The following is a 114,319-nucleotide window of genomic DNA, read 5'->3' as shown; positions in this document are numbered from 1 at the left end:
AAGACTGGCAGCACATCGCGGATGACATTAAAGCCCATTACGACCAGTACGACGGTTTCGTGATCCTGCACGGCACTGACACCATGGCGTTCACCGCCTCGGCGCTCTCCTTCATGCTGGAGAACCTGAGCAAGCCGGTTATCGTCACCGGGTCGCAAATCCCGCTGGCGGAGCTTCGCTCTGACGGGCAGATCAACCTGCTTAACTCCCTGTACGTGGCGGCGAATTACCCGATTAATGAAGTGTCGCTGTTCTTTAATAACCGTCTGTATCGCGGCAACCGCACCACTAAAGCCCATGCCGACGGTTTTGACGCCTTCGCCTCCCCTAACCTGCAGCCGCTGCTGGAAGCCGGTATTCATATCCGTCGTCTGGGAACGCCTCCGGCACCGAACACCGCCGGCGAGCTGATTGTGCATCCGATTACTCCGCAACCGATTGGCGTGGTCACCATTTATCCGGGTATCTCCGCCGACGTGGTGCGCAACTTCCTGCGTCAGCCAGTAAAAGCGCTAATTTTACGCTCCTATGGCGTGGGCAATGCGCCGCAGAACGGCGAGTTCCTGAAAGAGCTTCAGGAAGCCAGCGAGCGCGGAATTGTGGTCGTGAACCTGACCCAGTGTATGTCCGGTAAAGTGAATATGGGCGGCTATGCCACCGGCAACGCGCTGGCGCATGCTGGTGTGATCAGCGGCTTCGATATGACCGTTGAGGCAACGCTGACTAAACTTCACTATTTACTGAGTCAGGATCTGGACATTCAGTCCATTCGCAGCGCGATGATGCAAAACCTGCGCGGCGAACTGACCCCGGACGAATAAGGAGTGCTCATGAAGCAACGCGCCCTGCTACTGGTCGATTTGCAAAATGATTTCTGCGCGGGCGGTGCGCTGGCCGTCGCCGAAGGTGACAGCACCATTGACGTGGCAAACACGCTGATTGACTGGTGCAAAGCTCGCGGTGAAGCGGTTGTCGCAAGCCAGGACTGGCACCCGGCGAATCACGGTAGTTTTGCCAGTCAGCACAACGTAGAGCCGTTCAGCCAGGGTGAACTTGACGGCCTGGCGCAAACCTTCTGGCCGGATCACTGCGTGCAGCAGACGGAAGGTGCGGCGTTGCATCCGCTCCTGAATCAGAAGGCCATCGACGCGGTGTTCCATAAAGGGGAAAACTCGGCTATCGACAGCTATAGCGCGTTTTTCGATAACGGGCATCGCCAGAAAACAGCGCTGGACGCGTGGTTACGTCACCACGAAATCACGGAGCTGATCGTGCTGGGTCTGGCAACGGATTACTGCGTGAAGTTCACCGTGCTGGACGCCCTCCAGTTAGGTTATAAGGTCAACGTCATCACCGACGGCTGCCGCGGGGTGAACATTCAACTGCAGGACAGCGCTCAGGCGTTTATGGATATGGCAGCGGAAGGCGCGACGCTGTATACGCTCGAAGACTGGCTGGAAACGCAGGCGTAGTCCTTTTAGCCGGGTGGCGGTTGCGCCACCCGGCAATCCCCCCTCCGATCGTCCATAAAGTGAACTCCCTCGCATCCTCAGCGAAGCGGCAATGCTATTCTCCTCAGGTTGTTTTTTCGCCACGCCTTTTCCGTGGCGTGGTTAATTTTATTAAGTCAAAGAGGAACTTGTATGAAACGTTTGCCCTTGCTGGCAGCATTACCCTTGCTTTGCGCGTCACTTGCTTCCGCCGCACCCCTGATGTCCGTGGGCTACTTTAACGGGGGTGGAGATGTCACCGCCGGACCGGGTGGTGATATCAATAAACTGGACGTTCGCCAGATCACCCACCTCAACTACTCGTTCGGTCTGGTCTATAACGACGAAAAAGACGAAACCAACGCTGCGCTGAAAGATCCGGCGAAGCTGTATCAGATCTGGCTATCGCCAAAAGTGGCGTCCGATCTGGCCCTCATCCCTGCCCTGCGAAAACAAAACCCGAACCTCAAAGTGCTACTCTCCGTTGGCGGCTGGGGGGCGCGTGGCTTCTCTGGCGCCGCGGCAACCAAAGAAACGCGCGCGGTATTTATCCGCTCCGCACAGGAGATTGTCGACAAATACGGTCTGGACGGGATCGATCTCGACTGGGAGTATCCGGTCAACGGCGCCTGGGGGCTGGTTGCCAGTACGCCTGCCGACAGGGATAATTTCACCGCCCTGCTGAAAGAGATGCGCAATGCCTTCGGGCACAAAAAACTGGTTACCATTGCGGTAGGCGCCAATGCGGAAAGTCCGAAAAGCTGGGTGGATGTGAAAGCCATCGCTCCCCTGCTCGACTACATCAACCTGATGACCTATGACATGGCGTACGGTACACAGTACTTCAACGCCAATCTGTATGATTCCAGCGCCTGGCCAACGGTGGCTGCCGCAGACAAGTACAGCGTCGATTTTGTGGTGAACAACTATCTTGCCGCCGGGTTAAAGCCACAGCAAATGAACCTTGGGATCGGTTTCTATGGCCGCGTGCCGAAACGCTCTGTTGATCCAGGTATCGACTGGAGCAAACCGGACGCACAAAAAAATCCAGTGACCCAGCCGTACTTTGGGACTCAGGAGATCGGGTTATTTAAGTCTCTCGGCTACGACCTGACCAAAGATACTTACGTGAAGTACAACGATATCGTGAAGAAGCTGTTGAACGATCCGCAGAAGCGTTTTACCGAGCACTGGGACGATCAGGCGAAAGTACCGTGGCTTTCGGTGAAGGGTGCCGATGGCAACGCGCTGTTTGCGATTTCCTATGAGAACCCGCGTTCCGTTGCAATCAAAGCGGACTACATCAAAGAGAAAGGTCTCGCCGGGGCGATGTTCTGGGAGTACGGGGCTGACGACGAAAACCTGCTAGCGAAACAGCTGGCGGAGTCGCTCGGGATCCCACACAAGTAGTGAGTCAATCAAGCCCTCTCCCTGTGGGAGAGGGCTGGGTGAGGCGCACCGTTATTGCATTTTCATTGTCGCAATCGGCTTCGGCGTGATACCAAAGTCTTCTTTCAATTCGCGCTTACTCTTCATCACCATCTGACCCTGAGTGTCGATAGTCATGTGCTGCGCATCCGTGTTATTGCGCGCCTGCCACAACATCACCAGTTGCAAACTGTTCTCTTTTTGATCCGGGGTAAGCGCAACGCCATCAGGCCATTTTCCCAGTTCTACGGCGGTAACCAGACGCTGATAAATTTCCGGCGTCATACCGTTAATCATGTCATCAATATTCACGATCTCTCCTTTTCAAAGGAATAATTTGCTGAATCGTTTTTTCAACCTTTGATCTGGTCGCCGTTTTCGTCATCAGTAAAGCTCATAGAGGCTGAGTTCACACAGAAACGTTCACCCGTTGGCTGAGGGCCATCCGGGAAGACATGACCAAGGTGCGCGTCGCAGTTTCCACAACGAATTTCGGTGCGCACCATGCCGTGTGAGGAATCTGTCAGATAGCGGATTGCGTCATCGCTTACCGGCTCATAAAAGCTCGGCCAGCCGCAGCCGGAATCAAATTTCGTTTGGGAATTGAACAGTGGGGCATCGCAGACCAGACAGTGGTAGACGCCGTCTCGCTTGTTGTGCAGTAAACGCCCGGTGAATGGCGGTTCTGTTCCGTAATTCTGGGTCACGTAAAACTGCATTTCTGTGAGGTTTTTTTTCAAATCGTCAGGGTTACGTTGGTTCGACATATGCTTACATCTCGCTGTAGAAACAGACATCTTTTAACCCGGATTCTAACAAAACATTAACACCCTTGCGTGCACTTTTGTTCTAAACTTATGTGTCGCGAAAAAGCGGTCAGGCAATTGTGATCTTGTTCACATTTTTATCCTGTGAGGACTTTAAAATCCCGGGCGCAGCCCCCATTTGGTTGCAAGCTCAAAGGGAAAGTGAGGCGAGTCAGTCGCACAAACGTTAGTCACAGGATTGATTTGTCGCAATGATTGACACGATTCCGCTTGACGCTGCGTAAGGTTTTTGTAATTTTACAGGCAACCTTTTATTCACTAACAAATAGCTGGTGGAATATATGACTATCAAAGTAGGTATCAACGGTTTTGGCCGTATCGGCCGTATTGTTTTCCGTGCTGCTCAGAAACGTTCTGACATCGAAATCGTTGGTATCAACGATCTCCTGGACGCTGAATACATGGCGTACATGCTGAAGTACGACTCAACTCACGGTCGTTTCGACGGCACCGTTGAAGTGAAAGACGGCCACCTGGTTGTTAACGGCAAAACCATCCGCGTTACTGCTGAGAAAGACCCAGCTAACCTGAAATGGAACGAAATCGGTGTTGACGTTGTTGCTGAAGCAACCGGTATCTTCCTGACCGACGAAACTGCGCGTAAACACATTACCGCGGGTGCGAAGAAAGTTGTTCTGACTGGTCCTTCCAAAGACAACACCCCAATGTTCGTTCGTGGTGCAAACTTCGAAACTTACGCTGGCCAGGATATCGTGTCTAACGCATCCTGCACCACCAACTGCCTGGCACCGCTGGCTAAAGTTATCAACGACAACTTCGGCATCATCGAAGGTCTGATGACTACTGTTCACGCGACCACCGCTACTCAGAAAACCGTTGATGGCCCGTCTCACAAAGACTGGCGTGGCGGCCGTGGCGCGGCTCAGAACATCATCCCATCCTCTACCGGTGCTGCTAAAGCTGTAGGTAAAGTACTGCCAGAACTGAATGGCAAACTGACTGGTATGGCGTTCCGCGTTCCAACTCCTAACGTATCCGTTGTTGACCTGACCGTTCGTCTGGAAAAAGCTGCTTCTTATGAAGAAATTAAGAAAGCAATCAAAGCTGCTTCCGAAGGCGCAATGAAAGGCGTTCTGGGCTACACCGAAGACGACGTTGTATCTACCGATTTCAACGGCGAAGTGTGCACTTCTGTGTTCGATGCTAAAGCTGGTATCGCACTGAACGATAACTTCGTTAAACTGGTATCCTGGTACGACAACGAAACCGGCTACTCTAACAAAGTACTGGACCTGATCGCTCACATCTCCAAATAAGTTGGGATGAGTGCTTGATCCAAAAAGGCGACTACGGTCGCCTTTTTTATTGCTTTAAAGACAGAGGATTGCGTAATGATTAATAAAATTTTTGCACTTCCGGTAGTCGAACAACTTACCCCTGTGCTCTCCCGCCGTCAGATCGACGGTGCCGATATTATCGTCGTTGACCATCCGCGCGTAAAAGCCTCCGTAGCGCTGAACGGCGCCCACCTCCTCTCCTGGAAACCTGAAGGAGAAGTTGAAGGTTTGTGGCTGAGTGATGCAACCTCTTTCAAAAAAGGGGCCGCGATCCGTGGTGGCGTGCCGATCTGCTGGCCGTGGTTCGGCCCGTCCGCGCAACCGGGTTTGCCTTCTCACGGTTTTGCCCGTAACCAGCAGTGGACGCTGAAAGCGCATAATGAAGATGACAACGGCGCAGTGCTGACCTTTGAGCTGCAGGCTAATGATGAAACCCGCGCCCTCTGGCCGCACGATTTCACCCTTTACGCCCGCTTTAAGCTGGCTAAAACCTGTGAAATTGAACTGGAAGCCCATGGCGAGTTCGAAACCACCTCTGCCCTGCACACCTATTTCAACGTGGGTGATATCAACGCAGTGAAGGTGAGCGGTCTTGGCGATACCTTTATCGACAAAGTGGACAACGCCAAAGAAGGCAAGCTCAGCGACGGGGTACAAACGTTCCCTGATCGTACCGACCGCGTATATCAGCATCCGGAAGCGTGCAGCGTGATCCATGACGGAGCCCTGAACCGCGGAATTGAAGTGGTTCACCACCATCACAGCGACGTAGTGGGCTGGAACCCAGGTCCAGCACTTTCTGTTAGCATGGCTGACGTTCCAGACGATGGTTACAAAACCTTCGTCTGCGTAGAAACGGCTTGCGTGACGACGCCGCAGAAAGCCAGCGAAGAAAAACCATCTCGTTTAGGGCAAACCATTCGCATTGTTAAGCGTTAATCTGGTTGCACCACGATAAAGCAAACGGGGCGCTTGCGCCCCGTTTTGATGCACTGACTGCACCGTATTAATGCACAATCAGAACTTGTAGGTCACACCAACAGAGAAAATGCCTGCCCAGGACTTGTCGACCATTGGGCTATCTTTCACTTCGTCGCTCAGACGCTCGTAACGACCAGTACCGTATACGTTCCAGTCACCGAGGAAGTTGTAGCTCGCGGTCAGCTCCAGGTACGGATCCCAACCATCATCTGCGCTGTAGCTTTTCAGACCGCTACGACGGGACTCGTTTTTAGAAACGCCATAGTAGTAGTCGTTGTAGTTCTCACTGTTGTACTGCACACCAATACCTGGCGTCAGGGTCAGCGCACCGTTGGTGTAGCGATAAAGCCACGCCAGATCCCAGATAAAGCCGTTGCTGTTATCCAGTGTATCTCCCGCCAGCGCGGTACGCAGGAAGCCATACTGGGTGTTATGCACATAAGAGAGACCGGCCATCATGGTGCTCTTACGCTTGTCGAGCTGACGCAAGGCGTGACTGTCACTGTCACCTGGTTTGAAGTGCGTCGGATCGTAGTAGGCCATGATCGAGAGCTTATCAGCCGTATCGTTCCACAGATAATAGCCGCCGCCCAAACCGCGGAACCAGAAATTATCGCCTTCATAGGTGACAACCGGAACGGGGTAAAGATCACGGTCATACTGTTTGTATGGGCTGTTAATGACGCCAACGCCCGCCCCAACCGTCCACTGACTTTCCGCCTGTGCGGTGCTAACTGCGGTTACGGCGAGTACGCCTAATGCCAGAAGTTTGAGTTTGGTCACAATCCATTCTTTCCTGTAGTCAAATAATCAGCGGGTGAAGTGTAACCGCCAGACCCGTACTTCCCCAAATTTTTTGCCTGCTAATCACTTTGATTAACCCGTTATTTTTCATTTTTCAGATGACAGGCCGTTTTCATTTATATGACCACCAGGTGAAGAATGCCCTTATGACTTATATCGGCAATGGAAATTTTTGGATGAGTTATTGATATGTCATTGAAATTAGATTTTATCGGCATGCAAGTTTTGCAAATGCCATCTACGCTTTAATTTAAGAAGAGTTTTCCTGAACACCCTGCGGTTCTTAGCGTCTGACCTGGCACACAGGTTGCTGCTCTGGCAGTGAGGTGCGAGAGATTCTCTTCCGGGAGCCTCCACTACTCATACGAACGGCTCTTATCCTGTGCTAAAAAACGAAAGGACGGCATGCCATGAATATATTCGATCACTATCGCCAGCGCTATGAAGCTGCCAAGGACGAAGAGTTCACACTGCAGGAGTTTCTTACCATCTGTCGGCAAGATCGCAGTGCCTATGCCAATGCGGCAGAACGGCTATTAATGGCTATTGGTGAGCCAAACATGGTTGATACTGCCCTGGAACCCCGGCTTTCCCGTCTCTTTTCGAATCGGGTGGTCGCCCGATATCCGGCGTTTGAAGAGTTCTATGGTATGGAAGATGCCATCGAACAGATTGTCTCGTATCTGAAGCATGCCGCCCAGGGTCTGGAAGAGAAGAAACAGATCCTCTATTTACTGGGCCCAGTGGGGGGTGGTAAATCATCTCTGGCTGAACGCCTGAAATCACTGATGCAGCGCGTCCCTATTTATGTGCTGAGTGCGAACGGAGAACGCAGCCCGGTAAACGACCATCCGCTGTGTCTGTTTAACCCGCAGGAAGATGCGCAAATTCTGGATAAAGAATTTGGCATCCCGCGTCGTTATCTTGGCACTATTATGTCGCCGTGGGCGGCAAAACGTCTGCATGAGTTTGGTGGCGACATTACCAAATTCCGCGTAGTGAAAGTGTGGCCATCCATTCTGGAACAGATTGCCATCGCCAAAACGGAACCCGGCGATGAGAACAACCAGGACATCTCAGCCCTGGTGGGGAAAGTCGATATTCGTAAGCTGGAAAACTTTGCGCAAAACGACCCGGATGCCTATGGCTATTCTGGCGCCCTGTGCCGGTCAAACCAGGGGATCATGGAATTCGTAGAGATGTTTAAAGCACCGATTAAAGTGCTGCATCCTCTGCTGACGGCCACCCAGGAAGGGAACTACAACGGGACGGAAGGTATCTCCGCCCTGCCGTTTAACGGCATCATTCTGGCACACTCAAACGAATCAGAATGGGTGACCTTCCGTAACAACAAAAATAATGAGGCGTTCCTTGACCGTGTTTATATCGTCAAAGTGCCTTATTGCCTGCGGATCTCTGAAGAGATCAAAATTTACGAGAAACTGCTTAACCACAGTGAGCTGGTACATGCCCCTTGCGCGCCCGGTACTCTGGAGACCCTCTCACGCTTCTCCATCCTGTCGCGCCTGAAAGAGCCGGAAAACTCCAGCATCTACTCGAAAATGCGCGTTTACGATGGTGAAAGCCTGAAAGACACCGACCCGAAAGCGAAGTCGTATCAGGAATACCGTGATTACGCCGGGGTCGACGAAGGGATGAACGGTCTGTCTACGCGTTTCGCGTTTAAGATCCTCTCCCGCGTCTTTAACTTCGACCATGCGGAAGTGGCCGCTAACCCGGTTCATCTGTTCTATGTACTGGAACAGCAAATCGAACGTGAGCAGTTCCCGCAGGAACAGGCTGAACGCTACCTTGAGTTCCTGAAAGGCTACCTGATCCCGAAATACGCCGAGTTCATTGGCAAAGAGATCCAGACGGCCTACCTGGAATCCTATTCAGAATACGGGCAGAACATTTTCGACCGTTATGTCACCTATGCTGACTTCTGGATCCAGGATCAGGAGTACCGCGACCCGGATACCGGCCAGTTGTTTGACCGTGAATCCCTGAACGCAGAGCTGGAAAAAATCGAGAAACCTGCCGGGATCAGCAACCCGAAAGACTTCCGCAACGAGATTGTGAACTTCGTGCTGCGCGCCAGAGCGCATAACAGCGGACGTAACCCGAACTGGACCAGCTACGAAAAACTGCGCACGGTTATTGAGAAGAAAATGTTCTCCAATACCGAAGAGCTGTTGCCGGTTATTTCGTTTAACGCCAAAACCTCAACCGATGAGCAGAAAAAGCACGACGACTTTGTCGACCGTATGATGGAAAAAGGCTACACCCGCAAGCAGGTTCGCCTGCTCTGCGAATGGTATCTGCGTGTGCGTAAATCGTCTTAAAACAAGTGCCCGGTAGGCACTCGCGCTTACCGGGCCTACAAAATGCAAGTTGGCAAATGCAGTACGGGGGGTATATGACCTGGTTTATTGACCGGCGTCTTAACGGCAAAAACAAGAGCACGGTGAACCGCCAGCGCTTCTTGCGCCGTTATAAAGCGCAAATTAAACAGTCTATCTCCGAGGCCATCAACAAACGCTCGGTGACTGACGTCGACAGCGGCGAATCTGTCTCCATCCCTACCGATGACATCAGCGAACCGATGTTTCATCAGGGGCGTGGCGGACTGCGCCATCGCGTACACCCAGGTAATGACCACTTCGTTCAGAACGACAGAATTGAGCGTCCTCAGGGCGGCGGCGGTGGTTCAGGAAGCGGTCAGGGACAGGCCAGCCAGGATGGTGAAGGTCAGGACGAGTTTGTCTTCCAGATTTCGAAAGATGAATATCTCGACCTGCTGTTTGAGGATCTGGCGCTGCCGAATCTGAGAAAGAATCAGCATCGTCAGCTTAACGAGTACAAAACCCATCGCGCGGGCTATACCGCCAATGGCGTACCCGCCAATATCAGCGTCGTGCGTTCATTGCAGAATTCACTGGCGCGACGCACGGCCATGACGGCAGGTAAACGTCGCGAACTGCGCGAACTCGAAAGCAACCTGAAAGTCGTGGAAAACACGGAACCGGCACAACTGCTGGAAGAGGAGCGCCTGCGTAAAGAGATTGCTGAGTTGAGGGCGAAGATCGATCGGGTGCCGTTTATCGACACCTTCGACCTGCGCTACAAGAACTACGAAAAACGTCCGGAGCCGTCCAGCCAGGCCGTGATGTTCTGTCTGATGGACGTCTCCGGTTCAATGGACCAGGCCACCAAAGATATGGCGAAGCGTTTTTATATTCTGCTCTACCTGTTCCTGAGCAGAACCTATAAGAACGTGGAGGTGGTCTATATTCGCCACCACACGCAGGCCAAAGAGGTGGATGAGCATGAGTTCTTCTACTCCCAGGAGACCGGGGGAACCATTGTATCAAGCGCACTGAAGCTAATGGATGAAGTGGTAAAAGAGCGTTACGACCCGGCGCAGTGGAACATTTATGCCGCGCAGGCCTCGGATGGCGATAACTGGGCAGATGACTCGCCGCTGTGTCATGAAATTCTGGCGAAGAAAATTCTGCCCGTCGTGCGTTACTACAGCTATATCGAAATTACCCGTCGTGCGCACCAGACCCTGTGGCGGGAATATGAACATCTGCAATCTATGTTCGATAACTTTGCCATGCAGCATATCCGTGACCAGGATGACATCTATCCGGTGTTCAGGGAGCTGTTCCACAAGCAATCGGCAACCAGCAATGCTTGACCCTACAGCCAGCGAATTCGCTGGCTGTTTTCTTTCGACCCCGTTCATCCCGTGCTAATGTAGAAAACTGCATACTAAATTATCACCGGGAAAATCGTTATGTCTGATGACGTTATTGGGACAGGGACTCACCAGCAGCTGATCGCTTTACTCACCGAGCAGGGCGCGCGGTTTCGCGTCATGGAGCACGAGGCGGTCGGGAAATGTGAGGCGGTGAGTGAAATTCGCGGGACCGATCTCAGGCAAGGCGCTAAAGCTCTGGTCTGCAAAGTAAAGGGAAACGGTGTAAAAAAACACGTTCTGGCGATCCTGGCCGCCGATCTGCAGGCCGACCTGAGCCAGCTTGCCAGCCATTTTGGCGGATTAAAAGCGTCTCTCGCCAGCCCGGCCGAAGTTGATACTCTGACCGCCTGCGTTTTCGGCGCTATCCCGCCTTTCAGCTTCCATCCCGATCTGACGCTGGTTGCCGACCCGCTGCTGTTCGAGCGTTTTGACGAGATCGCGTTCAACGCCGGTCTGCTGGATAAATCTGTGATTATGGATACCCAGGATTATCTGCGTATCGCCCGTCCTGAGCTTGTGACGTTCCATAAGGCCTAATCACACAGGCTGGCATTTCTGTCAGCCTTTTCTTTCCAGAAACAGAACAGAGGCAACGAGAATAACGGCAATTGCGAAAAACGACGATGAGATAATTAGCGTCTCAACAAACATGTGATCGTTCATGATAGCGACCCCTTTTGCGATTTCTGTCTTCGTTTTAATCCGCGTAAATGACAAGGTTATGACAGTGATGAGATCTTTTAAAAACTGTCCTCCGCCGTTTTTCCGCGTAAAGTAAGCAGGATGATTTTTTTGGCAAGGATTCCCTATGTTTGACCCTACTCTGCTCATTCTTCTGGCGCTCGCCGCGCTCGGCTTTATCAGCCATAACACCACCGTCGCCATCTCGATTCTGGTGCTTATCATCGTGCGCGTGACGCCCTTAAACACCTTTTTCCCGTGGATAGAAAAACAAGGCCTCACTATCGGGATAATCATACTTACCATTGGTGTGATGGCTCCCATTGCCAGCGGTACGCTGCCTGCCTCAACGCTGCTGCACTCGTTTGTAAACTGGAAATCGCTGGTGGCGATTGCGGTCGGTATTTTTGTCTCGTGGTTGGGGGGGCGTGGCGTCACGCTGATGAGCAGTCAGCCCTCGCTGGTGGCGGGTCTGCTGGTGGGAACTGTGCTGGGTGTAGCGCTGTTTCGCGGCGTGCCAGTGGGCCCGCTGATTGCAGCGGGGCTGGTCTCACTGTTTATTGGGAAGTCGTAGTCAGGTTAGCCATATAACGTGCCGGTGTCTGGCCAAGCCCCTTCCTGAACATGGTGATAAATGCGGTGGTAGAGTCATAGCCCAGTGTCTGTGCCACCTGCTGTACCGACTTCCCGCTAATCAAATGCTGTAGCGCCACAATTAGCTGCAGCTGATGACGCCAGCGGCGAAAGCTTAAACCGGTTTCTTTCACCACCAGCCGCGCCAGATTGCGTTCGCTCATGGCAAAGTGGCTCGCCCACTGTGCCAGCGTCTGCCAGGCGGCAGGTTCTTCCGCCATCTTTTCACTCATCAGCCGGATTTTGGGATGAGGTGAAACGGGTAACTGCAAATGCTCCTGACGCTGCAGCGGCAGTTCATCAAATAAGACATCCACCAGGCGTGACGTAGCCGCAAGATGAAGCTGTTCACGCGACTTTTCTGCCAGAGATAAAATCAGTTCCCGTACCAGGGGAGAGATTTTCAGGGTGCAGCAGCGATCGGGCAAACTGGCAGCACCGGGTTCAATGAATAAAAAACAGAGCTGTGCTCCCGGCGTAGCCCTGTTACTGTGCGGCATCTGGCCGGGGATCCAGACAGCATACTGAGGCGGTACCATCAGCATGGCATTTTCCACTTCGCAGGTGATAGCACCACCAAGGGCCAGAATCAACTGCCCCTTACGGTGATGATGCAATGGAATATATTGTTCCTCCGCCACCACGCGGATGCGGAACGCGATGGCCGCATCGTGCTGGCTATCAGGATCGTAGCCATCCAGTCCCAGACCGATCATCATGTTGTCCGATATTAGCGATAAACTGTCATTTTAGCCTGATTTCAACCACTGAGAAAATCGGTATTGTGTTCCCTCGCTTGAACGTATGAGAACACAATGACAACTGCTATTCGCATCTCTGGAAAACAAAGCGCGCTGTTGATTGCAGGCATCCTGATGATTGCCACCACGCTGCGCGTTACCTTCACCGGGGCAGCCCCGCTGCTCGACGCTATTCGCCTTGATTATGGCTTAAGCACGGCACAAACCGGTCTGCTGACCACCCTGCCTCTGCTGGCTTTTGCGCTTGTCTCCCCGCTCGCCGCAGGTGTCGCCCGGCGTATCGGCATGGAGCGAAGCCTGTTTATCGCCCTGCTGCTGATTTGCGCCGGGATTGCGGTTCGCTCCCTGCCCTCGGCAACGTTGCTTTTCATGGGTACGGCGGTAATTGGCTGCGGTATTGCGCTGGGGAATGTTCTGCTGCCGGGATTAATTAAACGTGATTTTCCAGGTCAGGTAGCCCGTCTCACCGGGGCCTATTCCCTGACGATGGGAGTCTCTGCGGCGTTAGGCTCTGCGCTGATTGTTCCTCTGGCACAAGGTGACGCTGGCTGGCATGGCGCACTGCTGATGCTGATGGTGTTTCCCCTGATTGCACTGCTGCTCTGGCTGCCACAGTGGCGTCAGAAACACGTCGCGACGGTAACGGGCGCTGGGGCGTTGCATAATCGCGCGATCTGGCGCTCTGCTCTCGCCTGGCAGGTGACGCTGTTTTTGGGGATTAACTCGCTGATTTACTACGTTATCATCGGCTGGCTGCCGGCGATATTACTCAGCCACGGATACAGCGAAGCACAGGCCGGCTCGGTGCATGGTCTGTTACAGCTCGCCACCGCCGTACCAGGTCTTGCTGTGCCGTTGATCCTCCATCGTCTGAAGGATCAGCGGATAATCGCCGGGGTTGTGGCCCTGATGTGTGCAGTCAGCGCGGCAGGATTGTGGTTCGTACCTGAGATGGCAGTCCTGTGGACACTGGTGTTCGGCTTTGGCACCGGCGCAACGATGATCCTCGGCCTGACGTTCATCGGCCTGCGCGCCAGCTCTGCACACCAGGCTGCGGCGTTATCCGGTATGGCGCAGTCAATTGGCTATCTGCTCGCTGCCTGCGGTCCACCATTGATGGGAAAAATTCACGATACTGCGGGAGACTGGCGCATCCCACTTCTGGGCTGCGCGTTGGCTGCGGTGGTCATGGCCATCTGCGGTATGCTCGCCGGGCGTGACCGGGAGATCACGCCCCGTTAAACATTGTGGCGGGCCGTCGGGCCTGCTTTTTTAGCCGCGCGCCGCGCGCAGCATCGCCTGTACCAGTACCACCGGGCGACCTTCCAGTGCCGCACGCTCATGCTGGAATAAGGTGATCACAAAGAAGGGGTGGGTAACCAACTCTGCAGCGCGGATCTCACCCTGCTCATCCCAGCCAGTCACGCGCATATCACCGTTTTCAAGCGCCTGTGCAAACGCCGGCGATACGCCATAGTTACAATGATAGCCCTCTTCAATTTCCGGCTTACCATAGGCTTTCGCGATCAGCGTGTTATTACGCAGCTCAATGGCATCGGTTTTTTCCACCAGCGAACAGGCCAAAGGTGCAATCACCATGGTGCCTTCGGTATCCGTTTCGGCATGTGCCGCATCGCTCCAGCCCAATACGTTACGGGCATACTCAATCAACGCATGCTGGAACCCACCGCAGGTACCGAGGAACGGAATGCTGTTTTCACGGGCGTAGCGTGCCGCGATAAAGGCAGCTTCCGTGTTTTTATAGGGGCTTGCAGGAACCAGCCAGATGGCATCGTACCCTACCAGATATTCAGGACTGGTCAGTTCGGTCGTGGCAAGCCAGTCGTAATCGGCGGTGAGATCGAGGACTGCGGCGGCGTCGTCAATGGCCAGCGGAATCGCCTGATGTGCAATAACATCAGGATTGTAATCGCCAACCAGCGCAATGCGCAGCGTCGTTTTAACCGGGAGGTGTTCCATGAAAGGTTCCTTATGCCAGGGAATTATCAGATAACATAAGGAACCTCAGACTACCGATCTTCTGCAATTATCACAATACCTTAAATTAGGAGGGAGGAAATATGATTCAATGTAAACGGGTCTATGAGCAGGCAAGTCCGGACGATGGCTATCGTGTTCTGGTGGACAGGCTCTGGCCGCGCGGGGTTAAAAAAACGGACCTCGCGTATGATGAATGGTGTAAAACGCTCACGCCTTCAAGTGAATTACGCAAGGCCTTCCACGGCGAAGCCATTGATTTCGATGCCTTCAGCCAGGCCTATCGTGAAGAGCTGGCGCAGCATAAGGACGAAGGGATGCGCCTGGCGGCGCGGGCTAAAAAGCAGACCGTCACCCTGCTCTACGGGGCGAAAAACAAGGCACAAAATCATGCCCTGATATTAGCCGACTGGCTGCGCCAGCTGTGATCAGCCAATCGTCAGTTCATCAAGGGTTTGCGGTGTTTCATCCGGGGTAAGCGGCATCAGGTGTTCAGGGCGAACAAATGCAAAGCCGTGCTGATTGTCAAAGGCGTAGACATCTCCCGTTACCAGCCATAGCGCGCGATCCGCCGTCGCGGGCAGTTCCGTCATAACACCATTGACCGGGTTAAAGAAACGCAAGCCGGGCTGGCAAAGACCAAACAATTCAACGGATTTACCAATATTGCGACGGCCAGAGGCTGTGCGGGCACCGATGATCATCGCCATGCTGCCCGGTTTAAGCTGAAACATACTTATCTCACGGTAAAGGTGGCCAGAAACTGGCTAAGAATAATCCTAAAGAGAAGTGTATCGCAGTCAATATGTCATTGTCACCTGGTGGGTTGCGGATGATCGCGACGATAAAGTGTCCATTCATCGATCACTTCGCCACCCGGTAACTTGCACTCCGTGCGGACACCCTGTGGGCTTTGAACCGGGATCTGTTCCCCGCCTTTCTCCAGACAATAAACGGAGGCCGGGTTTGCCATACCGACAACGTGTGGTGGTTTCGGGGCATCAGGTGGTGTTGTTTTTGTGGTGCAGGCAACCAGGGGGAACGCCAGCGCCAGAAGCAGAAATCTCATCTTATTGATCCTTTTGACATCATCAATAGTGTAAGGGTAACGGGTCACTCGCGCTTTCTCCATGGTTTCTCCATTTTAACTGCACTTTTCAACGCTATAGTGTGGCGTGTTCTCAACATGACCAGAGAACATCATTCCGTAATCAAGATGTCTTTGCCCCGGTCTCAACAACGGGGCTTTTTTTCGCCTGCGCCTCTCCCCCTTCATATATTAAATTTTCTGTATTCATGTTTTACTATGCCAGAAGTCTAAAAATTCAGCATAACATGCAGATGCAGACGCCTTCTGCATGGGAGTCATTCTACGTCATGTCGGATATCATCCTTGCCCGTGTTTCAGAAACCCTCGCCACTGAACAATCCCTTGAAAGTCTCGTTCGTCAACTGCTGGAGATGCTGGAAATTGTGACCGATATGGAGTCGACCTATCTGACGAAGGTCGATATCAAAGCACGACTGCAGAATATTCTCTATGCTCGCAACAGCAAGCAGATGGAGATCCCGGAGGGACTGAGTGTTCCATGGGATGAAACACTGTGTAAGCGCGCACTGGATAGCAACACGCTATTCAGCAATGATGTTCCTGAACGTTGGCCTGATTGCGAGGCTGCGAAAGCGCTTGGCATTACCACCTACATGAGTATTCCTGTTCATCTTGCTGATGGTTCACTTTACGGAACGCTCTGCGCCACCAGCACGGCAAAGAAACCGCTCAGCGAGCGCGGCGAACAGGTTCTGAAATTGTTCGCCGGGTTGATTGCCCAGTACATTCAGAAAGAGTCTCTGGTGGCCCAGCTTCGGGAAGCCAATGCCGCGCTCATCGCGCACTCTTATACCGATGCCCTTACCCGCTTACCCAACCGTCGAGCCATTTTTGAGGATCTGACGACCCTGTTTTCTCTGGCGCGACACCTTAAACGTAATGCCATCATCGCGTTTATTGACCTGAATGATTTCAAACTGATTAACGATCGTTACGGGCATGAAGCTGGCGACCAGTTCCTGGTTGAAGTGGGCAAGCGTTTGACGGAAGAAAAACAGCAGGACGATATCATTGGCCGGTTGGGCGGCGATGAGTTCCTGGTGGCTTCTCTGAGCAAAACGGGCAATGAAGGTGATAGCACGCAGATAAGCCTGCTAAAAACACGCCTCAGCGCCTGCATTGCGGGTGAATACTGGTTGGGCAGTGTCCATATCATTTACCCGGGAGCCAGCATTGGCGTTATCGAAGTTGATCCTGACGTAACCGATCCGGACAGTGCGTTACACGCCGCTGATATCGCGATGTATCAGGATAAGAAAGGAAAAAGCAAAACACGCTTTCTCACTATGGATTAACCCCGTACACTCTACGGCGTTATAGAAACCGAAACAGGTGATGATATGAGAATAGGGATCCTCTTCCCGGTCGTTATTTTTATAACGGCTGTGGTTTTTCTGGCGTGGTTTTTTGTCGGTGGTTACGCGGCACCAGGGGCATAAATGAGAAAAACAACCCTCATTATGTTGATCGTTGCCATTGGGGCTTTTGCCGGTACACAGCTCGGCTGGTGGTAAACCCGCTACGTAAAAAAGGCTGCCCTCTGGCAGCCTTTTTCAACGCGTTCAGATTTAGCTTTTGATTTTTCTGTAGACAAACAGAACAACCAGCGCACCAATCACTGCAACGACAAAGCTGCCGAAGTTAAAGCCATCGACCTTGCCAAAACCGAACAGCGTACTGATCCAGCCGCCGACGACCGCGCCGACAATCCCCAGTATTACGGTAACAATAAACCCACCGCCATCTTTGCCCGGCATGATCCACTTCGCCAGAATACCCGCAATAAGCCCAAAGATAATCCAGGATAAAATTCCCATAACTTTCCTCTCTGTATGGTTTTTGTCATTAAATCAACGACACAAAAAGAATAGCACAGGATCAGAGAAAGAAAATTTGTGATAAGCATCACAGTGAGAGAGCGTCTGTTTATTCACCAACAAAAAAGAGCGTTTCACATAAATTGTGGGGTTGCATCTTTTGTTGAGAAAGATTATCTTTCTCAACACTGAGTAGTTGAGTAAAAGACTCAAGTATTCAGTACGACATTGCTCACATTGCTTCCAGTATTTCTTGCCCACTCTTGAGTGGGCTTTTTTTTCTGCTCATACCCCAACAAAAGCGTACTGGTTACGGCCGGCGCGTTTTGCCTGATAAAGCGCCTGGTCTGCAGCAATGATAATACTCTGCTGGCTACCGGCTATTTCTACAGCACGTGCAGTGGAGACCCCTACGCTTACCGTTACCCGCCCAAAAGGACTAAAAGCATGTTCAATTTGTAAAGAGAAGACATTGCGAATAATCGTCTGAGCAATACGCCGCGCCTCCTGGATATCTGCATCAGGTAAGATCAGCGCAAACTCCTCCCCGCCATACCGCGCCACAATCTGGTTATCACGGGTAAGACTTTTCCTGAGAGTGTCTCCCATTAGAGCCAGGCAACGATCCCCTTCAGGATGGCCATAGTTATCATTGTATTTTTTGAAGTAATCCACATCCACGATCAGCACCGAAATCGGCGCACCGCGCGCTATGCAACCCGCAATTTCCGAGAGTATTTTTTCATCAAAACTGCGGCGGTTGAAAAGGCCCGTCAGCGCATCTTCAGAGGCAATAATCTTCAGCTCTTTGTTATCTCTGGTTTTTCGTGATAAATCCGAATACAGGAAATACGACGCCACAATGAGTATTACGGTAAAAACGAAAATAAGAACGGCAAGCTGAATAGCCTGCTTGCGCCAGGGAGAGAGTGCTTCATCGGTGCTGACGGCCACCGTGGTGACCAGTCCGTAACGTGTGTTTTTCTCATAGGCATAAATGCGTTCGATTTTATCAAACCGGGAAATAGAACTGGCGATCCCGGTATTTTGTACCTTGAGATATTTTCTGAAGAGAGGCGAATCAGAGACAATCGCGCCAATATAGTTATTTTTAAAGGGATAACGGACCAGCAAGACGCCTGACTGTGTCGTTAAGCCAATGACGCCAGAATGACCAATATTAATCTGCCCGTAGAGCGCCAGAAAGTTTTCGATGCCCAGTGTCACAACGACGACACCATTAAACGCTCCGGTATGGGTTTCAAGGCGTCGGCTAATGGTGATAACCCATTTACCATTAGTTCTGCTTACCACAGGCTCACCAATAAAAATCTGCTGACTCTTATTATTCTTGTGGTAGATAAAAAAAGCCCTGTCCACTCCTTTCCGGGGGCCAGAAAAAGTTTCGTGCAATGCGGTAAAGAGTTCGCCCCGGACATCGTAAACAGCCACATTATTAATCTGGGTAAGGAGATTATCCTGGTTGCTTATCATCCGCTGGATATTGGTCGCCTGTTGTGGGGTCATGCCATAAATTTCGATTATGTCGGAAACCGTCGTAATCAGCATTTCGCTTTGGCGCATGATCCCCTCAGTATACACATCCAGGGTATGACTCAGGTTGGCAACGCTGGTATTAATTTGCTGGATTGACTGCTGTCTGGATGTGCTAATTTGGACAGCAAGCGAAAGCGAGATGATCAATGAGACAATGATGACGGTAATGGTTGTTGTGTAGAAAGTATTTTTTACATGCACGAGCTTTTCCACCTTATCACGCCTGACATCCCTGGCTGACAACTCTTGTCACTGTAACAAAGCTCAGGATAAGAGGAAAATGAATTGCACTTAAGCATACAACAGAAGCTGGCCTTAATTGCATTTTACAAACTCATAGTCTCCCTGGGCTTAGATAAAATGACTTTAATAAAGTCAATATAGGAGACGGGCTTACCAAAATAGTATCCCTGCAAAAGGGTAATCTCATTACGGTTGAGATACTCCAGTTGCTCCCTCGTTTCTACGCCTTCAGCCACAATGCGCAATGACAGTTTTTTAGCCAGATCAATGACGCAGTCCAGCAGAATCGTTGAATCCTTCTCCTCAGAGACCCGGTTTACAAAGCTCTTATCAATTTTAATATAATCAATAGCCAGTGCATTAAGGCACGAAAGCCCTGAATAGCCCGTCCCAAAATCATCCAGTGCAATGACAAAGCCAGCGTTATGTAGCGTGTTGAGATTTTCCACAAGATGAGGATTATCGATCAACGGTTCACGCTCCGTTACCTCGAGGACCAGTTTAACTTCTTTCCCCTGAAACCCCTTTCCGAAGACACGACAGTCACCAATGAAAGAAGGTGCATTGATATGTCTGGCGCTGATGTTAACCCCGATGTGAAACCCGTCTGGTAGCTTAGGCAGAAGCGGCTTTAGCTGGTTGACCACCTTCGCCATTAACCCTTTGGTCAGAGGAATAATCAAACCGCTCCGTTCCGCAATCGGAATGAAAACATCCGGCGGGATAAAACCCGATTTTGGATGCTTCCATCTTGCTAATACCTCAACACCGTACAGCCCACCGGTATCACCATTGACGATCGGCTGATAATAAGGAACGATCTCTCCGTGCAAAATGGCTTTCCGCAGATCGTCTTCAAATGAGGAGCTTTTCCCCTTGTAACGACGGATCAAAAATCCAACCGTAACGGACAATGCGAGAATGAGCAGTATCAGGCTCCATCCTTGTTGCAGTAATCGCGTCAGACTGAAAAAAGCGGGTGGCTGCCAGACCACGCTAAACGGGAAATGCGCCGATGCCGTTAACGCCCCTGCCCATGAGGCGGCTTTCCAGTCCCTCACATCACCGGTGCGCGCAAGCATTCTTTCACCTACAACCAACGCCATGTCAGCGCTATTTGTTGCGCTTGCAATCACATCCCGCAAATGTGCGTCACTTACGCTGACAATCACGCGCCCATCCGCGATCGGCATCTGGAAAATGAGAACCGGAATACCATTCACCAGTCGATTACCCGGTAACAGCATCAATGTTTCGTTGGGTAACGTTTGAGGACGAACAATTAATACGCCATTTCCCGGCAGTGAGGTACAAATGATTTGGCCTTGCTGCTGGATCATCACGGCACGCAGATGCGGTTTCAGTGCGGCTTCTGTCCCCAGCTCCAGCTGTCCGTCACGGGTACATCCCTGTGCAGCAACATGCTTAGCGGTATTGGCGGCACTGACAGCTTCAGCAAGAATATTATCTATTTTTTGAGTGCTTGCGGCGGCGGTCTGGGTGTAACTGAGTGTAGCCATATGCCATAACTGCCAGTTAATAATTAACATGCCACTCAGAAAGAGAAATAAAGCGCAGAGGATGGGCATCATAAGGTTGCGCATGATTTTTCCTTACCAGAAAAACAAGTAGGGTTCCTGAAAAAGGCGCTATGTTTAACTCAGCGTTGCATATAGCATTAAAAATAGCTTAGTCAAAAGCTATCTTAAAAAACTGATGCTTTTGCATGAGTTATCGTTCTGAATGTGATCAACGGGCGTGACTATCAGGCTTGTGCCTGGTCCTGTCTGTGTTAGGATTTGTAAAATGAGGGAGCAGACAGGATAACGGGAAAATGAAAAAGATCATTGCTGTTGCTATCATTTCAACGCTTCTGGTCGTTCTGTCTCTTTATGCGGTCAATGCGGTTATCGTTAGCCAGCAGAAGAGCAAACAGCTTGAGATTTCCCATACGCTTTTACAATATTCAGAAGACCTGTCCCAAAACGTGGCACTGGCTCTCAAAAGCATCACTACACAGGGATGTGATAAAACCAGTCTTGATAGTTACAGGCAAATAAAACTCGACAGCCTCTATTTTGGTGATGTCGGATTCATAGAGAAAGGAAAAATAGTCTGTACTGCTTTTTGGGGTAAACTCGCTACTCCTGTTGCACTTCCTGCAGAACTGCATAAAACCCCAAGGGGCTTTCTTCTGGCCCAGTTTGACAAAAAAGAGTTTTTTACCGGTAACGCGGCAATTTATCATAACATTATTATCTTCACCTCCCGCTACGCTTACGATAAATTCTCTCCGGTTACAGCGAGTTACTCTCTGAGTGCAACCACCAAAGACTTTGGCAGAACATTCTTTTCGACCCCCCCTGCGTTTAAGCAACAGGACTTGCTGCATTCGACATTGTTTACCATCACCCTCACGCAGTGCAGCGCTTTCTGGGATTTATGCGTCATTGTGAAACATCACAACGCAGGGCTTGCTTCGCTATCTCCCGTTGTGTTTACGTTTCTTGTGGTCATTTTGTATTTTATCTGGGTAGCGATAACGTTCTTTTTCTTCCGCATTTATGAAGACCGTTTTTCTCTCGAACGAACGCTGGTCAAGGCTGTCATCACCAATACCATCAGTGTTAAATATCAGCCAATCATTCGAATTCAGGATAAAAAAATAGTGGGCATTGAGGTTCTGTCGAGATGGCACGATCAAAAACACGGTGATGTCTCCCCGGAGCTTTTTATTCCATTAATCAAGAAGATTGGCCTGTATAGAAAATATTACATTAATATTATCGAAAAATCCCTTTTAGAAATTGCACCACTTGCAACAAAACATCAACTGGTCGTCTCACTCAACGTTGGCCGAACGGAAATCGAAGACGGGCAATTCATTGCTATCTTACGTCGCGCGTGTTTAATTCATCGCATTCCACTCTCCTTGATAAAAATCGAACTCTCTGAAAAGGCCGTTTCCACTGTAGATATTCTTGAAGAATTCTGTCGGGAATTAAAATCTCTTGGCATAAAGGTATCAATAGATGATTTTGGTGTGCAAAATTCAAATCTGGCCAGACTGTCACTTCTGGAATATGATGAAATCAAAATCGACAAATCGCTGGTCGATGGCATCAGTGAACATTATAAGCAGAACATCTTTGTTATTTTTAGTGATGCCCTTGCCCGACTGAATAAATCCCTTGTTTTTGAAGGGGTAGAGAATGAAATACAATATCGTTTTATTGCCGACAGATATCCCGATGCCCTGGTTCAGGGATGGTATTTCTCAAAATCACTGACCCGCAGTGAGCTGGCGCAGAAACTTGTCGGAGTCGCGCGGTAGCCACTGATGTCTGGCGTGCCCATGTTTTTTCGGATCAGGCATTTTCATTCCTCGCCCAAAAACATATAGTTGTAACAATCAGACGGTAGATTACCCTGAAGCACACTCTTATTTTGGTTAAAAACGTGAAATTATCCTTACTATTACCAGTGGTACTTTTCTGTCTGACCGTTATTTTCGCGTTGTTTATCGACGCCCCCGCTTCACATATTCTGCGTAAAAAATGCATGTGGTCTGATAGCGTGATGCTGAGCTGCATAGCAAAGCATCAGCATAATGGCTTTTGAGGAAGACTATTCATTCCCCCACTGATTGAGGAAATTCGCAATATCATCAATGCGGGAAGCACGGATCCCGGCCTCAGTGGCCATCTCCTGCTGGGCTTCCTCGCTGATCTCCTCGTTATTTGATAAACGGGTGAGCAGCAGCTGGAAATAATGTGCCAGCGCATCGAGCTCTGATTCAGCGACCTGCTCTGCGGCTTCCGTCGCGTACTCATCGGCAATATCATAATATTTCAGTGGGATATCGTTATTCATAACTATCTCGTTGCTAACCTGTAAGGGTAAAGCCATCAGTATATCGGACGCCTTACCTCAACCAAAGCATTGCTTCAGATGAGTAACGCAAGCAGCGCAGCGAGAGCGGGCACGGCCTGTACATACAAAATTTTTCGGCTGGCGGTGGCTGCGCCAAAGAGCCCGGCGATCAGCACGCAGGTCAGGAAGAAGATGGCCACATGAACGCCCTTTTCACCGAGCCAGAGGCTCCAGAGCAGACCAGCCGCCAGAAAACCGTTATACAGCCCCTGATTTGCGGCCAGCACGCGGGTGTCGCGCGCAAAATCGGGACGCAGATTAAAAGCCTTGTGCCCTGTTTCGGTGTTCCACAGAAACATTTCCAGCACAAGAATGTAGAGATGGATGAATGCAACGACAGCGATAAGGACAGTGGCTAACATCGTGTTGTCTCCTGCAGGCAGAGGTAAAAAAAACGGGAACCCTCAGGCCCCCGCTCTTGTTTAACCCAGAATCTGGATTACATGTTCGCGATAATCGCGTCGCCAAACTCTGAACATTTCAGCAGCTTAGCGCCTTCCATCAGACGTTCGAAGTCATAGGTAACGGTTTTCGCGTTAATCGCGCCTTCCATTCCTTTGACGATCAGGTCTGCGGCTTCGAACCACTCCATATGACGCAGCATCATTTCTGCGGACAGGATGATAGAACCTGGGTTCACTTTGTCCTGGCCTGCATATTTTGGTGCAGTACCGTGGGTCGCTTCGAACAGGGCGCACTCGTCACCGATGTTCGCGCCCGGGGCAATACCGATACCGCCAACCTGTGCCGCCAGGGCATCAGAAATGTAGTCACCGTTCAGGTTCATACAGGCGATCACGTCGTATTCAGCAGGACGCAGCAGGATTTGCTGCAGGAACGCATCGGCGATCACATCTTTAATGATGATCTCTTTGCCAGTGTTCGGGTTCTTGATTTTCTGCCACGGGCCGCCGTCGATCAGCTCACCACCGAACTCTTCTTTCGCCAACTGGTAACCCCAGTCTTTGAACGCGCCTTCGGTGAACTTCATGATGTTGCCTTTGTGAACCAGGGTCACAGAGTCACGGTCGTTGGTGATGGCGTACTCGATGGCCGCACGTACCAGACGCTTGGTGCCTTCTTCGGAGCACGGCTTGATACCGATACCGCAATGTTCAGGGAAGCGAATTTTCTTCACGCCCATCTCATCGCGCAGGAATTTAATCACTTTTTCTGCGTCTGCAGAGTCAGCTTTCCATTCGATACCTGCGTAGATGTCTTCTGCATTTTCGCGGAAGATAACCATGTCGGTCAGTTCAGGGTGCTTAACCGGGCTCGGGGTGCCCTGGTAGTAACGAACCGGACGCAGACACACGTACAGGTCCAGCTCCTGACGCAGTGCAACGTTCAGAGAACGGATACCGCCACCGACAGGTGTGGTCAGTGGGCCTTTAATAGCAACGCGGTAGTCGCGGATCAGGTCCAGCGTCTCCGCTGGCAGCCAGACGTCCTGGCCATAAACTTGAGTAGATTTTTCACCGGTGTAAATTTCCATCCAGGAAATTTTACGCTCGCCTTTGTAGGCTTTCTCAACAGCGGCATCAACCACTTTCAGCATTGCCGGGGTAACGTCTACACCGATACCGTCACCTTCGATGAACGGGATAATCGGATTGTGAGGAACGTTAATCTTGCCGTTTTGCAGGGTGATCTTTTTACCTTCCGCCGGAACAACTACTTTGCTTTCCATTAACCTCTCCTTCGAGCGCTTCTGGTTGTTACTGATCTTATGTTAATAAATTGTAATGAGCCCTTCGATAGTACCTGATTGTCCGACGCCATGAAAGGTCTTCGTTATTAGGCTATAATGCGGCAATTGATAGAGCCTGAAAATACCATGAAGAAAACTTCTTTTACAAAACACCGGGTTGAGCGATTCAGCTCGCGACAAGCCGCCAGAAGACCGCAAGAAAGCCAGCCGAAGCGGGTTATTTTGTTCAATAAACCCTACGATGTTTTGCCGCAATTCACTGATGAAGCCGGGCGCAGCACGCTTAAGGATTACATTCCAGTCCAGGGCGTCTATGCTGCCGGGCGTCTGGACCGTGACAGCGAAGGCCTGATGGTCTTAACTAACGACGGCGCCCTACAGGCGAAGCTCACGCAGCCGGGGAAGCGCACGGGTAAAATTTACTTCGTACAGGTAGAAGGTGAACCGGATGAAGAGACGCTGGCTACATTACGCAGCGGCGTCACGCTGAATGACGGTCCCACTCTGCCGGCAGGTATTGAACGCGTGAATGAACCGGAGTGGCTGTGGCCGCGTAACCCGCCCATTCGCGAACGCAAATCCATTCCGACAAGCTGGCTCAAAATTACCCTTTATGAAGGCCGAAACCGTCAGGTTCGGCGCATGACCGCACACGTTGGCTTCCCTACCCTGCGCCTGATTCGCTACGCCATGGGCAACTACACGCTGGAGAGCCTGGCTAACGGTGAATGGCGGGACGCTACCTCCTAAGGAGTCACTATGTTCAAACCTCATGTCACTGTCGCCTGTGTCGTTCACGCGCAAGGTAAATTCCTGGTCGTCGAGGAGACGATTGGCGGCAAAGCCTTATGGAACCAGCCCGCAGGACACCTCGAAGAAAACGAAACGCTGCTGCAGGCCGCAAAACGCGAGCTGTGGGAAGAGACGGGGATCCATGCCGAACCTCAGCACTTCATCCGCCTGCACCAGTGGATAGCGCCTGACCACACGCCGTTCCTGCGCTTTTTATTCGCCGTTGAGCTTAACGAAATGTGCGCCACAGAGCCGCAGGATGATGATATCGACCGCTGCCTGTGGGTCACTGCTGACGAGATCCTGAACGCGCCAAACCTGCGCTCGCCGCTGGTTGCGGAAAGCATTCGCTGCTGGCAGTCTTCTGGCCGCTTACCGCTGGATGTTATCGGAGAATTTAACTGGCCGTTTACAGAGGGTGTCAATGGTGGGGGGGCGTGATAGAATACGCCGCCTTGAAGTTCAATGTCGTGAGTATTCCATGTCAGATAACAGCCAGAAAAAAGTAATCGTCGGCATGTCCGGCGGTGTCGATTCCTCCGTTTCCGCCTACCTGTTACAACAACAGGGCTATAAGGTGGAGGGCCTGTTCATGAAGAACTGGGAGGAAGATGATGGCGAGGAATACTGCACTGCCGCTGCGGATCTCGCCGATGCGCAGGCCGTATGCGACAAGCTCGGCATTGAACTGCACACCGTTAACTTTGCCGCAGAATACTGGGACAACGTTTTTGAACTGTTCCTGGAAGAGTACAAAGCAGGCCGTACGCCAAACCCGGATATTCTGTGCAACAAAGAGATCAAATTTAAAGCCTTCCTGGAATTCGCGGCGGAAGATCTGGGCGCAGACTTCATTGCGACCGGTCACTACGTGCGTCGTGCCGATGTGAATGGCAAAAGCCAGCTGCTGCGCGGCCTGGACGGTAACAAAGATCAAAGTTACTTCCTCTATACGCTGAGCCACGAGCAAATCGCCCAGAGCCTGTTCCCGGTCGGCGAGCTGGAAAAGCCGCAGGTGCGTAAAATCGCCGAAGAGCTGGACCTGATCACCGCGAAGAAAAAAGACTCTACCGGTATCTGCTTCATCGGCGAGCGCAAATTCCGCGATTTCCTGGGGCGTTACCTGCCTGCGCAGCCAGGTAAAATTGTTACCGTCGACGGGGAAGAGATTGGCCAGCATCAGGGGCTGATGTACCACACCTTAGGCCAACGTAAAGGCCTGGGTATCGGCGGGACGAAAGAAGGTAGCGAAGATCCGTGGTACGTGGTCGACAAAGATGTCGAAAACAATATTCTAGTTGTCGCTCAGGGTCACGACCACCCGCGTCTGATGTCCGTTGGCCTGATCGCGCAACAGCTGCACTGGGTCGATCGCGAACCGCTGAAAGGCACGCTGCGCTGCACGGTGAAAACGCGCTACCGTCAGACCGATATTCCTTGCACTGTTACTGCGCTCGATGACGATCGCATTGACGTGCGATTCGACGAGCCTGTTGCTGCTGTCACCCCGGGTCAGTCTGCTGTTTTCTATAGCGGCGAAATCTGCCTGGGTGGCGGGATCATTGAACAGCGCCTGCCGCTGACCGCTGTTTAACACGATTGCACACATAAAGGAGACCGTGTGGCGAAGAACTACTATGACATCACCCTGGCACTGGCGGGAATTTGCCAGTCTGCCCGTCTGGTGCAACAGCTGGCGCATCAGGGTCATTGCGACGCTGATGCGCTGCACGTTTCACTCAACAGCGTTATCGACCTCAACCCCGGCTCAACCCTGGGTGTCTTCGGTGGGAGTGAAACTAATCTTCGTCTCGGTCTTGAAACCCTGCTTGGCGTGCTGAACGCCAGTAGCCGTCAGGGATTAAACGCAGAGTTGACCCGCTACACGTTAAGCCTGATGGTGCTTGAGCGTAAACTGAGCGCAGCGAAAGGTGCGCTCAATACGCTTGGTGACCGCATTGCCGGGTTGCAACGTCAGCTCGACCATTTTGATCTGCAGTCCGAAACGCTGCTGAGTGCCATGGCTGCCATTTATGTTGACGTCATTAGCCCACTTGGCCCGCGTATTCAGGTCACCGGTTCCCCTGCTGTTCTGCAAAGCCCTCAGGTCCAGGCAAAAGTGCGTGCCTCCCTGCTGGCCGGGATCCGCGCCGCTGTGCTGTGGCATCAGGTTGGCGGCGGCCGCCTGCAGTTAATGTTTTCTCGTAATCGCCTGACTACTCAGGCAAAACAAATTCTTGCTCATTGTTAACCTCCCGGAGTTGCGAATTATGGAATTATCCTCACTGACCGCCGTATCCCCTGTCGATGGACGCTATGGCGATAAAGTCAGCGCGCTGCGCGGGATCTTCAGCGAATATGGTTTGCTGAAGTTCCGTGTTCAGGTTGAAGTACGCTGGCTGCAAAAGCTAGCCGCCCAGGCAGCAATCAAGGAAGTTCCTGCTTTTGACGCCCAGGCAAACGATTACCTTGATAAAATCGTTGCTGACTTCAACGAAGAAGATGCCGCGCGTATCAAAACCATCGAGCGCACCACCAACCATGACGTGAAAGCGGTTGAGTATTTCCTGAAAGAGAAAGTGGCTGCTGTGCCTGCTCTGCATGCCGTATCTGAATTCATTCATTTCGCCTGCACATCAGAAGATATCAACAACCTGTCTCACGCGCTGATGCTCTCTACCGCACGCAAAGATGTGGTACTGCCTTACTGGCGTAAAATCATCGACGCGGTAAAAGCGCTGTCCGTGGAATACCGCGACATTCCGCTGCTCTCCCGTACCCACGGCCAGCCAGCCACCCCATCCACGATGGGTAAAGAGATGGCGAACGTCGCGTATCGTATGGAGCGCCAGTATCGTCAGCTGGAACAGGTTGAAATTCTGGGTAAAATCAACGGTGCGGTCGGTAACTATAACGCCCACATCGCCGCATACCCGGAAGTGGACTGGCATCAGTTCAGCGAAGAGTTCGTCACCTCTTTGGGTATTCAGTGGAACCCGTACACTACCCAGATTGAGCCGCATGACTACATCGCCGAACTGTTTGACTGCATCGCCCGCTTCAACACCATTCTGATCGATTTCGATCGTGACGTGTGGGGCTACATCGCGCTGAACCACTTCAAACAGAAAACCATCGCCGGTGAAATTGGTTCTTCTACCATGCCTCACAAAGTGAACCCAATCGACTTCGAAAACTCAGAAGGCAACCTTGGTCTGGCGAACGCCGTGTTGCAACATATGGCAAGCAAACTGCCGGTTTCCCGCTGGCAGCGCGACCTGACAGACTCCACCGTTCTGCGTAACCTGGGTGTGGGCATTGGCTACGCGCTGATTGCTTACCAGTCCACCCTGAAAGGCGTGAGCAAACTGGAAGTGAACCGTGACCGTCTGCTGGACGAACTGGATCACAACTGGGAAGTTCTGGCTGAGCCAATCCAGACCGTGATGCGTCGTTACGGTATCGAAAAACCGTACGAGAAACTGAAAGAGTTGACTCGCGGTAAACGCGTTGACGCTGAAGGCATGAAACAGTTCATCGACAGTCTGGCATTGCCAGAAGAAGAGAAAACCCGCCTGAAAGCGATGACCCCGGCGAATTACATTGGTCGCGCCATCACCATGGTTGATGAACTGAAGTAAAAGCCCTCTACCCTCTTTCCGCCCGGAAAGAGGGTTGCTTTCCCCCGGTTTACTAAATGTTTATCCCCACAACAACATAATCAGCGTTAAACTATTCATACCATTAATTTAGGGAGAAGAGATGATGCGCGTATTGGTTGTTGAGGATAATGCATTGCTACGCCATCACCTGAAAGTACAGCTTCAGGAGATGGGACATCAGGTGGACGATGCCGAAGATGCAAAAGAAGCCGATTATTATCTCAATGAACACCTGCCGGATATCGCCATCGTCGATTTAGGGTTACCTGATGAAGACGGTTTGTCGTTAATTCGTCGCTGGCGCAGCCATGATGTTTCTCTCCCGGTTCTGGTTCTGACTGCCCGTGAAGGCTGGCAGGACAAGGTCGAAGTGCTCAGTGCGGGTGCAGATGATTACGTCACCAAGCCGTTTCATATTGAAGAGGTGGCGGCGCGCATGCAGGCGCTGTTACGCCGCAACAGCGGGCTGGCCTCACAGGTCATTTCTATCCCTCCGTTCCAGGTTGATCTCTCCCGGCGGGAATTAGCCATCAACGATGAAGTGATCAAGCTAACCGCCTTCGAATACACCATTATGGAAACGCTGATCCGTAACAATGGCAAAGTGGTGAGCAAAGATTCTTTAATGCTCCAGCTTTATCCAGATGCTGAACTGCGCGAGAGCCATACCATTGACGTACTAATGGGACGTTTGCGTAAGAAAATTCAGGCGCAGTATCCACAGGATGTGATTACCACCGTCCGTGGTCAGGGCTACCTGTTCGAATTACGCTAAATGAGACGGATTTTGCGCCACATACTGCCCCTCTCGCTGCGGGTTCGTTTTTTACTGGCAACGGCCGCCGTTGTCCTGGTCTTGTCGCTTTCGTACGGTATGGTGGCGCTGGTGGGCTACAGCGTCAGCTTCGATAAAACGACCTTCCGGCTGTTGCGCGGTGAAAGTAATCTGTTTTATACCCTGGCAAAGTGGGAAAACAACAAAATCACCGTTGAAATGCCGGAAAACCTCAACCAGCAGAGTCCAACGCTGGCCCTGATTTATAACGAAAAGGGAAAATTGCTTTGGGCACAGCGCGATATCCCCTGGCTGGTCAACAGCATTCGTCCGGAGTGGCTTAAAACCAACGGGTTTCATGAAATTGAAGCCGATCTCAATACCACCAGCTCGCTGATTCGTGAAGATCGCTCTCTGCAACAGAAACTGAATGAGATCCGCGCCGATGATGCCGAAACGGAAATGACTCACTCAGTTGCAATCAATCTTTATCCGGCGACGTTGAACATGCCGCAGTTGACCATCGTAGTGATCGACACCATTCCAGTGGAACTGAAACGTTCTTATATGGTCTGGAGCTGGTTCATCTATGTTCTGGCCGCGAATCTGCTGCTGGTGATCCCACTGCTGTGGGTGGCGGCGTGGTGGAGCTTGCGCCCCATCGAATCACTGGCGAAAGAGGTTCGCGAACTGGAAGAACACCACCGTGAAAAGCTCAACCCTGCAACCACGCGTGAACTGACAAGCCTTGTGCGGAACCTCAACCGCCTGCTGAAAAGCGAGCGCGAACGCTATGACAAATACCGCACCACACTTACCGACCTGACGCACAGCCTCAAGACACCGCTTGCGGTAATGCAGAGCACATTGCGTTCAATGCGCAGTTCAAAACTCAGCGTCGATGATGCTGAACCGGTGATGCTTGAACAAATCAGCCGTATCTCTCAGCAAATTGGCTACTATCTGCATCGCGCCAGTATGCGCTCGGGTAGCGCGTTATTAAGCCGCGAATTACATCCTGTAGCGCCACTGCTGGATAACCTCACGTCCGCTCTGAACAAGGTTTATCAGCGAAAAGGGGTAAATATCAGCCTCGATATATCGCCGGAAATCAGCTTCGTCGGCGAGAAAAATGATTTTATGGAAGTGATGGGGAACCTGCTCGACAATGCCTGCAAATACTGCCTGGAGTTTGTAGAAGTGTCGGCGCGTCAGACAGAGGACGAACTGCACATTATTGTTGAAGATGACGGCCCGGGTATTCCACTTAATAAACGTGAAATGGTGTTCGATCGCGGCCAGCGTGCCGACACACTGCGTCCCGGCCAGGGCGTGGGATTATCTGTGGCACGTGAGATTGTCGACCAGTACGATGGCGACATCGAAACCGGTGATAGCTTACTGGGCGGCGCCAGAATGGAAGTGATTTTTGGTCGTCAGCAGCCCATATTGAACGATAGTTAACCCGTTATGTGAAAAATGCGAGGATCTCGCACCCAGGCTCCTGAGCTTCCGTTATAATCCGAGTCAGTAAGAGCCTGCGGAATAAAAAAATATGGACTATCACTTAACACTTAACTGGCCTGAGTTTATTGAACGTTACTGGCAAAAACGCCCGGTGGTTCTGAAACGCGGGTTCAGCAATTTTATCGACCCCATCTCTCCAGACGAACTGGCCGGTCTGGCCATGGAAAACGAAGTCGACAGCCGCCTGGTCAGCCACCAGGACGGGAAATGGCAGGTCAGCCACGGTCCTTTCGAAAGCTATGATCATCTCGGTGAAAACAACTGGTCACTGCTGGTGCAGGCGGTCAACCACTGGCACGAGCCGACTGCCGCATTAATGCGTCCGTTCCGTGCCCTGCCTGACTGGCGAATGGACGATCTGATGATCTCCTTCTCAGTACCTGGCGGCGGTGTGGGTCCGCATCTGGATCAGTACGACGTATTTATCATTCAGGGAACTGGCCGCCGCCGCTGGCGCGTGGGCGAAAAAGTGCCGATGAAACAGCACTGCCCACATCCGGACCTGCTGCAGGTAGACCCTTTTGAAGGGATCATCGACGAAGAGCTGGAGCCGGGGGATATTCTCTACATTCCGCCAGGATTCCCGCACGAAGGTTATTCACTGGAAAATTCGCTGAACTACTCTGTCGGGTTCCGTGCGCCAAGCGGTCGCGAGATGATCAGCGGTTTTGCCGACTATGTTCTGCAACGCGAACTGGGCAGTTATCGTTACAGCGATCCCGATGTCCCTGCGCGCGAGCACCCGGCTGATATTCTGCCAGAAGAGCTGGATAAACTGCGCGGCATGATGCTGGATTTGATCAACGAGCCCGAACATTTCCGTCAGTGGTTTAGTGAGTTTATCAGCCAGTCGCGTCATGAGCTGGACGTTGCGCCACCAGAACCGCCGTATCAGGCCGATGAAATTTATGATGCGTTGCAACAGGGCGACAAGCTGGTTCGTCTGGGCGGGTTGCGCGTTCTGCGGATTGGCGAAGATGTGTTCGTCAATGGCGAGAAGCTGGATTCACCACACCGTCCTGCCCTCGACGCCATCGCCAGCCATCTGGTGCTGACTGCTGATACCTTCGGCGATGCACTGGAAGATCCCTCTTTCCTCGCGATGCTCTCTGCGCTTGTAAACAGCGGGTACTGGTTCTTTGAGGACTGAGTTGTAAACATTTGCCGGGTGGCGGCTGCGCCTTACCCGGCCTACAAAAGCTCGATCCCGTAGGCCCGGTAAGCGCAGCGCCACCGGGCATTATTATTTCCGCTCACCCGCTGCAAAATCCTCAATCTCTCCAGCCCAATCCACCGGGTACAACCCTTCCCGTACATCACGATGAAACGTTGAATACGGCCAGTCGATAACTTTGCTAACATAACCATGCTTCATCGGGTTGATGTAGACATAATCCATATGCCGCCGATAGTCTTCTTCGTTACGGATGGTGTGTTCCCAGAAGCGCGACTGCCAGATGTGACGCATTTCAATGTTACGACTGAACGTTTTTTTGATATCCCGCCAGCGAGCCGAAAAATCACAGTCTCCTTCCGGTAAGGTCCAGATACAGTGCATATGTTCAGGAAGGATAACCCAAGCGTTGATGGTGAAGGGTTTAGCTCGTTTAACCGTTGAAGTGGCGGAACGCAGGCTATTGATATGGCGGGTAAGCAAATCACTCTGGCGGTTTTGCAGGTTGACGGTGAAAAACCAGGTTCCACCAGGGATGTAGTGGCGACGATAGTTTGACATGGGCATTCCTTGCCTTAACGCCGGGTGGCGGCTGCGCCTTACCCGGCCTACATTCTGATCGTAGGCCCGGTAAGCGTAGCGACACCGGGCAATGTCTTATCGCTTCGCGGTTAACTCCGCTATCCGCACAATCACCTTCACTGCTTTTTCCATCCCTTCCAGCGTCACAAATTCGTGTTTGCCATGGTAGTTGTAGCCACCGGTGAACAGGTTCGGGCAAGGCAAACCCATAAATGACAGCTGGGATCCATCAGTGCCGCCACGAATCGGTTTTAAGATCGGTTCAATGTCGCAGTCGCGCATCGCCTGCTGGGCGATATCGAGAATATGCGGATGCGCCATCACCTTCTCACGCATATTGTAATAGCTGTCTTCGATGATCAGCTCAATATAGCAGTCAGGGTGCAAGCCCTTCCCGACCTTCTTCGCGATCTCCATCATTTTACGCTTGCGCGCTTCAAACGCTTTGCGGTCAAAATCGCGGATGATGTAGTGCATCTGCGCGCTGTCGACTGTGCCCTTAATGCTGGTCAGGTGATAGAAACCTTCATAGCCTTCCGTCTGCTCCGGGCTTTCTTCTACAGGTACTTCCGCATGAATGCGTGATGCCAGCGACAACGCATTCACCATCACCCCTTTGGCGGAGCCTGGATGAACATTGTTCCCGACAATCTTGATCGTCACCGATGCGGCATTGAAGTTTTCATACTCCAGTTCACCGACGCCACCGCCGTCGACGGTATAGGCCCACTGCGCGTTAAAGGCTTCCACGTCGAAATGCTTCGCGCCCTTGCCGACCTCTTCATCCGGCGTAAAGGCCACGCGGATATCCCCGTGCGGGATATTTTTGCCCTTCAGCACCGCCAGCGCCGTCATGATCTCCGCGATCCCCGCCTTGTCATCTGCCCCCAGCAGCGTTTTCCCGTCGGTGGTGATCAACGTCTGACCGAGTAACTGGTGCAGCACCGGAAACATTACAGGAGAGAGCACTTCATCACCAATGCCCAGCGCAATATCACCGCCGCGGTAGTTTTCAACAATCTGCGGGTTCACGTGTTTGCCGCTAAAGTCCGGAGAGGTGTCGACATGGGAGATAAAGCCAACCGCCGGAATATCGCCCGGAACGTTTGCAGGCAGCGTTCCCATCACAGTGCCTTTATCGCTTAACGTGACGTTCACCAGCCCCATGGCGTCAAGCTGCTCTTTAAGCAGGTTTAATAACTTCCACTGGCCTTCGGTGCTCGGCACCTGGCGGACACCCGGTTTAGATTGGGTATCCAGCGAAACGTACTGTAAAAAACGCTCAAGTAATTTATCCATGCAGTCACCCTCACTTTTTGTGACAACATTATCAATAAGCATCAAAACGCAAATATTGCGTCAGGTCACTTTTATCCCGCAAACGAGAATATTTTCCGTTTATATCGTTATACGCTAGTAAATGTAGCTTATGAATCAGTGACAAGGATTGGCGATTCCAGTGGTTTCCCGTAGAATGTCCGCCCTCATTACGAGTCACCAAGGTGGTTACACACAAACCCCGCTTCAGTCTGCTGCCTGAGGCGTCTATATGGGACAGCGCAAAAATTGAATACACAATCCCGTTCACGTTCACCGCTGGTGCAACTGGAACGAATTCGTAAGAGTTTTGATGGTAAAGAGGTTATTTCAGAGCTCAACCTGACCATCAATGACGGTGAGTTCCTCACGCTGCTTGGCCCCTCTGGCTGCGGCAAGACAACCGTACTACGCCTTATTGCCGGGCTGGAAAATGTCGATAGCGGCACAATTCATCTTGAAAACCAGGATATTACCCAGCTCCCCGCTGAAGATCGTCACGTTAACACCGTCTTTCAGAGCTATGCGCTTTTCCCGCATATGACCGTGTTCGAGAACGTGGCATTTGGTTTGCGCATGCAAAAAACGCCGGCCGGCGAAATCCCTCCGCGTGTCACTGACGCGCTGCGTATGGTGCAACTGGAAGAGTTCGCACAGCGCAAGCCCCATCAACTTTCCGGCGGTCAGCAGCAGCGTGTGGCCATCGCCCGCGCCGTGGTGAATAAACCGCGTCTGCTCCTGCTGGATGAGTCTCTTTCAGCACTGGATTACAAATTACGCAAGCAGATGCAGAACGAGCTTAAAGCCCTGCAGCGCAAGCTTGGCATCACCTTTGTGTTCGTGACCCACGACCAGGAAGAGGCGCTGACCATGTCGGACCGTATCGTGGTCATGCGCGACGGCAAAATCGAACAGGACGGTACGCCACGCGAAATCTACGAAGAGCCGAAAAATCTGTTTGTCGCCAGCTTCATTGGTGAGATCAATATCTTCAATGCCACGGTGATTGAACGCCTGGACGACCAGCGGGTGCGCGCCAGTGTTGAAGGTCGCGAGTGCAATATCACGGTGAATTTTCCCGTCGAAAAGGGACAAAAACTCAACGTTCTGCTGCGTCCGGAAGACCTGCGTGTCGATGAAATTCACGGCACTACAGAGGCTGAGGGGCTTATCGGCTATATCCGCGAGCGGAACTATAAAGGAATGACGCTGGAATCCGTCGTCGAACTCGAGAACGGCAAAATGGTGATGGTCAGCGAGTTCTTTAATGAGGATGACCCTGACTTCGACCACTCTCTCGACCAGAAAATGGTTATCAACTGGGTAGAAAGCTGGGAGGTTGTACTGGCTGATGAAGAACACAAGTAAATTCCAGAATGTGGTGATTGCCACTATCGTCGGTTGGCTTGTGTTATTTGTCTTTTTACCCAACCTGATGATCATTGCCACCAGCTTCCTGACCCGTGACGATACAAACTTCGTTTCGCTGGTCTTTACGCTGGAAAACTACGCGCGCCTGCTCGATCCGCTCTATTTTGACGTGCTTCTTCATTCACTCAATATGGCGCTGTTCGCCACCGTTGCCTGTCTGGTGCTCGGTTATCCATTTGCGTGGTTTCTGGCGCATCTGCCGCAAAAGGTCCGCCCGGTGCTGCTATTTTTACTGATAGTGCCTTTCTGGACCAACTCGCTCATTCGCATCTACGGGCTGAAAATCTTCCTGAGTACTAAAGGCTATCTCAACGAGTTTCTGTTGTGGCTGGGGGTGATTGATACGCCAATGCGCATCATGTTTACGCCGGGCGCAGTGATCGTTGGACTGGTCTATATCCTACTGCCGTTTATGGTCATGCCGCTCTACTCCAGCATTGAAAAGCTGGATAAACCCCTGCTTGAAGCGGCTAAAGATTTGGGTGCAAATAAACTGCAGACCTTTACCCGCATTATCATCCCGCTGACCATGCCCGGTATTATCGCGGGCAGTCTGCTGGTGATGTTGCCGGCGATGGGGCTATTTTACGTTTCTGACCTGATGGGCGGAGCGAAAAACCTGCTGATTGGTAACGTCATTAAAAGCCAGTTCCTCAACATCCGTGACTGGCCGTTCGGCTCGGCCACCAGCATTACCCTGACGGTGGTAATGGGCCTGATGCTGCTGATTTACTGGCGCGCTTCAAGGCTGCTGAACAAGAAGGTAGAACTCGAATGATCGGTCGACTGCTTCGCGGCGGTTTTATGACCGCCATTTACGCTTACCTTTATATCCCGATTATCATTTTGATCGTGAACTCGTTTAACAGCTCGCGCTTCGGGATTAACTGGCAGGGGTTTACCACCAACTGGTACAGCCTGCTGATGAACAACGACAGCCTGCTGCAGGCCGCTCAGCACTCGCTGACGATGGCGATTTTCTCCGCCACCTTCGCGACGCTGATTGGCTCCCTTACCGCCGTGGCGCTCTACCGCTATCGCTTTCGCGGCAAACCGTTCGTCAGCGGCATGCTATTTGTGGTGATGATGTCACCCGATATCGTCATGGCGATTTCGCTACTGGTGCTGTTTATGCTGCTGGGCGTTCAGCTTGGCTTCTGGTCACTGCTGTTTTCCCATATCACCTTCTGTCTGCCGTTTGTGGTGGTGACCGTCTTTGCGCGCCTGAAAGGTTTTGACGTGCGCATGCTGGAGGCGGCGAAAGATCTGGGCGCCAGCGAGATGACCATCCTGCGCAAAATCATCCTGCCGCTGGCGATGCCCGCCGTGGCGGCTGGATGGCTGCTCAGCTTTACCCTGTCGATGGATGACGTTGTCGTCTCCTCCTTTGTGACCGGGCCGAGCTATGAAATTCTGCCGTTGAAAATCTATTCGATGGTAAAAGTCGGCGTTTCACCTGAGGTGAACGCGCTGGCGACCATTCTGCTGGTGTTTTCGCTGGTTCTGGTGATCGCCAGCCAGGTTATTGCTCGTGATAAAACAAAATCTCAGGGGACAATGAAATGAAAAAAATGCTCACCGCTGCGGCGCTGGTGCTTGGCATGGGTGCGGCACACGCTGATGACAGCAAAACGCTCTACTTCTATAACTGGACCGAATATGTGCTGCCGGGCCTGCTGGAACAGTTCACCAAAGAGACGGGCATCAAGGTTATCTACTCGACCTACGAATCGAATGAAACCATGTACGCCAAGCTCAAAACCTACAAAGACGGCGCGTACGATCTGGTGGTTCCTTCCACCTACTTTGTCGATAAAATGCGCAAAGAGGGCATGATCCAGAAGATCGATAAAACGAAGCTAACCAATTTTTCAAACCTCGATCCTGAGATGCTCAACAAGCCGTTCGACCCAAATAACGACTACTCCATTCCATATATCTGGGGAGCAACTGCGATTGGCGTTAACAGCGAGGCCGTCGATCCGAAATCGGTGACTAGCTGGGCCGATCTGTGGAAACCGGAGTATAAAGGTAGCTTGTTGTTAACCGACGACGCACGCGAGGTATTCCAGGTTGCGCTCCGCAAGCTGGGCTACTCTGGCAACACGACGGATCCAAAAGAGATTGAAGCGGCGTATGCCGAGCTGAAAAAGCTGATGCCTAACGTGGCGGCCTTCAACTCTGATAACCCGGCAAACCCGTATATGGAAGGTGAAGTGAACCTGGGCATGGTCTGGAACGGCTCAGCGTATGTCGCCCGCCAGGCCGGTACGCCGCTTGAGGTGGTCTGGCCGAAAGAAGGCGGTATCTTCTGGATGGATAGTCTCGCAATTCCTGCCAATGCGAAAAACGTGGATGGTGCTCTGAAGCTGATTAACTTCCTGCTGCGCCCGGACGTGGCTAAACAGGTTGCTGAGACGATTGGCTATCCGACACCCAACCTGGCCGCACGCAAGCTGCTGAAGCCTGAAGTGGCTAATGATAAGTCGCTCTACCCGGATGCCGAAACCATCAGCAAAGGTGAATGGCAAAACGATGTCGGTGACGCCAGCCGCCTTTACGAGGAGTACTACCAGAGATTGAAAGCGGGCAGATAAACACACCGCGTTCTTCCTCACGCCGTCTGTACGGCGTGAGGAAGCGTTTAACTCACGGCATTCTCCCCCGCCCAGAGTGTTGCCCTTCGCATTGCCTCGACCACATCCTCATCTGACAGCCCGAGTGCCTGACGAACTCTGGTCGCATCGTCCCACCGCTGCTGCTCATAATAACGGCAAAGCGTAACCATATCCGATAACTGCCCTTCATGATGGCACAGCGCATTGCTCACACTCTGTGGCACCGTGATTTGCTTCATCAGCTCAGCCATCGGCAGTTCAAGGAGAGTATCAAGCAGTGAAAACAGACCGCACATGAAGGCATTTTCAGCCAGCGTCGGTTCGTTCATCTTCTCTGCAATCAGTTCACAGAACTTTCCGCGCATCATGCTCAACGGGTAAAGCTCGCTGACGGTATCATTCCCCGCACTCGCCAGGAGCACGACGGCAACAAACCGCCTGAGCTGGTTTTCCCCGAGATATCTGAGCACTTCACTCAGGGTTAACTTACTGAAATTACAGGCACCGACATGTTTAAATGCGGTGTGCTTCATATAGCGCATGATTTTATACGACAAGGTGAGATCGGTTTTTATCAACGACTCGATGATCCGAAAATCAGGTTTATTGCGTCCCACTTCCATTTGCAGACGGAAAATAGCCAGCTGATTTTGCGATAATCTTTTATATTTAATCACCTCTGGACGGCAGAAAAAATATCCCTGAAAAAGAGAAAAACCTTCATCCCGGTATAGTTTGAATTCCTCTTTAGTCTCAATTTTTTCAGCGAGATATTTAATATGTCCGGTCAGGTGTTTACGTTCATTCAGATACTGTTTAATTTGCGCTAAGGAATAATTTCTGACATCGAATTTCAGTATTGAAATATAGGGTAAAAAAGCATCCCACTCCGGAGCAAGGGTGAAATCATCAAGTGCGAAGTGGTATCCGTGCGCATGCATTTCCCTGACAGCCAGCAATAGTTCTTCCCCTGGAACAGCATCCTCCAGGATCTCAATGACCACTTTCTCTTTATCAAGCGCCTCTCCACTGCGGTCAATGACCATCCTGGAAGGAAAATTAATAAACGACACATGCGCCCCGGCGATGCGCTGAGAGGGCACACATAAAAACTGGTCGGATATCATTCTGGATGTGGCATATTCCGCCGACACATCCGGAAAACGGTTTGTCATCCCATCTCTGAAAAGCAGCTCATAAGCTACCGTATTCATATCAGGATTAAAAATGGGTTGTCGCGCGATAAATCCGTACATATCCCATCCTCCTCTACAACTTTATATTTATTAGCATCCTCTTTCTACACGACGATAACGAGCATTATCGAGTACTATTTTGATTGAATGCACAAAATAAAAGCATCCACACTAACTAACAGGATTTGAAATCCTGAAATTTAAATTAAATATACCTGGTACTCTACAGAAAGGAGGCGATATATCCGATAAGTAATGTGTGCCTGCCCGACATGCACAACATTACGGGAGATGAGAATGAAAGACGCCATGGTCCGAAAACAAAAAATGAGAGTCAAGACGTTGATGCTATTGTCCATTTTCCTCACCGTGACGGTGGGCTTTACCGCAACGATCGGGTTTATGATGTGGCAGTGGATGGCACAGCAAGACATTCTCGCCAAAAAACATATCCGGCAAATTGCCGAAGTGCAGTCTTTGCAGGTCAGCAAACAGCTGGATTCCGCCCTGTCAGCCGCCCGGGATATGGGCAACAGCGCTCTGGCGCTGCACGAGGTGGGCGTAACCGATCGTCAGAGCCTCAATCAGTTGCTCACCCATTATCTCTCGGCTCACCCACAGTTTCTCTCCATGTCGATGGCCTTTGAACCCAACGCTTTCGACGACAAAGACGCCACTTTTGCCGGGCAGAGCGGTGAAGACCCTGCCGGGCGTTACGCCCGCTACGTCGACCGCGACGCCACCGGCAAACCCGCATTGCACTTGCTGACGGATTTCGAATCGCCGGGCAGCGGCGATTATTATTTGCTGCCGAAGCAACGGCATAAAGATGTGATCATCGAACCTTATATTTATCCCTACAACGGCGTGGACGTGATGCTTACCTCGATTGCCGCGCCCATCATGCGTGATGGTCAGTTCCTGGGATCAGTCACCTCTGACTTCTCGCTTGCCACGCTGCAGTCGATGATCGGGGCGATTAAACCGTGGAACGGCACTGGTTATGCCCTGCTCCTCTCCGCGGGTAATAACGTGGTTTCCAGTCCGGACAAACGTGCCACAGGCAAGCCTTACGCGGGCAAGATTGCCGGTAATGACGTCATCCGGGCGGACGATCCGCTACTGAAAGAAGAAGTGTTTATCACCTGGCAGGACATTGTTATCGGCAACAGTCAGACACCGTGGAAACTGGCTATTGTCACACCGGTCAGCGAAGTGATGGCCGAAGCAAGGGCATTTTTACTGAAAGCTATCATCCTGATGGTGTTAAGCATCGTTGCCGTCAGTCTGGTGATGGCACAGATATTTACCCGTAAAGTTGACCGTCCGGTTGGAGGCGAACCGGCAGATGCCGCGGGGATCGCCCTGGCTGTTGCCCGAGGGGATCTGAACAATACCATCCCGGTTCGTCCCGGGGATACCAGCAGTATTTTTTACGCGCTGCACACTATGCAGATGCAGCTCAAGCGCATCGTCGACAATATCAGCGAAGCCAGCCATTCCGTACACGGCGGCACCAGCGAAATTTCGGCGGGTAATCTTGATCTCGCTTCACGTACCGAAGAACAGGCGGCAGCGATTGTTGAAACAGCCGCCAGCATGGAAGAGATTTCGGTCACGGTGAAGAACAATGCCGATAATGCGCATAAGGCGACAACGTTGACCGACCGCGCCGCCACGCTCGCCGGGCACGGGGAAACACTGGTGAACGACGTGGTCGTTGTGATTGGAGAGATTGATGAGAGCGCACGTAAGATCGGCGAGATTAACAGCATCGTCGATGGCATTGCTTTCCAGACCAATATCCTGGCGCTGAATGCTGCCGTTGAAGCGGCCCGGGCTGGCGAACAGGGACGCGGTTTTGCGGTAGTGGCAGGTGAAGTCCGCAATCTTGCCCAGCGCAGCGCTAACGCGGCTAAAGAGATCTCTCAGCTGATCGCCGAGTCGTCAGGTCGCGTCAGCAAAGGCGTTGAGCTGGTCAATGAGACGGGGGTCATGATGAAACAGGTCATTGAGGCCGTATCGCATGTCCATCTGGTGATCAACGATATGGTTCAGGCCCTGGACGAGCAGAATCGGGGAATTAGCCAGGTGAGCACTGCCGTCAATCAAATGGACAGTACGACCCAGCAGAATGCTTCTCTGGTTCAGCAAATCTCTGCGGCTGCCCTCTCGCTGGACGAACAGGCTAAGTCGCTGGAGAAAACGCTGGCGTTCTTTAATTCATAACAAAAAGGCACCCGGAAACGGGTGCCTTTTGGGATTACAGCCCTTTCAGCAGTTTATCGACAAATTCCGGTACGACCGTACTTGCAAGTCCATAGTGCTTCTCTTCAAACTCGCTTCCCACCTGACTTGGCTCCAGGTTCAGTTCGACCGTGTGTGCGCCATGCAGCCGCGCCTCGTGAACAAACCCGGCCGCCGGATAGACATGACCTGACGTGCCAATCGCGATAAACACATCTGCCATCGCCAGCGCGCTGTAGATCTCATCCATCCCCAGCGGCATCTCACCAAACCAGACCACATGCGGACGCAGCCGCGCGGGGAACTGACAGCAGTGGCATTTATCCTCTGGCAGCACGTCCTCTTTCCAGTCCAGCACCTGACCGCTCCAGGCACAGCGAACTTTCAGCAGCTCACCGTGCATATGGATGATATTGTGGTTACCGGCCCGCTCATGCAGGTTGTCGATGTTCTGCGTAATCAGCAGAAAGCGATCGCCCAACGCCTCTTCCAGCTTCGCCAGCGCCAGATGCGCCGCGTTCGGCGCAATCTCAGGCTGCTGAAGCTGGCGACGGCGGGCGTTGTAAAAGGCCTGCACGAGATCGGGATCGCGGGCAAAACCTTCTGGCGTGGCGACATCCTCCACGCGGTGTTCTTCCCACAGCCCGTCCGCCGCACGGAAGGTACGAATTCCTGACTCGGCGGATATCCCCGCGCCGGTCAGCACCACCACTCTGGGTTTATCCATCGCTTCTGGCATCATTCTGTCTCTGAAAAAGATCCGCTGGCGCAAGCGCTCACGTAAGCGGCGTTTGTTTTTGCGAAAACGGCTGAGTCGACCCTGGCGACGCGACAGCATAGAAACCTCGTAAACTAATCGGTGAGATGAAGGAATGCGGCTCCGCGCATGCCTCCTGCGTCCCCGTGTCGCGCGCGTTCAATACGCGGCACGCGGGCAACCGGCAATAAATGTCGGGGCAAACGCCCGGACAACCGTTCCGTAATCGCGGTAAAGTTTGAAAGCCCTCCCCCGATCACCAGCAGGTCCGGGTCGACGATGGTGAGAATGTTTCCCAGACACACCGCCAGCAGATCCAGATAGCGCTCAACGTGCTCACGCGCCTGCGCATCCCCTTGCTCCCACAGGGTAATGATTTGAGGAGCTTCAAGTTTCTGATGATAGAAGTGTTCGTAAAGCCATGCAAACCCGCGGCCTGACAGGTAGTTCTCAATACAGCCGTGCTGACCGCAGCCGCAGCGGGTCAGCGGGAAATCACGCCCCACCACATCAAGCGCATCCACCGGCAGACGGATATGGCCAAACTCGCCTGTGATGTAGCTGCGCCCGGTGATGGGCTTACCGTTGAAAATGATCCCACCACCAACGCCGGTGCCGAGGATCAGCCCCATCACCAGGGGATACTGTGTAAATTCTTCGTCCCAGGCTTCCGAGAGCGCAAAGCAGTTGGCATCGTTGTCTAAACGCACGTCGCGTTCAAGGAGAGCTGAGAGATCTGCGCGCAGCGGTTTACCGCTGGCGGCAGGCACGTTGGCCGCGTAAAGCGTACCGTCGTCGGTTTCGGGCATGCCCGGAATACCAATGCCGACGCTGCCTTTCACGCCGAAACGTTCATCCGCCTGCGCCACCAGCGCGGCAATGGCGGTTAAAAATTCGTCGTAGCTTTCGCGCGGCGTGGGAACGCGGGTTTCCCACTGCAGTTTGAGATCTTTATCAAACACGCCGAGCGCAATCTTGGTGCCGCCAATATCAAATCCATAATACATAATGCATTCCTCTTTCTGACATTGCGGCCTCAAAACCGCTACATCATGACGTAATTACTGGCCACTTAGTACCCTCGCCGGATCAATTCGGCTTGCGCGACGCGCCGGATACCAGCTTGCCAGCAGACTCAGTAAAAGTGCTGTCACCAGCACATAAAAAACGTCCAGCCAGTGCAGTTCAGACGGCAGGAAGTCAATAAAATAGATATCACCCGACAGGAACTGGTGACCAATAAGTTTTTCAATGCCGTTGATAATCGGCGTAAGTTGCAGAGAAACCACCACACCAATCACCACGCCGCACAGGCTACCGAATAGTCCCGCCAGCAAACCGTACCAGACAAAGATGGCGCGGATAAGACCGTCTTTTGCGCCTAAGGTGCGCAGCACAGCAATATCGCCACTCTTGTCTTTGACCGCCATCACCAGCGTCGAGACAATGTTAAAGCACGCGACACCAATCACCAGCACCATCGCCAGGTACATAATGGCGCGGATCATCTGGATATCACGGTACATATACCCGTAAGTGCCGATCCAGCTTTTGATGTAGACATAGTTATTGGTCACACCGCCTGCGTCACGTACCAGTTTGTTGGCGTTAAAGACGTCGTTAACCTTAATGGCAATGCCCGTCACGCTGTCGCCCATATCGAGATACTGACGCGCATCTTCCATCGGCACCATCGCAAAGCTGTGGTCAAGCTGGCCGCTCAGTTGAAGAATACCGGTGACATGAAGACGCACGCGTTTAGGCTGCTGCAGTTTGTGGTCGGCACTGGCGTTCGGGATCATGATTGACACCCAGTCGCCCTGCTTCACTTTCAGAGCATCGGCAACGCCTTTACCCATGATGATCTGCTGCTCACCGGCCTTAAAGTTCGCCCATGCGCCGTTCTGTACATACTTCGGCAGTGCGCTCAGACGCTCCTCCTGCGCCGGGTTTACCCCTTTTACCTGAATGGCGCGCAGGTTTACCCCGCTCTCCACCAGCCCGGTAAAGTTAATGTAGGGGGCGGCGGCGGCAATGCCCGGCACTTTTTCCACTTTGGTCAGGGCATCGCTCCAGTTGTTCCACGGTTGGTTAACCGGCTCGATCTCCCCGTGCGGCACCACCGCCAGAATGCGGTTGTTGAGTTCGCGCTCAAAGCCGTTCATGGCGCTCAGCCCCACAATCAGCACGGCGACACCCAGCGCAATGCCCACGGTGGAAATCACCGAAATAAGCGATACCATGCCACCGCGACGGCGACCGCGGCTAAAACGTAGCCCAATGAGTAACGATAACGGTGAAGCCATTACTCCGCTCCCATCAGGGTCAGCTCGGCGTTCAGATGACCGTCACGCATCTCAAGCTGGCGTCCCATGCGTTTTGCCAGCTGCAGGTCGTGGGTCACCACCAGAAATGCGGTGCCCTGCGAGGCGTTCAGCTCGCCCAGAAGCTGGAAAATACTGTCGGCATTGCGCGCGTCCAGGTTACCGGTAGGCTCATCCGCCAGCACCAGACGCGGGTTGTTGACCAGCGCACGGGCAATCGCCACGCGCTGGCGCTCGCCGCCGGAAAGCTCAGATGGACGATGGTTACCGCGATGGCCCAGCCCTACCGCTTTCAGCATGTCGCTGGCGCGGGCGTTAATTTCTGCCGGTTTCTTTTTACCAATCAGCAGCGGCATCGCCACGTTTTCCAGCGCCGTGAAGTCCGGCAGCAGGTGATGGAACTGGTAGATAAAACCGAGCTCACGGTTACGTAACTCGGCCTTCGCCGCTGAGGACATTTTGCTCATCGGCTTGCCGGAGAAAATCACGTCTCCGCTGGTTGGGGTATCCAGCCCGCCCAGCAGGTGTAATAAGGTACTTTTGCCGGAACCAGAGCTACCGACAATCGCCATCATCTCGCCTTCTCCCACGCTGAAGCTCACATTGTGCAGCACGTCAGTCTGCACAGTGCCTTCCTGATAGCGTTTGGACAGGTTGTCGCATTGCAACAGGATCTTATTCATAACGTAAAGCCTCAGCGGGTTGAGTGGCGGCAGCGCGCCAGGAAGGATAAAGCGTAGAAAGCAGCGCAATCGCCATCGCGGCCAGCGCAATTCCGATCACCTGTAGCGGCTCAATCGCCACTGGCAGCGCCGCACCATCGAGCAACGCACCGATGATCGGCATTAAGTTGTTAAGCTGACTGGCAAGCAGTGCACCCAGCACTGCCCCAAGCAGCGCGCCGATAATCCCGGCGCTAGCACCCTGTACCATAAAGACCGCCATGATCTGGCGCGGCGTGAGTCCCTGGGTTTGCAGAATAGCGACTTCGCCCTGTTTCTCCATCACCATCAGTCCCAGTGAGGTAATGATGTTAAACGCGGCAACGGCCACGATCAGGCTCAGCAGCAGCCCCATCATGTTTTTTTCCATGCGTACGGCCTGGAACAGTTCGCCTTTGCGCTCACGCCAGTCCTGCCATTTGGTCCCTTCCGGCAGTTTTTGCTGGCTGAGGGTATCAACTTTCAACGGTGCGTCGAGCCACAGGCGCCAGCCGGTAATATTCCCTGCCGGGTAGCGCATCAGGCGCGAAGCGTCCTGGATATTAACCAGCATCTGGTAACCATCGACTTCGCTGTTGGCGGCAAAGGTACCAATCACGTTGAACAGGCGCTGGCTTGGCAAGCGCCCCATTGGCGTGAACTGGCTGGCAGACGGCACCATCACACGCAGCTGATCGCCGCGGTTGACGCCAAGCTGCCCGGCAAGCTGTTCGCCCAGAATCACGTTGTATTTACCCGCTTCCAGATCGGTCTGTTTTACGTTAACCAGATACGGCGTCAGCGGATCGTTTTGCGCCGGGTCAATCCCCAGCATCACGCCGACCGCCACGCTGCGGGCGCTTTGCAGCACCACATCGCCTGTGGTTAACGGCGCAACGCGCGTGACACCCTGTAACTTCGCCGCACTTTCCGGCAGCTGTTGCGGGTTAACCGAACCGTTGGTTGATGAGAGAACGGCCTGCGGCATCAGCCCCAGGATGTTGTTTTGCAGCTCGCGTTCAAAGCCATTCATGACGGACAGTACCGTCACCAGAGCCATCACGCCAAGCGTAATGCCAATAGTCGAAAGCCAGGAGACAAAGCGACCGAAGCGGTCCGCGGCGCGCCCACGCATGTAACGTAAGCCTATGAAGAGTGCGACAGGTTGGTACATGAAATCCGTCTGTTTGCTGATAGCAGACCCACGAGTATATAAGCGAATCCGTTAAGCGTAAATGACTGAAACAGTAAGCTTTGGTAATCATTTTTCCGAAAAATTCAGATAAATCAGAGTGCTATTGTCTGAATACTCGCCTTGTAACCTCCACCTTTTCCGAAAAAGCTCCTGATACAGACTGTTACCCGTTACATCCAGGCGTCGTTTAACAACAATTGCTCGTTCGTTTATGGCAATAAGGTAGTGGCGAACAATGAAGCAAAAAGCATTATGGATTAACCAGATAAAAGGGCTGTGTATCTGCCTGGTGGTTATTTACCATTCGGTTATCACGTTTTATCCGCATCTGATCGGGCTGCAACACCCGCTCTCCGGCCTTCTCGCCAAATGCTGGGTCTATTTTAACCTCTATCTCGCTCCGTTCCGAATGCCGGTCTTCTTCTTTATCTCCGGCTATCTGATCCGTCGTTATATTGCTGAGGTGGACTGGCGAACCAGTCTCGACAAACGGATCTGGAGCATTGTCTGGGTCCTGGCGCTGTGGGGCATCCTGCAATGGCAGGCGCTGACCCATATGAATGCCTGGCTGGCACCCGAGCGTGAGCTCGCCACATCATCGAATGCGGCCTACGCCGACTCGCTCTCAGGATTTGTGCTGGGGATGCTCACCGCCAGCACCAGCCTCTGGTATCTGTATGCTCTGGTGGTGTACTTCACGCTGTGTAAACTGCTGAGCCGATGGAAGCTGCCGGTACTGGGGCTGCTGGCGCTGGCAAGTATCGCGATCAACTTCCTGCCGCTACCGTGGTGGGGGATGAACAGCGTGGTACGCAACATGATCTACTACAGCCTCGGGGCGTGGTATGGGGCAGCGCTGATGGCGTGGATGAAAAGCGTCAACCTGCGCCGCCTCTGGCTGGCAGCCGGCGCTTTCGCCGCCGTCTCCGTGGTGCTGTGGTTTGCTAACGTCCCGCTACTGCTCTCATTGCTATCGATTGTGTTGATCATGAAGCTTTTTTATAGCCTTGAGCAGCGCTATGCCGTTCACCCGAACAACCTGCTGAACGTGATTGGCTCAAATACCATCGCGATTTATACCACCCACCGCATCTTAATCGAGGCCTTTAGTCTGTTCCTGATTGGCGAGATGAACGCCGCATACTGGCCGGTCTTGGCAGAACTGTGCTTAATTCTGGTCTACCCGTTTGCCAGCCTGCTTATCTGTACCCTTGCCGGGCTCGGCGTGCGTAAACTCTCTACCGCACTGTTCGGAGACGTTTTCTTCTCTCCTCCGTCTTCGCTGACCCTGTCGCCATCCTCCCGTTGATGGCTCTTTTCGCCCCGGCCGGGGCGAATTTTCCCCCTGTGCGGTTCTGGTTTGCTTATACAAAACGATCGAGGATAATAAAGACATTGCGTATCAGTGATATGCCCCAATACTGTTGGTATATCCATAAGAGACTCTGACATAGCCATGCCTGAACACTATCGTTATTCCTTGCCTGTCAAAGCGGGTGACCAGCGCCAGCTGGGTGAACTCACGGGCGCGGCGTGCGCCACGCTGGTAGCGGAAATCGCTGAGCGTCATCCTGGCCCGGTAATTCTGGTTGCCCCGGACATGCAAAACGCCCTGCGTCTGCACGACGAGATTCGCCAGTTCACCGATAATCTGGTGTTCAGCCTGGCCGACTGGGAAACGCTGCCCTATGACAGTTTCTCTCCTCACCAGGAGATCATTTCCTCGCGCCTGTCGACGCTCTATCAACTCCCGACGATGCAGCGCGGCGTGCTGATCGTGCCGGTGAATACCCTGATGCAGCGCGTCTGTCCGCACAGCTATCTGCACGGTCACGCGCTGGTGATGAAAAAAGGCCAGCGCCTGTCCCGTGATGCCCTGCGCGCGCAGCTTGACGGTGCCGGATATCGCCATGTTGATCAGGTGATGGAACACGGAGAATACGCCACGCGCGGTGCGTTACTCGATCTCTATCCAATGGGGAGTGACCAACCGTATCGCCTGGACTTTTTCGATGATGAAATCGACAGCCTGCGCGTGTTTGACGCTGACACGCAGCGTACGCTGGAAGAAGTGGAATCTATCAATTTACTGCCCGCCCACGAGTTCCCGACGGATAAAACCGCCATCGAACTGTTCCGCAGCCAGTGGCGCGATAAATTCGACGTCAAACGCGATGCCGAACATATTTATCAGCAGGTCAGCAAAGGTACGCTGCCCGCAGGTATTGAGTACTGGCAACCGCTGTTCTTCAATGAACCCCTGCCTCCGCTGTTTAGCTACTTCCCGGCAAATACGCTGATTGTTAACACCGGAGATATCGACGCCAGCGCCAGCCGCTTTGAAAACGAAACCCGCGCCCGCTTTGAAAGCCGCGGCGTTGACCCGATGCGCCCGCTGTTGCCCCCGGAGGCGCTCTGGCTGCGAACCGATGAACTCAACGCCGAGCTGAAGCGTTGGCCGCGTATGCAGCTTAAAACCGATTCGCTTGCCGCTAAAGCCGCCAATACCAACCTCGCGTTTCAGAGGTTGCCAGATCTGGCCGTTCAGGCGCAGCAGAAATCACCGCTGGATAATCTGCGGAAGTTTCTGGAATCCTTTACCGGTCCGGTGGTGTTCTCAGTTGAAAGTGAAGGCCGTCGCGAAGCACTCGGGGAGCTGCTGGGGCGCATTAAAGTGGCGCCGAAGCGCATCCTGCGTCTGAGCGAAGCCACCGGAAACGGTCGTTATCTGATGATTGGTGCCGCCGAACATGGGTTTATTGATACGCTCAATAACCTGGCGCTGATTTGTGAAAGCGACCTGCTGGGTGAGCGCGTCGCACGTCGCCGTCAGGACAGCCGTCGTACCATCAACCCGGACACGCTGATCCGCAACCTGGCCGAGCTACACCCGGGCCAGCCGATTGTTCACCTGGAGCACGGCGTCGGGCGTTACCAGGGGATGACCACGCTAGAAGCAGGCGGTATCAAAGGTGAATACCTGATGCTGACCTACGCGAACGACGCCAAACTGTATGTTCCGGTCTCTTCCCTGCATTTGATCAGCCGCTACGCGGGTGGCGCAGAAGAGAATGCGCCATTGCATAAGCTGGGTGGCGATGCCTGGGCACGCGCGCGCCAGAAAGCAGCGGAAAAAGTGCGTGACGTGGCGGCTGAGCTGCTGGATATCTATGCACAACGCGCGGCCAAAGAGGGCTTCGCCTTTAAACATGATAAAGAACAGTATCAACTGTTCTGCGACAGCTTCCCGTTTGAAACCACGCCAGATCAGGCCCAGGCCATTAACGCCGTGCTGAGCGACATGTGTCAGCCACTGGCAATGGACCGCTTAGTCTGTGGCGACGTAGGCTTCGGCAAAACCGAAGTGGCGATGCGCGCCGCCTTCCTTGCGGTTGAAAACAACAAGCAGGTAGCGGTGCTGGTGCCAACCACCCTGCTCGCTCAGCAGCACTTCGACAACTTCCGCGACCGCTTCGCCAACTGGCCGGTACGCATCGAGATGCTCTCGCGTTTTCGCAGCACCAAAGAACAGACGCAGATCCTCGAACAGGCAAGCGAAGGTAAGATCGATATTCTGATCGGCACCCACAAGCTGCTGCAAAGCGACGTGAAGTGGAAAGACCTGGGGCTGCTGATCGTCGATGAAGAGCACCGCTTCGGGGTGCGTCATAAAGAGCGCATCAAAGCGATGCGTGCCGACGTCGATATCCTGACTCTGACCGCAACGCCAATCCCGCGAACCCTGAATATGGCGATGAGCGGCATGCGCGACCTGTCGATTATTGCCACCCCACCGGCGCGTCGTCTGGCGGTGAAAACCTTTGTCCGCGAGTACGATAATCTGGTGGTACGTGAAGCGATTCTGCGTGAAGTGCTGCGTGGGGGTCAGGTCTATTACCTCTACAACGATGTAGAAAATATCCAGAAAGCGGCGGACAGGCTGGCGGAGCTGGTACCGGAAGCGCGCATTGCTATCGGTCACGGGCAGATGCGTGAGCGCGAGCTGGAAAGGGTGATGAACGACTTCCACCACCAGCGCTTTAACGTCCTGGTGTGTACCACCATCATTGAAACCGGGATCGATATTCCGACGGCGAATACCATCATCATCGAACGAGCCGATCACTTTGGTCTGGCGCAACTCCACCAGCTGCGCGGCCGCGTCGGGCGTTCACACCATCAGGCCTACGCCTGGTTGTTAACGCCGCATCCGAAAGCGATGACCACCGATGCCCAAAAGCGTCTGGAAGCGATCGCCTCCCTGGAAGATCTTGGCGCAGGCTTTGCGCTGGCAACACACGACCTGGAGATCCGTGGTGCCGGCGAACTGCTGGGTGAGGACCAGAGCGGCTCCATGGAGACCATCGGCTTCTCCCTGTATATGGAATTGCTGGAAAACGCGGTCGATGCCCTGAAGGCCGGACGCGAGCCGTCGCTGGAAGATCTCACCAGCCAGCAGACCGAGGTTGAATTGCGTATGCCTTCCCTGCTGCCGGATGATTTCATTCCGGATGTAAATACCCGTCTGTCCTTCTATAAACGCATCGCCAGTGCGAAGAGTGAGAACGAACTGGAAGAGATTAAGGTTGAGCTGATCGACCGCTTCGGCCTGCTGCCAGACCCTGCGAGAAATCTGCTGGATATCGCACGCCTGCGTCAGCAGGCACAGAAGCTCGGTATTCGGAAGCTCGAAGGGAATGAAAAAGGTGGCGTGATTGAATTTGCCGAGAAGAACCACGTCAACCCGATGTGGCTGATCGGTCTGCTGCAAAAGCAGCCGCAACATTTCCGTCTTGATGGTCCAACGCGCCTGAAATTTACCCAGGAGCTAACGGAACGCAAAACCCGCATGGATTGGGTGCGTCACTTTATGCGTCAACTGGAAGAGAACGCGATCGCTTAACCCATTCTCCCCCTCTAGCGGGGGGAGAATTTACAAACACTTTGCACTTCACCCGATCTTCCCGACACACCCATTCGCCATAATTATCATTAACGCCTTATAAAACAATAACCTTAATATTTATATGGATTATGGTAATGATGACCTCTTCGCGTTTTACTCGCTGGATAACATTGTTTGCGCTGGCAGCCACCGTCGCGGTTGCGCTTCCTGCCCGTGCAAACACCTGGCCACTTCCACCACCGGGCAGCAAGGTCGTGGGGGAAAACCGCTTTCATGTGGTTGAAAACAATGGTGGCTCGCTGGAAGCGATTGCCAAAAAATATAACGTCGGTTTCCTGGCCCTGCTGCAGGCGAACCCCGGTGTAGACCCTTATGTACCGCGTGCGGGCAGCGTACTGACCATTCCGTTACAAACAATCCTGCCGGACGCCCCGCGCGAGGGGATCGTCATAAATCTGGCAGAATTACGTCTCTATTATTACCCACCGGGTAAGAATGAAGTCACCGTGTACCCTATCGGTATTGGTCAGTTGGGCGGCGACACCCTGACGCCAACGATGGTTACCACCGTATCAGATAAGCGCGCTAACCCAACCTGGACACCAACGGCTAACATCCGTGCCCGTTATAAAGCACAGGGCATCGACCTTCCGGTCGTTGTTCCTGCGGGGCCAGACAACCCAATGGGTCACCACGCGATTCGCCTGGCGGCTTACGGTGGTGTCTATCTGTTGCATGGAACGAATGCAGACTTTGGCATCGGCATGCGCGTCAGCTCCGGCTGTATTCGTCTGCGTGATGACGATATCAAGACGCTTTTCAACGTCATCACACCGGGAACCAAGGTGAATATTATCAATACGCCGATTAAAGTCTCGGAAGAGCCGGGTGGCGTGCGACTGGTAGAAATTCACCAGCCATTATCGAAAAACATCGGCGATGACCCGCAGACATTGCCCATTAACCTGAATGCCGCAATGGTAAGTTTTAAAACGAATACCAGCACCGATGGCGTAGTCATGGAGCGCGCAATGGAGACCCGGTCGGGAATGCCAACCGATGTCACCCGACATCACAACGTCGCTTCACAGGCGATGTAAACGCACAGATAAGAAAAACGCCCTGCTCATGCAGGGCGTTTTTTATTGCAGTGGCATAAATGAGGGTTCAGCCGGGCTTATTTGTAGATAACAGCAGTGCCGTGCAGCGTGTTAGGACCGGTAACAGAGGTGATGCGGTAAGATTTTGCACCCATCTCTTGTGCTTTTTGCGCCAGCTGATCTTCCAGGGAGCCCAGGTTAGTACCGGCAGACGCAGAGATAGTGCCAACTTTATGCTGATCTACAGGGGTGGATTGCACCTGTACAGCTGCAAAGCTTGCGAATGAAAGTGAACTCAAGACTGCGGCAGCGATGAGGGTTTTTACGTTTTTCATGATGTTTACCTTTAGCAGATGAATTTGGAGGTCGTTAATCATTTAGTTAACGATCGATAGGTAAATGATAAATGTGATCCAGGTCACGCGTCAACATAATTTTATAACGAGCATTAACTTATTTTTAAAGTCGTTATTTTTCATACGCATATGATTAATTTATTTTTAAGCATTCTGCACTGGTGGTGGGTTGCGTTTATTTTTATAATGGTCATTCACCAAACCAACAGAGGACCAACGGCAAATGACAACCGATGTCACGAGTTGTGCGAAGAAAAGCCGTGGCCGACCAAAAGTGTTTGACAGGGATGCAGCGCTTGATAAGGCCATGACTCTCTTCTGGCAACATGGGTATGAAGCTACTTCGCTTTCCGATCTGGTAGAAGCTACCGGAGCCAAAGCGCCGACGCTGTATGCCGAATTTACCAATAAAGAGGGGCTGTTCAGGGCAGTGCTGGACAGATACATTTCGCGCTTTGCAGCGAAGCACGAAGCCCAACTTTTTTGTGAAGAGAAAAGCGTTGAACAGGCGCTACGGGACTTTTTCACTAGCGTCGCCACTTGCTTCACCAGTAAAGATACGCCTGCGGGCTGCTTTATGATTAACACCTCTGCCACCCTTGCGGCGTCCTCTAAAGAGATCGCTAAAACGGTGAAGTCGCGTCATGCCATGCAGGAGGAGACGCTAAGTGCGTTTCTGGCACAGCGTCAGCAGCGTGGTGAAATTCCCGCGCATTGCAATCCTCAGATACTGGCGCAATACCTGAGCTGTATTTTGCAGGGGATGTCGATAAGCGCACGTGAAGGCGCAACGCTGGAAAAACTGCAGAGTATTACCGACACCACCCTACGACTGTGGCCTGAACTACTCAAAATCTGAAGCAAAAAAAAAGCTCCTCAGCCTGAGCGCATGAGGAGCTAAATTCAGAGAACATCTTTTTTACACTTTGTTATTCAGAACCAGCTGACCATTTCCATCCAGTGGAATTTGTGTGCCAGGATCTTTATCCATGCGGATTTTGCCCTGCTGATCGCCAATTTTGTACGTCACGTCATAACCCAGCATTTTTTCCGACTTGTCATAGACGGTTTTGCAGCGTTGCTGAGTCGTAGTGTAGGTATCATTATCCTGCATCGCACCCTGCACCTGGTTACCGGCATAGCCGCCGCCCAGCGCGCCGACCACGGTCGCCACATCTTTACCCCGACCACCACCAAACTGGTGACCAATCACGCCCCCCGCTACCGCACCCAGAACAGAACCGGCAATGCGGTTTTCATCCTGTACCGGACGACGGTGCGTCACGGAGACGTTGCGGCACTCCTGACGAGGGGTTTTCACGGTTTCTTTAATCGGTGTAGCAGAAACCACCTGTGCATACTGCGGGCCGCGATCTAAAACGTTGAGACTGGCAACGGCAGCCACACCTAACGCAGCCGCGACGCCAATCCCTATACCCGCCAACATTGATTTATTCACGGGACTTCCTCCTTTGTTGCTATTGGTAACAATTTTGCAATGGAGACAAAGCTTCGCCAATAAGATAAAGGATCAAAAAAGGGGCGTTGAGAGGAGATATATTGTATTTAGGAGAACTCTTAAGCACTCAATCTGCGATCTACAGCATGAAATGCTAAAAACTCCCTCCGGAGAGCCCGGAGGGAGTGAAAGATTAGTGCAGCTTCAGACGCGGACGGATCACGCGGTTGATTCTGCCCACCAGCATCATCAGCCCGGTTTTGAAGTAGCCGTGCAGCGCAATCTGGTGCATACGGTACAGGGAGATATACACGAAGCGGGCAATGCGCCCTTCTACCATCATTGAGCCACGCATCAGGTTGCCCATCAGGCTGCCGACGGTAGAGAAGTTTGACAGCGATACCAGAGAACCGTGGTCTTTATAGACATAGCCTTTCAATGGCTTGCCTTTGTACTGCGCCAGAATGTTGTGCAGCACCAGGCTTGCCATCTGGTGAGCAGCCTGGGCGCGCGGCGGCACGAATCCACCTTCAGGACGCGCGCAGGAAGCACAGTCACCGATAGCAAAGATTTCAGGATCACGTGTAGTTTGCAGCGTCGGCTCCGTCACCAGCTGGTTAATGCGGTTCGTTTCCAGGCCGCCGATATCTTTCATAAAGTCAGGTGCTTTGATACCCGCTGCCCAGACCATCAGATCCGCTTTGATGTATTCGCCGTCCTTGGTGTGCAAGCCACCTTCGTCCGCGCTGGTCACCATCGTCTGCGTCAGCACCCGCACGCCCAGTTTGGTGAGCTCATTGTGCGCCGCACCGGAAATACGTGGCGGCAGCGCAGGCAGAATGCGCTCACCGGCTTCAACCAGCGTGACGTTCAGCGCTTCGTTGGTTAATCCTTTGTAACCGTAGCTGTGCAGCTGTTTCACCGCATTGTGCAGTTCCGCAGACAGCTCTACGCCCGTCGCACCACCGCCGACAATGGCGATATTAACTTTACCGTTCGCACCCAAATTGCTGGTGTACTTCAGGAACAGGTTCAGCATTTCCTGATGGAAACGACGCGCCTGGTGCGGGTTATCGAGGAAAATACAGTGCTCTTTCACGCCTGGCGTGTTGAAGTCGTTGGAGGTACTACCCAGCGCCATGACCAGCGTGTCATACGCCAGTTTACGCTCAGGAACCAGCAGCTCCCCTTTTTCATCGCGCAGCTCTGCCAGGGTGATGGTTTTGCTTTCACGGTTGATATCCACCACCGAGCCCAGTTGGAACTGGAAATGATGGTTGCGCGCGTGCGCCAGATAGCTGAGCGCATCCACACCCTCATCCAGAGAACCGGTTGCCACTTCGTGCAGCAACGGTTTCCACAGGTGGCTATGGTTACGATCTACCAGCGTAATTTTGGCTTTTTTACCGCGACCCAGCTTCTTGCCCAGCTGTGTAGCCAGCTCCAGCCCGCCAGCACCACCGCCTACAATCACTATCTTTTTCAATGGCGTAGTCAACGTGACCCCCTCAAATTATTAACCAATTGTTAATTAAAAGTTATAAAAATAACCCTTAATTAACAACAGGTTACAGCACTGAAACCATTCAGGTGCATTGAGAATACCACGTCAGGCGCATTGGTCATACCAAAATTGATATGCATCAAGTTTTGATGGCTTAAAAGTAGACAATTCTGGTCAAAAAGAAAGCCCGATACGCTTTCGCGGCCGGGCTTTGGTGCCTGCGGATGAGAGGTTAACCCAGCGTTTTAAACGCTTTGATACGCTGCAGGTGCGGTGAGATGTTTTTGAATTTGTGCGTCTGTTCTTCGTCCCAGACAATTTCATAGTAATGATGCAGCAGTTCAGCAGCCCGATGGCTGTTGAGCGCCTCATCTTTACGTGAAAGGATCACCAGACAGCGGTCGCGGTTTTTCTCACGAAAATTGCTGACGCACTTGGTCGCAATATCGACGTACTCTTCCGGACGGTCAATTTTGCCTTCCATATTCTCGTTCGGGAAAAGGTTAGGATTGAACACCACCTGGCGGATGTCGCACAGGAAGCCAATGCGTTCCGCCCAGTAGCCGCCCAGTCCTACACCGCAAATCAACGGACGGTCATCGACGTTGAGCTGCAACATCTTGTCCACTTCTTTGAGAAGATGTTGCATATCATGCTTCGGATGGCGCGTGCTGTAACTGATCAGCCGAACATCCGGATCAATAAACTGCAGTTGCAACACCTTCTCATGATTACCAGGGCTGTTTGAGTCAAAACCGTGTAAATAGATGATCATTGTCTTCTCACCACGCTACGCCTTCCGGGAGGGTTTACAGGCTGGCTTTATGTGCCTGCCAGCGCTCATTCAGGTCTTCAAGCCGGGCGTTGACCGCCTTCCAGCGGGCCGAATCCATCAACTCCTGACGGCTAAATGAACCTTTATGATACAATTGTGTAACACGCTGTGCATTGATCGGCGACAGGTTATCCAGCACGCTAACGGCACCTTTACGATTATTGCAGACCAGGATCATATCGCAACCTGCATCCAGCGACGCCTGACCGCGTTCCGCATAGCTGCCCATAATCGCGGCCCCTTCCATCGACAAGTCGTCTGAGAAAATCACGCCATTGAACCCCAACTCCTGACGCAGAACGGTTTTCAGCCAGTGCGGAGAGCCGCTGGCAGGACGCGGGTCGACGTCGCTGTAAATCACGTGCGCTGGCATAATGGCGTCCAGCTTGTTATCGGTGATAAGCGAGCGGAACACCGACATATCTTTGACTCGAATTTCCGCTTCCGGGCGCGGATCGCGCGGAGTTTCTTTGTGCGAGTCCGCGGTCACTGCACCGTGGCCCGGGAAGTGTTTCCCGGTGGTTTTCATTCCCGCATCGTGCATGCCGTCGATAAACTGGGTCGCCATCGCCAGCGCAATACGCGGATCTTCATGATATGAGCGTTCACCAATGGCAGCGCTGATATGTCCCACGTCCAGAACCGGGGCAAAACTAATGTCGATATCCATGGCAATCATTTCACTGGCCATCAGCCAGCCAGCTTCCTGCGCCAGTATTCCCCCCTCATCTGTACCCAGCAGCGCAGCAAAAGACTGGGCTGCTGGCAGACGGGTAAAACCTTCGCGAAAACGCTGCACGCGTCCACCTTCCTGATCGACGGCCACCACCAGATGATTGCGCGATGCGTCGCGGATCTGACGCACCAGTTCACGCAGCTGTGCCGGATCGTGATAGTTGCGGGTAAACAGGATCAGACCACCCACCTGCGGATGCGCCAGAATCTCACGCTCTTCCGCATCCAGTTCAAACCCTTCTACATCCAACATGACTGGACCCACACCAACCTCTCTTATCCTTTAGTTTGTAACTGACGCCAGGCATCGTCTGCCAGCGCAATAAATTGTTTGTCTCTGGACTGCTGCAAACGCATTTCAAACCAGCCAGCCATCAGCATCACGACCCATGGTCGCCACCGCCTGACCTGACGCGCAAGCGCTTCAACATCAAAATGTGCCATCCTGGCGTAGTCTCGGACGAGGTTTTGCCGCGCGGCTTCACTCTCTGTCCAGACTGCCGCCAGCTCAAGCGCCACATCGCCGTCTCCGGCATATTCCCAGTCGATAAGCCTGACTCCTGCTGACGTATGAACAATGTTCCCGATATGAACATCCATATGCAACGGGGAGAGCCGCATCGGCTGTGGCTCACCCGCTTTACGCAGCCGTTTAAGATGAGCAAGCCACATTGGGGTACGTCTGTCTGGCAGGGCTTGCTGCCAGTAGTGCTCAAGCAATGGAAGCAGTGCGATTCGCCACCCCAGACGCGGCTGCTGGTGCAAATGATACAACATAGACGCAAGCACAGGGGTGTCCGGGAGCTCGCTTTTGACCTCACCCGCCAGATACGCAACAGCCATCCAGCCCTGCCGGAAAAAACAGGGTTCAGGCACAAGATCCGACGGAAGACGTTTCAGGGCGCGAAACTGACGACGAAAATGGGAAGCAGGTGCGAAAGGATCATGGTTCTGCCGCAATACCAACCGTTGTTCGTCTCGCTCTATAATGCAACTCGCGCCGCCAAGCCCGGAATGGGCCTGCGGCGCGATAAGGCGATACTGGGGAAAATAACGCGTCAGGATCTCTTCACGCGTAAATTCACTGCTGCGTAACGGCACCTTTACCTGACCAGATAATTTCGCCTGTCTGAACCAGCATCAATTGCATCTGCAGAGCTGGCGTATTCACATTCCCGGTGGCGTTAGAGTACAACACGTACTGTGCACCTACGTTACGGGCAATACCGATCGCCTTGCTACGGGTACCGAGACTATCCTGTGGTGACAGGCCCAGTTGCTGTTTAGCCACCGCGAGCTGCTGAGCCGAGACCAGCGTAAACTTACCGTTGTTTGCCAGAGCATTGCGCAGCGTCTCTGTCGCTTCACCCGCGTTCAGTGAACCATTGGTACGGTTGTTCACGCTATCCACCAGCAACACGCTGCCTGCCGTCACGCCTTGAGCCTGCAGCATTTTTCCCACCATCGGCTGCATCGCACCGTTCCAGTCATAATGACGCACGCGTGGCGCTGGTTGTGACGTCTGATCCGGATGTTCAATCGGGCCCGGCTGCGACGGGATTGACGGTACAGACGGCACGGTTGGCTCCGGCTGCGTGGGTTGTGTCGGCTGCTCAGTCCCGGGTTTAGCTTCTTCCACAGGCGCAGGCTGCTCAGTACGGGTCACACACCCTGCGAGGAATAAAGCAAAAGCTGTCACGAGCGCATAACGGCTCATATTTTTAATCAAGGTTCACCCCTTACAGATAAAGATAAAGTCTCACCTTATGTGCACCCAGATAGTTGGCGCTGCCATAGAGCGTTACCGACGACCTTGCCGGAATCGTGACGCTGCGCGGCGCCTCCAGCGGGTGCATTTCAAGACCTCTTACGTCATACCAGAAAAAACGGTAATGAACCGTCACGGGCTCATGTCTTTCATTAAAGAGCGTAGAGGAAGCAGAAGAGTTGATTTCACTGATGGTCAACGCAGGTTGTTGCGCCGTGATGCCCGCAGCAAGCACAGAAGATTCCATCACCAGCGTCTGTTCATCACTCACGGGGATCGCCGGACGCGAGCTGCACCCCGCAATCATCACCATCAGTATCAGCGCTGCAATACGCCCTTTAAGCATGTCAAAGACCTTTATGTGCCAGCATCGGTCCCAGAGGACGTCCACCCAGCAGATGCATGTGAATATGATAAACTTCCTGGCCGCCATGACGATTACAGTTCATGATCAGGCGGTAGCCGTCTTCAGCAATCCCTTCCTGTTCAGCAATTTTCGCGGCCACCGTCAGCATACGACCTAACGCCAGTTCGTGCTCGGCTTTTACGTCGTTTACGGTTGGAATCAGAATATTAGGAATGATGAGGATGTGAGTCGGTGCCTGAGGGGAAATGTCCCGGAAAGCCGTCACCAGTTCATCCTGATAGACGATATCCGAAGGAATTTCGCGACGGATAATTTTACTGAAAATCGTTTCTTCAGCCATGACCTTTTCCTTTTGTGTTTAGTCTGACGTGGTGCATCCGCTGTTAACACACTCTCTCAACGATCGTGTGACATAACGCAAGAGTATGAGCGAGTTTCTCCTGTCCTTTCAACCTTCTCCCCCGATTTCTTTCCCGAATGTTCATCTGCTGTATGAAGAGTGACCGCTTGCATGCCTTAGAGACGTTTTTTAAGACATATTCCGCACCAATAAAAAAGGCAGCCATTCGGCTGCCTTAGTCTCCCCTGGTCACAACTTAGTGGCCGCGGATGTACTCATCCATTTCGGTTTTCAGGTTATCGGATTTAGTACCGAAGATTGCCTGAACACCAGAACCAGCCACAACAACACCTGCTGCACCCAGTTTTTTCAGGCCAGGCTGGTCTACTTTCGCGACGTCGGCAACGCTCACACGCAGACGGGTGATGCACGCGTCCAGGTTAGTGATGTTCTCTTTACCGCCGAACGCGGCAACCAGTGCCGGAGCCATTTCGCTGGTTGTACCTGCTTTGCTGTCTTCTGTTGCATCTTCACGACCTGGAGTTTTCAGGTCCAGTGCTTTGATCAGCACACGGAAGATGGTGTAGTAAACAACGGCATAGCACGCACCAACGATTGGGAACAGCCACAGTTTGCTGCTGTTACCGGACAGAACGATGAAGTCGATCAGGCCGTGAGAGAAGGACGTACCGTCACGCATACCCAGCAGGATACAGATTGGGAACGCCAGACCCGCCAGAATCGCGTGGATAACGTACAGGATCGGCGCAACGAACATGAAGGAGAACTCGATCGGCTCGGTGATACCGGTCAGGAACGAGGTCAACGCTGCGGAGATCATGATACCGCCCACTTTTGCACGGTTCTCTGGCTTAGCAGAGTGCCAGATAGCAATCGCGGCAGCCGGCAGACCGTACATTTTGAACAGGAAGCCACCTGACAGTTTACCTGCAGTTGGGTCACCCGCCATGTAGCGTGGGATATCACCGTGGAATACCTGGCCTGCCGCGTTGGTGTATTCACCAATCTGCATCTGGAAAGGTACGTTCCAGATGTGGTGCAGACCGAATGGTACCAGGCAGCGCTCAACGAAGCCGTAGATACCGAACGCAACAACGGGGTTCTGGTAGGCTGCCCACTGAGAGAATGCCTGAATCGCGGAACCAATTGGTGGCCAGATGAAGGACAAGATCACGCCAGTGAAAATCGCTGCCAGACCAGAGATGATCGGAACGAAACGCTTGCCCGCGAAGAAGCCCAGATACTCAGGCAGCTTGATGCGATAGAAGCGGTTAAACATATAGGCCGCAATCGCACCGGAGATGATACCGCCCAGAACACCGGTATCAGCCAGGTGTTTCGCAGCGATCTCTTCTGCAGGTAAGTGCAGTACCAGTGGTGCAACCACAGCCATGGTTTTCACCATGATGCCGTAGGCCACAACTGCTGCCAGCGCAGAAACGCCGTCGTTATTAGTGAAGCCCAGAGCCACACCGATCGCGAAGATCAGAGGCATGTTAGCAAAGACAGAACCGCCTGCTTCGGCCATCACGTGGGATACTACGGCTGGCAGCCAGCTGAAGTTTGCAGAACCGACACCCAGCAGGATACCTGCGATAGGCAGTACGGATACTGGCAGCATCAGCGATTTACCGACCTTTTGCAGGTTAGCAAATGCATTCTTAAACATAATTGAGAGTGCTCCTGAGTATTTGTGCTTTTTTTACGCTTTCACGCATTGGCCCGGGGGGAGTACCGTGCCGTGGACAGGACATCTAAGCGCCCTTTATTTATTACACAGAGTAAAATAATTCCCTCTGGGTTTGTTTGACGGCTATCACGTTTCAGCTTAAGGCGGTCGAAAAACTTTCAGTTATTTACAAAAAGCATGTCCGGATGTGTCTAAAAACACCCTCACCGCCCCAAATGAGGCGGTGAACTTTACTCGTTTTATTTATTAATTACGAGCCTAAAAAAAACAGGTGTATCAAACAGATTGCAGGCGGGCGGGGTCGATATGGAACAGCGTAGAGAAGTTTTCGGTCGTGACGCGGGCCAGCTCTTCAATACTGACACCTTTAAGCACGGCCATGTACTCAGCTACATCTCTCGTCATGGCTGGCTGGTTCTCTTTACCGCGATGCGGTACCGGTGCCAGATAAGGAGAGTCTGTTTCCACCAGAATGCGATCGAGCGGAACATAACGCGCAGCATCACGGAGCTGCTCTGCATTACGGAACGTCACGATCCCAGAAAACGAAATATAAAACCCCAAATCAAGCAGTTTGCCCGCCGTTTCTCTGTCTTCTGTGAAACAGTGTAGTACGCCACCACAATCCGTCACGTTTTCTTCCCGGAGGATCGCCAGCGTATCGGCACGCGCATCGCGGGTATGAACAATGACCGGCTTGTTAAGCTCGCGGCCAATGCGGATATGATGGCGGAAGGACTCCTGCTGGCGAGATTTAGTTTCAGGTGTGTAGAAATAGTCCAGTCCCGTCTCGCCCATCGCGACAACACCCTCTTCCGCTGCCAGACGACGTAAGTCCTCAACGTCATACTCTTCATCCTGATTCAGCGGATGTACGCCACAGGAAAATACGACGTTATCGCGAACGCCGACCAGCTCACGCATGGAGAGGTAGCCCGGCAGCGTGGTTGCTACCGCAAGACAGAATTTCACATCGCGGGCAGCGGCTTTCGCCAGCACGTCATCGACGTTTTTATGCAGAGATTGATAATCCAGGCCATCAAGATGGCAGTGTGAGTCGACTAAAAACATAATGTCTCTCTCAGAGATGGGAAACAGGCGGTGTGATGCCTGGTTGCAGGTAATGTTCAATACGCAGTAACTGGTCGGTCAGTAACAGCTCGCGATTAAGACCAGTGACTGTCAAAAGCTGTTCACGGCTCTGGCAAACCTCATGAAGGATAGCGTGCAGAACCGTACCTGAGAGGCGGTTTGCCAGTGTGTTCACCAGCGGCCACACATCCAGGTTGGTCAGCAGCGTTGCACCTTGCTGGATCTTAAGTGCATCCAGAAGTAAGGAGGCCAGCCAGTGCAGACGTTCAACGGCCTGATCGCTATTCAGTGCAGGCAGTAAACTTAGCCAGTCATGGGTATTGAGTGAAGAGTCGACTGCCTTACAGAGCGTCTCTCGCTGCGACCAGACATCAGGTTGCAGCAGTGCCAGAGCTGCAGCAGGCGCACCGCTGCTCAGACGCAATGCGGTCAGCGCACCATTTTGTGACGTTGTCACCTCTCGCTCCAGCCAGCTTAACGCCCACGATTCCTGAGGCACTGCAAGGTGATGAAGCCGGCAACGACTGCGCAGCGTCGCCAGTAATCGTCCCGGGTCACGGCAAGAGAGGAAGAACCACGTTTTTTCCGGCGGCTCTTCCAGGGTTTTCAAGAGTGCGTTCGCTGCCGCCTCAGTAAGCAGTGTGGCGTCTTTAAGCCAGACCACTTTTGCGCCGCCCAGTCGCGCGTGTTCGTACAATTTTTCACTGACTTCACGCACGGCATCAATACCCAGCGTGTTTTTGCCCTTCTCAGGCTCAAGCGTGTAGTAGTCGGGATGCGTGCCCGCCTGCATCAGCTGACAGCCACGGCATTTACCACAGCTCTTGTGCCCTTCCGGTTGCTGGCACATCAGAAAACGGGTGATGGCATAAATCAACGCATCATCCCCCATCCCTGGCAACGCCTGAATCAGTAACGCATGATGCCCCCGACCCGCCTGATAGCTGCCGATCAGCTGTTCAAAGTGTGGGCGCAACCATGGATACCATTTCATGCCTGCTGCTCCCGAAGCCACTGCGTCACGGTTTGCTGAATAGAGCGGGTAACCTCTTCCAGAGATTGGGTCGCATCAATAGTGCGAATAGAACTATCCTGCGCTGCCAGCTCCAGATAACGCGCACGAGTGCGGTTAAAGAAGTCGAGAGATTCCTGCTCAATACGGTCCAGTTCACCGCGCGCTCGGGCACGTTTCAGACCCACTTCCGGGGTCACATCCAGATAGAGCGTCAAATCGGGACGAAAATCACCGAGCACGGCATTACGCAGCGTTGCCAGCATCGTCTGGTCAATACCACGCCCACCCCCCTGATACGCCTGAGTAGACAGATCGTGACGGTCGCCGATTACCCACTTGCCAGCGGCCAGCGCGGGTTTGATTACCGTCTCAACCAACTGTACGCGCGCAGCGTAAAACATCAAAACTTCAGCTTTGTCCGTGATAACTTCATCGCCAACGGATTTAATATCCAGCACCAGGCTACGCAACTTCTCAGCCAGCTGCGTGCCGCCCGGCTCGCGGGTAAAGACCATGTCCGCAACGCCGAGCGCGTTGAGTGTATCAACCACCACGTTGCGAGCGGTGGTTTTACCCGCCCCTTCGAGTCCCTCAATGACAATGTATTTACTGCGCATTTTTTTCCTTAAGTGCCTTCAGATAGTCCTGAACAGAGCGATTATGGCTGGCAAGGTTGGTGTTAAAGGTATGCCCCCCTTTTCCATCAGCCACAAAATAGAGATACGGTGTTTTAGCCGGATGTGCGGCCGCACGCAGAGAAGCTTCACTTGGTGTGGCAATCGGGCCTGGCGGTAACCCGCTAATCACGTAGGTATTATACGCCGTTGGCGTCTCAAGATCTTTTCTCGAGATCTTACCCGCATAACTCTCTCCCATGCCGTAGATGACAGTAGGATCGGTTTGCAGACGCATACCGATGCGCAGACGGTTGATAAACACCGATGCAACCCGATCGCGCTCGGCCGCGACGGCCGTCTCTTTCTCTATGATTGAGGCCATCGTGACAAACTGGTTTTGATCTTTATATGGCAGCCCTTCCATTCGCCCTTCCCAGGCGGAATCCACAGCGGTGACCATTTTTTTATGTGCCCGCTTCAAAATCGCCACATCGGTGGTGCCTGCCGTGTACATCCAGGTATCAGGCCAAAACCAGCCTTCAACCCATTCCGGGTGTTCAAACTTCAGCGCGTCAGCCACCGTCTGATAGCTATCGTCTTTTAACGTATGTTTGATATACGGCGCGTCACGCAGCTGTTTGAGATAATCGCTCAGGCGCATCCCTTCCACAAAACGCAGCGGGAATTGAGCCTCTTTACCGCTTTCCAGCAGTTGCAGCATGTCTCTGACGGTCATGCCAGGTGTAAAACGATAGGTACCGGCTTTGAAATGCGACAGCTCAGGTTCGATACGCAATAGCCACTGGAAGACACGCGGACGGTTAATGATTTTATCGCTGTAAAGCTGTTCACCCAGCGCCAGACGTCCGGTTCCTGCTTTAAGGGTAAATATTGTCTCTTCTTTGATCAGAAGCTTGCTGTCCGCCAGCTGACGAACCTTCCACACTCCGACTCCGCCAGCAATAGCCAGCACAACAGCCAGGAGCAGGATAAAGCGCAACATTTTCTTCATGACGTTCTGGTTTGCTCACATAACGGGGCTAAAAAATGATACAGCTCGCGCGATGACCAGCGATGTTGGCCGCAGGCGCGAACAGGTACAACTGGCATTAACGCATTACAGACAACGACCTCTTCTGCTGTTATCAGCGCATTCTCAGCTGCGTTAACTTCGACAACGCGAAAACCAGAGTGTGCCAGTTGCTGTAGACAAAACTGGCGCATAATGCCATTTACGCCAGCCTGATCAAGCTTCGGCGTAAAGACATCGCTGCCCTGCCGCCAGAATAAATTAGCCGCACAGCATTCAGTAATGAACCCTTCGCTGTCAAGGACCAGGGCCTCGTCTGCGTCTGACTGGTCAAGATGAGCGCGGATCAAGACCTGCTCAAGACGGTTAAGGTGTTTTATTCCGGCAAGCGCAGGGTTTCGTCCAAGACGTACCGGGCTTAATTCAAGCGTGATACCGTCATGACGCCAACGTTCATAATGTGAAGGATATGCAGAAACGGAGAGGATCCGCACAGGATGCTGGCAGCTCGCGCCACTGTAACCCCGGCCACCACTACCACGGCTGATGATCACTTTCAGCACGCCGCTGGAATGCCCTTTTGCCCGTTGAGCCATCTCGCCGGCAAGTGTGTCCCAGTCCGTGAAAGGGATCAGCAGTTTTTCACAGGCACCCCGCAATCGTCGGATATGCTCTGCAAGTAAACAGACATCGCCATGATGAATACGCGCCGTGGTGAAGCAGCCGTCACCAAACTGAGTCGCCCTGTCGCTTGCAGGCAGCGTGTCCTGCTCAAGGCCATTGATTAGAAACATACTGGCTCCTTATGCGTGGTAGTACAGTCTGGCAAGGTGAATAACATCGGACAAGGGGATAAAACCGAATAAAAAAGGTCCGACAAGCGGACCTTTTTATCTCCATCAGGCAGTCAGGCTCAGACCTTTTTAAAAATCAGGGAACCATTCGTACCACCAAAGCCGAAGGAGTTACACAGGGTGTACTCCATGCCACTGACCTGGCGCGCTTCGTGAGGAACGAAGTCCAGATCGCAACCTTCATCCGAGTTATCCAGGTTGATGGTTGGCGGAACAGCCTGATCGCGCAGGGCAAGAATGGAGTAGATAGACTCTACTGCACCCGCCGCGCCCAACAGGTGGCCGGTCATGGATTTCGTGGAGCTCACCAGTACGCGGCTGGCAGACTCGCCGAAGATAGACTTAACAGCCTGAGCTTCCGCTTTATCGCCTGCTGGCGTAGAAGTACCGTGCGCGTTTACGTAGCCAATTTGTGCCGGGGTAATACCCGCGTCACGAATCGCGTTCTCCATAGCCAGCGCAGCACCTGCGCCGTTCTCTGGAGGCGACGTCATGTGGTAAGCATCGCTACTCATACCAAAGCCAACGACTTCAGCATAAATTTTCGCGCCGCGTTTTTTAGCATGTTCGTACTCTTCCAGCACGAGCATACCCGCACCATCACCCAGTACGAAACCATCACGGTCTTTATCCCACGGACGGCTTGCCGCCTGAGGATTATCGTTGCGGGTAGACAGCGCACGCGCGGCACCGAAACCACCAACACCCAGCGGGGTACTGGCTTTTTCAGCACCACCCGCAACCATAGCATCTGCATCGCCGTACGCAATGATACGCGCGGCCTGGCCGATGTTATGCACGCCGGACGTACATGCGGTCGCGATAGAAATGCTTGGCCCACGCAGGCCAAACATGATGGTCAGATGACCCGCCACCATGTTAACAATCGTGGACGGAACAAAGAACGGGCTGATCTTACGCGGGCCACCATTCATCAGAGATGTATGGTTTTCCTCAATCAGGCCAAGACCGCCAATTCCGGAGCCAATAGCGGCACCGATACGGGTTGCGTTCTCTTCCGTAATTTCAAGACCAGAATCCTGCATGGCCTGAACGCCAGCGACAATTCCATATTGAATGAAGGCATCCATCTTGCGCTGTTCTTTACGCGAGATGATCTCTTCACAGTTAAAATCCTTTACTAAGCCAGCAAATTTCGTTGCATAGGCGCTAGTATCGAAATGGTCGATTAGGCTGATGCCGCTCTGACCGGCAAGGAGAGCTTTCCAGGTGGACTCTACGGTATTGCCGACAGGAGACAACATGCCAAGTCCGGTCACAACTACACGACGCTTAGACACGTTTGTCCTCCAGGGAGGGATAAAAAAGGGATTCGTGGGACAAAAAAGATAAAACTCAGGCGGTCGAATGACCGCCTGGAGATGTTCACTTACGCCTGGTGACCGTTGATGTAATCAATGGCAGCCTGAACGGTGGTGATTTTCTCAGCTTCTTCGTCCGGAATCTCAGTATCAAACTCTTCTTCCAGAGCCATTACCAGCTCAACGGTGTCAAGAGAATCTGCGCCCAGGTCTTCAACGAAGGAAGCGGAGTTCACAACTTCTTCCTGCTTAACGCCCAGCTGTTCGCCGATAATTTTCTTAACGCGTTCTTCGATAGTGCTCATACTCTTAAATTTCCTATCAAAACTCGCTTTCGCGATGGTTTTCGTAGTGTATAAAATGTTGAAAAATTTGCAACTAAATCCCGGCAGTTCTTACCACGATTTTACGTTATTTTGAGGCCAATCCCTACAATAACGCAAATATTTTTCATCGTGATTAAACCATATACATCCCGCCGTTGACGTGGAGGGTCTCACCAGTGATGTAACCCGCTTCGTCAGAGGCTAAAAATGCAACCGCACTGGCAATTTCTTTAGGGTCACCTAAGCGACCTGCAGGAACTGCTGCCAGTGTACCCGCACGCTGTTCTTCAGTCAGCGCACGCGTCATGTCCGTTTCAATAAAGCCCGGAGCAACAACGTTCACAGTAATACCGCGAGACGCGACTTCACGCGCCAGCGACTTACTGAAACCAATCAGACCTGCTTTCGCCGCAGCGTAGTTAGCCTGACCAGCATTTCCCATGGTACCAACCACAGAACCGACAGTGATAATACGACCATGACGCTTTTTCATCATAGCGCGCATTACCGCTTTTGACAGACGGAATACAGATGACAGGTTGGTTTCGATAATATCGTTCCACTCGTCGTCTTTCATTCGCATTAACAGGTTATCACGAGTGATCCCGGCATTGTTTACCAGAATATCCACTTCGCCGAACTCTGCGCGAATATTTTCCAGAACAGATTCGATGGATGCAGGTTCAGTCACATTCAGTACCAGACCTTTACCGTTTGCACCCAGATATTCGCTGATGGCCTGAGCGCCATTCTCGCTGGTTGCTGTACCAATCACTTTCGCGCCGCGCGCAACCAGTGTTTCAGCAATTGCACGCCCGATACCGCGGCTTGCACCCGTCACCAGGGCGATTTTTCCTTCAAAACTCATGGTATTCCTCTTTTATTGCGAGAGTGCCGCTGACATCGCTTCTGGCTCGTTAATCGCCGAAGCTGTCAGGGTGTCAACAATACGTTTTGTCAGACCGGTGAGGACTTTACCTGGACCGACTTCATACAGATGCTCAACGCCCTGTGACGCCATAAACTCAACGGTTTTGGTCCACTGTACCGGGCTGTAGAGCTGGCGAATCAACGCGTCACGGATAGCGTCCGGCGCTGTTTCGCATTTCACATCGACGTTATTCACAACGGAAATTGTCGGTGTGTTAAACGTAATTTTTTTCAGCTCAACCGCCAGTTTGTCGGCAGCAGGCTTCATCAGCGCACAGTGTGACGGCACGCTCACTGGCAGTGGCAGAGCACGCTTCGCGCCCGCGGCTTTACAGGCAGCACCCGCACGTTCAACCGCTTCTTTATGACCGGCGATAACCACCTGGCCCGGCGAGTTGAAGTTAACCGGAGAAACGACCTGACCTTCGGCTGATTCTTCACAGGCTTTCGCAATGGCGGCATCATCAAGGCCGATGATGGCAGACATGCCACCCGTGCCTTCTGGTACAGCTTCCTGCATGAATTTACCGCGCAGTTCCACCAGACGTACCGCATCAGCAAACGCGATCACACCGGCACACACCAGCGCAGAGTATTCACCCAGGCTGTGACCCGCGAGCAGCGCTGGCGCTTTACCGCCCTGCTGCTGCCAGACACGCCACAGCGCAACGGATGCAGTCAGCAGCGCTGGCTGAGTCTGCCAGGTTTTGTTCAGTTCTTCAGCCGGCCCCTGTTGAGTCAGTGCCCACAGATCATAACCCAGTGCATCTGAAGCTTCACGGAAAGTCTCTTCAATTACCGGATAGTTTGCTGCCATTTCAGACAACATCCCAACGGTTTGAGATCCCTGGCCCGGGAACACAAAAGCAAATTGCGTCATTTTTTATTCCTTATCCTAGAAACGAACCAACGCGGAACCCCAGGTGAACCCACCACCGAAGGCTTCAAGCAAGACCAGTTGGCCCCGTTTAATTCGTCCATCACGTACCGCTTCATCAAATGCGCACGGTACCGATGCCGCAGAGGTGTTGCCGTGACGATCCAGCGTCACCACAACGTTATCCATCGACATGCCCAGCTTTTTAGCGGTCGCGCTGATGATTCGCAGGTTCGCCTGATGCGGCACCAGCCAGTCGAGTGCGGTGCGTTCAAGGTTATTGGCTTCCAGCGTCTCGTCGACAATGTGCGCAAGCTCAGTCACCGCTACTTTGAAGACTTCATTACCCGCCATTGTCAGGTAAATGGAGTTATCCGGGTTAACGCGATCGGCGTTAGGCAGCGTCAGCAATTCACCGTAGCTTCCATCGGCATGCAGATGCGTGGAGATGATGCCCGGCTCTTCGGACTGACCCAGCAGTACCGCACCCGCACCATCACCAAAAATAATGATCGTACCGCGATCGGTTGGATCGCAGGTACGCGCCAGCACGTCAGCACCAATGACCAGCGCATATTTCACTGCACCGGATTTAACATACTGATCGGCAACGCTCAGCGCATAGGTGAAACCTGCACACGCAGCAGCGACGTCAAACGCCGGACAGCCCTTAATGCCGAGCATGTTTTGCACCTGGCACGCCGCGCTTGGGAAAGCATGCGTGGCTGACGTCGTGGCGACCACGATCAGGCCAATCTCTTCTTTATCGATGCCCGCCATTTCGATAGCACGCTGTGCGGCTTCGTAACCCATGGTGGACACGGTTTCGTCTGGCGCGGCGATACGACGTTCACGGATACCTGTGCGCGTGACAATCCACTCGTCAGACGTATCTACCATTTTTTCCAGATCGGCGTTGGTACGCACTTGTTTTGGCAGGTAGCTGCCGGTACCTAAAATCTTCGTATACATGTACGCTCAGTCACTTTTAGCTAATACAGATTCCAGGCGAGCGGCAATCCGCTGAGGGACTTGTCGCTGCACCGCCTGCACTGCCTGTTCAATGGCGACAGAAAATGCTCGCTGATTGGCGGCGCCATGACTCTTAATCACGATGCCGCGCAATCCTAACAGACAGGCGCCATTATACTGGTCGGGGTTGAGGTGACTGAATCGCCGCGTCAGGCTTTTTTGTAACCAACGCTTCAATAAAATCAACCACCAGGCGCTTTTTTTGCCTTCTCCTTGAGATTTCAGCAGAGAAAGAAACATGCGCACGACCCCTTCCATGGTCTTTAACGTTACGTTTCCGGTGAAGCCATCGCACACCAGAACATCCGTTTTACCCGTCAGCAACTCATTGGCTTCGAGATAACCAATATAGTTGATGGAAGGAACCTGTTTGAGCAATTCTGCGGCTTCGCGAATGCTGTCCAGGCCTTTGGTCTCTTCTTCACCAATGTTCAGTAACGCAACACGGGGATTGTTGATCCCGACCACTTCTTCTGCCAGCACCGAACCCATCACGGCAAACTGAGCCAGCATTGTACTATCACAGTCGACATTAGCGCCCAAATCGAGCACCACTGTCTTGCCCTTCTGTTGATGCGGTAATACCGTCACCAGCGCCGGGCGCTCAATACCCTCAATAGGCTTGAGCAACAATTTCGACAGCCCCATCAGCGCACCGGTATTTCCCGCACTGACGCAAGCCTGCGCTCGCCCTTCTTTCACCAGCTCAAGCGCCATCCGCATTGAGCTACCACGGCTATTGCGAATCGCCTGCGAGGGCCGGGCATCACTGGCAATAACTGACTGTGCAGGAATAATCTGCAGACGCGAACGTTGTTCAAAGTCAGCTTTTGCAAGTAATGGCGTGATTGTGTCGGGATTGCCGACTAAAAGAAGTGTGAGTTGCGAATTAGAATTCAGTGCCTGCAATGCTGCAGGCACTGTCACAGAAGGGCCAAAATCTCCCCCCATGACATCTAACGCCAGGGTTAGACGTGTCAAGGTATCGTCGCAGCCTGGTTCGGTAAATTCCCCGTTTGCACGGGGAAATCCTCACTAAGCTTCATCACGCTTGCGCGTGATTACTTAGTGATAACCTTGCGGCCGCGGTAGAAACCGTCAGCGGTGATGTGGTGACGCAGGTGTTTCTCACCAGAAGTCTTGTCTACAGACAGGCTGGTAACTGCAGTCAGTGCGTCATGGGAACGACGCATGCCACGTTTGGAACGGGTTGGTTTATTCTGTTGTACGGCCATGGACCTTACTCCTCAATTACTTACGCTTTAAGCTGGCTAATACGGCAAATGGGTTTGGTTTTTGCGCTTCATCAGGCAGTTCCCCAAAGACCATGTCCGCCTCGGACACTTCACAGTGTTCAGAATCATGCACCGGAACCACTGGCAAGGTGAGGATGATTTCATCTTCAACCAGAGCCAGAAGATCGATTTCACCGAATTCGTTAACCTCAATCGGCTCATACGCTTCCGGGAGTGCTTCAGCCTGTTCGTCAGAACGAACCGGACTGAAACAATACGTTGTGTGAACATGCTGTACAAACGGTTTCCCGCAACGCTGACACTCGAGCGTTACCGTTACCTTTGCATCACCGGTTAAAACGGCGAGACGCTGGTTATCGATAGCGAACGACATGGAGCATTCTACATCACTGTCCACACTGACTACGGATTCGGCAATACGCTCGGCCTGATCGGAAGTATAGATACCTTCGTAATCGAGGCGTTTTTGAGCCGTACGAACCGGATCAAGAGTCAGGGGTAATTTTACCTTTTGCATAGGGCGCGCATATTAACTTTGTAACGTCATATAGTCAAAGAAAAAGGCAACCTGGGCTGCCTTTTGCCAATTATTCGCACACATTGCGGCCTGTAGTTTAAAATGGCTGGCATCGATACGCTATATCTGGTGATAAAAATATGCCAAATCTCGTACTTGCTTCCACTTCTCCCTACCGCCGAATGCTGCTGGAAAAGCTCGGGCTCCCGTTTGAATGTGCTGCACCAGACGTTGATGAGACGCCACAGCCTGGCGAATCACCGCGTCATCTGGTGACGCGTCTTGCTAAGGAGAAAGCACAATCGCTCGCCGCACATTATCCTTCGCATTTGATTATAGGCTCCGATCAGGTTTGCGTGCTTGACGGCGTTATCACCGGGAAACCTCATACCGAAGAGAATGCCATCCAGCAGTTGCTGAGCGCACGCGGCAATATCGTCACCTTTTATACTGGCCTGGCGCTGTACAACTCGGCCTCTGGCCATCTGCAAACGGAGTGCGAGCCTTTCGATGTGCACTTCCGCCATCTCAGCGAGCAAGAGATCATGGATTATGTGCGTCGTGAGCGACCGCTGAACTGTGCAGGCAGTTTTAAAAGTGAAGGATTGGGGATTGCTCTGTTCGAAAGGCTGGAAGGCCGCGACCCAAATACTCTGGTCGGTTTACCGCTGATTGCGCTGTGCCAGATGTTACGGCGTGAGGCCTGCAATCCGCTGACGATGTGATTTTTGCCCAGCGGCGCTTCGCTTGCATGGGCCTACGGGCTTCGTAGGCCGTGTAAGTGCAGCGCCACCCGGCACAGAATCAGCCGCGCAGAACCTTCAGACAGCGCTTTAACTGCTCATCCAGCGGTGCTTCAATACGGATGGTTTCGCCCGTATTTGGATGAGTAAACTTTAGCGCTGCCGCATGCAGGAACAGACGAGACAGCCCCGTGCCCGCCAGCTGCTTATCGAACTCCCGATCGCCATAGCGATCATCAAACGCGATAGGATGGCCTGCAAACTGGGTATGCACGCGGATCTGGTGGGTACGACCGGTCACCGGACTGCAGCGCACCAGTGTGGCAAACTCATAGCGCTCTTCAACTTTGAAACGCGTCTCTGACGGTTTCCCTTCCTGGCTCACGCGGACAATACGCTCGCCGCTTTGCAGAATGTTCTTCAGCAATGGCGCCTGCACCACTTTCACATGGGACTGCCACTGACCGCGAACCAGCGCCAGATAATCTTTCTGCATCCCTTTTTCACGCAATTGCTCATGTAAAGAACGTAGTGCAGAGCGTTTTTTCGCCACCAGCAGTACGCCGGACGTGTCACGGTCAAGGCGGTGCACCAGTTCGAGGAAACGCGCCTCCGGACGCAGGGCTCGCAGCCCTTCAATCACGCCGAAGCTCAGACCGCTACCACCATGAACAGCAGTACCTGACGGTTTATTTAGCACCAGAATGTAGTCATCCTCATAAAGGATCACATCGCTCAGGGCCGCGACTTTTTGTAGCTTAGGTGAAACGACCTCTTCTTCACGTTCTGCAACGCGCACTGGCGGAATACGCACTTCATCGCCAGCTTCGAGCTTATACTCAGGTTTCACGCGCTTTTTATTAACCCGCACCTCACCCTTACGCAAGATACGGTAGATCATACTCTTTGGCACACCTTTCAGTTGAGTGCGCAAAAAGTTGTCGATACGTTGCCCCGCTTCATCTTCGGCGATGGCAACCATTTTTACGGCTGGAGTCTCTGTTTTCATGGTTGGCGATTCTAAATATCGTCAGCCATTAGCGCCACTCATTTTTCTATGCTTATATTTACTTTTATCCGGCCTGTCCCCCCGTTTCGCGCAACCGATTTGGTGGTTATTAAACCAATCACCATTCAGAAGTGAAGAAACTGTGAGTAACCGGGTGATAATTGGTAAAAGTCATCTTGCTATAACCCGGCGAGCAGTGGAATAATGAATCCGTTTTCCGTGTTTAATCCAGGTTTTGTAAGGATGTTGACGGAATGACCAATTTTGTCTGACCGATCATCCACGCAGCAATGGCGTAAGACGTATTGATCTTTCAGGCAGTTAGCGGGCTGCGGGTTGCAGTACTTCCCGGTATAAGGATTGTTCTCTGGAGAGTTCTACCCAAGCAATTCCCCTGATAATTGCGCTGTGTTTCCGTATGAAATACAGGCAACCGACACTCTGCGCCTCTTAAGCGAGCGACAACCGTGAGGTTGGCGACGTGAATAGACACGAGGCCATCGGTTCATACCCCGGAAAGCGTCACCTTGCCCGCAGCTTTGTCGTCAATGTAAGAATAACGAGTAAGTTACGATGAAAAGAATGTTAATCAACGCAACTCAGCAAGAAGAGTTGCGTGTCGCCCTTGTGGATGGGCAGCGCCTGTACGATCTGGATATCGAAAGTCCTGGACACGAACAGAAAAAAGCGAACATTTACAAAGGTAAAATCACCCGCATTGAACCAAGCCTTGAAGCTGCATTTGTCGATTACGGTGCTGAGCGTCACGGTTTTCTCCCTCTGAAAGAAATCGCCCGCGAATATTTCCCTGCAAACTACAACTCCCATGGCCGTCCAAACATCAAAGATGTTCTGCGTGAAGGTCAGGAAGTTATCGTTCAGATTGATAAAGAAGAGCGTGGCAATAAAGGTGCCGCACTGACTACCTTTATCAGCCTGGCAGGGAGCTATCTGGTTCTGATGCCAAACAACCCGCGCGCGGGTGGTATCTCTCGCCGTATCGAAGGTGATGACCGTACCGAGCTGAAAGAAGCGCTGGCTAGTCTCGAATTGCCTGATGGCATGGGGCTTATCGTGCGTACAGCAGGCGTAGGTAAATCAGCCGAAGCATTGCAGTGGGACCTGAGTTTCCGTCTGAAGCACTGGGAAGCCATCCAGAAAGCAGCGGAAAGCCGCCCTGCTCCATTCCTGATCCACCAGGAAAGCAACGTTATCGTGCGTGCCTTCCGTGATTACCTGCGTCAGGACATCGGTGAGATTCTGATCGATAACCCGAAAGTGCTTGAGCTGGCGCGCCAGCACATTGCCGCATTGGGTCGTCCGGATTTCACCAGCAAAATCAAACTGTACACCGGTGAAATCCCGCTGTTCAGCCACTATCAGATTGAATCCCAGATTGAGTCAGCGTTCCAGCGTGAAGTGCGTCTGCCATCCGGTGGTTCTATCGTTATTGATACCACTGAAGCGCTGACCGCTATCGATATCAACTCCGCGCGTGCAACACGCGGCGGCGACATCGAAGAGACTGCCTTCAATACCAACCTTGAAGCCGCTGATGAAATCGCCCGCCAGCTCCGCCTGCGCGACCTGGGTGGTCTGATTGTTATCGACTTCATCGACATGACCCCGGTTCGTCACCAGCGCGCAGTTGAAAACCGTCTGCGTGAAGCAGTGCGTCAGGACCGTGCGCGCATCCAGATTAGCCATATCTCGCGTTTCGGTTTGCTGGAGATGTCCCGTCAGCGTCTGAGCCCGTCACTGGGTGAGTCCAGCCATCACGTCTGCCCGCGCTGCTCCGGCACCGGTACCGTCCGTGATAACGAATCTCTGTCCCTCTCTATCCTGCGTCTGATCGAAGAAGAAGCGCTGAAAGAGAACACCAAAGAGGTTCATGCCATTGTGCCTGTGCCAATTGCGTCCTACCTGCTGAACGAAAAACGTGCAGCGGTTAGTGCCATCGAAGCACGTCAGGGTGGTGTTCGCTGCATTATCGTGCCAAACGATCAGATGGAAACCCCGCACTATCATGTGCTGCGTGTCCGTAAAGGCGAAGAGACAACCACGCTCAGCTACCTGCTGCCGAAGCTGCATGAAGAAGAGATGGCTCTGCCTTCCGATGAAGAGCCTGCCGAGCGCAAATTGCCTGAGCAACCTGCGTTAGCCACCTTTATCATGCCTGAAGCACCACCTGAAACGGCGCTGGAAAAACCTGCTGCAAAACCTGCAGCACAGAAATCAGCAGCCACAGTGGAAAAAACCCAACCGGATCAACCAGGTCTTCTGAGCCGCTTCTTTGGCGCGTTGAAGAAAATGTTTGCCGGCGAGGAAGCTCAACCAGAGCAACCGAAAGAAGAGCCTAAAGCGACCAAGCCTGAGCGTCAGCAGGACCGTCGTAAGCGTCAGAACAATCGCCGCGATCGTAATGACCGCAACGACCGTAATGACCGCAGCGAGCGTCGTGACAACCGTTCAGACAACGGTGAAGGCCGTGAACAACGCGAAGACAACCGTCGCAACCGTCGCGAGAAACAACAGCAAAATGTTGAAGATCGTGAAATTCGCCAGCAGGCGGGCGATGAGTCTGAGAAGAGCAAACAGCGTGACGACCAGCAGCCACGTCGCGAGCGTAACCGTCGTCGTAACGACGAGAAACGTCAGGCGCAGCAGGAAGTCAAAAACCTGAACCGCGAAGAGCCTGTTGAACAGCAGGACGGTGAGCAGGAAGAACGGACTCAGGTTATGCCGCGTCGCAAGCAGCGCCAGCTTACTCAGAAAGTTCGCTTCGCCACCGAAGCTACCGAAGAGTCAGCCGTTGTCGCCGATGAAACAAGCGAGAGCGCAACCGGTACCCAACTGGCAAAAGTTGATCTACCTGCTGTGGTAGAAAACACGGTTGAGCAGGATGAAAACGGTGAAAACCGCGATAATGCCGGTATGCCTCGCCGTTCACGTCGTTCTCCACGCCATCTGCGCGTCAGCGGGCAGCGTCGCCGTCGTTATCGTGATGAGCGCTACCCTGCTCAGTCACCAATGCCATTAGCCGTGGCATGCGCATCACCTGAAATGGCATCCGGTAAAGTCTGGATCCGCTACCCGGTCGCTCGTCCGGAGCAGGTTGTGGAACAACAGGTGGTGACAGAAGAGTTGATTGCGCCAGTCGCAGCAGTGGAAGAAGCCGTAGCTGAAGCAGCCATCGTGGTTGAACCGCAAGCTATTGAGGTAGAAACCCCGCATGCCGTGACGGTAGAAACCACGCATCCGGAAGTGATTGCCACCCCGGTTGATGCTGCACCGCAGCTGATTGCTGAAGAAGATACCGTAGTGGCAGAAGAGGTCGCGGAAGAAGTACAGCCTGCTGCTGCTGTTGAAGATACCGCTGAAATCGTGGCCGAAACCGTCACTGAAAATGTGGTTCAGGATGTTGAGATTGTCGCTGAACCTGTTCGTGCAGCCGAAGAAGTGAAAGCACCTGAGGTGAAACCGGAGCCGGTTGTGTCTGCGCCAGCTTTTGCCCACGTGGCGACAGCTCCTATGACGCGCGCTCCGGCACCTGAGTACGTGCCTGAAACCCCGCGTCACAGTGACTGGGTACGCCCTGCTTTCAATTTCGAAGGCAAAGGCTCAGCAGGTGGTCACAGTGCAACGCATCAGGCGACTGCACCGGCGACTCGCCCGCGCTCTGTCGAGTAACGGCATCAAGTAAAAAGCCGACCTCCGGGTCGGCTTTTTTATTGCTTGTTTACAGGCTTTCTCATTCCGGCAATGTCCGGCATCACCTGCTTCATCATCTCAAGAAAACGACGTAAACGCGCCGGATAGTATCGCGACCAGGGATAAACCAGATGGACTGGCAGAGCCGCAGGTTGCCACTCAGGAAGAAGATGAATCAGGCGCCCTTCCTCAATATCCTCTTTCACCGTCCAGCTGGAGACCATTGCGACACCCAGCCCGGTTAATACCGTATTGCGCGCCACGTACAAACTGTCAGTACTGAGACGCGGCGTAATGGCGATACGCGTTGGTTGTGCCGAGCCGTCAAATAACTCTATATGCCGCTGATAAAAGGTACTGATGGCGATCCAGGGGAGTGCCTGCAAATCCTCTGGCGTTTTGACCTCCGGAAAACGCGCCAGCAGTGCCGGGGATGCCACGACGGATCGCGGCACCTCTGCCAGTTGCACTGATACCGTCGCCGGATCGACCTCAGCCCCCACTCGGATCGCGCAATCAATGTTGTCACTCAGGAAATCTACCGACCTGTCATGCAACATCCACTCAACGGACAACTGCGGATAACGATGCAAAAATTCGGTTAATGGCTTCAGAAACTGATCCTGCCCGAAAGCGTGCGGTGCACGCACACGTAATACCCCCACCGGTTCATCCTCAGCCTGTCCGACTTCATCCTCAAGTGCCAGCCAGCTGTCAATCACGCGCCGGGCGTGTTGATAGCAGCGCTCACCATCGTCAGTAAGTCGGGTCGCATGGGTTGTACGCAGCAGCAAGCGAGCCCCCAGCAGGGTTTCCAGAGACTGCAAACGTCGGCTAACCGTGGCCTGAGTGGTTGAAAGCTGCCTTGCCGCTGCTGATAACGACCCGGTTTCAACGATACGAACAAACGTTCGCATCAATTCCACTCTGTCTAAACGCTCAACTCGTTTCATACACCTCCCTGACATACGTTTAACGTATAAGCGTTTTACCACCGGGCTGGCTACCCTCGCAAGGCAGACTGATAAAAAATAGCCCCACACGACGAATGAGGAACATCTTATGAACACAACGACTTCCCCCCACGCAGCCAGCCGCTGGGTAATTTTCATGCTGGCGCTGGGCGCTGGGCGCTGGCTTTAGCGTGGCATCCATCTATTACGCACAACCCCTTCTTCCGCTAATGGGTGCCGATCTTCATCTGAGCATTGAAGGCATGGGGTTAGTACCAACCTTAACTCAGGCAGGTTATGCGCTCGGCATTCTGTTCCTTCTGCCACTGGGCGATCGTCATGACCGCAGGACGTTAATCCTGATTAAAAGTGCGGCGCTGGCGCTGTTCCTGCTGGGCTGTAGCCTGACCGGGCAACTCCATTCCTTGTTGCTGGCAAGTTTACTTATCGGCATGGCCGCCACCATTGCACAAGATATCGTTCCGGCGGCGGCTATTCTCGCGCCGGAAGGGAAGCTGGGTAAAACCGTGGGTACGGTGATGACGGGGCTGCTGATGGGCATCTTGTTGTCGAGAACTGTTAGCGGCGTGGTGGGAGAAGCCTTTGGCTGGCGCGTCATGTACCAACTGGCTGCGGTGAGCATTGCGTTTATCGGGGTGATGATGTGGATTGTACTTCCCCGTTTCGCCATTCACTCCACGCTGAGCTACCCCGCGCTGATGCGTTCTATGGAACATCTGTGGCGTCGTTATCCGGCATTGCGCCGTGCAGCGCTGGCACAGGGTTTTCTCTCGATTGCCTTTAGCGCCTTCTGGTCCACGCTGGCGGTTATGCTTCTGGAGCGTTATCACCTGGGTAGTGCCGTAGCCGGTGGTTTTGGTATTGCGGGTGCAGCAGGTGCATTAGCCGCCCCGCTTGCGGGTGGGCTGTCAGATAAACTGGGAGCCGGAAAAGTCACACAGCTTGGCGCATTACTTGTGTCCGTCTCGTTTGCCCTGATGTTCCTGATGCCTGCTTTGGGAATTCACGGGCAGTTGATTCTGATTGCTGTCTCCGCCGTTGGGTTCGATCTGGGTCTGCAGTCCAGTCTGGTGGCCCATCAGAATCTGGTCTACAGCCTTGAACCACAGGCCCGGGGACGCCTTAATGCTCTGCTCTTTACCGTTATCTTTATCGGCATGGCACTGGGTTTCGCCTTAGGCAGTAATATTTACTCGCTGGCAGGCTGGACGGGCGTGGCCGCTCTGGCAACCGTCTGTGGCGTCATTGCGCTGGGGATCCGTCTGGTTGAAAGCGCTCGAGTCGCCTCCACACCAGCAGAAGTTGCATAAAAAAATGCCCAATCCAGACGGATTGGGCAGTAAAACATGCCCAGTTTCAAGACATGTTCTAAGAGGTCAAGATGTTATTTGTTCAGCTGGAACAGAGACATGCCCTGCATATCGCTAAACGCTTTATAAGACGCCTGCAAGGCCGCCTGCTGCATGGTGTAAGAGGAAATTGCCGCATTCCAGTCAACGTCCACAAGATCGCTCATTTGCGAAGTCTGAGAGAGCGAACGGTCATTACTCAACGTGTTCAGTTTATCCAGTTCGTTAAGCTTGGTACCCAAATCGGCCCGCACGGTTAATACATTATCAAGTGAGTTACGCAACCCCCGGTTTGCAGCATCAATAGCTGCATTCTCCTGATCCACCTTAGTTTGATCGTCACCGACGGGTGTGTTCAACGAGGTGATAGCATTATCCAGTATCTTGAACAAATTCTTTTCCGGCGTTCCACCACCCGGCTCCGGTGTTGCATTGCTGGTAAACGTGGCGAAAACCTCTGTGCCAGTGTGGCTGATCTGCATGTTTCGCGCAGAATCCACCTGCTGGTTAATCGGGGTAGTACCACCGATATAATCGCCGCTGGTTTGGTCAAACGCGACATTATCCGTCTTATAACCTGCGAAGATATATCGTCCATTACCGTCAGTGCTGTTGGCCAGGTTCATAAGCTGATCGCGGATCCCTTGCAGATCCGTCGCCAGCGATGCCCGATCGCTGTCACTTAATGTCCCGTTCCTCGCATAAACAACTTTTTCCTGAGCGCTCTGAATGGCCGTTGTAACTTGAGAAAGGACACTCTCCTCAAGTGATACTTTCTGCGTTGCAAAGGTACGCGCAAGATCGAATTGGCTATTCTGGGCCTGAGCCTGAGACAGAACAATTGCCTGCGACGCCGCGATAGGATCGTCCGACGGACGATTGACGCGCTTTCCGGTGGACATTTGCTCGCCGTAGTTCAGCCACTTGCTTTGAGAGTCGGTGATCCCCCGCATGTTCTGATCGTACATCATCTGGGTGCTAATACGCATTTTTCACCTCAACCTTAGCGAATATTGATAATTGCATCGAAGAGCGTACTGGCAGTTTGTAGAACCTGCGCATTGGCCAGGTAATACTGCTGATAACGCTGCAAATTGCCATACTCTTCGTCGAGGTTTACCCCTGAGATGGACTGCTGCTGCTTAGTTAACTGTGTTTCCACATTCGCTTTCGTCTGGCTGCTCACTTTCAGTGACGCCGTTGAGCTCCCGACGGTACTGACGAGAGAAGCGTATGCATCGTTGAATGTTTTGTTTCCACCCACCACTTTGGCGTTTTGCAGATCAAGCAGTTTTTGACCGTTACGGTTGTCACTCTCACCGCCGTTCTGCACAGATGCCATCGCCAGTTTGGACTCGTCACTGATTGCCAGATCCATGTTCATGATGACATTGGAAACAGGCTTCACAATGAAACTGTCTTTGGTGTTTGCTGTGCCGCTCACATTGACGTTAAGACCGTCAAACGACAGATTGCCGCTTGCATCCGGGCTCATCGTAAAGCTGGTTTTATCGGAGGTACGGGTGACCGTCCAGTCGGTGCCATTAAATTGCAGTTTATAGTCTGTCGCCTGGACTTGTTTGCTGTCCGTTACAGAAGCTGTAACAACGGCCGAACCGCCATTCTTGCTATTGGACAGAACCGCCGGAGAACCGAAGTCGAACAGCTTACCGCCCGCATCACCGTTTGCATCAAAACCGGCTTCATGCTGCGTGTTCATTGCATCGGCAAAGGCCAGTGCCATTTGGTTCAGGGTGTTACGGGCTTTATCCAGATCTTCATTACGGAATGTCAGCAAACCACCCAAAGAGCCGGTCGTAATCATTTTTTCCGGGATCTCAATATTACCCGCAACGTCGTCGACGTAAGCCACGGTCGTACGAGCCGGATCTGCGCTGGACTTAACGGCCGCCAGCTGGTTGGCTTTGCTGCCCTGCACCAGGCTGTAACCGTTGCCGAAAGAGATGTTAAACGTGCCACCATCCTGAACAGAAACTTCCACACCTACGATTTTGTTCAGCTCACTGACGAGCTGATCGCGCTGGTCGAGCAGATCGTTAGGGGATGCACCCGCACCAACACCAGTCAGACGGGAAATCTGATCGTTCAGATTCGCAATCTGTTTGGCGTAGTTGTTGATCTGAGAAACGCTGGTCGAAATTGCAGTATTTACCTGAGAATCCTGATCGCGGAGATACTGATCGTTGGTTTTAAACTGATTGACCAGACCATCTGCTTTTCCCAGCACCGTCTGGCGTGCAGCCGGATCTTCCGCGTTACTTACCAGCGTTTGCAGACTCTTGAAGAAGTCCTGCAACGTCGTAGAGAGCGAGTTGGTCGTATCGGACAGCACATCGTCGATTTTTGACATCTGCTGATAGCGCGTCGTCAGGCCGCTGCTCTGCGTTTGCGCGGCACGCAACTGGTTGGTGATGAAAGCGTCATACTCACGCTGGACACCGGAGACATAAACCCCGTTACCCACCCAGCCACCGCCGGTCAGCGTGCTGTTAGACGCGCCCAGCACCGTGGTCTGGCGGGTGTAACCTGCCACGTTATAGCTTGAAATATTATTACTGACGGTATTGAGTGCCGACTGCGCAGCACTGAGGCCACTCATGGCGCTGTTAATCAAACTGGACATGGGGGTTCCTTTTATACGTTCAGACACGAGTCCTGATGAAGGTTATCGGCAACCTCCACCGGGACTTGAGAACTTTCAGAACAGATTTTCAATATCTGTGCTATAGGCTTTGCTGACCTTCTCGCCCATGGATTTCAGCTGCTGGATCATGCTGGTGAGCTTACGCGCATAGTTCGGATCGGTCGCATAACCTGCGTTTTGCAGAGCCTGAGCCCCCTGCTCCGCCGTCGCCGCCTGGGTAACGGCGGTATAACGCGGATTTCGGCTCAGCAGGCCGACATAATCGGACAACGCTTCCAGATAAGAGCTGTAAACGCGGAATTTTGCTTTGACCTTCACCGCCGCACCGTTCTCGTATTCGGTGGTCGTGATCTCCGTGGTTGGTCCCTTCCAGCCGGAAGTCGCCTTCACGCCGAAGATGTTAAAGCTCGGCTCGCCGTTTTCCTTGCGGATCTGTCGCTGACCCCAGCCCGACTCCAGCGCGGCCTGTGCCAGAATCAGGTGGTGTGGAACACCGCTCTGTTCACTGGCAAGTCGCGCAGGCAGAGAAAGCTGCGCCAGGAAGTCTTTGCTGTCGCCGGAGAGGGGTTCATCACCGCCCCCCGTTGTTTTCGGGATCGCCTTACGCACCATCTGCGTCAGCGCCTGGTTCTGATAACTGGTCACCGTTTCCAGGTCGAACTTCATCGGCACTTGCTGCGTCTGCTCTTGCGGCTGAATACCTTGCGCGGCTTCGGTCTGTTTCACAATCATGTCAGCCAGACCGAGACCTTTACCGGCAGTCATCTGCTGCGCAATCTGCTGGTCATACATGCTGGTGTACAAACGCGTTGAATCGCTGCTGAACATCCCATCTTTCGGCAGGGTTTCACGCATGCTTTTCAACATCATCTGTACAAACATCCCTTCCACCTGGCGGGCAACCGGGCGGATATTCGCCGCCGGGTCTTTACCTGCTTTGGTTTTCAGTTCGTTGAGCGACTGGGCGTCCCAGGCGGCACTGGTCAACAGTTTGCTATCGGTCAGCATTAGATGATTTCCAGTTTGGCACGCAAACAGCCCGCGCTTTGCATGGATTGCAGGATGGACATCAGATCCATCGGCGTTGCACCCAGGGCGTTCAGAGCACGCACCACGCTGTTCAGGTTGGCGCTGGAGCGAACGCTCTGCAACGACCCGCCGCTCTGGCGCAGATCAATCTGCGTTTGCGGTGTCACCACCGTCTGGCCACCACCAAATGGCGTATTTGGCTGACTCACGTTCGCGGAGCGGTTCACCGTCACGGAGAGGTTACCCTGCGCCACGGCACAACTGTCCAGAGAAACTTCCCGGTTCATCACCACCGAGCCCGTACGGGAGTTAATGATCACCTTCGCATCCTGCACTGGAACATTCACTTCCATATTCTGGATATCTGCCAGCATGCGCACCTGGTTGCTGCTGCCGGTGGAGGTACGGATCTGCACGGTGCGCGCATCCAGTGCCGTTGCATTACCGTAACCGCGGCTGCGGTTGATGGTATCGGCAATTTGCTGCGCCATGGTGAAGTCTTCATTATTGAGCTGCAGGTTGATGGTGTTGCCTGCGCCAAACTGGGTCGGCAACTCACGCTCAATGATGGCGCCGTTAGTGATACGTCCACCGTTCAACTGGTTCACCTGCACGCTGCTTCCGCCTGCGGATGCACCCGCACCGCCAACCAGAATGTTCCCCTGCGCCAGCGCATAGACCTGGCTGTCAACGCCTTTCAGCGGAGTCATCAGCAGCGTACCGCCGCGCAGGCTTTTGGCGTTACCCATTGAGGAGACCACCACGTCAATGGTCTGTCCCTGACGCGCAAACGCCGGGTAGGACGCGGTAACCATAACGGCGGCCACGTTTTTCAGCTGCATGTTGGTTCCCGCCGGGACCGTAATACCGAGCTGGGAAAGCATGTTGTTTAAACTCTGAGTGGTGAAAGGCGTCTGGGTGGTCTGGTCACCCGTGCCATCCAGACCGACCACCAGGCCATAGCCAATCAGGGAGTTTTCGCGTACGCCCTGAACACTGGTGAGATCGCGAATACGGTCAGCCTGGGCAAACGTTGCCACCAGCGCCAGCGCCACGGCGAAGATCGATTTAAACATGGGTCACCTCGCTTACATCGGCGATAAATTAAGGAAGAAGCGCTGCAGCCAACCCATATTTTGCGCCTCGTTGATGTAGCCGTTACCGACGTACTCAATGCGCGCATCCGCCACCTGGGTGGACGGAACGGTGTTGGTGCCGCTGATCGTGCGAGGGTTAACCACGCCCGAGAAACGAATGAATTCAGTGCCCTGGTTGATGGCGATCTGTTTTTCACCCACAACGTGCAAGTTGCCGTTAACCAGAACCTGGTCAACCGTGACCGTCAGCGTGCCGCTGAAGGTGTTGCTGGCGTTCGCGCCGCCTTTACCGTTAAAGGTATTGCCGCCGGACGCGTTCACATCCGCACGCGCGTTGCCGAACAACCCTTCGAGATAGCGTGGCACGGTATCGAAGCCAAAATTAGTTTTGCCATCGCGGCTGGCGTTCGCCGACGAGCTCTTGCTCGCGCTGACGTTTTCCTGCAGCACAATGGTCAATGTATCGCCGACGTTACGCGGGCGGCGATCTTCAAACAGCGGCTGATAGCCGTAATTAATCGGCTGCGCGGTCTGGAAAATGGAGCCGTTTACCACTGGCGCGGGGCCAGGAACGGGTTGGGCAGTCGTCGCACCCTGGACCAAAGGTTTAGACGGGATCCAGGCACACCCGCTGAGGGTGACAGCCAGAACAGTCAGTATCGGATAACGAAACGCCGCGTTTTTTTGCATTGCCTTCATCTTCGAAAACAGGGAGCCGGCGCGGCGTTTACCGCACCGGGCTACACCTTAGAGTTGCGTCAGTTTCTGCAGCATCTGGTCGGTCGTCGACACTGCTTTACTGTTAATTTCATACGCGCGCTGGACCTGGATCATATTCACCAGCTCTTCCGCCACGTTCACGTTGGAGGTTTCAACATAGCCCTGATACAGCAGGCCCGCGCCGTTCAGGCCCGGGGTGCTCTCATTTGGCGTACCGGAGGATTGCGTCTCGGTGTAGAGGTTCTCACCAATGCTTTCCAGACCAGTATCGTTCATGAAGGTGGTCAGGTTGAGCTGCCCGACCTGAACCGGCGCGGCCTGTCCCTGCTGGGTCACGCTGACCACACCGTCACGTCCGATGGTGATGCTCAGGGCGTTCGCCGGGATGGTAATCGCAGGCTGAACCTGGAAGCCGCCCGCCGTGACCAGCTGGCCGTTCTGATCGACCTGGAACGAACCGTCGCGGGTATAGGCAGAGGTACCGTCAGGCAGCTGCACCTGGAAGAAGCCCTGGCCTTTGATCGCCACGTCTTTACTGTTGTTGGTCTGAGACAGGTTGCCCTGGCTGTGCAGACGCTCGGTGGCTACCGGACGAACGCCGGTACCGATCTGCAAACCCGACGGCAGCGTCGTCTGTTCAGAAGACTGTGCACCCGGCTGGCGGATGGTTTGATAAAGCAAATCTTCGAAAACGGCGCGCTGACGCTTGAAACCATTGGTGCTCACGTTTGCCAGGTTGTTGGCAATCACGTCCATATTGGTTTGCTGGGCGTCCAGGCCAGTTTTCGCGATCCATAAAGAACTGATCATAAGGAGTCCTGTTAACTCATAGCCAGAAGTTGGTTAGCCTTGCCCGCGTTTTCATCCACGCTGCTGATGATCTTCATCTGCATTTCAAAACGACGGGCGCTGGCAATCATGTCGCTCATGGCGGCTACCGGCTTAACGTTGCTGCCTTCCAGAACGCCGGACATCACGCGGATGCTCGGATCGGCCTGTAACGTGGCACCACGCGTCGCCTGAGCCGCCTGGGTCAGACGGAACATGCCGTCATCGCCGCGCTGCACCTCTTTGCCTTCCGCCTTAACCAGCTTCAGACGACCAACGGGCGCAACGGTATTGGCCGGATCGCCCGGGTTCAGCGCCGAAATGGTGCCGTCCGCGGCGATAGTCAGCTCCGAGCCTTCCGGCACGGTCAGCGGACCCGCTTCCCCCATCACCGGATGACCCTGAATCGTCAGTTGGCCCGTCGCGCTCACCTGGATATTGCCGTTACGGGTATAGCCTTCGCTGCCGTCTGCCGTTTGCACCGCCAGCCAGCCGTCCTGCTGCAGGGCAACATCCAGCGGGCGTGACGTGTAATCCATCTGCCCTGGCGTCATATCTGCGCCAGGGGTTGATGCCGTCACCAGCGTACGGGTTGGCAGGGAAAGCCCTTCAACCGGCACCGCGCGCAGCGCATTAAGCTGGGCACGAAAACCCGGTGTCGAGGCGTTTGCCAGGTTGCTGGCCGTAACGGCTTGCTGGTTGAGCGTCTGACTTGCCGCGCCCATCGCGGTATATATTGCGTGATCCATTGCGCTTTCCTGTTAGCCGCTTAACGCAGGTTAACCAGCGTGTTGAGGATCTGGTCCTGGGTTTTGATGGTCTGCGCGTTCGACTGATAGTTACGCTGCGCGACGATCATGTTCACCAGTTCTTTACTCATATCCACGTTGGAGGCTTCCAGCGCGCCGTTGGTCAGCTTGCCGAAGTTACCGGTACCTGCGGTACCCAGCAGCGCCACACCGGAGGACTGGCTGGCAGACCAGACGTTATCGCCTTCCGATTTCAGACCTTCGTTGTTGGCAAAGTTTGCCAGTACGATCTGACCCAGAACCTGAGACTGTTCGTTAGAGTAACTACCCACCACGGTGCCATCGTCGTTGATCTGGTAGCTCACCAGGTCGCCAGGCTTGTAGCCGTTCTGATTGGTTGCCACCACGCTGTTCGCACCGGTGTTCTGCTGCATGGAGTTCAGGAAGCTCAGAGAGAAAGTCGCCGCCGTCGCACCGCTGACAGAACCGGTGGTGATATTGATTGCAGGGGTTGCGTTTGGCGTTGCGCTCAGCACACCCGCAGCGTCGTAGTTATAGACACCCGCCAGGTTACCGTTCGCATCAAAGTTCATCTGCGCCGCTTTCGCTGCTGTAGAACCCGCAACGCTGCCGTCCTGAGTGTAAAGATCCCATTTATTGTTGGCTGTCTTAACGTAGTAGACATACATGTTATGGGCGTTACCCTGGCTGTCGAATACGGTCACGGTCCCTTTTTTGTTGTAGGTATCCGGGTTAGTCGCATCGAACGGGGCAGTTTGAACAGGATCGGTTGAGTTCAGGTTGATCTGCTGCGTCGCGGTGGTGGTCGATTTCGCCGCCATCAGGGTATTCGGGATAGTAATCGCCTGAGGGTTTGCACCGGTCTGAACGGTCGGAGGCGATCCGGCTACCGGATAGCCTGTCAGCTGCATGCCCTGCATGTTAACCAGCGTGCGGTTTTCGTCCAGCTTGAACTGGCCGTTACGGCTGTAGAACACAGAGCCGTTGGAATCAACCATACGGAAGAAACCGTTCTGGCTGATGGCGACGTCCAGACCACGACCGGTGTTGGTGGTGGTGCCGTCGGTAAAGTCCTGAGTGATGCCCGCAACTTTCACACCCAGGCCAACTTTAGAACCGGCAAACATGTCTGCAAAGGAAGCAGAACCGGATTTAAAACCATAGGTCGCGGAGTTGGCGATGTTGTTGCCAATGACGTCCAGGTTGGTGGCCGCAGCATTCAGGCCGCTGACCGCTTGAGAAAAGGCCATGACTTACTCCTGATAAGTGTTAAGGCTTAGATAATCTGCCGAACTTCGTCGAGTGTGGTGGTACCTGAGGTACCCAAATCCAGTTTGTTGCCGTCGCTTCCTTTAATTACGCCCTGGACCAGCGCGAACTGCAGCGGCTGCGCCACCAGCTGGGTTGTCCCGTTGCTGGCGCTGATTGCCACTTTGTAGGAACCGTTTGGTGCTTTAGTACCGTCGGTCAGGCTGCCATCCCACGTAAAGGTGTGAACGCCCGCCTTCAGCTCGCCAATATCAATGGTACGGACAACCGCGCCAGTGGAGTCCGTGATCGTGGCAGTCACCTTCTCAGCCGCCTGCTGGAGCTCAACACCAAACGGCGTGGTAGTCGTTGTGGTGTTGCCTTCGGTGGTGCTGGAGCCCGCCAGAATGGTGGTGCCTGGGATCATTACCCCATGGCCAATCAGGCTCGCGGCCTGCAGAGACTGGCTGCTACCAATCTGACCAGAGACGGAACCGAGGGTGGTGTTCAGTTTCTCAATGCCGCTAACGGTGCTGATCTGCGCAAGCTGCGTGGTCAGTTCGTTGTTCTGCATCGGGTTAGTGGGATCCTGGTTCTTAAGCTGCGCCACCAGCAGCGTCAGAAAGCTGCCCTGAAGATCGGCGGCATTGCTCCCTGTGAGGGAGTTAGAACCCGTCGTACTCTTTGTGTTGTTAACACCCGAGTTCGTAGGATCATTCACATTTACGGCGATGGACATGCATGTCTCCTTTACTGGCCGAGAGTGAGTGTTTTGAGCATCATGCTCTTCACGGTATTAAGCACTTCGACGTTGGCCTGGTAACTACGGGAAGCCGACATGGAGTTCACCATCTCACCCACCACATCCACGTTAGGCATTTTCACGTATCCGTTAGCATCCGCGAGTGGGTTGCCGGGCTCATACACCAGCTTATCCGGTGCCTGGCTCTCTACCACATCAGACACTTTCACGCCGCCTGTTGCCGCGCCAGGCGCCGCATCAACCTGGAAGACAACCTGTTTGGCACGATAAGGCTGGCCGTCTGGTCCAGTCACGCTGTCGGCGTTCGCCAGGTTACTGGCAGCCACGTTCAGACGTTTGGACTGCGCGGTTAACGCCGAACCGGCGATATCAAAAATATTCAGCAAGGCCATCTATCAGTTGCCCCCCTGCAGGACGTTCATCATGCCTTTGATTTGTCCGCCGAGTAGGGTCAGTCCCGTCTGGTATTTCAGGCTGTTATCGGCAAACTGCGTACGCTCCCGGTCCATATCCACGGTGTTGCCGTCGAGTGAAGGCTGATCAGGAATGCGATAGAGTAAATCGGTCGTTGGCGCGGTCATCGCCTGAGCAGGAATATGGCGCGAGGATGTCATGGCGAGTGCAACACCCGTTCCTTCGGCACGTCCACGCTCCATCACCTTTTTGAGTTCACTGGAAAAATCAATATCGCGCGCCTGATACCCTGGGGTATCGGCGTTAGCGATGTTGGCGGCTAAAATCTCCTGCCGCTGGGCGCGTAAATTGAGCGCTTCCTGCTGAAAACGTAACGCGGCGTCGAGTTTATCGAGCATGTCTCCTCCGCTGATGGCAAAATTTCAGTTCACAGCTTAAATCTCACCCGGTCTCCCCTATCGACGGAATAAGCGCATAATGCGTCGCTATTTATTCCGTTGATGCAAAACCACTGCAGGTAGAATTCACTCAATTCTGGAAACGGTGGAACTTGCGATGCAAACGTTAAAACGTGGTCTGGTGGCAACTTTCTTGCTGTTTAGCCCGCTGGTGCAGGCTGAAGGCTTACAGGATCAACTGACGGCTTTTTTCGCTGAAAAGCTGGCGGGTTTTAGCGATGACGTCACTGTTACCGTACGCACGCCACCGAATCTCTACCCTACGTGTGATCAGCCTTCATTCAGCGTGGTGGGGTTCACAAAGCTCTGGGGGAATGTGAACGTGCTGGCACGCTGCGCCAACGAAAAACGCTATTTACAGGTTGCAGTTCAGGCGACGGGCAATTATGTTGTCGCCGCCGTGCCCATTGCGCGCGGCAGCGTGCTGCAGACAAACAGCGTGACGTTAAAACGCGGCCGTCTGGATCAGTTGCCGCCACGCACGATGCTGGAAATTAACCAGGCGCAGGACGCTGTCAGTCTGCGCGACGTCGCCCCAGGCCAGCCGATACAGCTCTCAATGTTGCGCCAGGCATGGCGGATAAAAGCAGGTCAGCAGGTGATGGTGGTGGCCAACGGAGATGGCTTTAGTATCAACAGCGAAGGGAAAGCGTTAAACAATGCTGCGGTGGCACAAAACGTCCGCGTCAGAATGACCTCAGGGCAGGTGGTTAGCGGAACCGTCGATTCTGATGGGAATATTCTGATTAACCTATAATCTTTTTAAAGATTTCGCGCCGCTTGCCGATAAATATTCAACTAATGATGATGTCAGGCGCAAACGCCGCGAACCCTCGATGAGGACAACACTATGAGCATTGATCGTACATCAGCCCTGAAGCCGGTAAGCGCTGTACAACCTCGCGAAACGAATGACACGCCAGCGCAGAAAGCGCGTCTGGAAAAACCGTCAACCTCTAACAGCACCAGCGTAACCCTGAGTGATGCTCAGGCAAAACTGATGCAGCCAGGCAGCAACGATATCAATATGGAACGTGTTGAAACGCTGAAAGCGGCAATTCGTAACGGTGAACTGAAAATGGACACCAGCAAAATCGCTGATGCCCTGATTCAGGAAGCACAGAGTTTCTTACAGAGTAACTAACCGTATGAGTCGACTGTCAGAAATACTGGATCAAATGACGGTTGTCCTGAACGACCTGAAAACGGTAATGGACGCAGAGCAACAGCATCTCTCTTCCGGTCACATTAACGGCAGCGCGTTGCAGCGGATTACTGAAGACAAAAGTTCGCTTCTGGCAACGCTGGATTATCTGGAGCAACAACGCCGCGCTGAGCAAGATCCTAAGCGCAGTGCAAATGACGATATTGTTGAGCGTTGGCAGACCATTACTGAAAAAACGCGACACCTGCGCGATCTTAACCAGCATAACGGCTGGCTGCTTGAAGGTCAGATAGAGCGTAATCAGCAAGCGCTTGAGGTGTTGAAACCGCATAAAGAAACCGGACTGTACGGTGCGGATGGTCAGACTGCTACTGCACGTATTGCGGGTGTAAAAAAGATTTCGATTTGAAGCAGCAGCGACAAATCATGCAGCGGGGAGCACCATAAGGTGAACTCCCCTTTTGGCGTTTATGCCGTACGACGGGTGAATTCTTTCACCTTGAACCCCAACACGGCGAGCGTGGCAAAGTAAGCCACCACGCCAACCATCACCACGGCCATCAGCCGCATCAGACGGTATGGCATGGTTCCCTGGGACCACTCCGGCATCACGTACATCATGCCGAGCAGCGCTGCAGACATCACCAGCACCGCGACGATCAGTCGTACAAGGAAACGTGACCAACCCGGCTGCGGCGTGAAGATATCCTGCTTGCGGAGTTGCCAGTACAACAGCCCGGCATTCAGACAAGCGGCCAGACCGATAGACAATGACAAGCCCGCATGCTTCAGCGGACCAATAAACGCCAGGTTCATTAGTTGGGTCATAATCAGCGTCACAATCGCAATTTTCACCGGTGTTTTGATGTCCTGCCGCGAGTAGAAGCCCGGGGCCAGCACCTTGACGACGATCAGCCCCATCAAACCAACCGAGTAGGCAATCAGGGCACGCTGCGTCATGGCAGCATCAAACGCGGTGAATTTCCCGTACTGGAAGAGCGAGACCGTCAGCGGTTTGGCCAGAATACCCAGCGCCACCGCGCTTGGCAGCGCCAGCAGGAAGCAGAGACGTAAACCCCAGTCCATCAACCGACAGTACTCATCGTGATTGCCACTGGCAAAACTCTTCGACAGCGACGGCAGCAGGATTGTCCCCAGCGCTACCCCCAGCACCCCGGACGGAAACTCCATTAGACGGTCAGCGTAGTACATCCAGGAGACCGAGCCGGACACAAGGAAAGAAGCAAAAATGGTATTGATAATAAGCGAGATCTGGCTGACGGAGACGCCAAGGATCGCAGGTCCCATCTGCTTAATAACACGCATTGCACCGGCATCTTTGAGATTGATACGCGGCAGCACCAGCATGCCTATTTTTTTCAGATGCGGCAGCTGATAAGCCAGCTGCAGCACGCCACCCACGGTCACCGCCCATGCCAGCGCCAGTACCGGCGGATTGAAATGCGGTGCGGCAAACAGGGCAAAGCCGATCATGCTGACGTTAAGAAACGTCGGCGCAAATGCCGGAACGGAAAAACGGTTCCAGGTGTTCAGTATCGCCCCCACCAGCGAGGCCAGCGAGATCAACAGAATATAAGGGAAGGTAATGCGCAGAAGCTGTGAGGTCAGGGCAAATTTATCTGCCGTATCGGCAAAACCAGGCGCAGTCACCATAATCACCCAGGGCGCCGCCAGCATCCCGACGACAGTCACCACAGCCAGGGCCAGCGTCAACAACCCGGAGACATAAGAGACAAATACGCGCGTCGCGTCCTCACCCTGCTTGCTTTTATATTCCGCCAGGATCGGAACAAAAGCCTGAGAAAATGCCCCTTCCGCAAAAATACGACGCAGCAGGTTTGGCAATTTGAACGCGACGAAAAAGGCGTCCGTAGCCATCCCTGCACCAAAGACCCTTGCCACAATTGCATCGCGCGCAAAACCGAGTACGCGGGAAAACATGGTCATCGAGCTGACGGCTGCCAGCGATTTTAATAAGTTCATTAACGTGAATTTCCACAACCCTACGGATTTGTAAGCCGGGTAAGTGTAAGCACCACCCGGCGAAACCAACAACCGGCGCTTAGTCTACCCGGATTTCAACGAATTACTATCCGCAGATGTTACAGCGAATTATTCACTCATCGCCTCTCGCCAGAGCCGCTCCACAATACGTTGCGCCATAATGGCCTGCTCGCCGGACGTTTCAGGAACCGTCTGATTTTGCACACAGGTGATAAAGTGGCGGGCACATCCTGCGAACCCGCGCTGCTCCAGGGTGCTCTGCCAGCCAGGCGCCGGCAGCGTCACCACGCCGTTGCCCTTCTCTTCCCGCCACTCACGCATATCGGTGATTTCGTAAAGCGCACCGTCAGTCACCGCCTGAACGGACTCACGCTGACTGCCCGCACGACGATGCATGCTGGTCGTTACCTGCAGATGGTCAATCGCGAAGTGATGTTCAGCATAGACCATCTCGCCCTGCTCATTCGTCAGGAGCGTCCCGCTTTGCAGCTGCGCATTACCGTTACTGAGCCACAGCGCCGTGTCCACGACGTGCAGATAGTCATCCAGCAGCGTGAAGCGTAAATCGTTGGGGCCGATACTGTCGGTACGGTGTTTATCCATACGGAGCGAGGCCAGACTGCCGGACTGCGCTTTCAGCTGTTGGTAAAGTGGCGCGAAGCGGCGGTTGAAACCCACCATCAGCGTCAGTTTTTTACGCGCCGCCAGCTCAATCAGCCGTTCCGCGTCCTGGACATTTTCAGCCAGCGGCTTATCCACACATACATGAACCCCTGCATGGAGTAGCTCACTCACCACCTGATAGTGGGTTGCCGTTGAGGTATGAACAAAGACCGCATCGCACTCGTGGGCTAAATCCTGAAGAGAATTGGCATAAGGGATGCGCCACGTTTCGCAGATCCGCTCGGCCTTCTCGCGATTCGGTGACCACGCCCCCTGAAGCGTCCAGTCCGTCGCCGCACCCAATACCGGTAGCCAGGCTTTTTGCGCGATGCCGCCCAGACCCACCACGCCTACGCGTAATTTTTTCATCCTTAGTCTCCCAGGTGTGCCAGCAAGGCATCCAGACGCTGTTTCAGTCCTGCGACCTCGTCTTCCAGCGCTGCCACGCGCGTAACCAAATCATCTTGTTCAACACTTACATCGGTTACCAGAGACTTTACTGAAATATCAACTTCGCCGCTGAACAGATGCATATAGCGGCTTTCACGTTTACCTGGCTCGCGCGCCAGACGCACCACATAAGGCCCCTCTTCACGCGAGGCCAGCCCTTCCAGGACCTGCTCAACTTCCTGCATATCCGCAAACTCATGCATGCGGGAAGCACGAGTACGCAGCTCACCCGGCGTTTGCGCCCCGCGCAGCAACAGCGAGGTAATCACCGCGACTTCTGCGGCGCTCAACTTCAGATTGCCAAATTCGGAATTACAGAAACGCTGCTCATATTTCGTCACACGGTTACCGAAGCCGCTGACGGTCCGCAGGTAGTGCCGTTTGACCAACTCATCCAGCACATCCTGAACTTCGTGTTCACTCAGGTTCATGACTGGCTCACGGTTGGTTTTCTGATTGCAGGCCATCGTCACGGCATTGACAGAGAGCGGGTACTGCTCTGGCGTGGTGACCTGTTTTTCGAGTAAGCACCCAATCACGCGCGCTTCGGTACCGCTTAGCTGATATTTCATCTTTTCTCCTTAACGACCTGCAGTCCAGTCCCGGGTGGTTAATGCTGTCAGAACGTGGTCACGCCATTCTCCGTCTATCAACAGATAATCTTTGGCGTAGCCCTCTTTCTCGAACCCTAATCGCGCCAGCAAATTACCGCTACGCTGATTATGCGGCATGTAGTTCGCCATAATGCGATGGATATGTTGCGTACGCTGCATATAGCGAATAGCCACCGTTAGCGCCTCGTACATTAGCCCCTGTCCCTGCCATTTCTGGCCGATGGAGTAGCCAAGGTAACAGGCGTGAAACGATCCCCGCACCACGTTGGAAAAATTGGCAATCCCAATGATCTCTTTCTCCTCGGGATCCAGCAGCGCAAAATAGAAAGCACTTCCCTGCTTGTGAAATTCCGCAATCATGCTGAGACGCGCTTGCCAGCCAGAAGGGTAACAATGGCTCTCATCCCGAACGGGTTCCCAGGGTTTTAAAAACTGGCGATTCTCGGCGTAATAGTCCGCCAGACGCCAGGCATCACGCTCATGCACCAGACGAACGACCAGCCTGTCCGTTGTCAGACGCACTTTTGGCACATTACTGCGATAGCCAAACATCGATCCCACTCCTTCCCGTCACTTCTGCTTACCCATTAGCTTTACTATACCTGCGCCTGCGCCGTCTGTGAAAACAGTGACATACCATTTTGCCCTCTTTTCACCATTTTCGATGAGAACTCTCTATCAAAGCACCCTTTTGATAAAAAAATATTGTCACGTACAGGGGTGGGAAAAAGCGGAATGACACCGCAGAATGTTAGCGTGCTCACCTTCTTATTTTCCCCGGAGGGAAAATGTCCCGCGTATCACAGGCCAGGAGCCTGGGTAAATATTTCCTGCTCGTCGATAACATGCTGGTCGTGCTCGGCTTTTTTGTCGTATTCCCCCTTATCTCGATTCGTTTTGTCGATCAAATGGGCTGGGCGGCATTGATGGTTGGCATTGCCCTGGGGTTACGCCAGTTTGTCCAGCAGGGTCTCGGTGTCTTTGGTGGCGCCATCGCTGACCGTTTTGGCGCGAAACCAATGATCGTTACCGGTATGCTGCTGCGCGCGGCAGGTTTTGCCACGATGGCGGTCGCTCAGGAGCCCTGGCAGCTGTGGTTCTCCTGCTTCCTTTCCGGTATCGGGGGCACGCTGTTTGATCCGCCTCGCACTGCGCTGGTGGTGAAGCTCATTCGCCCGCAGCACAGAGGGCGTTTCTTCTCGATTCTGATGATGCAGGACAGTGCGGGTGCAGTTATTGGCGCACTACTGGGAAGCTGGCTGCTGCAGTATGACTTCCGTCTGGTGTGCGCCGCTGGTGCGGTGCTCTTTATTCTGTGCGCGCTGTTTAATGGCCTGTTCCTGCCTGCCTGGAAACTGTCGACGGTCAAAGCCCCCGTTCGGGAAGGCCTCGGTCGTGTGCTGCGCGACAAGCGTTTCGTCACGTACGTGTTAACCCTGACGGGTTACTACATGCTCGCCGTACAGGTGATGCTGATGCTGCCGATCATGGTTAACGACATTGCGGGAACCCCAGCTGCCGTCAAATGGATGTATGCCATCGAAGCCTGCCTGTCGTTGTCGCTGCTGTATCCGATTGCCCGCTGGAGCGAACGGCGTTTTCGTCTGGAGCATCGCCTGATGGCCGGGCTGTTCCTGATGACGCTGAGCATGATGCCGATCGGCCTGGTGAACTCCCTTCAGCAACTGTTTACGCTGATTTGCACGTTCTATATTGGTTCTATCATCGCCGAGCCCGCCCGTGAAACGCTGAGCGCTTCGCTTGCGGATGCGCGGGCGCGTGGCAGCTATATGGGGTTCAGCCGGCTGGGGCTGGCGCTTGGCGGCGCATTAGGTTACACCGGCGGCGGTTGGTTATTTGATGCCGGTAAAGCCCTGAATCAACCCGAACTGCCCTGGATGATGCTCGGCGTGGTGGGTTTAATCACACTGTTGGCCCTGTGGTGGCAGTTCAGCCAGAAACGCAGCGCGAGCGGCATGCTCGAGCCTGGCGCGTAGCACTTCCCTTGAGCGGGAGTACACTCCCGCTCCCATTTCTCAGTTTTTTCTGCTGGTTTCTGCAATTTCACACTGACATACTGACGTCACAGGACAGAAGCGCCGATTTTTCGTTGAGGAACACTATGAAGAAAATTGTTTTCGCCGCAGCATTGATTGTCAGCGGTCTGCTGGTTGGCTGTAACCAGCTAACGCAATATACCGTCAGTGAACAGGAAATTAATCAGGCGCTGGAAAAACATAACAATTTCTCTAAAGACATTGGCGTGCCAGGGCTTGCCGACGCACATATCGTCCTTTCCAATCTCACCAGCCAGATTGGGCGTGAAGAGCCAAACAAAGTCACTCTGGCAGGAGATGCAGATCTTGATATGTATTCCCTCTTTGGCAACCAGAAAGCTAACATTAAGCTGAAACTGAAGGCCCTTCCCGTTTTCAATAAAGAGAAAGGCGCGATTTTCCTGCAGGAGATGGAAGTGGTCGATGCTCAGGTTTCCCCGGATAAGATGGCTCCGGTTCTGCAAACGCTGATGCCCTATCTGAACCAGTCGCTGCGTAATTATTTTAATCAGCAGCCTGCGTATGTCTTAAGTGAAGACAAGAGTAAGGGTGAAGCCCTTGCGAAAAAATATGCAAAAGGGATAGAGGTGAAACCGGGAGAAATTGTCATTCCTTTCACCGATTAACCTGAAGGGCGCTGAGGCGCCCTTTTTTTTACGGAAAAGTGTGCAAACGAAAACGTTTCCGCTTATGATTTGTGTCCGGCAAAAACAGCCATCCTAATGACTGATTCCTGACAAGCCGGAGCTTCCATGACTGCACAACCCCAGGTTCTTAAAATCCGCCGCCCAGACGACTGGCATATCCATCTGCGTGATGGCGATATGCTGAAAACCGTCGTGCCCTATACCAGCGAAATTTATGGCCGCGCGATTGTCATGCCTAACCTGGTTCCACCAGTCACCACCGTCGATGCCGCAATCGCATATCGCCAGCGCATCCTTGATGCCGTTCCCGAAGGGCATGATTTCACCCCGTTGATGACCTGCTACCTGACCGATTCACTGGATCCGAACGAAGTGGAGCGCGGTTTTAACGAAGGTGTATTCACTGCGGCAAAACTCTACCCGGCGAATGCCACCACTAACTCCAGCCACGGTGTTACCAGTATTGATGCCATCATGCCGGTGCTGGAACGCATGCAGAAACTGGGCATGCCGCTGCTGGTACATGGTGAAGTCACCCACGCTGAGATTGACATCTTTGACCGTGAAGCCCGCTTTATTGAGACCGTGATGGAACCGCTGCGCCAGCGACTGCCTGCGCTTAAAGTCGTGTTCGAACACATCACCACCAAAGACGCGGCAGAGTATGTGCGTGACGGCAACGATCTTATTGCCGCCACCATCACCCCTCAGCACCTGATGTTTAACCGTAACCACATGCTGGTAGGCGGCGTACGTCCGCACCTGTACTGCCTGCCGATCCTTAAGCGCAACATTCACCAGCAGGCCCTGCGCGAGCTGGTAGCCAGCGGGTTCTCCCGCGCGTTCCTCGGTACCGATTCCGCGCCTCACGCCCGCCATCGTAAAGAGGCAAGCTGCGGCTGCGCGGGCTGCTTCAACGCCCCAACCGCCCTCGCAAGCTACGCGACCGTGTTTGAAGAGATGAACGCACTGCAGCATTTTGAAGCGTTCTGCTCCCTCAACGGCCCGCGCTTCTATGGTCTGCCGGTCAATGACACCTTCATCGAACTGGAGCGTAAAGCAAGCCAGGTTGAGGAATCCATTGCCCTGACGGATGACACCCTTGTCCCATTCCTGGCAGGCGAAACCGTTCACTGGACAGTAAAACGCTAAATATTCAGTGCCCCTTGTTGTCAAACCGATAATATACCTGTATAAATAAACAGTATATTACACAGGGGGCATTTATGCGTATTGAAGTCACCATAGCCAAAACTACCGTCCTGCCTGTTGGCGCGCTGGATGCGCTGGCAGGGGAATTATCCCGTCGAATTAACAACACCTTTCCCGACAATACCGGTGCCGTAACGGTTCGTTATGCGACAGCAAACAACCTCTCCGTCATTGGTGCTGCGAAAGAAGATAAAGATCGCATCAGCGAAATTCTGCAAGAAACATGGGAAAGCGCTGACGACTGGTTCATCACAGATTAATACTGCTCCCTCATTGTGTTTTTTTTGCCGGGTCGCCCCGGCTTTTTTTTCGCCTGAAAATTCTGAAAGTTCAAATTATTCCGATATCTTCTTTAAAAATCATGAACGAGATGGTGTTTTATTGTTCGAACAATCCTAAAAAGCAGAAAAATGTGTTGCTACCTGTTTATTTTTGCCGTCGAACCCCTTATTACTTGGTATACTGAAAAAGCTTCAGAAAAACATGCATTGAACCTCAGAGCCGTTGTCTTCTAACACGCATTAAGGGGGTTATAATGGAAAAGAATAGTGAAGTCATCCAGACCCATCCGCTTGTAGGCTGGGATATCAGTACCGTAGATAGCTACGATGCACTGATGCTGCGTTTGCACTACCAAACCCCGAATCAACTCAACCGTGAAGAAGCGGAAGTTGGACAGACGCTGTGGCTAACAACAGACGTCGCTCGTCAGTTTATTTCTATTTTAGAGGCAGGTATTGCAAAAATAGAATCTGGCGACTATCAGGAAAATGAGTATAAGCGGCACTAAACGAATGCCAACCTTTCACTCAACAGGCACCCTTGCGGTGCCTTATTTATTTCACCCTTGTCTAACCCCGCGTTGTTAATTACTCTGCTCACATAACGTGAGTTTACGAGATGCATATGAGATACGACTTAATCATTATTGGTAGCGGCTCCGTAGGTTCCGCCGCCGGATATTATGCGACACAGGCAGGGCTGAACGTCCTGATGATTGATGCCCACCGCCCTCCTCATACAGAGGGTAGCCATCATGGCGACACCCGACTCATACGCCATGCGTATGGTGAAGGGGAGCGCTATGTTCCGCTGGTGCTCCGCGCACAGGCGCTGTGGGATGATCTGGCGAAACAGACTGAAGATCGCATTTTCGAGCGCACAGGGGTGATCAACCTCGGCCCGGCCAGTTCTGATTTTCTCGCCAACGTCGAACGCAGCGCGAAAGCTTTCAATCTGGACGTTGAGAAGCTGGACGCGACGGGTATTACCGCGCGCTGGCCCGAAATTACCGTCCCGGAAGATTATATCGGCCTCTTTGAAGCCCATTCCGGGGTGCTGCATTGCGAAACGGCGATCAAGACCTGGATCGAGCTTGCCGCGAAGGCTGGCTGCGCGCAGCTGTTCAACTGTCCGGTAGACGCCATCACCCATGACGATAATGGCGTCACGGTAGCGACCCTTGACGGTGAATATTCCGCGGATCGCCTGCTTGTCAGCGCGGGAACCTGGGTTACCCGCCTGCTGCCCGCTCTGCCGATCCAGCCGGTGCGCAAGGTCTTCTCCTGGTTCCAGTCGGATGGTCGTTACAGCGCCCAGAATAAATTCCCGGCCTTCACCGGCGAATTACCCAACGGCGACCAGTTCTACGGCTTCCCGTCAGAAAAAGACGCACTGAAAATCGGTAAACACAACGGGGGCCAGGCTATCTCCTCCCCTGAGGAGCGTAAACCCTTCGGCGCTTACCCACAGGATGGGTCAGAGGCCTTCTCGTTCCTGCGCAATATTCTTCCAGGCGTCGGCGGCTTGCTGTATGGCGCGGCCTGTACCTACGACAACACGCCAGATGAAGACTTTATCATTGATACGCTGCCGGGGCATGACAACACTCTGCTCATCACAGGACTGAGCGGCCACGGCTTTAAGTTTGCTTCCGTGCTGGGCGAAATCGCCGCGCAGTTTGCTCAGGGTATCACGCCACAGTTTGATCTGAGCCCCTTCTCACTCTCGCGTTTTAACAGATAATCCCTAACAGGCTCCGGACATCCCGGAGCCCGTTTCATTCATACTGCATTGCGGAGCGTTATGCGCAGGATCGTTAACTTTCTTATGAATAATATTCGCGAGCATTTAATGCTCTATATCTTATTGTGGGCACTGTTGGCCATTATTGATTTTGTTTACATTGTATTTTATTGAAAAGCCAGACTGACAATAATTGACATTAATTTAGCTTTATTGAAAATCTAAATTTCATCTTGCACGAAGAGATTGAATTACCTTTATCGATCCTTTTCAAAATCGCTGAAATAAATAAAATAAAAATCAATATACATTTATTTCAGTTGCAATATCACATCTTCCCGTTCATTTTTACCCTTCGGTTAATTTGAAAATGGACATTCTGATGCAATTACGTAACTCTTCCCGGCGCTATGGAATAATATCCATATGTTTGCACTGGATATTTGCTATTGCCGTCTATGCTATGTTCGGACTGGGTCTCTGGATGGTAACACTCAGCTATTATGATGGCTGGTATCATCAGGCACCGGAGTTACATAAAAGCATTGGCGTCCTGTTGATGCTGGGACTGGTTATTCGCGTGATTTGGCGACATATTTCTCCACCACCCAGCGCACCGAAGACCCACAGTAAATTGACTCGCATTAGTGCCGTTGCCGCGCACATTGCGCTCTATATACTGCTCTTTGCCATCCTCATTAGCGGCTATCTCATCTCGACGGCAGACGGCAAACCTATTAGCGTCTTTGGTATTTTTGACGTACCGGCAACGCTTAGCGATGCGGGCTCTCAGGCTGACACTGCTGGGGCCGTTCACCTCTGGCTGGCATGGAGCGTCGTGATCCTGTCTGTACTGCACGGACTTGCCGCCCTCAAACACCACTTTATTGATAAAGACGATACGCTAAAGCGCATGCTTGGCCGCTCGTCAGTTGACTCTGGAGTATAAAATGAAAAAACACCTGCTGGGTATCGCACTGGGTTCTCTGTTATTCACCACCGGTTCCGCCGTGGCGGCTGATTATAAAATTGATAAAGAGGGCCAACATGCTTTCGTCAATTTCCGTATTCAGCACCTTGGATATAGCTGGCTGTACGGTACCTTTAAGGATTTTGACGGCACATTCAGCTTCGACGAGAAAAATCCTGCGACCGATAAAGTCAATGTGACCATTAATACCAACAGCGTCGACACGAACCATGCTGAACGAGATAAACACTTGCGCAGTGCAGAGTTCCTGAATGTCACTAAATACCCACAAGCCACCTTCACCTCTACGGAGGTGAAAAAAGCGGGTGATAAGCTGGATATTACCGGAAACCTGACGCTTAACGGCGTAACAAAACCCGTCACCCTGGATGCGAAATTAATCGGTCAGGGAGATGATCCATGGGGCGGCAAACGTGCAGGTTTTGAAGCAACAGGTAAAATTCATCTGAAAGATTTCAATATCACAACAGATTTAGGCCCGGCATCTCAGGATGTCGAGCTGGTTATTTCTGTGGAAGGGGTTCAACAGAAATAATAAATTCGCCCGGCAGGTTTTCACCTTGCCGGGCGTTACCATTATTCCGGGTCGGGGATACCCAGTTTGGTATTCAGGCGGCCGCGAGATTTATTGAAAATCTTATTGCCATTTTCCCGTCCAGCCCGACGGCGACGCTGCTCTTCTTCTGGCAGAATGCTCTCTTCACTGCACAGTTCGCTACAGCAACCGTTAAACTTCTCAGCACAGGCCGGACACTGGATGAACAGCAGATGACAGCCGTCATTTTTGCAGTTGGTATGAGTATCGCACGGTGCGCCACACTGATGGCACTGAGCAATCACGTCCTCAGAAATACGCTCACCCATTCGCTCGTCAAAGACAAAGTTTTTACCGATAAAGCGCACCGGCAAACCCTGCTCACGGGCACGGCGGGCGTACTCGATAATCCCCCCTTCAATATGCCAGACCTTATTAAACCCGTTGTGTTTCATCCACGCGCTGGCCTTCTCGCAGCGGATGCCACCAGTGCAGTACATAACGATCTTTTTATCTTTATGTTCCTGCATCATCTCAACCGCTTTGGGCAGTTGCTCGCGGAAAGTATCCGCCGGGATTTCCATCGCATTTTCGAAATGCCCCACTTCATACTCATAGTGGTTACGCATATCAATGAACACGGCATCCGGATCGTCCAGCATCGCATTCACTTCTGCGGCCTTCAGGTAATCACCGACATCCGCCGGGTTAAATTCAGGATCGTCAATGCCATCCGCCACGATGCGTTCACGCACTTTCATGCGCAGCACCCAAAACGATTTTCCGTCATCATCCAGAGCAATATTCAGGCGTAAGCCATCAAGTGCCGGATCGAAGCGGTAAAGGAAATCACGGAAAGCATTTACTTTACTTTCCGGTACGCTAATCTGCGCGTTGATCCCTTCGTGAGCAAGGTAGACGCGTCCAAAGACATTCAGCGTGGTGAATGCCTGGTAAAGTTCATCGCGAATCGCTTGCGGATCGTTGATCGTGAAATATTTGTAGAATGAGATGGTTGTGCGCGGTTCGGTTTCAGCCAACATACGCGCTTTTAACATCTCATTCGAAACGCGGTTGTGTAACACTGGCATGGTGTACAAGTCCTGGGATCGTTAGAGAGAATGAAAAATCGGTCGGCATGATATAGCAAACAAAGTTAATTTACATCCACACAATTTACGCTACATTTCACTCGCCCTGGTTAATCAGGCTTAACAATTGCTGTATTCGTGCACGTTTCGAACGCAGATATTTTGGCTATGTCTCAAAAAATGAGACAATAGCGAAACAGGACGTTAGAACACAGGAAAGACATGACCCAGTTACCCAAATTTACCGTCGCCCTTTTGCATCCCCGCTATTGGTTGACCTGGCTTGGCATTGGCTTTTTATGGCTTCTGGTGCAACTTCCCTACCCTGTTATTTTCTGGTTGGGTAAATCTCTGGGCCATATCGCGCAAAAGTTGATGAAGCGTCGTGCCACAATTGCGTACCGCAACCTTGAGTTGTGCTTTCCGCAGATGAGCGAGTCAGAACGACATGACATGGTCTCGAAAAATTTCGAATCTGTCGGTATGGGGCTTATGGAAACCGGTATGGCGTGGTTTTGGCCGGACAAACGTATGGCGCGCTGGAGCGAAGTGACAGGAACCGGCATGGAGCCAGTGCATACGCTGCAGGCGAATCAGACAGGTGTCCTGCTGATTGGCGTGCATTTTCTGACGCTGGAAATCGGGGCGCGAATGTTTGGCATGCAGGCACCGGGTATTGGCGTTTATCGCCCCAACGATAACCCGGTCATCGATTTAATCCAGACCAACGGCCGTATGCGTTCCAACAAAAGCATGATCGACCGTAAAGATCTGAAGGGCATGATACGCGCGCTTAAATCCGGTGAAGTGGTCTGGTACGCCCCTGACCACGACTATGGTCCGCAATCCAGCGTATTTGTCCCCTTCTTTGCTGTTGAAGAAGCCGCCACAACAACCGGCACCTGGATGCTGGCGCGGATGTCCAAAGCCGCGATCGTGCCCTTTGTACCCCGTCGTAAACCGGATGGGTCTGGTTACGAGCTGATTATGCTGGAACCTGAACTCGCACCACCGCTGGATGATGCAGAGACCACCGCTCTCTGGATGAACGGCGTTGTGGAGAAGTGCATCATGCTCGCGCCGGAACAGTATATGTGGTTGCACCGTCGCTTTAAAACGCGGCCACAGGGCACGCCTTCCCGCTATTAACTCGCATGCGGTCTTCCTGGCCGCATGCTGTTTTAGCATTTAAAGCTCCTCCTCATTGCAGCAATCATATCCCAGGCGCATAATTAGCAGGCTTATTACTTCATGCCTCAGGTGTTCTGCACCTCATTATGCGGATTGTTATGTCACCCTCAGATGCCCCCATAAACTGGAAACGTAACCTCACAGTTGCATGGTTTGGTTGTTTTCTTACCGGTGCGGCGTTTAGCCTGGTCATGCCTTTCCTGCCTCTCTACGTCGAGCAACTGGGCGTAACGGGCCATAGCGCGCTCAATATGTGGTCTGGCCTGGTGTTCAGCGTCACGTTTCTCTTTTCCGCGATTGCCTCACCCTTCTGGGGCGGCCTTGCCGACCGTAAGGGGCGTAAAATTATGCTGCTACGTTCGGCGCTGGGGATGGCCATCATCATGGCATTGATGGGTATTGCGCAAAACGTCTGGCAGTTCCTGATTTTACGCGCATTACTGGGCTTGCTCGGTGGATTTATTCCCAATGCGAATGCCCTGATAGCCACCCAAATTCCGCGTCACAAGAGCGGCTGGGCACTGGGAACGCTTTCAACGGGTGGCGTGAGTGGTGCCTTGCTGGGGCCACTGGCCGGCGGATTGCTGGCGGATAATTACGGCTTGCGGCCCGTCTTTTTCATCACCGCCAGCGTGCTTTTCCTGTGCTTTGTCGTCACGTTGATCTGTATTCGGGAAAACTTCACGCCTGTCGCCAAAAAAGAGATGCTTCACGCAAGGGATGTTCTTACCTCACTTAAAAACCCCAGACTGGTGCTGAGCCTGTTCGTGACGACCCTGATTATTCAGGTAGCTACCGGTTCGATTGCCCCCATTCTGACGCTGTACGTTCGCGACCTGGCCGGTAACGTCAACAATATTGCGTTCATCAGCGGGCTAATTGCTTCCGTTCCCGGCGTGGCGGCGCTCCTTAGCGCCCCGAGACTAGGCAAACTGGGGGACCGGGTGGGTCCGGAAAAGATCCTGATCTGCGCGCTGGTGATTTCCGTTCTGCTGCTTATCCCTATGTCGATGGTGCAATCCCCGTGGCAGCTGGGCGTTCTGCGCTTTTTGCTGGGCGCTGCCGACGGGGCGTTACTCCCCGCCGTTCAGACCCTGCTGGTCTACAACTCCACGAATCAGATAGCCGGGCGTATCTTTAGCTATAACCAGTCATTTCGTGACATCGGTAACGTGACCGGGCCGCTTATCGGGGCAGGCATTTCTGCAAGCTTCGGTTTTCGCGCCGTCTTTATCGTGACGGCGGGCGTGGTGCTGTTCAATGCAATTTACTCGTGGTTCAGTTTATCCCGTGCGTTACGACCGGTGGCTGAATAACACGAACGTCTGACAGCTTATTTTCGCATTCATACTTGCAGGATCTTATATTCAGCTATTATTTCACTGAAACCTTCTGGAAAACAGGGAGACACCAATGACCATGTACGCCACGCTGGAAGAAGCTATTGATGCCGCTCGTGAAGAGTTCCTCGCCGATAACCCCGGCGTTGAAGAAGAAGATGCTGACGTGCAACAACTTAATATCCAAAAATACGTTCTGCAGGATGGGGATATTATGTGGCAGGCCGAATTCTTTGCCGATGAAGGGGAAGAAGGAGAATGTTTGCCGATATTAAGTGGTGAAGGTGCGCAGGCCGTTTTTGATGGCGACTATGATGAAATTGAACTGCGGCAGGAATGGCTGGAGGAGAACACCCTGCACGAGTGGGATGAGGGCGAGTTTCAGCTCGAGCCACCGCTGGATACGGAAGAGGGTCAAACCGCAGCCGATGAGTGGGACGAGCGTTAATTTACGCTATTCGTAAGGGCCGTGGCTGGCATCGATCGGCAGCAGCAGCGTGTCGAAAATCAGCGAAAACGGTAAATCAAGCACGGTAAGATAGCGCCACGCGGAATCACGAACATCCCATTTCACACCCGGGTAGTACTGATTACCGTGGCCCTGCCCTGGAATGGTGCGACTGATGATGCTGCCGCAGCCGCTAAGCAGGCATGCCATCATGACGACGATGATAATTTTCATCTCAAACCTCTAAAAAAATACCGGCGATTAAGCCGGTATTTTATTTGGCGGGTGGCGCTTCGCTTACCCGCTCTACTTAACAACTTACTTCGCCTTCAACGCCAGCGGGTTCAGTTTCAGTTCTTTATAGTAATTTACCCACGAAGAGTATCTCTCCGGAGCGGACCACACGCGGTAGTGAAGACGCGCCATCGTGACCGGGTCGCTCAACAGGACCAGACGGCGGTCGCGATTGAGTTTTTCCGGGGTCTCGTTCAGCGCCTGCTCAACGTGACGATCGCGGGCAATCTCCAGCACCTGGCTGGCACGGTGGCGTGCTGTCGCCATCGCCGTTGCCAGCGCGTTGAACGACGGGTTAAACACGGCGTGCATAAAACCATCATCCAGCGTGCGATTGCGGTTCTGCTCCAGATATTTGTCGGTATCGACCAGTACCTGCGGCGGGGAATACTCTTCCGGGATCAGGAACAGCTTCCAGCGTTTGGTACGCAGGCCAACCGTTGAACGGCTGGAGATGACCGATACAAACGGGGACAGAATCAAGGAGAATACAATCGGCGCCAGCCAGAACAGGAAGCGCAGATCCAGCCACGCCATCCCCGCCGCCCACACCAGGCCCAGCAGAAGTTGCGAGCCATGACGCATAAAGGCTTCACTCCACGGCGTCGAGTCGTCATCACGCTGCGGTGAATTCCAGACCACTTCCCAGCCCAGGAACGCACTGACCACAAACACGGTATGGAACAGCATACGCACCGGCGCCAGCAGCACGGAGAACAGCACTTCCAGCAGGAGTGAAAGGGTCACGCGGCAGAAACCGCCGTACTCTTTCGAACCTTTGCACCAGATCAGGATGATGCTGAGCAGCTTAGGCAGGAACAGCAGCACCATGGTGGAGGCAAACAGCGCAATCGCCAGTTCCGGACGCCACTGCGGCCACACCGGGAACAGCTGGCGCGGTTGCAGGAAGTATTGCGGCTCAGTCAGGGCATGCACCACCTGCAGCGCAGTGGAGAGCGCAAGGAACATAAACCACAGCGGTGCGGAGAGATAAGACATCACGCCCGTCAGGAACACCGCACGGTGAACCGGGTGCATCCCTTTTACCAGGAACAGGCGGAAGTTCATCAGGTTACCATGACACCAGCGGCGGTCACGTTTAAGCTCATCCAGCAGGTTCGGCGGCAGCTCTTCGTACGATCCCGGCAGGTCGTAGGCAATCCAGACGCCCCAGCCAGCACGACGCATCAGCGCCGCTTCTACGAAGTCATGCGACAGAATAGAGCCGGCAAACGAACCTTCACCCGGCAACGGTGCCAGCGCGCAGTGTTCAATGAACGGCTTCACGCGGATAATGGCGTTGTGACCCCAGTAGTGCGATTCACCCAACTGCCAGAAATGCAGACCCGCGGTAAACAGCGGCCCGTAAACACGGGTGGCGAACTGCTGACAGCGCGCATAGAGCGTGTCCATACCGGATGCTTTCGGCGATGACTGAATAATACCGGCGTTCGGGTTGGCTTCCATCAGACGCACCAGACCGCTCAGGCAGTCACCGCTCATGACGGAGTCAGCATCCAGCACCACCATATAGCTGTACTGGTTACCCCAGCGACGGCAGAAGTCATCAATGTTGCCGCTTTTACGCTTCACACGACGACGGCGGCGGCGGTAGAAGATCTGGCCTTCGCCCTGCACTTCCGCAATCAGTTCCATCCAGGCTTTTTGCTCTGCAACGCAGATATCCGGGTTGTAGCTGTCGCTCAGGATGTAAACGTCGAAATGCTCCGCGTTTCCGGTCGCCTTAACGGACTCCCAGGTCGCACGCAGCCCCGCAAATACGCGGTCAACGTCTTCGTTACAGATAGGCATAATCAGCGCAGTACGGTGCTCAGGATTAAGGGGTTCATCCCCGACCGTTGACGCGGAAATACTGTATTTGTCACGCCCCATCAGCAGCTGCAGGAAGCCCATCAGTGCGGTCCAGAAACCGGCCGATACCCAGCAGAACAGGACAGCGAACAGCAGGAGGATGCCGCTCTGAAGGATATACGGCAGCAACTGCATAAAGGAGACCCAGAGATCCTGGCCCATCATGTCCGTCGGGTTGATGAACGCCCAGCCCTGGTAAGGCAGAATGGTTTTCATATACCAGGTCGCGACAACCGTCTGTGCCAGCGTCAGAAGCAGCAGGATGTAACGACGGATTGTCCCCACGGTACGCCATTTCTGTTCAGAGGCCTGCTCTTCTTTCGTCAGGCGAGACAGATAGCGCGGCGTTACATCACGTCCGCGCAGACGATCCCAGAAGCGGCCAACCGGGTTGGTACGCCACGGATCGGGGAACATCGAGGAACGCGTAGCCTTCGGCATTGCCTGAAGCTGATCGCGTCCTTCGTCGTCTTTAATCAACTGCCCTTCTGCCAGCGAGTCCGGCCATGCCTGCTCCAGACGAGCCTTAACTGACCCCAGCGGCGTATCATCATCCCGGGAAAACTGATGATGTTCACCATCCAGCGCGGTATGAACCGCGCGGATGTCGCTCTTAGGCAGTGCCGCTTTTTCGATATCCGTCAGCGGCATGGCATCAATATATTCAGATGTATTATTCATTGGCAGGTAGCTGGTAGCTCCAGGTTTCACTCAGCGGCTGATCGTCACTGACCAGCGCAGCACGCATTTCAGTGGTCTGCTTCGGATCTTTCACTTTCACACGCAGAGTCAGACGCCAGCCCTTCGTTATCGGGTTGTAACGCACGGTATTCTCAACGATTTCACCGTTATCCCCAATGCTGGCCTGAGCAGCAACGGCGGTATCCGGTGACAGTTTCTTCATATCCTGGCCTGTGAAGTCCACAACAAAGGCCACAGTGCCGTCAGGCTGACGGATAAGATTAGACTGTTTCACATCCCCCGTTGAGCGGCGAGTCTGCACAACATACGCGCTATCCGGCGCATGCAGCTTATCTTCGTCGCGGCTGAAGGTAATGGTGTACTTGAAGTTCATCTCTTTACCGGCTTCCGGCAGCTGATCCGGTGTCCAGTAAGCCACGATGTTATCGTTAGTTTCATCGTTGGTTGGAATTTCAACCAGCTCAACCTTCCCTTTACCCCAGTCACCTTTCGGCGTGACCCAGGCACTTGGACGCAGGTCATAGCGATCGTCCAGATCTTCAAAGCGAGAGAACTGACGACCACGTTGCAGGAGGCCAAAACCTTGCGGATTTTCCATCGCAAAACTACTTACGGCCAGATGTTTCGGGTTATTCAGCGGACGCCAGATCCACTCACCGTTACCGGCATGAATAGACAGGCCATTGGAATCGTGCAGTTCCGGGCGGAAGTTCGTTGCTGGTGACGGCTGGTTTGGCCCAAACAGGAACATACTGGTCAGCGGTGCAACACCCAGTTTGCCCACTTTGTCACGCAGGTAAACTTTAGACTGCACGTCAACCACCGTGTCACGACCCGGCATAATCACAAAGCGATAAGCACCGGTTGCTCGTGGGGAATCCAGCAGCGCGTAAATGGTCAGACGTTTGTCCGTTGGTTTTGGACGTTCAATCCAGAACTCGCGAAAACGTGGAAACTCTTCACCTGATGGCAGCGCGGTATCAATAGCCAGACCGCGCGCAGAAAGCCCGTATACCTGCCCCGCGCCGATCACGCGGAAGTAGCTGGCACCAAGCATGCTGACGATTTCATCGTTTTTATCTTTGCTGTTGATCGGGTAAAGCACCTTGAAGCCTGCGAAGCCCAGGTCTTTCACCGTATCTTTGTCGTGTTGCACATCGCCGAAATTAAAATAATCCGGGCTGTACTTGATCTTACGTACAGCCGTTGCCGTCACTTCATTGATGGCAACAGGCGTGTCGAAGTACATACCCTGATGATAAAACTCAAGCTTGAACGGGGTCTTAATAGTGTTCCAGTACGCTTTGTCGTGATTGAACTGGATCTGCTGATAGTCCGCATACTTCATGTCGCGGAAAACGGAGGGCAAGTTACTTTTCGGCGCTTCGTAGCTCTTGCCTGCCATCGATTTTGCCTGTTTTGCGACATCATCGATGTTAAAGGCCAGTGCCGATGAGGTATACAGTGATAACACGACTGCAGCACCTAACCAACGCATTTTCATCATCTGTGGTTTATGTTTCATAATAAGTAAGCACTTCCCCCTTTGTGTGCTTATATCGATCCGATCCATTTTAATGGAAACTCAGGCAATCCGACAACATTATCACTGCTTTGTTCAGCTGCTGGCTCATGGATTAAGCAAATGAAAGAACCCGCGATTCACTTTACGTGCTTATCCTGGAGACAGGGTGTCGGTCTTGGTGTAGGGTTGGCTTCGAATGTAACCATTATGAGTCTTAGGGATAAGACGAAAAGTCTGAGAATGCACAAAGTTATATGAGCTCAACACCAACAGAACGTGAATATTTCCTCGACTCGATCCGGGCATGGCTGATGCTATTGGGGATCCCCTTTCACATCTCACTGATTTACTCCAGCCACACCTGGCATGTTAATAGCCAGATGCCCTCCTGGTGGCTGACGTTGTTTAATGACTTTATTCACGCCTTCCGTATGCAGGTGTTTTTTGTCATATCCGGCTATTTCTCTTACATGCTGTTTCTGCGTTACCCGCTCAAACGCTGGTGGAAAGTGCGCGTGGAACGCGTAGGTATCCCGATGTTGACCGCCATTCCGCTGTTGACGCTGCCGCAGTTCATTATGTTGCAATACGTCAAAGGCAAGGCGGAGAACTGGCCGAATCTTTCATTGTATGAAAAGTACAACACGCTGGTCTGGGAGCTGGTGTCCCACCTTTGGTTCCTGCTGGTGCTGGTAGTGCTTACGACGGTCAGTGTGTTGATTTTTAGCCGCCTGCGCCACCATTTGAGTTATAAAGCCGATACCTTTTTCGCCAATATTACGATGGGCAAACTGACGGTGCTCTTTTTGCTGTTAGGGGTCGCCTATGCCGCCCTGAGACGTACCCTGTTTATCGTCTATCCGCCGATTTTAAGCGATGGGTTATTTAATTTCGTGGTGATGCAGTCGCTGTTCTACATTCCGTTCTTTTTAATCGGCGCGCTGGCATTTATTCATCCAAAACTTAAATCACTGTTTACCACTCCATCGCCATGGTGCGCGCTGGGGGCTACACTCGCGTTTGCGGCTTATCTGCTGAATCAGCGCTACGGAAGCGGCGACGCCTGGATGTATGAAACGGAAAGTGTGATCACCATGCTGCTGGGCTTGTGGATGGTCAATGTGGTATTCGCGCTCGGCCACCGCCTGCTGAACTTTAAGTCCACTCGCGTGACTTACTTCGTTAATGCATCGCTGTTTATTTATCTTGTGCATCATCCCCTGACGCTGTTTTTCGGGGCTTACATCACGCCGCATATTACATCCAACACGCTGGGTTTCTTTACCGGACTGGTGTTTGTCGTCGGTGTTGCCATCGTACTCTATGAGATTCATTTGCGGATCCCACTTCTGCGTTTTCTCTTTTCAGGAAAACCACCCGCGAAAGCGTCATAAACAACGGCGGCGCACTCAGTGCGCCGCCGTTGTTTCAGGCTTCTGATTCCTGCCCACGCTGGGTCAGAAGCCGTTGATAAAGATGGGTGGTTTCTTCGTCAAAACAGACAAAGATAACCTTTTCAGGCATCGGTTTGAGCGACAGATAACGGTAAACCGTTTCTACGGCGATAGTCGCTGCAGCCGCTTTCGGATAGCCATATACGCCGGTACTGATGGCCGGGAATGCCATCGTTTTATAGCCATTATCGGCAGCCAGTCGCAAACAGTTTCGGTATGCCTCCTCCAGAAGACTCGCTTCATGCTGGTCGCCACCGTGCCAGACGGGACCTACAGCATGAATAACCGCTTTGGCAGAAAGATTGCCTGCAAGCGTAATCACCGCATGACCAGGAGGGCATTCTCCCTGCTGTTGACGCACGACTTTGCAGGCCTCCAGCAACTGCGGTCCCGCAGCCCGGTGGATAGCACCGTCCACACCACCGCCCCCCATCAAAGATGGATTGGCCGCATTGACGATAACGTCGACGTGCATGGTCGTAATATCGCCATGAATGATTTCAATTTGCGGTTTCATAAAGCCCCTCTGCAACCCGCCTTTTTCTTAAGTGTATCGCAGAGGAGCCAGGGAGAAAAAACTATCAGACAACATCCTCTTCCGCCGCGGAGCGGAAGAGTGAATTAGCGATACTGGATCTGGACAATCGCGAGCGTTTTTTCAGGATTAAGGTATTTCATGCTGAGAGTGGCGAGGCTGGAATCGGTCACCGTGCCATTAAGCGCCTCTTCATAACTGACCATTCGCGTTTGCATACGGTTATTATCCGGGCATGACATGGCAAACTGTCGCTGTTGCGGCGTGACTTCACAGGGGTCTGCAACAATGGCACCACGAAAATGAATTACCCCACCATTTGCAAGGGTGGCTGAATAAGCGGGGAGAATGAAAGCAGAAGCCATCAAACCCAAGCCTGTAGCAAGCTGAGCTAAATATTTGGTCATTATATGCACTCC

General features: G+C 53.1%; 117 protein-coding genes and 1 pseudogene (1 of these 118 running past the window's edge). 50 read left to right on the top strand and 68 right to left on the bottom strand.

The features are described from left to right. From ansA to AAHF05_RS08965, 3 genes are all read left to right on the top strand, one after another. Positions 1–821 carry the 3' portion of an asparaginase gene (gene ansA / locus AAHF05_RS08975; RefSeq protein ID WP_008500705.1) on the top strand. It extends 196 nt beyond the left edge of the window, so only the last 821 of its 1,017 coding nucleotides appear in the window; its start codon lies off the left edge, out of view; it ends in the stop codon at positions 819–821. A gap of 9 nt (positions 822–830) precedes the next feature. After that, positions 831–1,472, top strand: a complete 642-nt coding sequence (pncA, locus tag AAHF05_RS08970) for a bifunctional nicotinamidase/pyrazinamidase (protein ID WP_129324493.1) — start codon at positions 831–833, stop codon at positions 1,470–1,472. A 171-nt stretch (positions 1,473–1,643) separates the two neighbouring features. After that, entirely contained in the window at positions 1,644–2,900 is a 1,257-nt protein-coding gene (locus AAHF05_RS08965) for a glycoside hydrolase family 18 protein (protein WP_129324492.1), read from the top strand. Positions 2,901–2,951: 51 nt separating this feature from the next. Here AAHF05_RS08965 and AAHF05_RS08960 read toward each other — a convergent pair whose 3' ends face one another. Then, on the bottom strand, positions 2,952–3,230 hold the full coding sequence (locus AAHF05_RS08960) for a YeaC family protein (protein WP_028017183.1): 279 nt from the start codon (positions 3,228–3,230) through the stop codon (positions 2,952–2,954). Positions 3,231–3,271: 41 nt separating this feature from the next. Then, on the bottom strand, positions 3,272–3,685 hold the full coding sequence (msrB, locus tag AAHF05_RS08955; RefSeq protein ID WP_129324491.1) for a peptide-methionine (R)-S-oxide reductase MsrB: 414 nt from the start codon (positions 3,683–3,685) through the stop codon (positions 3,272–3,274). A 341-nt stretch (positions 3,686–4,026) separates the two neighbouring features. On the opposite strand from msrB, the gene gapA reads away from it, so the two are divergent. After that, positions 4,027–5,022, top strand: a complete 996-nt coding sequence (gene gapA, locus AAHF05_RS08950; protein ID WP_014831506.1) for a glyceraldehyde-3-phosphate dehydrogenase — start codon at positions 4,027–4,029, stop codon at positions 5,020–5,022. A gap of 75 nt (positions 5,023–5,097) precedes the next feature. Next, complete coding sequence (locus tag AAHF05_RS08945; protein WP_108090178.1) at positions 5,098–5,982, top strand: D-hexose-6-phosphate mutarotase; 885 nt, start codon at positions 5,098–5,100, stop codon at positions 5,980–5,982. 78 nt (positions 5,983–6,060) lie between these two features. Here AAHF05_RS08945 and AAHF05_RS08940 read toward each other — a convergent pair whose 3' ends face one another. Next, the gene (locus AAHF05_RS08940; protein WP_028017180.1) at positions 6,061–6,807 is read right to left on the bottom strand and encodes a MipA/OmpV family protein; all 747 of its coding nucleotides are present in this window, start codon (positions 6,805–6,807) and stop codon (positions 6,061–6,063) included. A 431-nt stretch (positions 6,808–7,238) separates the two neighbouring features. On the opposite strand from AAHF05_RS08940, the gene yeaG reads away from it, so the two are divergent. The 3 genes from yeaG to AAHF05_RS08925 all read left to right on the top strand — a co-directional run bounded on the left by yeaG (position 7,239) and on the right by AAHF05_RS08925 (position 11,131). Further along, positions 7,239–9,173, top strand: coding sequence for a protein kinase YeaG (yeaG, locus tag AAHF05_RS08935; protein ID WP_028018993.1), 1,935 nt, complete (start codon positions 7,239–7,241; stop codon positions 9,171–9,173). Positions 9,174–9,247: 74 nt separating this feature from the next. After that, positions 9,248–10,531, top strand: coding sequence for a YeaH/YhbH family protein (locus AAHF05_RS08930; protein ID WP_028018994.1), 1,284 nt, complete (start codon positions 9,248–9,250; stop codon positions 10,529–10,531). A gap of 99 nt (positions 10,532–10,630) precedes the next feature. Then, entirely contained in the window at positions 10,631–11,131 is a 501-nt protein-coding gene (locus AAHF05_RS08925) for a YbaK/prolyl-tRNA synthetase associated domain-containing protein (RefSeq protein WP_028018995.1), read from the top strand. A 21-nt stretch (positions 11,132–11,152) separates the two neighbouring features. Here AAHF05_RS08925 and yoaI read toward each other — a convergent pair whose 3' ends face one another. Beyond that, positions 11,153–11,257, bottom strand: coding sequence for a small membrane protein YoaI (gene yoaI, locus AAHF05_RS08920; protein WP_010430055.1), 105 nt, complete (start codon positions 11,255–11,257; stop codon positions 11,153–11,155). A 145-nt stretch (positions 11,258–11,402) separates the two neighbouring features. Between yoaI and AAHF05_RS08915 the strand changes: the two genes are divergently transcribed. Next, positions 11,403–11,849, top strand: a complete 447-nt coding sequence (locus tag AAHF05_RS08915; RefSeq protein WP_008500737.1) for a DUF441 domain-containing protein — start codon at positions 11,403–11,405, stop codon at positions 11,847–11,849. Here AAHF05_RS08915 and AAHF05_RS08910 read toward each other — a convergent pair. Next, positions 11,833–12,624 (bottom strand): helix-turn-helix transcriptional regulator, encoded by a 792-nt coding sequence (locus AAHF05_RS08910; RefSeq protein ID WP_028018996.1) that lies wholly within the window; start codon positions 12,622–12,624, stop codon positions 11,833–11,835. The genes AAHF05_RS08915 and AAHF05_RS08910 overlap by 17 nt on opposite strands. Positions 12,625–12,723: 99 nt before the next feature. Between AAHF05_RS08910 and AAHF05_RS08905 the strand changes: the two genes are divergently transcribed. Then, on the top strand, positions 12,724–13,911 hold the full coding sequence (locus AAHF05_RS08905; RefSeq protein WP_129324490.1) for a CynX/NimT family MFS transporter: 1,188 nt from the start codon (positions 12,724–12,726) through the stop codon (positions 13,909–13,911). Positions 13,912–13,941: 30 nt separating this feature from the next. Here the strand turns inward: AAHF05_RS08905 and AAHF05_RS08900 are convergent, their stop codons facing one another. After that, entirely contained in the window at positions 13,942–14,649 is a 708-nt protein-coding gene (locus AAHF05_RS08900) for a CTP synthase (protein WP_129324489.1), read from the bottom strand. Positions 14,650–14,750: 101 nt separating this feature from the next. Here AAHF05_RS08900 and AAHF05_RS08895 point away from each other — a divergent pair, with 101 nt between their 5' ends. After that, positions 14,751–15,095: a DUF488 domain-containing protein gene (locus AAHF05_RS08895; RefSeq protein WP_129324488.1), complete on the top strand. Its 345-nt coding sequence runs from the start codon at positions 14,751–14,753 to the stop codon at positions 15,093–15,095. On the opposite strand, the gene AAHF05_RS08890 is transcribed toward AAHF05_RS08895, so the two are convergent. Both AAHF05_RS08890 and AAHF05_RS08885 read right to left on the bottom strand, forming a co-directional pair. Further along, positions 15,096–15,401, bottom strand: a complete 306-nt coding sequence (locus AAHF05_RS08890) for a hypothetical protein (protein ID WP_129324487.1) — start codon at positions 15,399–15,401, stop codon at positions 15,096–15,098. A gap of 80 nt (positions 15,402–15,481) precedes the next feature. Then, the gene (locus tag AAHF05_RS08885) at positions 15,482–15,736 is read right to left on the bottom strand and encodes a DUF333 domain-containing protein (RefSeq protein WP_129324486.1); all 255 of its coding nucleotides are present in this window, start codon (positions 15,734–15,736) and stop codon (positions 15,482–15,484) included. 308 nt (positions 15,737–16,044) lie between these two features. Here AAHF05_RS08885 and AAHF05_RS08880 point away from each other — a divergent pair, with 308 nt between their 5' ends. Continuing rightward, on the top strand, positions 16,045–17,073 hold the full coding sequence (locus AAHF05_RS08880) for a sensor domain-containing diguanylate cyclase (RefSeq protein ID WP_129324555.1): 1,029 nt from the start codon (positions 16,045–16,047) through the stop codon (positions 17,071–17,073). Between the two features lie 45 nt (positions 17,074–17,118). Next, positions 17,119–17,217 (top strand): YoaK family small membrane protein, encoded by a 99-nt coding sequence (locus tag AAHF05_RS08875; RefSeq protein WP_014883431.1) that lies wholly within the window; start codon positions 17,119–17,121, stop codon positions 17,215–17,217. Positions 17,218–17,346: 129 nt separating this feature from the next. Here the strand turns inward: AAHF05_RS08875 and AAHF05_RS08870 are convergent, their stop codons facing one another. The 3 genes from AAHF05_RS08870 to AAHF05_RS08860 all read right to left on the bottom strand — a co-directional run bounded on the left by AAHF05_RS08870 (position 17,347) and on the right by AAHF05_RS08860 (position 20,999). Beyond that, positions 17,347–17,595, bottom strand: a complete 249-nt coding sequence (locus AAHF05_RS08870; protein ID WP_028019003.1) for a GlsB/YeaQ/YmgE family stress response membrane protein — start codon at positions 17,593–17,595, stop codon at positions 17,347–17,349. Between the two features lie 285 nt (positions 17,596–17,880). Continuing rightward, the gene (locus tag AAHF05_RS08865) at positions 17,881–19,365 is read right to left on the bottom strand and encodes a diguanylate cyclase (RefSeq protein WP_374936453.1); all 1,485 of its coding nucleotides are present in this window, start codon (positions 19,363–19,365) and stop codon (positions 17,881–17,883) included. Between the two features lie 113 nt (positions 19,366–19,478). Next, positions 19,479–20,999, bottom strand: a complete 1,521-nt coding sequence (locus tag AAHF05_RS08860) for a cyclic diguanylate phosphodiesterase (protein WP_129324485.1) — start codon at positions 20,997–20,999, stop codon at positions 19,479–19,481. Between the two features lie 230 nt (positions 21,000–21,229). Here AAHF05_RS08860 and AAHF05_RS08855 point away from each other — a divergent pair, with 230 nt between their 5' ends. Then, positions 21,230–22,729 carry a cyclic diguanylate phosphodiesterase gene (locus AAHF05_RS08855; protein ID WP_129324484.1) on the top strand — a complete coding sequence of 500 codons (1,500 nt, stop codon included), beginning with the start codon at positions 21,230–21,232 and terminating at the stop codon, positions 22,727–22,729. A gap of 293 nt (positions 22,730–23,022) precedes the next feature. Here AAHF05_RS08855 and AAHF05_RS08850 read toward each other — a convergent pair whose 3' ends face one another. From AAHF05_RS08850 to icd, 3 genes are all read right to left on the bottom strand, one after another. Beyond that, the gene (locus tag AAHF05_RS08850) at positions 23,023–23,268 is read right to left on the bottom strand and encodes a DUF2543 family protein (RefSeq protein ID WP_028019007.1); all 246 of its coding nucleotides are present in this window, start codon (positions 23,266–23,268) and stop codon (positions 23,023–23,025) included. A 74-nt stretch (positions 23,269–23,342) separates the two neighbouring features. Then, the gene (locus AAHF05_RS08845) at positions 23,343–23,690 is read right to left on the bottom strand and encodes a DUF1304 domain-containing protein (protein ID WP_129324483.1); all 348 of its coding nucleotides are present in this window, start codon (positions 23,688–23,690) and stop codon (positions 23,343–23,345) included. Between the two features lie 77 nt (positions 23,691–23,767). Next, positions 23,768–25,018, bottom strand: coding sequence for an NADP-dependent isocitrate dehydrogenase (icd, locus tag AAHF05_RS08840; RefSeq protein WP_129324482.1), 1,251 nt, complete (start codon positions 25,016–25,018; stop codon positions 23,768–23,770). A 117-nt stretch (positions 25,019–25,135) separates the two neighbouring features. Between icd and rluE the strand changes: the two genes are divergently transcribed. From rluE to AAHF05_RS08800, 8 genes are all read left to right on the top strand, one after another. Further along, positions 25,136–25,789 carry a 23S rRNA pseudouridine(2457) synthase RluE gene (gene rluE / locus AAHF05_RS08835; RefSeq protein WP_049007862.1) on the top strand — a complete coding sequence of 218 codons (654 nt, stop codon included), beginning with the start codon at positions 25,136–25,138 and terminating at the stop codon, positions 25,787–25,789. Positions 25,790–25,798: 9 nt separating this feature from the next. Then, positions 25,799–26,272 (top strand): NUDIX hydrolase, encoded by a 474-nt coding sequence (locus AAHF05_RS08830; RefSeq protein ID WP_049007863.1) that lies wholly within the window; start codon positions 25,799–25,801, stop codon positions 26,270–26,272. Between the two features lie 40 nt (positions 26,273–26,312). Next, positions 26,313–27,425, top strand: coding sequence for a tRNA 2-thiouridine(34) synthase MnmA (mnmA, locus tag AAHF05_RS08825; protein ID WP_128348826.1), 1,113 nt, complete (start codon positions 26,313–26,315; stop codon positions 27,423–27,425). Positions 27,426–27,452: 27 nt separating this feature from the next. After that, the gene (gene hflD / locus AAHF05_RS08820; RefSeq protein WP_028019013.1) at positions 27,453–28,082 is read left to right on the top strand and encodes a high frequency lysogenization protein HflD; all 630 of its coding nucleotides are present in this window, start codon (positions 27,453–27,455) and stop codon (positions 28,080–28,082) included. Between the two features lie 19 nt (positions 28,083–28,101). Continuing rightward, positions 28,102–29,472, top strand: coding sequence for an adenylosuccinate lyase (gene purB, locus AAHF05_RS08815; RefSeq protein ID WP_028019014.1), 1,371 nt, complete (start codon positions 28,102–28,104; stop codon positions 29,470–29,472). 124 nt (positions 29,473–29,596) lie between these two features. Continuing rightward, positions 29,597–30,268 (top strand): two-component system response regulator PhoP, encoded by a 672-nt coding sequence (gene phoP, locus AAHF05_RS08810; RefSeq protein ID WP_028019015.1) that lies wholly within the window; start codon positions 29,597–29,599, stop codon positions 30,266–30,268. Further along, positions 30,269–31,732 (top strand): two-component system sensor histidine kinase PhoQ, encoded by a 1,464-nt coding sequence (phoQ, locus tag AAHF05_RS08805; protein WP_129324481.1) that lies wholly within the window; start codon positions 30,269–30,271, stop codon positions 31,730–31,732. 91 nt (positions 31,733–31,823) lie between these two features. Then, on the top strand, positions 31,824–32,945 hold the full coding sequence (locus tag AAHF05_RS08800; protein WP_129324480.1) for a cupin domain-containing protein: 1,122 nt from the start codon (positions 31,824–31,826) through the stop codon (positions 32,943–32,945). A gap of 93 nt (positions 32,946–33,038) precedes the next feature. Here AAHF05_RS08800 and AAHF05_RS08795 read toward each other — a convergent pair whose 3' ends face one another. Together AAHF05_RS08795 and pepT are read right to left on the bottom strand one after the other, a co-directional pair. Then, a complete protein-coding gene (locus tag AAHF05_RS08795) occupies positions 33,039–33,530 on the bottom strand; it encodes a transposase (RefSeq protein WP_049007866.1) in 492 nt (163 codons plus the stop codon). Positions 33,531–33,626: 96 nt separating this feature from the next. Beyond that, complete coding sequence (gene pepT / locus AAHF05_RS08790) at positions 33,627–34,850, bottom strand: peptidase T (RefSeq protein WP_129324479.1); 1,224 nt, start codon at positions 34,848–34,850, stop codon at positions 33,627–33,629. Positions 34,851–35,087: 237 nt separating this feature from the next. Here pepT and potA point away from each other — a divergent pair, with 237 nt between their 5' ends. The 4 genes from potA to potD are packed head-to-tail and all read left to right on the top strand — an operon-like array spanning position 35,088 to position 38,896. After that, on the top strand, positions 35,088–36,236 hold the full coding sequence (gene potA / locus AAHF05_RS08785) for a spermidine/putrescine ABC transporter ATP-binding protein PotA (RefSeq protein ID WP_206737122.1): 1,149 nt from the start codon (positions 35,088–35,090) through the stop codon (positions 36,234–36,236). Further along, complete coding sequence (potB, locus tag AAHF05_RS08780) at positions 36,220–37,077, top strand: spermidine/putrescine ABC transporter permease PotB (protein WP_049007869.1); 858 nt, start codon at positions 36,220–36,222, stop codon at positions 37,075–37,077. Before potA ends, potB begins: the two co-directional genes overlap by 17 nt. After that, a complete protein-coding gene (gene potC, locus AAHF05_RS08775) occupies positions 37,074–37,865 on the top strand; it encodes a spermidine/putrescine ABC transporter permease PotC (protein WP_014169603.1) in 792 nt (263 codons plus the stop codon). Before potB ends, potC begins: the two co-directional genes overlap by 4 nt. Beyond that, positions 37,862–38,896 (top strand): spermidine/putrescine ABC transporter substrate-binding protein PotD, encoded by a 1,035-nt coding sequence (gene potD, locus AAHF05_RS08770; protein ID WP_374936452.1) that lies wholly within the window; start codon positions 37,862–37,864, stop codon positions 38,894–38,896. The genes potC and potD overlap by 4 nt, the downstream gene beginning before the upstream one ends. 47 nt (positions 38,897–38,943) lie before the next feature. On the opposite strand, the gene AAHF05_RS08765 is transcribed toward potD, so the two are convergent. Further along, complete coding sequence (locus AAHF05_RS08765; RefSeq protein ID WP_374936451.1) at positions 38,944–40,173, bottom strand: EAL and HDOD domain-containing protein; 1,230 nt, start codon at positions 40,171–40,173, stop codon at positions 38,944–38,946. A 237-nt stretch (positions 40,174–40,410) separates the two neighbouring features. Here AAHF05_RS08765 and AAHF05_RS08760 point away from each other — a divergent pair, with 237 nt between their 5' ends. Further along, positions 40,411–42,342 carry a methyl-accepting chemotaxis protein gene (locus AAHF05_RS08760; RefSeq protein ID WP_129325066.1) on the top strand — a complete coding sequence of 644 codons (1,932 nt, stop codon included), beginning with the start codon at positions 40,411–40,413 and terminating at the stop codon, positions 42,340–42,342. A gap of 34 nt (positions 42,343–42,376) precedes the next feature. Here AAHF05_RS08760 and cobB read toward each other — a convergent pair whose 3' ends face one another. From cobB to lolC, 5 genes are read right to left on the bottom strand one after another with little or no spacing between them, the layout of a single operon-like run. Then, a complete protein-coding gene (cobB, locus tag AAHF05_RS08755) occupies positions 42,377–43,198 on the bottom strand; it encodes a Sir2 family NAD+-dependent deacetylase (protein WP_028019025.1) in 822 nt (273 codons plus the stop codon). 14 nt (positions 43,199–43,212) lie between these two features. Then, positions 43,213–44,124 carry an N-acetylglucosamine kinase gene (nagK, locus tag AAHF05_RS08750; protein WP_049007874.1) on the bottom strand — a complete coding sequence of 304 codons (912 nt, stop codon included), beginning with the start codon at positions 44,122–44,124 and terminating at the stop codon, positions 43,213–43,215. Between the two features lie 54 nt (positions 44,125–44,178). Continuing rightward, the gene (lolE, locus tag AAHF05_RS08745; protein WP_028019027.1) at positions 44,179–45,423 is read right to left on the bottom strand and encodes a lipoprotein-releasing ABC transporter permease subunit LolE; all 1,245 of its coding nucleotides are present in this window, start codon (positions 45,421–45,423) and stop codon (positions 44,179–44,181) included. Further along, positions 45,423–46,124, bottom strand: coding sequence for a lipoprotein-releasing ABC transporter ATP-binding protein LolD (gene lolD, locus AAHF05_RS08740; protein ID WP_028019028.1), 702 nt, complete (start codon positions 46,122–46,124; stop codon positions 45,423–45,425). The genes lolE and lolD overlap by 1 nt, the downstream gene beginning before the upstream one ends. Continuing rightward, positions 46,117–47,316, bottom strand: a complete 1,200-nt coding sequence (gene lolC, locus AAHF05_RS08735) for a lipoprotein-releasing ABC transporter permease subunit LolC (RefSeq protein WP_028019029.1) — start codon at positions 47,314–47,316, stop codon at positions 46,117–46,119. Before lolC ends, lolD begins: the two co-directional genes overlap by 8 nt. Before the next feature lie 256 nt (positions 47,317–47,572). Here lolC and AAHF05_RS08730 point away from each other — a divergent pair, with 256 nt between their 5' ends. The 3 genes from AAHF05_RS08730 to AAHF05_RS08720 all read left to right on the top strand — a co-directional run bounded on the left by AAHF05_RS08730 (position 47,573) and on the right by AAHF05_RS08720 (position 53,343). Continuing rightward, positions 47,573–48,646 (top strand): acyltransferase family protein, encoded by a 1,074-nt coding sequence (locus AAHF05_RS08730; RefSeq protein WP_129325065.1) that lies wholly within the window; start codon positions 47,573–47,575, stop codon positions 48,644–48,646. A gap of 147 nt (positions 48,647–48,793) precedes the next feature. After that, positions 48,794–52,240, top strand: a complete 3,447-nt coding sequence (gene mfd, locus AAHF05_RS08725; RefSeq protein ID WP_129325064.1) for a transcription-repair coupling factor — start codon at positions 48,794–48,796, stop codon at positions 52,238–52,240. Between the two features lie 137 nt (positions 52,241–52,377). Continuing rightward, entirely contained in the window at positions 52,378–53,343 is a 966-nt protein-coding gene (locus AAHF05_RS08720) for a L,D-transpeptidase family protein (RefSeq protein WP_129325063.1), read from the top strand. A gap of 77 nt (positions 53,344–53,420) precedes the next feature. On the opposite strand, the gene bhsA is transcribed toward AAHF05_RS08720, so the two are convergent. Then, the gene (gene bhsA, locus AAHF05_RS08715; protein ID WP_008500777.1) at positions 53,421–53,678 is read right to left on the bottom strand and encodes a multiple stress resistance protein BhsA; all 258 of its coding nucleotides are present in this window, start codon (positions 53,676–53,678) and stop codon (positions 53,421–53,423) included. Positions 53,679–53,922: 244 nt separating this feature from the next. Here bhsA and AAHF05_RS08710 point away from each other — a divergent pair, with 244 nt between their 5' ends. Continuing rightward, positions 53,923–54,558, top strand: coding sequence for a TetR/AcrR family transcriptional regulator (locus tag AAHF05_RS08710; RefSeq protein WP_049007878.1), 636 nt, complete (start codon positions 53,923–53,925; stop codon positions 54,556–54,558). Positions 54,559–54,618: 60 nt separating this feature from the next. Here AAHF05_RS08710 and AAHF05_RS08705 read toward each other — a convergent pair whose 3' ends face one another. The 22 genes from AAHF05_RS08705 to yceD all read right to left on the bottom strand — a co-directional run bounded on the left by AAHF05_RS08705 (position 54,619) and on the right by yceD (position 73,286). After that, entirely contained in the window at positions 54,619–55,158 is a 540-nt protein-coding gene (locus tag AAHF05_RS08705) for a glycine zipper 2TM domain-containing protein (RefSeq protein WP_008500779.1), read from the bottom strand. A gap of 193 nt (positions 55,159–55,351) precedes the next feature. After that, complete coding sequence (locus AAHF05_RS08700; protein ID WP_028019034.1) at positions 55,352–56,656, bottom strand: NAD(P)/FAD-dependent oxidoreductase; 1,305 nt, start codon at positions 56,654–56,656, stop codon at positions 55,352–55,354. A gap of 238 nt (positions 56,657–56,894) precedes the next feature. Then, positions 56,895–57,437: an alpha/beta hydrolase YcfP gene (gene ycfP, locus AAHF05_RS08695; RefSeq protein WP_028019035.1), complete on the bottom strand. Its 543-nt coding sequence runs from the start codon at positions 57,435–57,437 to the stop codon at positions 56,895–56,897. 34 nt (positions 57,438–57,471) lie between these two features. Next, the gene (gene nagZ / locus AAHF05_RS08690) at positions 57,472–58,497 is read right to left on the bottom strand and encodes a beta-N-acetylhexosaminidase (protein WP_129325062.1); all 1,026 of its coding nucleotides are present in this window, start codon (positions 58,495–58,497) and stop codon (positions 57,472–57,474) included. An 11-nt stretch (positions 58,498–58,508) separates the two neighbouring features. After that, positions 58,509–59,333 (bottom strand): thiamine kinase, encoded by an 825-nt coding sequence (gene thiK, locus AAHF05_RS08685; RefSeq protein WP_129325061.1) that lies wholly within the window; start codon positions 59,331–59,333, stop codon positions 58,509–58,511. Then, entirely contained in the window at positions 59,314–59,961 is a 648-nt protein-coding gene (lpoB, locus tag AAHF05_RS08680; RefSeq protein ID WP_028019038.1) for a penicillin-binding protein activator LpoB, read from the bottom strand. The genes thiK and lpoB overlap by 20 nt, the downstream gene beginning before the upstream one ends. 10 nt (positions 59,962–59,971) lie before the next feature. Continuing rightward, a complete protein-coding gene (locus tag AAHF05_RS08675; protein WP_028019039.1) occupies positions 59,972–60,346 on the bottom strand; it encodes a YcfL family protein in 375 nt (124 codons plus the stop codon). Between the two features lies 1 nt (position 60,347). After that, a complete protein-coding gene (hinT, locus tag AAHF05_RS08670) occupies positions 60,348–60,707 on the bottom strand; it encodes a purine nucleoside phosphoramidase (protein ID WP_028019040.1) in 360 nt (119 codons plus the stop codon). 256 nt (positions 60,708–60,963) lie between these two features. Then, complete coding sequence (ptsG, locus tag AAHF05_RS08665; protein WP_049007882.1) at positions 60,964–62,397, bottom strand: PTS glucose transporter subunit IIBC; 1,434 nt, start codon at positions 62,395–62,397, stop codon at positions 60,964–60,966. 297 nt (positions 62,398–62,694) lie between these two features. After that, positions 62,695–63,489 (bottom strand): metal-dependent hydrolase, encoded by a 795-nt coding sequence (locus tag AAHF05_RS08660; protein WP_129325060.1) that lies wholly within the window; start codon positions 63,487–63,489, stop codon positions 62,695–62,697. A 10-nt stretch (positions 63,490–63,499) separates the two neighbouring features. After that, the gene (gene holB, locus AAHF05_RS08655; protein WP_129325059.1) at positions 63,500–64,504 is read right to left on the bottom strand and encodes a DNA polymerase III subunit delta'; all 1,005 of its coding nucleotides are present in this window, start codon (positions 64,502–64,504) and stop codon (positions 63,500–63,502) included. Then, positions 64,501–65,142: a dTMP kinase gene (gene tmk / locus AAHF05_RS08650; protein ID WP_028019045.1), complete on the bottom strand. Its 642-nt coding sequence runs from the start codon at positions 65,140–65,142 to the stop codon at positions 64,501–64,503. Before tmk ends, holB begins: the two co-directional genes overlap by 4 nt. Continuing rightward, entirely contained in the window at positions 65,132–66,154 is a 1,023-nt protein-coding gene (gene yceG, locus AAHF05_RS08645) for a cell division protein YceG (RefSeq protein WP_129325058.1), read from the bottom strand. Before yceG ends, tmk begins: the two co-directional genes overlap by 11 nt. Beyond that, positions 66,151–66,966, bottom strand: a complete 816-nt coding sequence (gene pabC, locus AAHF05_RS08640) for an aminodeoxychorismate lyase (protein ID WP_028019047.1) — start codon at positions 66,964–66,966, stop codon at positions 66,151–66,153. Before pabC ends, yceG begins: the two co-directional genes overlap by 4 nt. A 119-nt stretch (positions 66,967–67,085) precedes the next feature. Continuing rightward, positions 67,086–68,327, bottom strand: coding sequence for a beta-ketoacyl-ACP synthase II (fabF, locus tag AAHF05_RS08635; protein ID WP_129325057.1), 1,242 nt, complete (start codon positions 68,325–68,327; stop codon positions 67,086–67,088). A gap of 89 nt (positions 68,328–68,416) precedes the next feature. After that, a complete protein-coding gene (gene acpP, locus AAHF05_RS08630) occupies positions 68,417–68,653 on the bottom strand; it encodes an acyl carrier protein (protein WP_003857954.1) in 237 nt (78 codons plus the stop codon). Positions 68,654–68,807: 154 nt separating this feature from the next. Then, positions 68,808–69,542 carry a 3-oxoacyl-ACP reductase FabG gene (gene fabG / locus AAHF05_RS08625; protein WP_028019048.1) on the bottom strand — a complete coding sequence of 245 codons (735 nt, stop codon included), beginning with the start codon at positions 69,540–69,542 and terminating at the stop codon, positions 68,808–68,810. Positions 69,543–69,554: 12 nt separating this feature from the next. Further along, entirely contained in the window at positions 69,555–70,484 is a 930-nt protein-coding gene (gene fabD / locus AAHF05_RS08620) for an ACP S-malonyltransferase (protein WP_129325056.1), read from the bottom strand. A 15-nt stretch (positions 70,485–70,499) separates the two neighbouring features. Then, positions 70,500–71,453: a beta-ketoacyl-ACP synthase III gene (locus tag AAHF05_RS08615; RefSeq protein ID WP_028019050.1), complete on the bottom strand. Its 954-nt coding sequence runs from the start codon at positions 71,451–71,453 to the stop codon at positions 70,500–70,502. Between the two features lie 6 nt (positions 71,454–71,459). Then, a complete protein-coding gene (gene plsX / locus AAHF05_RS08610) occupies positions 71,460–72,494 on the bottom strand; it encodes a phosphate acyltransferase PlsX (protein ID WP_108090219.1) in 1,035 nt (344 codons plus the stop codon). A gap of 80 nt (positions 72,495–72,574) precedes the next feature. Next, positions 72,575–72,748, bottom strand: coding sequence for a 50S ribosomal protein L32 (gene rpmF, locus AAHF05_RS08605; protein ID WP_003857964.1), 174 nt, complete (start codon positions 72,746–72,748; stop codon positions 72,575–72,577). A 16-nt stretch (positions 72,749–72,764) separates the two neighbouring features. Then, positions 72,765–73,286 carry a 23S rRNA accumulation protein YceD gene (yceD, locus tag AAHF05_RS08600; RefSeq protein WP_014883375.1) on the bottom strand — a complete coding sequence of 174 codons (522 nt, stop codon included), beginning with the start codon at positions 73,284–73,286 and terminating at the stop codon, positions 72,765–72,767. A gap of 140 nt (positions 73,287–73,426) precedes the next feature. Between yceD and AAHF05_RS08595 the strand changes: the two genes are divergently transcribed. Beyond that, a complete protein-coding gene (locus AAHF05_RS08595; protein ID WP_129325055.1) occupies positions 73,427–74,011 on the top strand; it encodes a nucleoside triphosphate pyrophosphatase in 585 nt (194 codons plus the stop codon). A 79-nt stretch (positions 74,012–74,090) separates the two neighbouring features. On the opposite strand, the gene rluC is transcribed toward AAHF05_RS08595, so the two are convergent. Beyond that, complete coding sequence (rluC, locus tag AAHF05_RS08590; protein ID WP_129325054.1) at positions 74,091–75,038, bottom strand: 23S rRNA pseudouridine(955/2504/2580) synthase RluC; 948 nt, start codon at positions 75,036–75,038, stop codon at positions 74,091–74,093. Positions 75,039–75,611: 573 nt separating this feature from the next. On the opposite strand from rluC, the gene rne reads away from it, so the two are divergent. Beyond that, the gene (rne, locus tag AAHF05_RS08585) at positions 75,612–78,728 is read left to right on the top strand and encodes a ribonuclease E (RefSeq protein ID WP_129325053.1); all 3,117 of its coding nucleotides are present in this window, start codon (positions 75,612–75,614) and stop codon (positions 78,726–78,728) included. A 38-nt stretch (positions 78,729–78,766) separates the two neighbouring features. Here rne and AAHF05_RS08580 read toward each other — a convergent pair whose 3' ends face one another. Then, a complete protein-coding gene (locus AAHF05_RS08580) occupies positions 78,767–79,702 on the bottom strand; it encodes a LysR family transcriptional regulator (protein ID WP_206737121.1) in 936 nt (311 codons plus the stop codon). A gap of 109 nt (positions 79,703–79,811) precedes the next feature. Between AAHF05_RS08580 and AAHF05_RS08575 the strand changes: the two are divergent. Then, positions 79,812–81,033: pseudogene (locus tag AAHF05_RS08575) on the top strand (MFS transporter). A gap of 74 nt (positions 81,034–81,107) precedes the next feature. Here AAHF05_RS08575 and flgL read toward each other — a convergent pair. From flgL to flgB, 11 genes are all read right to left on the bottom strand, one after another. Next, positions 81,108–82,061, bottom strand: a complete 954-nt coding sequence (gene flgL / locus AAHF05_RS08570; protein ID WP_028019057.1) for a flagellar hook-associated protein FlgL — start codon at positions 82,059–82,061, stop codon at positions 81,108–81,110. Between the two features lie 14 nt (positions 82,062–82,075). After that, a complete protein-coding gene (gene flgK, locus AAHF05_RS08565) occupies positions 82,076–83,716 on the bottom strand; it encodes a flagellar hook-associated protein FlgK (protein ID WP_028021374.1) in 1,641 nt (546 codons plus the stop codon). A gap of 75 nt (positions 83,717–83,791) precedes the next feature. Further along, positions 83,792–84,745 carry a flagellar assembly peptidoglycan hydrolase FlgJ gene (gene flgJ / locus AAHF05_RS08560; RefSeq protein ID WP_049007893.1) on the bottom strand — a complete coding sequence of 318 codons (954 nt, stop codon included), beginning with the start codon at positions 84,743–84,745 and terminating at the stop codon, positions 83,792–83,794. Beyond that, complete coding sequence (locus tag AAHF05_RS08555; RefSeq protein WP_028019060.1) at positions 84,745–85,842, bottom strand: flagellar basal body P-ring protein FlgI; 1,098 nt, start codon at positions 85,840–85,842, stop codon at positions 84,745–84,747. Before AAHF05_RS08555 ends, flgJ begins: the two co-directional genes overlap by 1 nt. A 12-nt stretch (positions 85,843–85,854) precedes the next feature. Next, on the bottom strand, positions 85,855–86,553 hold the full coding sequence (flgH, locus tag AAHF05_RS08550) for a flagellar basal body L-ring protein FlgH (RefSeq protein ID WP_032666985.1): 699 nt from the start codon (positions 86,551–86,553) through the stop codon (positions 85,855–85,857). Between the two features lie 57 nt (positions 86,554–86,610). Further along, positions 86,611–87,393: a flagellar basal-body rod protein FlgG gene (gene flgG / locus AAHF05_RS08545; RefSeq protein ID WP_008500810.1), complete on the bottom strand. Its 783-nt coding sequence runs from the start codon at positions 87,391–87,393 to the stop codon at positions 86,611–86,613. An 11-nt stretch (positions 87,394–87,404) separates the two neighbouring features. Next, positions 87,405–88,160 carry a flagellar basal body rod protein FlgF gene (locus tag AAHF05_RS08540; protein ID WP_023311138.1) on the bottom strand — a complete coding sequence of 252 codons (756 nt, stop codon included), beginning with the start codon at positions 88,158–88,160 and terminating at the stop codon, positions 87,405–87,407. 20 nt (positions 88,161–88,180) lie between these two features. Then, positions 88,181–89,431, bottom strand: coding sequence for a flagellar hook protein FlgE (gene flgE, locus AAHF05_RS08535; RefSeq protein WP_129325052.1), 1,251 nt, complete (start codon positions 89,429–89,431; stop codon positions 88,181–88,183). A 26-nt stretch (positions 89,432–89,457) separates the two neighbouring features. Next, positions 89,458–90,168 (bottom strand): flagellar hook assembly protein FlgD, encoded by a 711-nt coding sequence (flgD, locus tag AAHF05_RS08530; RefSeq protein WP_128348401.1) that lies wholly within the window; start codon positions 90,166–90,168, stop codon positions 89,458–89,460. Positions 90,169–90,179: 11 nt separating this feature from the next. Continuing rightward, a complete protein-coding gene (gene flgC, locus AAHF05_RS08525; protein WP_013097138.1) occupies positions 90,180–90,584 on the bottom strand; it encodes a flagellar basal body rod protein FlgC in 405 nt (134 codons plus the stop codon). Positions 90,585–90,587: 3 nt separating this feature from the next. Next, the gene (gene flgB / locus AAHF05_RS08520; protein WP_028019065.1) at positions 90,588–91,004 is read right to left on the bottom strand and encodes a flagellar basal body rod protein FlgB; all 417 of its coding nucleotides are present in this window, start codon (positions 91,002–91,004) and stop codon (positions 90,588–90,590) included. A gap of 157 nt (positions 91,005–91,161) precedes the next feature. Here flgB and flgA point away from each other — a divergent pair, with 157 nt between their 5' ends. The 3 genes from flgA (at position 91,162) to flgN (ending at position 92,638) form a co-directional block, all read left to right on the top strand. After that, positions 91,162–91,821, top strand: coding sequence for a flagellar basal body P-ring formation chaperone FlgA (gene flgA, locus AAHF05_RS08515; RefSeq protein WP_028019066.1), 660 nt, complete (start codon positions 91,162–91,164; stop codon positions 91,819–91,821). Between the two features lie 93 nt (positions 91,822–91,914). Then, complete coding sequence (gene flgM / locus AAHF05_RS08510) at positions 91,915–92,208, top strand: flagellar biosynthesis anti-sigma factor FlgM (protein ID WP_028019067.1); 294 nt, start codon at positions 91,915–91,917, stop codon at positions 92,206–92,208. A 4-nt stretch (positions 92,209–92,212) separates the two neighbouring features. Beyond that, the gene (gene flgN / locus AAHF05_RS08505; RefSeq protein WP_028019068.1) at positions 92,213–92,638 is read left to right on the top strand and encodes a flagella biosynthesis chaperone FlgN; all 426 of its coding nucleotides are present in this window, start codon (positions 92,213–92,215) and stop codon (positions 92,636–92,638) included. Positions 92,639–92,697: 59 nt separating this feature from the next. Here flgN and murJ read toward each other — a convergent pair whose 3' ends face one another. The 4 genes from murJ to rimJ form a co-directional block, all read right to left on the bottom strand. Then, positions 92,698–94,233 carry a murein biosynthesis integral membrane protein MurJ gene (gene murJ, locus AAHF05_RS08500; RefSeq protein WP_049007898.1) on the bottom strand — a complete coding sequence of 512 codons (1,536 nt, stop codon included), beginning with the start codon at positions 94,231–94,233 and terminating at the stop codon, positions 92,698–92,700. A 129-nt stretch (positions 94,234–94,362) separates the two neighbouring features. After that, positions 94,363–95,286, bottom strand: coding sequence for a Gfo/Idh/MocA family protein (locus AAHF05_RS08495; RefSeq protein ID WP_028019070.1), 924 nt, complete (start codon positions 95,284–95,286; stop codon positions 94,363–94,365). A gap of 2 nt (positions 95,287–95,288) precedes the next feature. After that, the gene (locus tag AAHF05_RS08490; RefSeq protein ID WP_129325051.1) at positions 95,289–95,939 is read right to left on the bottom strand and encodes a YceH family protein; all 651 of its coding nucleotides are present in this window, start codon (positions 95,937–95,939) and stop codon (positions 95,289–95,291) included. Positions 95,940–95,948: 9 nt separating this feature from the next. Beyond that, positions 95,949–96,533: a ribosomal protein S5-alanine N-acetyltransferase gene (rimJ, locus tag AAHF05_RS08485; protein WP_013097146.1), complete on the bottom strand. Its 585-nt coding sequence runs from the start codon at positions 96,531–96,533 to the stop codon at positions 95,949–95,951. Positions 96,534–96,769: 236 nt separating this feature from the next. Here rimJ and mdtH point away from each other — a divergent pair, with 236 nt between their 5' ends. From mdtH to AAHF05_RS08440, 9 genes are all read left to right on the top strand, one after another. Beyond that, the gene (gene mdtH / locus AAHF05_RS08480; protein WP_129325050.1) at positions 96,770–97,978 is read left to right on the top strand and encodes a multidrug efflux MFS transporter MdtH; all 1,209 of its coding nucleotides are present in this window, start codon (positions 96,770–96,772) and stop codon (positions 97,976–97,978) included. A 125-nt stretch (positions 97,979–98,103) separates the two neighbouring features. Then, a complete protein-coding gene (locus tag AAHF05_RS08475) occupies positions 98,104–98,664 on the top strand; it encodes a lipoprotein (protein ID WP_129325049.1) in 561 nt (186 codons plus the stop codon). A 126-nt stretch (positions 98,665–98,790) separates the two neighbouring features. Further along, positions 98,791–99,837 (top strand): dihydroorotase, encoded by a 1,047-nt coding sequence (gene pyrC, locus AAHF05_RS08470; protein WP_028019074.1) that lies wholly within the window; start codon positions 98,791–98,793, stop codon positions 99,835–99,837. Between the two features lie 74 nt (positions 99,838–99,911). Further along, the gene (dinI, locus tag AAHF05_RS08465) at positions 99,912–100,157 is read left to right on the top strand and encodes a DNA damage-inducible protein I (RefSeq protein WP_028019075.1); all 246 of its coding nucleotides are present in this window, start codon (positions 99,912–99,914) and stop codon (positions 100,155–100,157) included. 275 nt (positions 100,158–100,432) lie between these two features. Then, positions 100,433–100,687, top strand: coding sequence for a biofilm formation regulator BssS (bssS, locus tag AAHF05_RS08460; protein ID WP_008500827.1), 255 nt, complete (start codon positions 100,433–100,435; stop codon positions 100,685–100,687). 116 nt (positions 100,688–100,803) lie between these two features. Then, positions 100,804–101,922 carry an N-methyl-L-tryptophan oxidase gene (solA, locus tag AAHF05_RS08455; RefSeq protein ID WP_129325048.1) on the top strand — a complete coding sequence of 373 codons (1,119 nt, stop codon included), beginning with the start codon at positions 100,804–100,806 and terminating at the stop codon, positions 101,920–101,922. Between the two features lie 60 nt (positions 101,923–101,982). After that, on the top strand, positions 101,983–102,096 hold the full coding sequence (locus tag AAHF05_RS08450) for a YceO family protein (RefSeq protein ID WP_032666986.1): 114 nt from the start codon (positions 101,983–101,985) through the stop codon (positions 102,094–102,096). 208 nt (positions 102,097–102,304) lie between these two features. Next, complete coding sequence (locus AAHF05_RS08445; protein WP_129325047.1) at positions 102,305–102,871, top strand: cytochrome b; 567 nt, start codon at positions 102,305–102,307, stop codon at positions 102,869–102,871. Position 102,872: 1 nt separating this feature from the next. Beyond that, positions 102,873–103,448 (top strand): YceI family protein, encoded by a 576-nt coding sequence (locus AAHF05_RS08440; RefSeq protein ID WP_028019078.1) that lies wholly within the window; start codon positions 102,873–102,875, stop codon positions 103,446–103,448. 41 nt (positions 103,449–103,489) lie between these two features. Here AAHF05_RS08440 and AAHF05_RS08435 read toward each other — a convergent pair whose 3' ends face one another. Beyond that, positions 103,490–104,539, bottom strand: coding sequence for a rhodanese-related sulfurtransferase (locus AAHF05_RS08435; RefSeq protein ID WP_129325046.1), 1,050 nt, complete (start codon positions 104,537–104,539; stop codon positions 103,490–103,492). 222 nt (positions 104,540–104,761) lie between these two features. Here AAHF05_RS08435 and AAHF05_RS08430 point away from each other — a divergent pair, with 222 nt between their 5' ends. From AAHF05_RS08430 to AAHF05_RS08420, 3 genes are all read left to right on the top strand, one after another. Beyond that, on the top strand, positions 104,762–105,688 hold the full coding sequence (locus AAHF05_RS08430) for a Kdo(2)-lipid IV(A) acyltransferase (protein WP_129325045.1): 927 nt from the start codon (positions 104,762–104,764) through the stop codon (positions 105,686–105,688). Positions 105,689–105,828: 140 nt separating this feature from the next. Further along, positions 105,829–107,046 carry a multidrug efflux MFS transporter MdtG gene (gene mdtG / locus AAHF05_RS08425; RefSeq protein WP_028019081.1) on the top strand — a complete coding sequence of 406 codons (1,218 nt, stop codon included), beginning with the start codon at positions 105,829–105,831 and terminating at the stop codon, positions 107,044–107,046. A gap of 97 nt (positions 107,047–107,143) precedes the next feature. After that, positions 107,144–107,518: a MysB family protein gene (locus tag AAHF05_RS08420; protein WP_023311118.1), complete on the top strand. Its 375-nt coding sequence runs from the start codon at positions 107,144–107,146 to the stop codon at positions 107,516–107,518. 6 nt (positions 107,519–107,524) lie between these two features. Here the strand turns inward: AAHF05_RS08420 and AAHF05_RS08415 are convergent, their stop codons facing one another. From AAHF05_RS08415 to mdoG, 3 genes are all read right to left on the bottom strand, one after another. After that, positions 107,525–107,752 (bottom strand): YceK/YidQ family lipoprotein, encoded by a 228-nt coding sequence (locus AAHF05_RS08415; RefSeq protein ID WP_013097162.1) that lies wholly within the window; start codon positions 107,750–107,752, stop codon positions 107,525–107,527. An 84-nt stretch (positions 107,753–107,836) separates the two neighbouring features. Further along, positions 107,837–110,365 carry a glucans biosynthesis glucosyltransferase MdoH gene (gene mdoH, locus AAHF05_RS08410; RefSeq protein ID WP_028019082.1) on the bottom strand — a complete coding sequence of 843 codons (2,529 nt, stop codon included), beginning with the start codon at positions 110,363–110,365 and terminating at the stop codon, positions 107,837–107,839. After that, positions 110,358–111,911: a glucans biosynthesis protein MdoG gene (gene mdoG, locus AAHF05_RS08405; RefSeq protein WP_028019083.1), complete on the bottom strand. Its 1,554-nt coding sequence runs from the start codon at positions 111,909–111,911 to the stop codon at positions 110,358–110,360. The genes mdoH and mdoG overlap by 8 nt, the downstream gene beginning before the upstream one ends. Before the next feature lie 254 nt (positions 111,912–112,165). Here mdoG and mdoC point away from each other — a divergent pair, with 254 nt between their 5' ends. Beyond that, positions 112,166–113,305 carry a glucans biosynthesis protein MdoC gene (gene mdoC / locus AAHF05_RS08400; RefSeq protein ID WP_108090235.1) on the top strand — a complete coding sequence of 380 codons (1,140 nt, stop codon included), beginning with the start codon at positions 112,166–112,168 and terminating at the stop codon, positions 113,303–113,305. Between the two features lie 34 nt (positions 113,306–113,339). Here mdoC and ymdB read toward each other — a convergent pair whose 3' ends face one another. After that, positions 113,340–113,882 carry an O-acetyl-ADP-ribose deacetylase gene (ymdB, locus tag AAHF05_RS08395; RefSeq protein ID WP_028019085.1) on the bottom strand — a complete coding sequence of 181 codons (543 nt, stop codon included), beginning with the start codon at positions 113,880–113,882 and terminating at the stop codon, positions 113,340–113,342. Between the two features lie 104 nt (positions 113,883–113,986). Further along, entirely contained in the window at positions 113,987–114,307 is a 321-nt protein-coding gene (locus AAHF05_RS08390) for a type 1 fimbrial protein (RefSeq protein ID WP_049007910.1), read from the bottom strand. Positions 114,308–114,319 lie beyond the last annotated feature (12 nt).

The organism is Enterobacter adelaidei, from assembly GCF_041937165.1.
Taxonomy (GTDB): domain Bacteria; phylum Pseudomonadota; class Gammaproteobacteria; order Enterobacterales; family Enterobacteriaceae; genus Enterobacter; species Enterobacter adelaidei.
This window is presented reverse-complemented; position numbering and strand designations above follow the sequence as displayed.

Bases quoted from the DNA above. Each gene is read 5' to 3' on its own strand.
- pncA (WP_129324493.1), top strand. From the start codon at position 831: ATGAAGCAACGCGCCCTGCTACTGGTCGATTTGCAAAATGATTTCTGC.
- AAHF05_RS08965 (WP_129324492.1), top strand. From the start codon at position 1,644: ATGAAACGTTTGCCCTTGCTGGCAGCATTACCCTTGCTTTGCGCGTCA.
- msrB (WP_129324491.1), bottom strand. From the start codon at position 3,685: ATGTCGAACCAACGTAACCCTGACGATTTGAAAAAAAACCTCACAGAA.
- gapA (WP_014831506.1), top strand. From the start codon at position 4,027: ATGACTATCAAAGTAGGTATCAACGGTTTTGGCCGTATCGGCCGTATT.
- AAHF05_RS08945 (WP_108090178.1), top strand. From the start codon at position 5,098: ATGATTAATAAAATTTTTGCACTTCCGGTAGTCGAACAACTTACCCCT.
- yeaG (WP_028018993.1), top strand. From the start codon at position 7,239: ATGAATATATTCGATCACTATCGCCAGCGCTATGAAGCTGCCAAGGAC.
- AAHF05_RS08930 (WP_028018994.1), top strand. From the start codon at position 9,248: ATGACCTGGTTTATTGACCGGCGTCTTAACGGCAAAAACAAGAGCACG.
- AAHF05_RS08925 (WP_028018995.1), top strand. From the start codon at position 10,631: ATGTCTGATGACGTTATTGGGACAGGGACTCACCAGCAGCTGATCGCT.
- yoaI (WP_010430055.1), bottom strand. From the start codon at position 11,257: ATGAACGATCACATGTTTGTTGAGACGCTAATTATCTCATCGTCGTTT.
- AAHF05_RS08915 (WP_008500737.1), top strand. From the start codon at position 11,403: ATGTTTGACCCTACTCTGCTCATTCTTCTGGCGCTCGCCGCGCTCGGC.
- AAHF05_RS08910 (WP_028018996.1), bottom strand. From the start codon at position 12,624: ATGATCGGTCTGGGACTGGATGGCTACGATCCTGATAGCCAGCACGAT.
- AAHF05_RS08905 (WP_129324490.1), top strand. From the start codon at position 12,724: ATGACAACTGCTATTCGCATCTCTGGAAAACAAAGCGCGCTGTTGATT.
- AAHF05_RS08900 (WP_129324489.1), bottom strand. From the start codon at position 14,649: ATGGAACACCTCCCGGTTAAAACGACGCTGCGCATTGCGCTGGTTGGC.
- AAHF05_RS08895 (WP_129324488.1), top strand. From the start codon at position 14,751: ATGATTCAATGTAAACGGGTCTATGAGCAGGCAAGTCCGGACGATGGC.
- AAHF05_RS08890 (WP_129324487.1), bottom strand. From the start codon at position 15,401: ATGTTTCAGCTTAAACCGGGCAGCATGGCGATGATCATCGGTGCCCGC.
- AAHF05_RS08885 (WP_129324486.1), bottom strand. From the start codon at position 15,736: ATGAGATTTCTGCTTCTGGCGCTGGCGTTCCCCCTGGTTGCCTGCACC.
- AAHF05_RS08880 (WP_129324555.1), top strand. From the start codon at position 16,045: ATGTCGGATATCATCCTTGCCCGTGTTTCAGAAACCCTCGCCACTGAA.
- AAHF05_RS08875 (WP_014883431.1), top strand. From the start codon at position 17,119: ATGAGAATAGGGATCCTCTTCCCGGTCGTTATTTTTATAACGGCTGTG.
- AAHF05_RS08870 (WP_028019003.1), bottom strand. From the start codon at position 17,595: ATGGGAATTTTATCCTGGATTATCTTTGGGCTTATTGCGGGTATTCTG.
- AAHF05_RS08860 (WP_129324485.1), bottom strand. From the start codon at position 20,999: ATGCGCAACCTTATGATGCCCATCCTCTGCGCTTTATTTCTCTTTCTG.
- AAHF05_RS08855 (WP_129324484.1), top strand. From the start codon at position 21,230: ATGAAAAAGATCATTGCTGTTGCTATCATTTCAACGCTTCTGGTCGTT.
- AAHF05_RS08850 (WP_028019007.1), bottom strand. From the start codon at position 23,268: ATGAATAACGATATCCCACTGAAATATTATGATATTGCCGATGAGTAC.
- AAHF05_RS08845 (WP_129324483.1), bottom strand. From the start codon at position 23,690: ATGTTAGCCACTGTCCTTATCGCTGTCGTTGCATTCATCCATCTCTAC.
- icd (WP_129324482.1), bottom strand. From the start codon at position 25,018: ATGGAAAGCAAAGTAGTTGTTCCGGCGGAAGGTAAAAAGATCACCCTG.
- rluE (WP_049007862.1), top strand. From the start codon at position 25,136: ATGCGGCAATTGATAGAGCCTGAAAATACCATGAAGAAAACTTCTTTT.
- AAHF05_RS08830 (WP_049007863.1), top strand. From the start codon at position 25,799: ATGTTCAAACCTCATGTCACTGTCGCCTGTGTCGTTCACGCGCAAGGT.
- mnmA (WP_128348826.1), top strand. From the start codon at position 26,313: ATGTCAGATAACAGCCAGAAAAAAGTAATCGTCGGCATGTCCGGCGGT.
- purB (WP_028019014.1), top strand. From the start codon at position 28,102: ATGGAATTATCCTCACTGACCGCCGTATCCCCTGTCGATGGACGCTAT.
- phoP (WP_028019015.1), top strand. From the start codon at position 29,597: ATGCGCGTATTGGTTGTTGAGGATAATGCATTGCTACGCCATCACCTG.
- phoQ (WP_129324481.1), top strand. From the start codon at position 30,269: ATGAGACGGATTTTGCGCCACATACTGCCCCTCTCGCTGCGGGTTCGT.
- AAHF05_RS08800 (WP_129324480.1), top strand. From the start codon at position 31,824: ATGGACTATCACTTAACACTTAACTGGCCTGAGTTTATTGAACGTTAC.
- AAHF05_RS08795 (WP_049007866.1), bottom strand. From the start codon at position 33,530: ATGTCAAACTATCGTCGCCACTACATCCCTGGTGGAACCTGGTTTTTC.
- pepT (WP_129324479.1), bottom strand. From the start codon at position 34,850: ATGGATAAATTACTTGAGCGTTTTTTACAGTACGTTTCGCTGGATACC.
- potB (WP_049007869.1), top strand. From the start codon at position 36,220: ATGAAGAACACAAGTAAATTCCAGAATGTGGTGATTGCCACTATCGTC.
- potC (WP_014169603.1), top strand. From the start codon at position 37,074: ATGATCGGTCGACTGCTTCGCGGCGGTTTTATGACCGCCATTTACGCT.
- potD (WP_374936452.1), top strand. From the start codon at position 37,862: ATGAAAAAAATGCTCACCGCTGCGGCGCTGGTGCTTGGCATGGGTGCG.
- AAHF05_RS08765 (WP_374936451.1), bottom strand. From the start codon at position 40,173: ATGTACGGATTTATCGCGCGACAACCCATTTTTAATCCTGATATGAAT.
- AAHF05_RS08760 (WP_129325066.1), top strand. From the start codon at position 40,411: ATGAAAGACGCCATGGTCCGAAAACAAAAAATGAGAGTCAAGACGTTG.
- cobB (WP_028019025.1), bottom strand. From the start codon at position 43,198: ATGCTGTCGCGTCGCCAGGGTCGACTCAGCCGTTTTCGCAAAAACAAA.
- nagK (WP_049007874.1), bottom strand. From the start codon at position 44,124: ATGTATTATGGATTTGATATTGGCGGCACCAAGATTGCGCTCGGCGTG.
- lolE (WP_028019027.1), bottom strand. From the start codon at position 45,423: ATGGCTTCACCGTTATCGTTACTCATTGGGCTACGTTTTAGCCGCGGT.
- lolD (WP_028019028.1), bottom strand. From the start codon at position 46,124: ATGAATAAGATCCTGTTGCAATGCGACAACCTGTCCAAACGCTATCAG.
- lolC (WP_028019029.1), bottom strand. From the start codon at position 47,316: ATGTACCAACCTGTCGCACTCTTCATAGGCTTACGTTACATGCGTGGG.
- AAHF05_RS08730 (WP_129325065.1), top strand. From the start codon at position 47,573: ATGAAGCAAAAAGCATTATGGATTAACCAGATAAAAGGGCTGTGTATC.
- mfd (WP_129325064.1), top strand. From the start codon at position 48,794: ATGCCTGAACACTATCGTTATTCCTTGCCTGTCAAAGCGGGTGACCAG.
- AAHF05_RS08720 (WP_129325063.1), top strand. From the start codon at position 52,378: ATGATGACCTCTTCGCGTTTTACTCGCTGGATAACATTGTTTGCGCTG.
- bhsA (WP_008500777.1), bottom strand. From the start codon at position 53,678: ATGAAAAACGTAAAAACCCTCATCGCTGCCGCAGTCTTGAGTTCACTT.
- AAHF05_RS08710 (WP_049007878.1), top strand. From the start codon at position 53,923: ATGACAACCGATGTCACGAGTTGTGCGAAGAAAAGCCGTGGCCGACCA.
- ycfP (WP_028019035.1), bottom strand. From the start codon at position 57,437: ATGATCATCTATTTACACGGTTTTGACTCAAACAGCCCTGGTAATCAT.
- AAHF05_RS08675 (WP_028019039.1), bottom strand. From the start codon at position 60,346: ATGCTTAAAGGGCGTATTGCAGCGCTGATACTGATGGTGATGATTGCG.
- hinT (WP_028019040.1), bottom strand. From the start codon at position 60,707: ATGGCTGAAGAAACGATTTTCAGTAAAATTATCCGTCGCGAAATTCCT.
- ptsG (WP_049007882.1), bottom strand. From the start codon at position 62,397: ATGTTTAAGAATGCATTTGCTAACCTGCAAAAGGTCGGTAAATCGCTG.
- AAHF05_RS08660 (WP_129325060.1), bottom strand. From the start codon at position 63,489: ATGTTTTTAGTCGACTCACACTGCCATCTTGATGGCCTGGATTATCAA.
- holB (WP_129325059.1), bottom strand. From the start codon at position 64,504: ATGAAATGGTATCCATGGTTGCGCCCACACTTTGAACAGCTGATCGGC.
- tmk (WP_028019045.1), bottom strand. From the start codon at position 65,142: ATGCGCAGTAAATACATTGTCATTGAGGGACTCGAAGGGGCGGGTAAA.
- yceG (WP_129325058.1), bottom strand. From the start codon at position 66,154: ATGAAGAAAATGTTGCGCTTTATCCTGCTCCTGGCTGTTGTGCTGGCT.
- pabC (WP_028019047.1), bottom strand. From the start codon at position 66,966: ATGTTTCTAATCAATGGCCTTGAGCAGGACACGCTGCCTGCAAGCGAC.
- acpP (WP_003857954.1), bottom strand. From the start codon at position 68,653: ATGAGCACTATCGAAGAACGCGTTAAGAAAATTATCGGCGAACAGCTG.
- fabG (WP_028019048.1), bottom strand. From the start codon at position 69,542: ATGAGTTTTGAAGGAAAAATCGCCCTGGTGACGGGTGCAAGCCGCGGT.
- fabD (WP_129325056.1), bottom strand. From the start codon at position 70,484: ATGACGCAATTTGCTTTTGTGTTCCCGGGCCAGGGATCTCAAACCGTT.
- AAHF05_RS08615 (WP_028019050.1), bottom strand. From the start codon at position 71,453: ATGTATACGAAGATTTTAGGTACCGGCAGCTACCTGCCAAAACAAGTG.
- rpmF (WP_003857964.1), bottom strand. From the start codon at position 72,748: ATGGCCGTACAACAGAATAAACCAACCCGTTCCAAACGTGGCATGCGT.
- yceD (WP_014883375.1), bottom strand. From the start codon at position 73,286: ATGCAAAAGGTAAAATTACCCCTGACTCTTGATCCGGTTCGTACGGCT.
- AAHF05_RS08595 (WP_129325055.1), top strand. From the start codon at position 73,427: ATGCCAAATCTCGTACTTGCTTCCACTTCTCCCTACCGCCGAATGCTG.
- rluC (WP_129325054.1), bottom strand. From the start codon at position 75,038: ATGAAAACAGAGACTCCAGCCGTAAAAATGGTTGCCATCGCCGAAGAT.
- rne (WP_129325053.1), top strand. From the start codon at position 75,612: ATGAAAAGAATGTTAATCAACGCAACTCAGCAAGAAGAGTTGCGTGTC.
- AAHF05_RS08580 (WP_206737121.1), bottom strand. From the start codon at position 79,702: ATGAAACGAGTTGAGCGTTTAGACAGAGTGGAATTGATGCGAACGTTT.
- flgL (WP_028019057.1), bottom strand. From the start codon at position 82,061: ATGCGTATTAGCACCCAGATGATGTACGATCAGAACATGCGGGGGATC.
- flgK (WP_028021374.1), bottom strand. From the start codon at position 83,716: ATGTCCAGTTTGATTAACAGCGCCATGAGTGGCCTCAGTGCTGCGCAG.
- flgJ (WP_049007893.1), bottom strand. From the start codon at position 84,745: ATGCTGACCGATAGCAAACTGTTGACCAGTGCCGCCTGGGACGCCCAG.
- AAHF05_RS08555 (WP_028019060.1), bottom strand. From the start codon at position 85,842: ATGTTTAAATCGATCTTCGCCGTGGCGCTGGCGCTGGTGGCAACGTTT.
- flgH (WP_032666985.1), bottom strand. From the start codon at position 86,553: ATGCAAAAAAACGCGGCGTTTCGTTATCCGATACTGACTGTTCTGGCT.
- flgG (WP_008500810.1), bottom strand. From the start codon at position 87,393: ATGATCAGTTCTTTATGGATCGCGAAAACTGGCCTGGACGCCCAGCAA.
- AAHF05_RS08540 (WP_023311138.1), bottom strand. From the start codon at position 88,160: ATGGATCACGCAATATATACCGCGATGGGCGCGGCAAGTCAGACGCTC.
- flgE (WP_129325052.1), bottom strand. From the start codon at position 89,431: ATGGCCTTTTCTCAAGCGGTCAGCGGCCTGAATGCTGCGGCCACCAAC.
- flgD (WP_128348401.1), bottom strand. From the start codon at position 90,168: ATGTCCATCGCCGTAAATGTGAATGATCCTACGAACTCGGGTGTTAAC.
- flgC (WP_013097138.1), bottom strand. From the start codon at position 90,584: ATGGCCTTGCTGAATATTTTTGATATCGCCGGTTCGGCGTTAACCGCG.
- flgB (WP_028019065.1), bottom strand. From the start codon at position 91,004: ATGCTCGATAAACTCGACGCCGCGTTACGTTTTCAGCAGGAAGCGCTC.
- flgA (WP_028019066.1), top strand. From the start codon at position 91,162: ATGCAAACGTTAAAACGTGGTCTGGTGGCAACTTTCTTGCTGTTTAGC.
- flgM (WP_028019067.1), top strand. From the start codon at position 91,915: ATGAGCATTGATCGTACATCAGCCCTGAAGCCGGTAAGCGCTGTACAA.
- flgN (WP_028019068.1), top strand. From the start codon at position 92,213: ATGAGTCGACTGTCAGAAATACTGGATCAAATGACGGTTGTCCTGAAC.
- murJ (WP_049007898.1), bottom strand. From the start codon at position 94,233: ATGAACTTATTAAAATCGCTGGCAGCCGTCAGCTCGATGACCATGTTT.
- AAHF05_RS08495 (WP_028019070.1), bottom strand. From the start codon at position 95,286: ATGAAAAAATTACGCGTAGGCGTGGTGGGTCTGGGCGGCATCGCGCAA.
- AAHF05_RS08490 (WP_129325051.1), bottom strand. From the start codon at position 95,939: ATGAAATATCAGCTAAGCGGTACCGAAGCGCGCGTGATTGGGTGCTTA.
- rimJ (WP_013097146.1), bottom strand. From the start codon at position 96,533: ATGTTTGGCTATCGCAGTAATGTGCCAAAAGTGCGTCTGACAACGGAC.
- mdtH (WP_129325050.1), top strand. From the start codon at position 96,770: ATGTCCCGCGTATCACAGGCCAGGAGCCTGGGTAAATATTTCCTGCTC.
- AAHF05_RS08475 (WP_129325049.1), top strand. From the start codon at position 98,104: ATGAAGAAAATTGTTTTCGCCGCAGCATTGATTGTCAGCGGTCTGCTG.
- pyrC (WP_028019074.1), top strand. From the start codon at position 98,791: ATGACTGCACAACCCCAGGTTCTTAAAATCCGCCGCCCAGACGACTGG.
- dinI (WP_028019075.1), top strand. From the start codon at position 99,912: ATGCGTATTGAAGTCACCATAGCCAAAACTACCGTCCTGCCTGTTGGC.
- bssS (WP_008500827.1), top strand. From the start codon at position 100,433: ATGGAAAAGAATAGTGAAGTCATCCAGACCCATCCGCTTGTAGGCTGG.
- solA (WP_129325048.1), top strand. From the start codon at position 100,804: ATGAGATACGACTTAATCATTATTGGTAGCGGCTCCGTAGGTTCCGCC.
- AAHF05_RS08450 (WP_032666986.1), top strand. From the start codon at position 101,983: ATGCGCAGGATCGTTAACTTTCTTATGAATAATATTCGCGAGCATTTA.
- AAHF05_RS08445 (WP_129325047.1), top strand. From the start codon at position 102,305: ATGCAATTACGTAACTCTTCCCGGCGCTATGGAATAATATCCATATGT.
- AAHF05_RS08440 (WP_028019078.1), top strand. From the start codon at position 102,873: ATGAAAAAACACCTGCTGGGTATCGCACTGGGTTCTCTGTTATTCACC.
- AAHF05_RS08435 (WP_129325046.1), bottom strand. From the start codon at position 104,539: ATGCCAGTGTTACACAACCGCGTTTCGAATGAGATGTTAAAAGCGCGT.
- AAHF05_RS08430 (WP_129325045.1), top strand. From the start codon at position 104,762: ATGACCCAGTTACCCAAATTTACCGTCGCCCTTTTGCATCCCCGCTAT.
- mdtG (WP_028019081.1), top strand. From the start codon at position 105,829: ATGTCACCCTCAGATGCCCCCATAAACTGGAAACGTAACCTCACAGTT.
- AAHF05_RS08420 (WP_023311118.1), top strand. From the start codon at position 107,144: ATGACCATGTACGCCACGCTGGAAGAAGCTATTGATGCCGCTCGTGAA.
- AAHF05_RS08415 (WP_013097162.1), bottom strand. From the start codon at position 107,752: ATGAAAATTATCATCGTCGTCATGATGGCATGCCTGCTTAGCGGCTGC.
- mdoH (WP_028019082.1), bottom strand. From the start codon at position 110,365: ATGAATAATACATCTGAATATATTGATGCCATGCCGCTGACGGATATC.
- mdoG (WP_028019083.1), bottom strand. From the start codon at position 111,911: ATGAAACATAAACCACAGATGATGAAAATGCGTTGGTTAGGTGCTGCA.
- mdoC (WP_108090235.1), top strand. From the start codon at position 112,166: ATGAGCTCAACACCAACAGAACGTGAATATTTCCTCGACTCGATCCGG.
- ymdB (WP_028019085.1), bottom strand. From the start codon at position 113,882: ATGAAACCGCAAATTGAAATCATTCATGGCGATATTACGACCATGCAC.
- AAHF05_RS08390 (WP_049007910.1), bottom strand. From the start codon at position 114,307: ATGACCAAATATTTAGCTCAGCTTGCTACAGGCTTGGGTTTGATGGCT.